This window comes from Duganella sp. GW821-FHT07F09 (assembly GCF_059418705.1).
This window is the reverse complement of sequence record NZ_JBWKQJ010000006.1, coordinates 57,672-170,962: the sequence shown is the minus strand read 5'-3', so window position 1 is coordinate 170,962 and position 113,291 is coordinate 57,672. Positions and strand designations below refer to the sequence as shown.

General features: G+C 63.5%; 100 protein-coding genes, 2 tRNA genes and 3 pseudogenes. 67 read left to right on the top strand and 38 right to left on the bottom strand.

Annotated features, from left to right (window positions below):
- Positions 1 to 29: 29 nt before the first annotated feature.
- The 3 genes from AC07P1_RS17380 to AC07P1_RS17370 all read right to left on the bottom strand — a co-directional run bounded on the left by AC07P1_RS17380 (position 30) and on the right by AC07P1_RS17370 (position 4,450).
- Positions 30 to 1,655: a methyl-accepting chemotaxis protein gene (locus AC07P1_RS17380; protein ID WP_494696998.1), complete on the bottom strand. Its 1,626-nt coding sequence runs from the start codon at positions 1,653 to 1,655 to the stop codon at positions 30 to 32.
- Between the two features lie 373 nt (positions 1,656 to 2,028).
- The gene (gene fabI, locus AC07P1_RS17375) at positions 2,029 to 2,820 is read right to left on the bottom strand and encodes an enoyl-ACP reductase FabI (RefSeq protein WP_330919408.1); all 792 of its coding nucleotides are present in this window, start codon (positions 2,818 to 2,820) and stop codon (positions 2,029 to 2,031) included.
- Positions 2,821 to 3,028: 208 nt separating this feature from the next.
- Positions 3,029 to 4,450, bottom strand: coding sequence for a transglycosylase SLT domain-containing protein (locus AC07P1_RS17370; RefSeq protein WP_494696997.1), 1,422 nt, complete (start codon positions 4,448 to 4,450; stop codon positions 3,029 to 3,031).
- Positions 4,451 to 4,677: 227 nt separating this feature from the next.
- Between AC07P1_RS17370 and AC07P1_RS17365 the strand changes: the two genes are divergently transcribed.
- Complete coding sequence (locus AC07P1_RS17365; protein ID WP_494696996.1) at positions 4,678 to 5,238, top strand: DUF1415 domain-containing protein; 561 nt, start codon at positions 4,678 to 4,680, stop codon at positions 5,236 to 5,238.
- Complete coding sequence (locus tag AC07P1_RS17360; RefSeq protein ID WP_315218447.1) at positions 5,235 to 5,435, top strand: DUF1289 domain-containing protein; 201 nt, start codon at positions 5,235 to 5,237, stop codon at positions 5,433 to 5,435. The genes AC07P1_RS17365 and AC07P1_RS17360 overlap by 4 nt, the downstream gene beginning before the upstream one ends.
- 197 nt (positions 5,436 to 5,632) lie before the next feature.
- Here the strand turns inward: AC07P1_RS17360 and AC07P1_RS17355 are convergent, their stop codons facing one another.
- On the bottom strand, positions 5,633 to 6,142 hold the full coding sequence (locus tag AC07P1_RS17355) for a DUF1993 domain-containing protein (protein ID WP_494696995.1): 510 nt from the start codon (positions 6,140 to 6,142) through the stop codon (positions 5,633 to 5,635).
- A gap of 171 nt (positions 6,143 to 6,313) precedes the next feature.
- Between AC07P1_RS17355 and AC07P1_RS17350 the strand changes: the two genes are divergently transcribed.
- From AC07P1_RS17350 to AC07P1_RS17290, 13 genes and pseudogenes are all read left to right on the top strand, one after another.
- Positions 6,314 to 9,430 (top strand): EAL domain-containing protein, encoded by a 3,117-nt coding sequence (locus AC07P1_RS17350; protein WP_494696994.1) that lies wholly within the window; start codon positions 6,314 to 6,316, stop codon positions 9,428 to 9,430.
- Between the two features lie 18 nt (positions 9,431 to 9,448).
- The gene (locus tag AC07P1_RS17345) at positions 9,449 to 11,728 is read left to right on the top strand and encodes a xanthine dehydrogenase family protein molybdopterin-binding subunit (RefSeq protein WP_494696993.1); all 2,280 of its coding nucleotides are present in this window, start codon (positions 9,449 to 9,451) and stop codon (positions 11,726 to 11,728) included.
- A gap of 9 nt (positions 11,729 to 11,737) precedes the next feature.
- Positions 11,738 to 12,742, top strand: coding sequence for an alpha/beta hydrolase family protein (locus AC07P1_RS17340; protein WP_494696992.1), 1,005 nt, complete (start codon positions 11,738 to 11,740; stop codon positions 12,740 to 12,742).
- Between the two features lie 372 nt (positions 12,743 to 13,114).
- Positions 13,115 to 15,556: pseudogene (locus AC07P1_RS17335) on the top strand (TonB-dependent receptor).
- Between the two features lie 25 nt (positions 15,557 to 15,581).
- Positions 15,582 to 16,619, top strand: coding sequence for a LacI family DNA-binding transcriptional regulator (locus AC07P1_RS17330; protein WP_494696991.1), 1,038 nt, complete (start codon positions 15,582 to 15,584; stop codon positions 16,617 to 16,619).
- 39 nt (positions 16,620 to 16,658) lie between these two features.
- Positions 16,659 to 17,414 (top strand): SDR family NAD(P)-dependent oxidoreductase, encoded by a 756-nt coding sequence (locus AC07P1_RS17325; RefSeq protein WP_494696990.1) that lies wholly within the window; start codon positions 16,659 to 16,661, stop codon positions 17,412 to 17,414.
- An 18-nt stretch (positions 17,415 to 17,432) separates the two neighbouring features.
- Positions 17,433 to 19,427 (top strand): DUF4962 domain-containing protein, encoded by a 1,995-nt coding sequence (locus AC07P1_RS17320; protein WP_494696989.1) that lies wholly within the window; start codon positions 17,433 to 17,435, stop codon positions 19,425 to 19,427.
- A 12-nt stretch (positions 19,428 to 19,439) separates the two neighbouring features.
- On the top strand, positions 19,440 to 20,384 hold the full coding sequence (locus AC07P1_RS17315; protein WP_494696988.1) for a sugar kinase: 945 nt from the start codon (positions 19,440 to 19,442) through the stop codon (positions 20,382 to 20,384).
- A gap of 49 nt (positions 20,385 to 20,433) precedes the next feature.
- Complete coding sequence (locus AC07P1_RS17310; protein WP_494696987.1) at positions 20,434 to 21,705, top strand: MFS transporter; 1,272 nt, start codon at positions 20,434 to 20,436, stop codon at positions 21,703 to 21,705.
- Positions 21,706 to 21,717: 12 nt separating this feature from the next.
- Positions 21,718 to 22,476 carry a GDSL-type esterase/lipase family protein gene (locus AC07P1_RS17305; RefSeq protein ID WP_494696986.1) on the top strand — a complete coding sequence of 253 codons (759 nt, stop codon included), beginning with the start codon at positions 21,718 to 21,720 and terminating at the stop codon, positions 22,474 to 22,476.
- A complete protein-coding gene (locus AC07P1_RS17300) occupies positions 22,473 to 23,243 on the top strand; it encodes a polysaccharide lyase family 7 protein (protein ID WP_494696985.1) in 771 nt (256 codons plus the stop codon). Before AC07P1_RS17305 ends, AC07P1_RS17300 begins: the two co-directional genes overlap by 4 nt.
- On the top strand, positions 23,240 to 23,965 hold the full coding sequence (locus AC07P1_RS17295) for a ribonuclease activity regulator RraA (RefSeq protein WP_494696984.1): 726 nt from the start codon (positions 23,240 to 23,242) through the stop codon (positions 23,963 to 23,965). Before AC07P1_RS17300 ends, AC07P1_RS17295 begins: the two co-directional genes overlap by 4 nt.
- 106 nt (positions 23,966 to 24,071) lie before the next feature.
- A complete protein-coding gene (locus AC07P1_RS17290) occupies positions 24,072 to 25,169 on the top strand; it encodes a serine hydrolase domain-containing protein (RefSeq protein WP_494696983.1) in 1,098 nt (365 codons plus the stop codon).
- Between the two features lie 139 nt (positions 25,170 to 25,308).
- Here the strand turns inward: AC07P1_RS17290 and AC07P1_RS17285 are convergent, their stop codons facing one another.
- Both AC07P1_RS17285 and AC07P1_RS17280 read right to left on the bottom strand, forming a co-directional pair.
- Positions 25,309 to 26,355: an NAD-dependent epimerase/dehydratase family protein gene (locus AC07P1_RS17285; RefSeq protein WP_494696982.1), complete on the bottom strand. Its 1,047-nt coding sequence runs from the start codon at positions 26,353 to 26,355 to the stop codon at positions 25,309 to 25,311.
- Complete coding sequence (locus AC07P1_RS17280; protein ID WP_494696981.1) at positions 26,352 to 26,921, bottom strand: TetR/AcrR family transcriptional regulator; 570 nt, start codon at positions 26,919 to 26,921, stop codon at positions 26,352 to 26,354. The genes AC07P1_RS17285 and AC07P1_RS17280 overlap by 4 nt, the downstream gene beginning before the upstream one ends.
- Positions 26,922 to 27,124: 203 nt before the next feature.
- Between AC07P1_RS17280 and AC07P1_RS17275 the strand changes: the two genes are divergently transcribed.
- The 3 genes from AC07P1_RS17275 to AC07P1_RS17265 all read left to right on the top strand — a co-directional run bounded on the left by AC07P1_RS17275 (position 27,125) and on the right by AC07P1_RS17265 (position 29,155).
- Entirely contained in the window at positions 27,125 to 27,493 is a 369-nt protein-coding gene (locus AC07P1_RS17275; protein WP_494696980.1) for a DUF6404 family protein, read from the top strand.
- 10 nt (positions 27,494 to 27,503) lie between these two features.
- Positions 27,504 to 27,989: a hypothetical protein gene (locus AC07P1_RS17270; protein WP_494696979.1), complete on the top strand. Its 486-nt coding sequence runs from the start codon at positions 27,504 to 27,506 to the stop codon at positions 27,987 to 27,989.
- Between the two features lie 80 nt (positions 27,990 to 28,069).
- Complete coding sequence (locus AC07P1_RS17265) at positions 28,070 to 29,155, top strand: alpha/beta fold hydrolase (protein ID WP_494696978.1); 1,086 nt, start codon at positions 28,070 to 28,072, stop codon at positions 29,153 to 29,155.
- A 37-nt stretch (positions 29,156 to 29,192) separates the two neighbouring features.
- On the opposite strand, the gene AC07P1_RS17260 is transcribed toward AC07P1_RS17265, so the two are convergent.
- Together AC07P1_RS17260 and AC07P1_RS17255 are read right to left on the bottom strand one after the other, a co-directional pair.
- Positions 29,193 to 29,540: an ArsR/SmtB family transcription factor gene (locus AC07P1_RS17260; RefSeq protein WP_494696977.1), complete on the bottom strand. Its 348-nt coding sequence runs from the start codon at positions 29,538 to 29,540 to the stop codon at positions 29,193 to 29,195.
- A gap of 9 nt (positions 29,541 to 29,549) precedes the next feature.
- Complete coding sequence (locus AC07P1_RS17255) at positions 29,550 to 30,026, bottom strand: SRPBCC domain-containing protein (RefSeq protein WP_494696976.1); 477 nt, start codon at positions 30,024 to 30,026, stop codon at positions 29,550 to 29,552.
- 364 nt (positions 30,027 to 30,390) lie between these two features.
- Between AC07P1_RS17255 and AC07P1_RS17250 the strand changes: the two genes are divergently transcribed.
- Together AC07P1_RS17250 and AC07P1_RS17245 are read left to right on the top strand one after the other, a co-directional pair.
- Positions 30,391 to 30,669 (top strand): hypothetical protein, encoded by a 279-nt coding sequence (locus AC07P1_RS17250; RefSeq protein ID WP_494696975.1) that lies wholly within the window; start codon positions 30,391 to 30,393, stop codon positions 30,667 to 30,669.
- 49 nt (positions 30,670 to 30,718) lie between these two features.
- Complete coding sequence (locus tag AC07P1_RS17245) at positions 30,719 to 31,300, top strand: hypothetical protein (RefSeq protein ID WP_494696974.1); 582 nt, start codon at positions 30,719 to 30,721, stop codon at positions 31,298 to 31,300.
- A 110-nt stretch (positions 31,301 to 31,410) separates the two neighbouring features.
- Here the strand turns inward: AC07P1_RS17245 and AC07P1_RS17240 are convergent, their stop codons facing one another.
- Positions 31,411 to 31,839 (bottom strand): thioredoxin family protein, encoded by a 429-nt coding sequence (locus tag AC07P1_RS17240; protein ID WP_494696973.1) that lies wholly within the window; start codon positions 31,837 to 31,839, stop codon positions 31,411 to 31,413.
- Between the two features lie 96 nt (positions 31,840 to 31,935).
- Here AC07P1_RS17240 and tsaB point away from each other — a divergent pair, with 96 nt between their 5' ends.
- The 4 genes from tsaB to AC07P1_RS17220 are packed head-to-tail and all read left to right on the top strand — an operon-like array spanning position 31,936 to position 35,081.
- The gene (gene tsaB / locus AC07P1_RS17235; protein WP_494696972.1) at positions 31,936 to 32,649 is read left to right on the top strand and encodes a tRNA (adenosine(37)-N6)-threonylcarbamoyltransferase complex dimerization subunit type 1 TsaB; all 714 of its coding nucleotides are present in this window, start codon (positions 31,936 to 31,938) and stop codon (positions 32,647 to 32,649) included.
- A complete protein-coding gene (gene rimI, locus AC07P1_RS17230) occupies positions 32,646 to 33,116 on the top strand; it encodes a ribosomal protein S18-alanine N-acetyltransferase (RefSeq protein WP_494696971.1) in 471 nt (156 codons plus the stop codon). Before tsaB ends, rimI begins: the two co-directional genes overlap by 4 nt.
- Positions 33,113 to 34,108, top strand: coding sequence for a uracil-DNA glycosylase (locus AC07P1_RS17225; protein ID WP_494696970.1), 996 nt, complete (start codon positions 33,113 to 33,115; stop codon positions 34,106 to 34,108). Before rimI ends, AC07P1_RS17225 begins: the two co-directional genes overlap by 4 nt.
- Positions 34,101 to 35,081, top strand: a complete 981-nt coding sequence (locus tag AC07P1_RS17220) for a DUF1853 family protein (protein ID WP_494696969.1) — start codon at positions 34,101 to 34,103, stop codon at positions 35,079 to 35,081. Before AC07P1_RS17225 ends, AC07P1_RS17220 begins: the two co-directional genes overlap by 8 nt.
- Positions 35,082 to 35,222: 141 nt before the next feature.
- Here the strand turns inward: AC07P1_RS17220 and lplT are convergent, their stop codons facing one another.
- Complete coding sequence (gene lplT / locus AC07P1_RS17215) at positions 35,223 to 36,485, bottom strand: lysophospholipid transporter LplT (protein WP_494696968.1); 1,263 nt, start codon at positions 36,483 to 36,485, stop codon at positions 35,223 to 35,225.
- A gap of 143 nt (positions 36,486 to 36,628) precedes the next feature.
- On the opposite strand from lplT, the gene alr reads away from it, so the two are divergent.
- From alr to AC07P1_RS17185, 6 genes are all read left to right on the top strand, one after another.
- Positions 36,629 to 37,732 carry an alanine racemase gene (gene alr / locus AC07P1_RS17210; RefSeq protein WP_494696967.1) on the top strand — a complete coding sequence of 368 codons (1,104 nt, stop codon included), beginning with the start codon at positions 36,629 to 36,631 and terminating at the stop codon, positions 37,730 to 37,732.
- 4 nt (positions 37,733 to 37,736) lie between these two features.
- Positions 37,737 to 39,113 (top strand): DNA repair protein RadA, encoded by a 1,377-nt coding sequence (radA, locus tag AC07P1_RS17205; protein WP_494696966.1) that lies wholly within the window; start codon positions 37,737 to 37,739, stop codon positions 39,111 to 39,113.
- Positions 39,114 to 39,187: 74 nt separating this feature from the next.
- Complete coding sequence (locus AC07P1_RS17200) at positions 39,188 to 39,508, top strand: PilZ domain-containing protein (RefSeq protein ID WP_494696965.1); 321 nt, start codon at positions 39,188 to 39,190, stop codon at positions 39,506 to 39,508.
- A 77-nt stretch (positions 39,509 to 39,585) separates the two neighbouring features.
- Complete coding sequence (locus tag AC07P1_RS17195; protein ID WP_494696964.1) at positions 39,586 to 40,980, top strand: CoA transferase; 1,395 nt, start codon at positions 39,586 to 39,588, stop codon at positions 40,978 to 40,980.
- A gap of 198 nt (positions 40,981 to 41,178) precedes the next feature.
- Entirely contained in the window at positions 41,179 to 42,561 is a 1,383-nt protein-coding gene (fliD, locus tag AC07P1_RS17190) for a flagellar filament capping protein FliD (RefSeq protein WP_494696963.1), read from the top strand.
- Positions 42,562 to 42,654: 93 nt separating this feature from the next.
- On the top strand, positions 42,655 to 43,767 hold the full coding sequence (locus AC07P1_RS17185; protein ID WP_494696962.1) for a polyamine ABC transporter substrate-binding protein: 1,113 nt from the start codon (positions 42,655 to 42,657) through the stop codon (positions 43,765 to 43,767).
- A gap of 340 nt (positions 43,768 to 44,107) precedes the next feature.
- On the opposite strand, the gene sixA is transcribed toward AC07P1_RS17185, so the two are convergent.
- Together sixA and ppk1 are read right to left on the bottom strand one after the other, a co-directional pair.
- Complete coding sequence (gene sixA / locus AC07P1_RS17180) at positions 44,108 to 44,575, bottom strand: phosphohistidine phosphatase SixA (RefSeq protein ID WP_494696961.1); 468 nt, start codon at positions 44,573 to 44,575, stop codon at positions 44,108 to 44,110.
- Between the two features lie 68 nt (positions 44,576 to 44,643).
- Complete coding sequence (gene ppk1 / locus AC07P1_RS17175; RefSeq protein WP_494696960.1) at positions 44,644 to 46,743, bottom strand: polyphosphate kinase 1; 2,100 nt, start codon at positions 46,741 to 46,743, stop codon at positions 44,644 to 44,646.
- A 316-nt stretch (positions 46,744 to 47,059) separates the two neighbouring features.
- On the opposite strand from ppk1, the gene pstS reads away from it, so the two are divergent.
- From pstS to phoR, 7 genes are all read left to right on the top strand, one after another.
- A complete protein-coding gene (gene pstS, locus AC07P1_RS17170) occupies positions 47,060 to 48,106 on the top strand; it encodes a phosphate ABC transporter substrate-binding protein PstS (RefSeq protein WP_315222399.1) in 1,047 nt (348 codons plus the stop codon).
- Positions 48,107 to 48,257: 151 nt separating this feature from the next.
- On the top strand, positions 48,258 to 49,256 hold the full coding sequence (gene pstC / locus AC07P1_RS17165; protein ID WP_494696959.1) for a phosphate ABC transporter permease subunit PstC: 999 nt from the start codon (positions 48,258 to 48,260) through the stop codon (positions 49,254 to 49,256).
- Positions 49,253 to 50,152, top strand: a complete 900-nt coding sequence (gene pstA, locus AC07P1_RS17160; protein ID WP_494696958.1) for a phosphate ABC transporter permease PstA — start codon at positions 49,253 to 49,255, stop codon at positions 50,150 to 50,152. Before pstC ends, pstA begins: the two co-directional genes overlap by 4 nt.
- A gap of 49 nt (positions 50,153 to 50,201) precedes the next feature.
- A complete protein-coding gene (gene pstB, locus AC07P1_RS17155) occupies positions 50,202 to 51,005 on the top strand; it encodes a phosphate ABC transporter ATP-binding protein PstB (RefSeq protein ID WP_494696957.1) in 804 nt (267 codons plus the stop codon).
- A gap of 32 nt (positions 51,006 to 51,037) precedes the next feature.
- Positions 51,038 to 51,754 carry a phosphate signaling complex protein PhoU gene (phoU, locus tag AC07P1_RS17150; RefSeq protein WP_494696956.1) on the top strand — a complete coding sequence of 239 codons (717 nt, stop codon included), beginning with the start codon at positions 51,038 to 51,040 and terminating at the stop codon, positions 51,752 to 51,754.
- Between the two features lie 9 nt (positions 51,755 to 51,763).
- Positions 51,764 to 52,453 (top strand): response regulator, encoded by a 690-nt coding sequence (locus tag AC07P1_RS17145; protein WP_090320876.1) that lies wholly within the window; start codon positions 51,764 to 51,766, stop codon positions 52,451 to 52,453.
- An 11-nt stretch (positions 52,454 to 52,464) separates the two neighbouring features.
- On the top strand, positions 52,465 to 53,778 hold the full coding sequence (gene phoR / locus AC07P1_RS17140; protein WP_494696955.1) for a phosphate regulon sensor histidine kinase PhoR: 1,314 nt from the start codon (positions 52,465 to 52,467) through the stop codon (positions 53,776 to 53,778).
- Positions 53,779 to 53,804: 26 nt separating this feature from the next.
- On the opposite strand, the gene AC07P1_RS17135 is transcribed toward phoR, so the two are convergent.
- From AC07P1_RS17135 to AC07P1_RS17085, 11 genes are all read right to left on the bottom strand, one after another.
- Positions 53,805 to 54,206: a VOC family protein gene (locus AC07P1_RS17135; RefSeq protein WP_494696954.1), complete on the bottom strand. Its 402-nt coding sequence runs from the start codon at positions 54,204 to 54,206 to the stop codon at positions 53,805 to 53,807.
- A gap of 21 nt (positions 54,207 to 54,227) precedes the next feature.
- Entirely contained in the window at positions 54,228 to 56,111 is a 1,884-nt protein-coding gene (locus AC07P1_RS17130; protein WP_494696953.1) for an AI-2E family transporter, read from the bottom strand.
- Positions 56,112 to 56,451: 340 nt separating this feature from the next.
- On the bottom strand, positions 56,452 to 56,748 hold the full coding sequence (locus tag AC07P1_RS17125) for a hypothetical protein (RefSeq protein ID WP_494696952.1): 297 nt from the start codon (positions 56,746 to 56,748) through the stop codon (positions 56,452 to 56,454).
- Between the two features lie 129 nt (positions 56,749 to 56,877).
- Positions 56,878 to 57,219, bottom strand: coding sequence for a YkvA family protein (locus tag AC07P1_RS17120; RefSeq protein WP_494696951.1), 342 nt, complete (start codon positions 57,217 to 57,219; stop codon positions 56,878 to 56,880).
- Positions 57,220 to 57,346: 127 nt separating this feature from the next.
- Positions 57,347 to 58,876: an HAL/PAL/TAL family ammonia-lyase gene (locus AC07P1_RS17115; protein ID WP_494696950.1), complete on the bottom strand. Its 1,530-nt coding sequence runs from the start codon at positions 58,874 to 58,876 to the stop codon at positions 57,347 to 57,349.
- Positions 58,877 to 58,889: 13 nt separating this feature from the next.
- The gene (locus tag AC07P1_RS17110; RefSeq protein ID WP_494696949.1) at positions 58,890 to 59,723 is read right to left on the bottom strand and encodes a quaternary amine ABC transporter ATP-binding protein; all 834 of its coding nucleotides are present in this window, start codon (positions 59,721 to 59,723) and stop codon (positions 58,890 to 58,892) included.
- Positions 59,720 to 60,601, bottom strand: a complete 882-nt coding sequence (locus AC07P1_RS17105; RefSeq protein ID WP_494696948.1) for an ABC transporter permease — start codon at positions 60,599 to 60,601, stop codon at positions 59,720 to 59,722. The genes AC07P1_RS17110 and AC07P1_RS17105 overlap by 4 nt, the downstream gene beginning before the upstream one ends.
- A 7-nt stretch (positions 60,602 to 60,608) precedes the next feature.
- On the bottom strand, positions 60,609 to 61,679 hold the full coding sequence (locus tag AC07P1_RS17100) for an ABC transporter substrate-binding protein (RefSeq protein ID WP_494696947.1): 1,071 nt from the start codon (positions 61,677 to 61,679) through the stop codon (positions 60,609 to 60,611).
- Between the two features lie 32 nt (positions 61,680 to 61,711).
- Entirely contained in the window at positions 61,712 to 64,018 is a 2,307-nt protein-coding gene (locus AC07P1_RS17095) for a TonB-dependent receptor (protein ID WP_494696946.1), read from the bottom strand.
- 226 nt (positions 64,019 to 64,244) lie between these two features.
- Complete coding sequence (locus AC07P1_RS17090; protein WP_494696945.1) at positions 64,245 to 65,120, bottom strand: CPBP family intramembrane glutamic endopeptidase; 876 nt, start codon at positions 65,118 to 65,120, stop codon at positions 64,245 to 64,247.
- A 50-nt stretch (positions 65,121 to 65,170) separates the two neighbouring features.
- On the bottom strand, positions 65,171 to 65,959 hold the full coding sequence (locus tag AC07P1_RS17085; protein ID WP_494696944.1) for a MipA/OmpV family protein: 789 nt from the start codon (positions 65,957 to 65,959) through the stop codon (positions 65,171 to 65,173).
- Positions 65,960 to 66,127: 168 nt separating this feature from the next.
- Between AC07P1_RS17085 and AC07P1_RS17080 the strand changes: the two genes are divergently transcribed.
- Positions 66,128 to 66,790, top strand: a complete 663-nt coding sequence (locus tag AC07P1_RS17080) for a glutathione S-transferase family protein (protein WP_494696943.1) — start codon at positions 66,128 to 66,130, stop codon at positions 66,788 to 66,790.
- A 77-nt stretch (positions 66,791 to 66,867) separates the two neighbouring features.
- Here AC07P1_RS17080 and AC07P1_RS17075 read toward each other — a convergent pair whose 3' ends face one another.
- On the bottom strand, positions 66,868 to 67,398 hold the full coding sequence (locus AC07P1_RS17075; protein WP_494696942.1) for a phasin family protein: 531 nt from the start codon (positions 67,396 to 67,398) through the stop codon (positions 66,868 to 66,870).
- A gap of 159 nt (positions 67,399 to 67,557) precedes the next feature.
- Positions 67,558 to 68,877, bottom strand: coding sequence for a M24 family metallopeptidase (locus AC07P1_RS17070; protein ID WP_494696941.1), 1,320 nt, complete (start codon positions 68,875 to 68,877; stop codon positions 67,558 to 67,560).
- Between the two features lie 25 nt (positions 68,878 to 68,902).
- On the opposite strand from AC07P1_RS17070, the gene AC07P1_RS17065 reads away from it, so the two are divergent.
- Positions 68,903 to 69,730 (top strand): alpha/beta fold hydrolase, encoded by an 828-nt coding sequence (locus AC07P1_RS17065; RefSeq protein WP_494696940.1) that lies wholly within the window; start codon positions 68,903 to 68,905, stop codon positions 69,728 to 69,730.
- A gap of 121 nt (positions 69,731 to 69,851) precedes the next feature.
- Here the strand turns inward: AC07P1_RS17065 and AC07P1_RS17060 are convergent, their stop codons facing one another.
- Positions 69,852 to 73,145, bottom strand: a complete 3,294-nt coding sequence (locus tag AC07P1_RS17060) for a DUF8487 domain-containing protein (RefSeq protein WP_494696939.1) — start codon at positions 73,143 to 73,145, stop codon at positions 69,852 to 69,854.
- Positions 73,146 to 73,303: 158 nt separating this feature from the next.
- On the opposite strand from AC07P1_RS17060, the gene AC07P1_RS17055 reads away from it, so the two are divergent.
- From AC07P1_RS17055 to AC07P1_RS17025, 7 genes are all read left to right on the top strand, one after another.
- Complete coding sequence (locus AC07P1_RS17055) at positions 73,304 to 74,224, top strand: patatin-like phospholipase family protein (protein WP_494696938.1); 921 nt, start codon at positions 73,304 to 73,306, stop codon at positions 74,222 to 74,224.
- 48 nt (positions 74,225 to 74,272) lie between these two features.
- Positions 74,273 to 74,683 (top strand): GlcG/HbpS family heme-binding protein, encoded by a 411-nt coding sequence (locus AC07P1_RS17050; RefSeq protein WP_494696937.1) that lies wholly within the window; start codon positions 74,273 to 74,275, stop codon positions 74,681 to 74,683.
- Positions 74,684 to 75,109: 426 nt separating this feature from the next.
- Positions 75,110 to 75,526, top strand: a complete 417-nt coding sequence (locus tag AC07P1_RS17045) for a type II toxin-antitoxin system HicB family antitoxin (protein WP_494696936.1) — start codon at positions 75,110 to 75,112, stop codon at positions 75,524 to 75,526.
- A 257-nt stretch (positions 75,527 to 75,783) separates the two neighbouring features.
- Positions 75,784 to 76,947: a glutamine-hydrolyzing carbamoyl-phosphate synthase small subunit gene (gene carA, locus AC07P1_RS17040; RefSeq protein ID WP_494696935.1), complete on the top strand. Its 1,164-nt coding sequence runs from the start codon at positions 75,784 to 75,786 to the stop codon at positions 76,945 to 76,947.
- A gap of 1 nt (position 76,948) precedes the next feature.
- Entirely contained in the window at positions 76,949 to 80,179 is a 3,231-nt protein-coding gene (carB, locus tag AC07P1_RS17035; RefSeq protein ID WP_494696934.1) for a carbamoyl-phosphate synthase large subunit, read from the top strand.
- A 91-nt stretch (positions 80,180 to 80,270) separates the two neighbouring features.
- Positions 80,271 to 80,747, top strand: a complete 477-nt coding sequence (gene greA / locus AC07P1_RS17030) for a transcription elongation factor GreA (RefSeq protein ID WP_494696933.1) — start codon at positions 80,271 to 80,273, stop codon at positions 80,745 to 80,747.
- Entirely contained in the window at positions 80,747 to 81,229 is a 483-nt protein-coding gene (locus AC07P1_RS17025; protein ID WP_494696932.1) for a DUF4149 domain-containing protein, read from the top strand. Before greA ends, AC07P1_RS17025 begins: the two co-directional genes overlap by 1 nt.
- A gap of 59 nt (positions 81,230 to 81,288) precedes the next feature.
- Here the strand turns inward: AC07P1_RS17025 and AC07P1_RS17020 are convergent, their stop codons facing one another.
- Positions 81,289 to 81,759, bottom strand: coding sequence for a YhbY family RNA-binding protein (locus AC07P1_RS17020; protein WP_090320933.1), 471 nt, complete (start codon positions 81,757 to 81,759; stop codon positions 81,289 to 81,291).
- 43 nt (positions 81,760 to 81,802) lie between these two features.
- On the opposite strand from AC07P1_RS17020, the gene AC07P1_RS17015 reads away from it, so the two are divergent.
- The 6 genes from AC07P1_RS17015 (at position 81,803) to AC07P1_RS16990 (ending at position 87,198) form a co-directional block, all read left to right on the top strand.
- Entirely contained in the window at positions 81,803 to 82,495 is a 693-nt protein-coding gene (locus tag AC07P1_RS17015; protein ID WP_363508506.1) for an RlmE family RNA methyltransferase, read from the top strand.
- 211 nt (positions 82,496 to 82,706) lie between these two features.
- Positions 82,707 to 84,590: an ATP-dependent zinc metalloprotease FtsH gene (gene ftsH, locus AC07P1_RS17010; protein WP_494696931.1), complete on the top strand. Its 1,884-nt coding sequence runs from the start codon at positions 82,707 to 82,709 to the stop codon at positions 84,588 to 84,590.
- Between the two features lie 83 nt (positions 84,591 to 84,673).
- Positions 84,674 to 85,513 (top strand): dihydropteroate synthase, encoded by an 840-nt coding sequence (gene folP, locus AC07P1_RS17005; RefSeq protein ID WP_494696930.1) that lies wholly within the window; start codon positions 84,674 to 84,676, stop codon positions 85,511 to 85,513.
- 39 nt (positions 85,514 to 85,552) lie between these two features.
- Positions 85,553 to 86,911 carry a phosphoglucosamine mutase gene (gene glmM / locus AC07P1_RS17000; protein WP_494696929.1) on the top strand — a complete coding sequence of 453 codons (1,359 nt, stop codon included), beginning with the start codon at positions 85,553 to 85,555 and terminating at the stop codon, positions 86,909 to 86,911.
- A gap of 64 nt (positions 86,912 to 86,975) precedes the next feature.
- Positions 86,976 to 87,052: transfer RNA gene (locus AC07P1_RS16995), tRNA-Pro, on the top strand.
- 69 nt (positions 87,053 to 87,121) lie between these two features.
- Positions 87,122 to 87,198: transfer RNA gene (locus tag AC07P1_RS16990), tRNA-Arg, on the top strand.
- 44 nt (positions 87,199 to 87,242) lie between these two features.
- Here the strand turns inward: AC07P1_RS16990 and AC07P1_RS16985 are convergent.
- The gene (locus tag AC07P1_RS16985; protein WP_494696928.1) at positions 87,243 to 87,452 is read right to left on the bottom strand and encodes a hypothetical protein; all 210 of its coding nucleotides are present in this window, start codon (positions 87,450 to 87,452) and stop codon (positions 87,243 to 87,245) included.
- Between the two features lie 192 nt (positions 87,453 to 87,644).
- Between AC07P1_RS16985 and AC07P1_RS16980 the strand changes: the two are divergent.
- From AC07P1_RS16980 to AC07P1_RS16965, 4 genes and pseudogenes are all read left to right on the top strand, one after another.
- Positions 87,645 to 88,489: pseudogene (locus tag AC07P1_RS16980) on the top strand (aldo/keto reductase); the annotation flags it as partial.
- Positions 88,466 to 89,062: pseudogene (locus AC07P1_RS16975) on the top strand (flavodoxin). The pseudogenes AC07P1_RS16980 and AC07P1_RS16975, both read left to right, overlap by 24 nt.
- Positions 89,063 to 89,136: 74 nt before the next feature.
- Positions 89,137 to 89,517, top strand: a complete 381-nt coding sequence (locus tag AC07P1_RS16970; protein WP_494696927.1) for a nuclear transport factor 2 family protein — start codon at positions 89,137 to 89,139, stop codon at positions 89,515 to 89,517.
- A gap of 440 nt (positions 89,518 to 89,957) precedes the next feature.
- A complete protein-coding gene (locus tag AC07P1_RS16965; protein ID WP_494696926.1) occupies positions 89,958 to 91,616 on the top strand; it encodes a methyl-accepting chemotaxis protein in 1,659 nt (552 codons plus the stop codon).
- A gap of 117 nt (positions 91,617 to 91,733) precedes the next feature.
- Here the strand turns inward: AC07P1_RS16965 and AC07P1_RS16960 are convergent, their stop codons facing one another.
- The 3 genes from AC07P1_RS16960 to AC07P1_RS16950 form a co-directional block, all read right to left on the bottom strand.
- On the bottom strand, positions 91,734 to 91,943 hold the full coding sequence (locus tag AC07P1_RS16960) for a hypothetical protein (RefSeq protein ID WP_494696925.1): 210 nt from the start codon (positions 91,941 to 91,943) through the stop codon (positions 91,734 to 91,736).
- A 239-nt stretch (positions 91,944 to 92,182) separates the two neighbouring features.
- Positions 92,183 to 94,282 (bottom strand): TonB-dependent receptor, encoded by a 2,100-nt coding sequence (locus AC07P1_RS16955; RefSeq protein ID WP_494696924.1) that lies wholly within the window; start codon positions 94,280 to 94,282, stop codon positions 92,183 to 92,185.
- Between the two features lie 120 nt (positions 94,283 to 94,402).
- Entirely contained in the window at positions 94,403 to 96,355 is a 1,953-nt protein-coding gene (locus tag AC07P1_RS16950; RefSeq protein WP_494696923.1) for a CocE/NonD family hydrolase, read from the bottom strand.
- A gap of 320 nt (positions 96,356 to 96,675) precedes the next feature.
- Here AC07P1_RS16950 and AC07P1_RS16945 point away from each other — a divergent pair, with 320 nt between their 5' ends.
- Complete coding sequence (locus AC07P1_RS16945) at positions 96,676 to 97,263, top strand: FxDxF family PEP-CTERM protein (protein WP_494696922.1); 588 nt, start codon at positions 96,676 to 96,678, stop codon at positions 97,261 to 97,263.
- Between the two features lie 82 nt (positions 97,264 to 97,345).
- Here the strand turns inward: AC07P1_RS16945 and AC07P1_RS16940 are convergent, their stop codons facing one another.
- Entirely contained in the window at positions 97,346 to 97,795 is a 450-nt protein-coding gene (locus AC07P1_RS16940; protein WP_494696921.1) for a GNAT family N-acetyltransferase, read from the bottom strand.
- Positions 97,796 to 97,968: 173 nt separating this feature from the next.
- Between AC07P1_RS16940 and AC07P1_RS16935 the strand changes: the two genes are divergently transcribed.
- Complete coding sequence (locus AC07P1_RS16935; RefSeq protein ID WP_315212419.1) at positions 97,969 to 98,592, top strand: flavin reductase; 624 nt, start codon at positions 97,969 to 97,971, stop codon at positions 98,590 to 98,592.
- Between the two features lie 48 nt (positions 98,593 to 98,640).
- Here the strand turns inward: AC07P1_RS16935 and AC07P1_RS16930 are convergent, their stop codons facing one another.
- Entirely contained in the window at positions 98,641 to 99,723 is a 1,083-nt protein-coding gene (locus AC07P1_RS16930) for a type II asparaginase (RefSeq protein ID WP_494696920.1), read from the bottom strand.
- A gap of 139 nt (positions 99,724 to 99,862) precedes the next feature.
- On the opposite strand from AC07P1_RS16930, the gene AC07P1_RS16925 reads away from it, so the two are divergent.
- Together AC07P1_RS16925 and AC07P1_RS16920 are read left to right on the top strand one after the other, a co-directional pair.
- Positions 99,863 to 100,222, top strand: a complete 360-nt coding sequence (locus AC07P1_RS16925) for a hypothetical protein (protein WP_315212421.1) — start codon at positions 99,863 to 99,865, stop codon at positions 100,220 to 100,222.
- A 43-nt stretch (positions 100,223 to 100,265) separates the two neighbouring features.
- A complete protein-coding gene (locus AC07P1_RS16920) occupies positions 100,266 to 101,960 on the top strand; it encodes an FAD-dependent oxidoreductase (protein WP_494696919.1) in 1,695 nt (564 codons plus the stop codon).
- Positions 101,961 to 102,159: 199 nt separating this feature from the next.
- Here the strand turns inward: AC07P1_RS16920 and AC07P1_RS16915 are convergent, their stop codons facing one another.
- The 4 genes from AC07P1_RS16915 to AC07P1_RS16900 all read right to left on the bottom strand — a co-directional run bounded on the left by AC07P1_RS16915 (position 102,160) and on the right by AC07P1_RS16900 (position 107,613).
- Positions 102,160 to 103,281 (bottom strand): patatin-like phospholipase family protein, encoded by a 1,122-nt coding sequence (locus AC07P1_RS16915; RefSeq protein WP_494696918.1) that lies wholly within the window; start codon positions 103,279 to 103,281, stop codon positions 102,160 to 102,162.
- Positions 103,282 to 103,359: 78 nt separating this feature from the next.
- Positions 103,360 to 105,507: a TonB-dependent receptor plug domain-containing protein gene (locus AC07P1_RS16910; RefSeq protein WP_494696917.1), complete on the bottom strand. Its 2,148-nt coding sequence runs from the start codon at positions 105,505 to 105,507 to the stop codon at positions 103,360 to 103,362.
- 115 nt (positions 105,508 to 105,622) lie between these two features.
- Entirely contained in the window at positions 105,623 to 107,221 is a 1,599-nt protein-coding gene (locus AC07P1_RS16905; protein WP_494696916.1) for a peptidoglycan DD-metalloendopeptidase family protein, read from the bottom strand.
- Positions 107,218 to 107,613 carry a BlaI/MecI/CopY family transcriptional regulator gene (locus AC07P1_RS16900; RefSeq protein WP_494696915.1) on the bottom strand — a complete coding sequence of 132 codons (396 nt, stop codon included), beginning with the start codon at positions 107,611 to 107,613 and terminating at the stop codon, positions 107,218 to 107,220. The genes AC07P1_RS16905 and AC07P1_RS16900 overlap by 4 nt, the downstream gene beginning before the upstream one ends.
- Before the next feature lie 303 nt (positions 107,614 to 107,916).
- Here AC07P1_RS16900 and trhA point away from each other — a divergent pair, with 303 nt between their 5' ends.
- From trhA to AC07P1_RS16865, 7 genes are all read left to right on the top strand, one after another.
- On the top strand, positions 107,917 to 108,534 hold the full coding sequence (gene trhA, locus AC07P1_RS16895; RefSeq protein WP_494696914.1) for a PAQR family membrane homeostasis protein TrhA: 618 nt from the start codon (positions 107,917 to 107,919) through the stop codon (positions 108,532 to 108,534).
- Between the two features lie 31 nt (positions 108,535 to 108,565).
- Positions 108,566 to 109,447, top strand: coding sequence for a LysR substrate-binding domain-containing protein (locus AC07P1_RS16890; RefSeq protein WP_494696913.1), 882 nt, complete (start codon positions 108,566 to 108,568; stop codon positions 109,445 to 109,447).
- Between the two features lie 195 nt (positions 109,448 to 109,642).
- Positions 109,643 to 109,804, top strand: a complete 162-nt coding sequence (locus AC07P1_RS16885) for a hypothetical protein (RefSeq protein WP_494696912.1) — start codon at positions 109,643 to 109,645, stop codon at positions 109,802 to 109,804.
- Between the two features lie 117 nt (positions 109,805 to 109,921).
- The gene (locus AC07P1_RS16880; protein WP_494696911.1) at positions 109,922 to 110,299 is read left to right on the top strand and encodes a LiaI-LiaF-like domain-containing protein; all 378 of its coding nucleotides are present in this window, start codon (positions 109,922 to 109,924) and stop codon (positions 110,297 to 110,299) included.
- The gene (locus AC07P1_RS16875) at positions 110,296 to 111,003 is read left to right on the top strand and encodes a LiaI-LiaF-like domain-containing protein (RefSeq protein WP_494696910.1); all 708 of its coding nucleotides are present in this window, start codon (positions 110,296 to 110,298) and stop codon (positions 111,001 to 111,003) included. Before AC07P1_RS16880 ends, AC07P1_RS16875 begins: the two co-directional genes overlap by 4 nt.
- Positions 111,004 to 111,016: 13 nt before the next feature.
- A complete protein-coding gene (locus AC07P1_RS16870; RefSeq protein ID WP_494696909.1) occupies positions 111,017 to 112,099 on the top strand; it encodes a sensor histidine kinase in 1,083 nt (360 codons plus the stop codon).
- Positions 112,100 to 112,115: 16 nt separating this feature from the next.
- Positions 112,116 to 112,859 (top strand): LytR/AlgR family response regulator transcription factor, encoded by a 744-nt coding sequence (locus tag AC07P1_RS16865; RefSeq protein WP_494696908.1) that lies wholly within the window; start codon positions 112,116 to 112,118, stop codon positions 112,857 to 112,859.
- Positions 112,860 to 112,865: 6 nt separating this feature from the next.
- Here AC07P1_RS16865 and AC07P1_RS16860 read toward each other — a convergent pair whose 3' ends face one another.
- A complete protein-coding gene (locus AC07P1_RS16860; RefSeq protein ID WP_494696907.1) occupies positions 112,866 to 113,174 on the bottom strand; it encodes a PEP-CTERM sorting domain-containing protein in 309 nt (102 codons plus the stop codon).
- Positions 113,175 to 113,291 lie beyond the last annotated feature (117 nt).

Genomic DNA, 113,291 nt, shown 5'->3' with positions numbered 1-113,291 from the left:
CCCGGCCGTGGGGCGGCGCCGGCGGCAATTTAGTGCAGAGCTTGTGTAGCAAAAGTGGACCTGACCCCGGAGTTGCCGGGCGCCAGCGAAAACACGCCGACCACGCGCGCCAGGTGGCTGGCTTGCTCGTGCAGCAGGGCGGCAGCCGCGCCCGCCTGCTCGACCAGCGCGGCGTTTTGCTGCGTGGCCTGGTCGATGCCGCCGACCGCTGCGCCGATGCGGGCGATGCCGTCGGTCTGCTCCAGGCTGGCCGCGTCGATCTGGCCCATGATGTCGGTCACCCGCGCCACGCTGGCGACGATCTCGGTCATCGTCGCGCCGGCCCGGTCCACCAGCGCGGCGCCGGTGTCGACCTGTTCGACCGATTCCTCGATCAGCCCCTTGATCTCGCGCGCGGCCGCCGCGCTGCGCTGCGCCAGGTTGCGCACCTCGCCGGCGACGACGGCGAAACCGCGCCCCTGCTCGCCGGCGCGCGCCGCCTCGACCGCCGCGTTCAGGGCCAGGATGTTGGTCTGGAAGGCGATGCCGTCGATCACGCCGATGATGTCGGCGATGCGCCGCGAGGCCCGGTTGATCGCGCCCATCGTGTCGACCACCTGGGTGACGACGGCGCCGCCCTGGGCCGCCACGTCCGAGGCCGAGAGCGCCAGCGCGTTGGCGCGCCGGGCGTTGTCGGCATTGCGCTGGACGGCGCCGTTGAGCGCGCCGATGGCCTCGGCGGTCGCCTCGAGCGAACTGGTCTGCTGCGCCGTGCGCGACGACAGGTCTTCGTTGCCGGCGGCGATCTGCCCGGACGCCGAGGTCACCGCGTCGGTGCCGGCGCGCACCTGCGTGACGATGCTGCCGAGCTGGTCGCGCATGTCGCGCATCGCGTGCAGCAGGCTGGCCCGGTCGCCGGCGGCCAACTGGACGTCGACGGCCAGGTCGCCGGCGGCGATGCGGCGGGCGATGCCGGCCGCCAGCGCCGGCTCGCCGCCGAGCTGGCGGCGCAGCCCGCGCATGATCAGGTTGGCGGCCGCCACGCTGGCGGCCAGCGCGGCCGCCAGGATCAGCGCGCACTGCCACTGCGCGGCGGCGATGCGTTCGCGCGCGACCGCCTCGTCGAGCGCGGATTGTGCGGTGGCCAGCTGGACGACCTGGTCGATGACCTTGCGGTGCGTCTCGTACAGGCCGCCGAGGCGTTTGAGCGCGGCCGCCGCGCCGTCCTGGTCGCCCTTGGCCAGCGCCGGCAGGAAGGTGTCGAAGGCGGTGGCGTAGAAGGCCAGCGCGGGCGCGTGGGCCCGCTCCAGCATCAGCGGCCCCATCTGGCCGGGCAGGTCCTGGCCGCGCCAGTAGGCGTGGCGGGTGTCGTAGTCGGCCTTGAGGGCGCGCAGGCGCCCGGCCAGCGCCTGGCGCGCATCGCCGGCGGCGGCGCCATCTGACTGGCCGACGTTGGCCATCTGCAGGCACACCAGGTAGGACTCGATGATGTATTCGGGTGGCGGCAGGATATCGGCGATCAAGTCCTTGCTCTGCACGATGCGCTGGTAGATCGGGCCGTTGACCTGGATCTCGTTGAGGGCCTTGAACGACCAGGCGCCGTAGAGGCCGAAGCCGGCCACGAAGCAGCCGATAAGGATGAGAAAACGCGTCCTGACGTTTACCTGGTCGAGCATGGTGTCCCCGTGATCCCGGGCGGCTCGTGGCCGCGCCTGTTCTAAGAAGGTGGATGATCCGTTCTGGTGGGAAAGACAATAGCAACAATCGGGCGGGAACCAAAGCGGCTTGCATCCCGGTTGCATCGGTTGTTGCGTCATGACATCTAAATATTGTCGTAAACGTCAATACCAAGCCGGGAGGCCCACAAGACGGCAGGGTCAAGACGGCAGGGTCAGGTCCGACATTCGGACATCGAGGAACTTTTTGAGGGCTTAAAAGTTCCCCATTTGGGTCCGAATGTCCGAATGTCGGACCTGACCCCGGTTTTTTCGGCGGACGTGAAAACGCCCCGCGTGCGGGGCGTTTGGCGGCGGGGACTGCCGGGTAGGCTTACAGGTAGTCTTCCGCGTTCAGGCCCATCACGTGCGAGAAGCCGCCGTCGACGTAGGTGATCTCGCCGGTGATGCCCGAGGCCAGGTCCGACAGCATGAAGGCGGCCGTGTTGCCCACTTCCTCGATGGTGACGTTGCGGCGCAGCGGCGCGTGCGACGAGGCGAAGCCGAGCAGCTTGCCGAAGTCCTTGATGCCGGACGCGGCCAGGGTCTTGATCGGGCCGGCCGAGATGCCGTTGGCGCGGATGCCCAGCTTGCCCAGGTTCTCGGCCAGGTAGCGCACCGACGCCTCCAGCGACGCCTTGGCCAGGCCCATGGTGTTGTAGTAGGGAATGGCGCGCACGGCGCCCAGGTACGACAAGGTCAGCAGCGACGAGCCTTCCTTCAACAGCGGCAGCGCCGCCTTGGCCATGGCCGGGAAGCTGTAGGCCGAGATGTCGTGGGCGATGCGGAAGTTCTCGCGCGTCAGGCCGTCGAGGAAGTCGCCGGCGATCGCTTCGCGCGGGGCGAAGCCGATCGCGTGCACCAGGCCGTCGAGCTGCGGCCAGCTCTTGCCCAGGTCGGCGAACACGGCGGCGATCTGCTCGTCGCTCGAGACGTCGCAGTCGAACACCAGGGTGCTGTCGAATTCGGCGGCGAATTCGGTGATGCGGTCCTTGAAGCGTTCGCCGACGTAGGTGAACGCCAGTTCGGCGCCTTCGCGGTGGCAGGCCTTGGCGATGCCGTAGGCGATGGAACGGTTCGACAGCAGACCGGTGATGAGGATTTTTTTGCCTTGCAAGAACGCCATGATGACTCCGATTGCGACTGCGCGCCGGCGCCGGCTCGGACAGCGGGCGGGGCGACGTCAGTGGGGGTTGTTTTTAGGGTGTGAGGCCGTTCGCCTGCCACGCAAGTGCGAGATTGTAGGACGTGTCAGCTTCGACTGCAACCTTTGATCGCCGCCGCCCCGGGCGCCATGCGGGCCGGCCGGGGCTGGGCGGGGAACCGAACAACGGTCAGTTGCTGGTTTTGCGGGCCGATTTGCCCTTGGCCGCGTCGCGCGGCACGCGCGCCTTGACCAGCGACACCGGTCCGCCCTTGGCGGCCTTGGTGGCGCCGGCGCGCTTGTAGCCCGATTTGGCGACCTTGCCGGCGCGCTCGGCCTCGAACGCCATCGTGGCGTTGTCGGCCACCTCGGGCGCGATGTCCAGATAGGCCGAGGTCGACACCTTGGGCACCAGGATGGTCGAGCCGGCCTTGAGCATGGAGCGCTGGGGAATGTTGTTGGCCTGGCGGATCACTTCCGGCGTGGTGTGGAAGCGCGACGCCAGCGCGCCGATGCTCTCGCGCGCGCTGGTGATCTTGTGCGTGGTCCAGGTCGACAGATCCTTGCCCCATTGCGCCAGGTTCAGCTGGAACTTGGCGGCGTTTTCCTTGGGCAACAGGATCTTGGTCTGCTCGTCGCCGGTGATGACCGGGCGCTTGAACTGCGGGTTGAGCGCCTTGAACTCGGCCACCGACAGCTCGGCCAGGTGGGCGGCGATGGTCAGGTCGATGTCGCTGGTCTTGTCGATGGCGGTGAAATAGGGCGTGTTGTCGACCGGCGGCAGGGTCACGCCGAACTGGGTCGGGTTGCCGATGATGTTTTTGACGGCTTGCAGTTTCGGCACGTATTCGCGCGTCTCGGTCGGCATCAGCGCCGACAGGCTCTGGAAGTCGGTCGGCTTGCCGGCGGCCTGGTTCTTGGCGATGGCGCGCTGCACCGAGCCCTCGCCCCAGTTGTAGGCGGCCAGCGCCAGTTGCCAGTCGCCGAACATGTCGTACAGGCGCTGCAGGTAGGTCAGCGCGGCGTCGGTCGAGGCCAGGATGCCGCGGCGCTCGTCCTTGAAGGCGTCCTGCTTGAGGTTGAAGTCGCGCCCGGTGCCCGGCACGAACTGCCACATGCCGGCGGCGTTGGCGTGCGACAGCGCCTCCGGGTTGAAGGCCGACTCGATGAACGGCAGCAGCGCCAGCTCGGTCGGCATGCCGCGCTTTTCGAGCTCGGTGACGACGTGGAACAGGTAGCGCGAGGCGCGCCCGGTGGTGATGGCCATGTGGTCGGGGCGGGCCGTGTACCACTTGGTGTGCTTGGCCACCAGGTCGTTGTTGAGGTCCGGGATGGCGTAGCCGCTGCGGATGCGGCCCCATACGTCCTTCTCGCGGAAAGCATCGTCGTCGGCCGCTTTGGCCGGCTTGTTGATTTTCAGGGAGGACAGGTCGAGGGCGGGGGACTTCGGCAGGGCGGTGAGCGCGAGCGGCGCGGGCGCGGCCGGCGGGGGCATGGACAAGGCCAGGCCGGCGGCCTCGTCGTAGGCGTGGCTGGCGGTCGGCGCCAGCAGCGCCAGCAAGGCCGCCAGGGGCGTCGCCAGCGCGGCGCGTTTAGGAATTCGAGGAAGCATAGTTTTCCATTGTTGTCGACTGTGAAACATCGAACCGACCATGAATAAACGTGGAGTGTACGAAGGTCGTCCTGATGAGTCAAGGATTATGTCAGGCATATGACCTTTATTTTATGCAACAGTTCCGGGCAGATAAGCCGAAGATGGCGGCACATTGCGCGGAGTATGAGATGGCGCAAAGAATGCGTACAATTCCGCCTTTAAGAGCGTCTTCAAGGAATCGCATCATGAGTAGTAGCGCCACCGATCACGACGCCGTCGTCGCCAACACCGTCGACTGGCTGGAAAAGGCCGTCATCGGCCTCAACTTGTGCCCGTTCGCCAAGGCCGTCCATGTCAAGGGCCAGATCCGTTACGTGGTGTCGGACGCCGACACGCCGGAGCAACTGCTGGAAAAGCTGATGGAAGAGCTGCAATACCTGGCCGACGCCGACCCCGAAAAGGTCGACACGACCCTGCTGATCCACCCCAACGTGCTGGCCGACTTCGAGGACTACAACGAGTTCCTTGACGTGGCCGACGCCGCGCTGGAGGACTTGCAGCTCGACGGCGAGTTGCAGGTGGCCAGCTTCCACCCGGATTACCAGTTCGCCGACACGCACAAGAACGACATCGAGAACTACACCAACCGTTCGCCGTACCCGACCTTGCACCTGCTGCGCGAGGACAGCGTCGAGCGCGCGGTGGAGGCGTTCCCCGAGGCATCGGACATTTTCGAAAAGAACATCGCCACCTTGCGCGCGCTCGGGCACGACGCCTGGGACAAGTTGCTGCAGGTGAAGGGATGAGCGAGGGCAAGGGCGACCCGCCGGTGCGGCCGGACACGCCGTGCGTGGCCGTGTGTTCGACCACGTTCGACGAGATTTGCCGCGGCTGCGGGCGCAGCGTGGTGGAGGTGGCGCACTGGGTGTCGATGAGCGCCGAGCAGAAGGAAGTGGTGTGGCAGCGCATCCTGGCGCAGGGTTACCCGCGCCGGAATAAGTAACGAACGGGTAACGCGGAAGATCACGGCAATCACGTAGGGCGGATTAGGCGGAACGCCGTAATCCGCCATCTATGAGCCGCCGACGGCGCATGCATGGCGGATTACGCTACGCTAATCCGCCCTACGTGGTCCAGACAACGCCGGATTCCCCGGTCATATCAATCGTCAGACGCCGCCGGGGTCCCCGGCCGACTCCATCAATACGTGCCGATGAAATTCTTCTTGCCGATGTCCAGGCCGTTATGGCGCAGGATGTCATAGGCGGTGGTGGCGTGGAAGAAGAAGTGCGGCAGCGCGTAGTGGAACAAATACGTCTGGCCGGTGAAATGCTTGGTCTTCTCGCCGCTGCCGGTGGTGATGGCGCGCCCCTCGCTGCCCTCGATGGCCGCCTGCGGCACGCCGTCGATATAGGCCAGGGTCTTGACGATGCGCGCCTTCAGGTCGGCGAAGCTCACCTCGGTGTCCTCGTACGACGGCACGTCCAGGCCGCCCAGGCGCGCGGCCGCGCCCTTGGCGAAGTCGCAGGCGATCTGGATCTGGCGCGTGAACGGCAGCATGTCGGGGAACAGGCGGAACTGCAGCAGCGCGGCCGGCTCGATCTTTTTCTCGGTGGCGTGGGCCTCGGCCTTGTCCAGGATGGCCAGCAGGCTGTTGAGGATCTGCCTGAACACGGGGATCGAGGCGGAATACATGGAAAAAGTGGTCATGGCGTGGTCCTATGTGGAAATTGAGCCGCGATAATAGCCCGCCCCGAGGTTTTTTGCTTGGTGTGTGACTTGCAGGGCAATTTTCCGTGCATAATTCCACTAAGTAATTTTGTAACACGACCCCGACGACGATGCGACCTTTCCCCCTGCCGCGACTTTGTTCGCCCCTCGATGACTAGCGTGATCCACCGTCTGCGGACCAGGCTGGGGGCGCTGTACGGGCTGTCGATCTACGGCGCCTTGCTGCTGGTCGTGTTCGGCGGCCTGGTGATCCCGGCCATCATCGGCAGTTATCTGCTCATCGGCGTGCACGAGCGGCAGTCGGCGCGCGTGGCGCTCGACGAGTCGCTCCAGCGCAACGCCGACATCCTGGCGCTGGGCATGCAGGAATCGCTGTGGAACATGAACTCCGAATCGGCCCATTCGCTGGTCGAGTCCGTCATGCGCGACCGCTCGGTGCTGCAGGTGCAGGTGGTCGGCCAGGCCGACGCCCAGTTCATGCACGTGCACTCGCCGCGCAAGGCGGCCGGCAACGTCTACCGCGCCGAGCGCGAGATCCTGGTGCGCGGCGAGAAGATCGGCCGCATCATGGTCGAGATGGACGACGCCCGCAGCCAGCAGGAGCTGCGCGAAAAACAATTGTCCTATGTGTTCGTGCTGGCCGCCCAGCTGACCGTGTCGCTGCTGCTGATCGTGCTGTTCCTCAATTCGCGCCTGATCAAGCCGCTGCGCAAGTTGATGCGCTTTTCCGACCGCCTCTCGCATGGCGACTTCGAGACCCGGCTCGACCTCGCCGGCAGCGACGAGCTGGGCCGTCTGGCCAAGCAGCTCGAGCAGATGCGGGTGGCCATCAAGCGCCTGTTCGAGGACGTCGGCCAGCGCGAGGAGCGTTTCCGCACCATCGTCACCCAGGTGCCCGGCGCCGTGTTCCGCTTCCGCCCGGACGGGCCGATCGAGTTCGTCTCCGACGCCATCGAGGACATCTCCGGCTATCCGGCCGCGCAGTTCATGCGCGGCACCACCGACGCCTGGACCAACCTGATCGCCCCGCAGGACCGCAAGCGCCACCGCCGCACCGTCGCCCAGGCGCTCGGCGACGGCCTGCCGTACGAGGTCGAATACCGCATCGTCGACGCCGCCGGCACCGAGCGCTGGCTGGCCGAGAACGGCCAGCCGCAGCCGCGCGGCGCCGGCGGCAACTCGCCCTGGGTCGACGGCATCATCTCCGACATCAGCCAGCGCAAGCACAACGAGATGCGCATCGAGGGCCTGCTGGCCGAGCAGAGCGCCATCCTCGACAACGTCATGTTCGGCGTCATGTTCGTGCGCAACCGGCATATCGTCTCCGTCAACCGGCGCTGCGAGGAGCTGTTCGGCTACGAGCCGGGCGCGATGACGGGCGCCTCGACGGCCATCCTGTTCCCCGACCCGTTCGACTTCGAGGCGGCCGGCGCGCGCCAGTACCCGTCGCTGGCCGAGGGCGATTACTTCAACGAGGAGCGCAACTACCGGCGCGGCGACGGCAGCATGTTCTGGTGCATGGTCAGCGGCTACGCGCTCGACAAGCACCGCGCCAACGAGGGCAGCATCTGGGTCTACGCCGACATCACCGCGCGCAAGGAGGCCGAGGAAAAGCTGCTGCTGTCGGCCACCGTCATCGAGCACATCGCCGACGGCGTGGTGGTGCTCGACACGCGCGGCACCATCGTCGCCATCAACCCGGCCTTCACGCAGATCACCGGCTACTCGGAAGCCGAGGCGCTGGGGCAGCACTACACGTTGACGCGCTCGGGCCGCCACGAGCAGCAGTTCTACGACGCCATGTGGCGGGAGCAGGTCGACACCGGCTTCTGGCGCGGCGAGTTGTGGAGCCAGCGCAAGAACGGCGAGCAGTACCTGGAATGGCTGACGGTGAGCGCGGTGCGCGACAGCCGCGGCGTGGGCACGCACTACGTCGGCGTGTTCAGCGACATCACCAAGGCCAAGGAATCGCAGGAAAAGCTCGACCACCTGGCCCACCACGACCCGTTGACGGCGCTGCCGAACCGGCTGCTGTTCCACGACCGCCTGCAGCACGCGCTGCTGCGCGCGGCGCGCGACGGCGAGCAGCTGGCGCTGCTGTTCATCGACCTGGACCGGTTCAAGAACGTCAACGACACCCTGGGCCACCACATCGGCGACGAGCTGCTCAAGCAGGTCGCCAAGGCGCTGCTCGAGCGCCTGCGCGAGGGCGACACCCTGGCGCGCCTCGGCGGCGACGAATTCATCGTGCTGCTCGAGGACATCGACAGCCAGTTCGGCGCCAGCCAGGTGGCCGAGAAGCTGGTGCAGATGTTCGACCAGCCGTTCATGGTGGCCGGCCACGAATTGTTCGTCACCTGCAGCGTGGGCATCAGCCTGTTCCCGGAGGACGCCACCGACCTCAACATGCTGATCCGCAACGCCGACGTGGCGATGTACCAGGCCAAGGCGCGCGGGCGCAACGGCTACAGCTTCTACGCGCCGTCGATGACGGGCGAGGGCGTCGAGCGCCTGCGCCTGGAGACCTTCCTGCGCCGCTCCATCGAGAAGGACGAGGTCTTCCTGAACTACCAGCCGCAGGTGGAGATCGACAGCGGGCGCCTGATCGGGGTCGAGGCGCTGGTGCGCTGGAACCACCCGGAGCTGGGCCTGATCCCGCCGATCCGTTTCATCCCGCTGGCCGAGGACACCGGCTTCATCAACCAGCTGGGCAAATGGGTGCTGGAGGAGGCCTGCCGCCAGATGGTGCGCTGGCAGGAGGCCGGCCTGCACGTGCCCAAGATCGCCGTCAACCTGTCGGCCAAGCAGTTCGAGCGCGGCAGCATCGTCAACATGGTGGCCGACATCCTGCGCGAGACCGGCCTCGAGCCGCAGCGCCTGCAGCTGGAGGTGACCGAGTCGGTGATCATGAACACCGGCGACGCCATGGTCTTCATCAACGACCTGCACTCGATCGGCGTCGGCCTGGCGATCGACGACTTCGGCACCGGCTACTCGTCGCTGGCGTACCTGAAGCAGCTGCCGGTGCAGACGCTCAAGATCGACCGCTCCTTCATCAAGGACATCTCGACCGACGCCAACGACGAGGCCATCGCCATCGCCATCATCCAGCTGGGCAAGAGCATGAACCTGTCGGTCATCGCCGAGGGTGTCGAGACCGAGGAGCAGGCCGCGTTCCTGCTGCGCCACGGTTGCCGCCTGGCCCAGGGCTACTTCTACAGCAAACCGCTGGCCGCCGCCGACATGCTGGCGCGCTGGCGCCCATAATAAAAATCGGAGACCTCCATGCATGGAGAGAGAAAAAGTTCGCGCCGCCGCTTCCTGTTCGGCGGCGTGGCCGTTGCCGGCGCGCTGGTGGTGGGTTGGGGCGTGCTGCCGGCGCGCCAGCGCTTGAACAGCGCCGGCGCGCACCCGCTGCCCTTGACGGGCGGCGCGCTGGCGCTCAACGGCTGGGTGGGCCTGGCGCCGGACGGCACCGTCACCGTCGCCATGCCGCGCAGCGAGATGGGGCAGGGCGTGCACACGGCGCTGCCGATGCTGGTGGCCGAGGAGATGGACGTGCCGCTGTCGGCCATCCGCCTGGTGCAGGCGCCGCTGGATAAGATCTTCGGCAACGTCGCCATGCTGCGCGACGGCCTGCCGTTCCACCCCGACGACGACGGCCGCCTGAAGGCGGTCGCGCAATGGACCGTCGGCAAGGTCGCGCGGGAGCTGGGGCTGGTCATCACCGGCGGCTCGTCGAGCGTCAAGGACGCGTGGGGACCGATGCGCGAGGCCGGCGCCACGGCGCGCGCGATGCTGGTGGCCGCCGCCGCCGGGCTATGGAAGGCGCGCGCCGGCGACTGCCGCACCGAGGACGGCCACGTGGTGCACGCCGACGGCCGGCGTCTGGCCTACGGCACCTTGGCCGCCGCCGCTGCCACCTCGCGGCCCGGCGAGGTGCGCCTCAAGACGCCACGGGAGTTCCGCCTGATCGGCCGCCCGCAGCCGCGCCGCGACACCCCGGCCAAGGTCAACGGGCGCGCCGTGTTCGGCATCGACGTGCGGCCCGAGGGCATGTTGTACGCTGCCGTGCGCATGGCGCCGGTGATCGGCGGCGCCGTCGCCGGTGTCGACACGAACGCGGTGCTGACCATGCCGGGCGTGCTGCGCGTGGTCGATTTTTCGGCCGCGCTCGGGCCGCACGCGGGCGCCGGCGCCGGCGTGGCGGTGGTCGCCAAGACCTGGTGGCAGGCCAGGACCGCCGCGCAAGCCTTGCCGGTGCGCTGGACCGGCGGCGCGCACGCGGGCCTGTCCAGCGCCGGCGTCTACGCGCAATTCGCGGCCCTGCTGGACAAGGAACCGGGCTACGCCTACCACCAGAGCGGCGACATGGACGCCGTCGAGGGGCAGGTCGCCGGCATCGCCAGGACCGTCAGCGCCGAGTACCGCGCCCCGTATCTGGCCCATGCCGCCCTGGAGCCGGTCAACTGCACCGCGCAGGTCAAGGACGGCAAGGTGTATGTGTGGGCGCCGACGCAATCGCCGGGCTTCGCGGTGCAGGCGGCGGCCACCGCCGGCGGGGTCGAAGTGGAGGACGTGGTGCTGCAGGTGACGATGCTGGGCGGCGGCTTCGGACGCCGGCTCGACGTCGACATGGTGGCGCAGTGCGTGGCGGTGGCGCGCCAGTGCGGCGGCGCGCCCGTGCAGATGATCTGGTCGCGCGAGGACGACACCACGCACGACGTCTACCGTCCGGCCGCGCTGGCGCGCTTCGTCGCCACCCTGGACGCGGCGGGCAATGTGCTCGGCTACGATAACAAGTCGGCCAGCGGCTCCGTCTCGCACCAGTTCTTCAAGCGCAATCTGGGCCTGCCGGCCGGTGGCCCGGACAAGACCACCGCCGAAGGCGAATTCGATATGCAGTACGAGTTCGTCAACCAGCGCATCCGCCACGTGATCGTCGACAGCGCGGTGCCGCTGGGTTACTGGCGCTCGGTCGGCCACTCGCACAACGCCTTCTTCAAGGAGAGCTTCATCGACGAACTGGCGCACGCCGCCGGCAAGGACGGCGTCGAATTCCGCCGCGGCCTGCTCAAGCGCCACCCGCGCCACCTGGCGGTGCTCGACGCCGCCGTCGCCCGTGCCGGCGCCGCGCCCGAGGGGCGCGCGCACGGCGTGGCGCTGCACCAGTCGTTCGGCACCATCGTCGCGCAGGTGGCCGAGGTCTCGGTCCAGGGCACGGAGATCCGCGTGCACCGGGTGGTGTGCGCCATCGACTGCGGCATCGCCGTCAACCCCAACATCATCGCCCAGCAGGCTGAATCGGGCGTGGTGTTCGGCCTGTCGGCGGCGTTGTACGGCGCGGTCACGATCAAGGACGGCAAGGTCGAACAAACCAACTTCCACGACTACCCGGTCGCACGAATGAACCAAGCCCCGGTCGTCGAAACGATTATCATGCCGAGTGCGGAGCACCCCGAAGGCATGGGCGAGCCGGCCACGCCGCCGATCGCGCCGGCGGTGGCCAACGCCGTATTCAAATTAACCGGCAAGCGCTTGCGCAGCCTGCCGTTGACGTTATAGGAGAGTTGGATGAGGACAGTTTTACTAGTGGGAGCGTGGCTGGTGTCGGCCTTGGCCGGCGCCGCCGAGGTGACGCAAACCGGCGGCTTCACCGTCGGCGCGACCGAGGTGGTGGGCTATAAATTGAGCCAGGAAGGCGCGCCCGATGTCGAATACTTCATCTCCAAGACCAGGGAGCCGGCGCCGCTGGTGCTGCTGATCCAGGGCTCCGGCTGCGCGCCGGTGTTCAGCGGTTTGGACACCTTGCGCCGCTCGTCCAACGTGTTCGGCTACATCGATCTGGCGCAGCAGGGCAAATACGCGGTCATGGTCGTCAACAAGCCTTACGCGCCCAAGGATGCGCCGAACGGCGGCGGCATCATCGCCTGCCCGACCGAATTCAATGACTACTTCACCCTGGAGAACTGGGTGCGCGATCTGGGGCGGGCCTACGACCATGCCGCGCAGCAGCCGTGGGTGCGGGCCGGCTCGTCGCTGGTGCTGGGCGTATCGGAAGGCGCCGCCGCCGCCGCCGGCCTGGCCGAGAAGGAGGGCCGCGTGACCGACGTCGCCATCGTCTCCGGCAGCGGCCCGTCGCAGTACTATGACTTCGTCGCCGGCGCCTACGCCGCCGGGGGCGGGGACGAGCAGATCAAGCTGCGCCTCGACGAACTGGAGGCGACGCGCCAAAAGATCGCCGCCGACCCGGACAACGCCAAGATCCTGGCCTGGGGCCACCCGTACAAGCGCTGGACCAGTTTCTTCCGCGCGTCGTCGACCCAGTCGCTGTTGAAATCGCAGGCGCGGGTCTACATCGTCGGCGGCATGAAGGACATCAGCGTGCCTATCATGTCGGGCGAGGCCATGGCCGCCGAACTGCTGGGCGCCGGCCACGACGTGACCATGCGGCGCATCCCCAACGCCGGCCACAACCTGCTGCCGGCCGGGGCGGCCGCCGGCAACATGTGGCCGGAATACCAGCGCATCGTCGAATGGTACGCGCGCGACCTGGCCAAGCCGGCCGGGTCGCGATAACACCAGCGCCCGCCCACCAGCCCAAAACCGCCGAGCACACGCTCGGCGAAAAATTGTTGACATCGCCGCAGGTTCGTTTATTCTTACTGCATCGTTACAGTAAATCGATACAGTAGTCGCTGTGCCGCGATGCGGCCACGGAAACATGAAACACGCGGAGGCACGTAGGGCGGATTAGGCAGCGTAATCCGCTATGCATGCGCCCGCCGACGGCTCATGGCGGATTACGGCTTTGCCTAATCCGCCCTACGTGGTTTAGAAATATCGGCACGAAGCATGAAACGGGGTCCACCCCGAATTTTTTACCGGTTTACTGTAACGTTACAGTAAATCGTTGCAGTACCAAGAAGATAACTATAAGATACGGAGACAATGATGACTGGACCAACCATGCCCGGCGCACGCTGCCGGCCCACCCCGATCGCCGCAGCCGTGGCGCTGCTGTTGATCGGCGCCGTCCCCGCGCAGGCGCAGCAAGCAGCCGGCCAAGGCGGCGACGCCCCCGCCGCCACCCAGCCCAAACTGGAATCGGTGGTCGTGACCGCCAACCGCCGGGTGGAAAAACTGGAAGACGTGCCCGCCTCGATCTCGGTGCTGGGCGAGGAATACATGCAACGCAACAACGTGCGCGAGCTGGTCGACATCATCAACCTGTCGCCGGCGCTGTCGGTGTCGGTCGGCACCCAGGTCGGCACCAACAGCATCAACATGCGCGGCATCGGCACCACCTCGAACAACCTCGGCATCGAGGGCGACGTCGCCATCATGGTCGACGACATCCCCTACGCGCAAACCCAGCAGGCGTTCCGCGACATGTCCGACATGGCCCGCGTCGAGGTCCTGAAGGGCCCGCAAAGCACGCTGTTCGGCAAGAGCGCGATCGCCGGCGCGGTGGTGATGACCACCAAGCCGATCGGCGCCGGGCCGATGCAGACCAAAGTGAGCCTGTACCACACCAGCGACCAGGAATACCGCGCCTCGGCCTCGCTCAGCGGCCGCCTGTCGGACACGGTCGGCCTGCGCCTGTATGCCAGCAAGACCAACTTTCCCGGCCTGCTGCACAACCTGACCAACGACTCGATGCAGAACGGTTCCGGCGGCAAGACCTTCATGGCCAAGCTGCAGTGGAAGATCTCGCCCGATCTCGACGTGCTGATCACGCCGCGCTACGACCACTCCCGCGCGACCGGCAACACCGAAGCCATCACCTCGATCGGCGAGGGCGTCGGCTACCTGTACAACCGCAGGTACACCGCGCTGTCGAACACCGAAATTCTGCGCGGCATCAACGTCAGTCGCTGGAACCGCCAGATCCGCAACGACTCGCCGACCGGCCTGGACGCCACCGACCGCGCCATCGGCGTGCGCGTCAACTATGCCTTCCCGGACAGCTCGCCGCTGGCCGGCCACGCGCTGACCTCGATCACGTCGGTGGACAACAACCTGTCCAATGACTTTCGCGACAACGACAACATCGACCTGATCTCCACCTTCTACCAGCTCGACGCCAGCGGCAAGCCGTCCGGCATCGCCGAGCCGCCGATGATCAACGGCACCATCGCCAGCAAGACGTCGACCCAGGAGTTCCGCCTGACGTCGCCGGACGGCGGCGACTTCCGCTACCTGGTCGGCGTGTGGATCGCGCGCAACTCGCTGTACCGCACCTACCTGCGCGGCAACGCCTTCGTCAAGGAAAGCAACTACACCGAGTACGACACCAACTCGGGCAGCCTGACGCACGCGCTCTACGCCAACACCAACTGGGACTTCGCGCCGAAGCAGAGCCTGAGCGCCGGTCTGCGCTTCAACCGCGAGGCCAACGATTACCTGTTCCACACGGTAGACAGCCTGTCGTCGAGCGCGCCGGACAACGTGCACACCGGCGAGCACCTGTATATCGCGCCGCAAAACAAGGAGAACGCGGTCACCGGTAAACTGGGCTACACCTACCACCTGAACGACGAGATGATGGTGTACGGCACCACCTCCACCGGCCACAAGGGCGTGGCCTACGACATGACCAGCGGCGCCAACAACGTCAACGTGTTTTCGCGCCTGCCGCTGGCGCCGGAGAAGGCCACCAGTTTCGAGGCCGGCTTCAAGGCCAACCTGTGGAACAACCGCGCCACCTTCAACTCGGCCGTGTTCCAGACCCGCTTCCGCGACTACCAGACCTCGGCCACCGAACGTTTCACCGACGGCAGCTAGGCCAGCGTGTTGTACAGCATTCCCTCGCTGCAAACGCGCGGCTTCGAGGCCGACGCCACCGTGCTCGCCACGCGCGCCTTGCTGCTCAACGCCAGCTTCGCCTACACGCGCGCCGTGGTGCGCGACTGGAACCAGGGGCCGTGCTACAGCGGCGCCACCGACTGCACCATTCCCAACGAGCTGGTGCCCGGCTCGTTCCTGCGCGACGCCAGCGGCGGCATGATGCCGAACGCGCCCAAATGGAAGTTGAGCATGGGCGGCGAATACACGCTGCCGCGCCTGGCCGGTTTGCCGGTCGTGGCCGCGATCAACGCCCAATGGCGGACGCAGTCGACGGTGCAGGGCGCGATCAGCCAGGACCCGTCGCTGGTGCGGCCCGGCTACGCCATTTTCGACCTCGGCGCCTCGTTCAAGGACGCCAAGGGTAAATATAAACTGTCGATCGGCGTGAAAAACCTGTTCGACCACCATTACGAAGCCGGCAGCAGCGGCTCCTTCCTCAACTTCAAGCGGGCCGGCGGCGGCCCCGACATCCGGTCCTACGGCTGGAAGCCGGCCCGCGACGCGTTCCGCTACGCCACGATCCGTCTGGATCTGGCGTTCTGAACGCATAACACATAACAAGGACATCATGAGCGAATCAAAGATTCAGGACGTAGCGAGACTGGCCGGCGTATCGACCACCAGCGTCTCGAATTTTCTGAACAACCGTATGGGACAGATGCGGCCCGATACCCAGCGCAAGATCCAGCAGGCGATCGAGCAGCTGGGCTACCGGCCCAACAACGCCGCGCGCCAGTTGAAGACCGGGGTCGCCTCCATGGTCGGGCTGCTGGTGCCGTCGCTGGCCAATCAATTCTTCGGTTCGCTGGCCTGCGCGGTGGAGACGGCCGCCGCGCGCCACCAGTGCCACGTGATGACCTTCAGCACCTTCCGCGATCCGGAGCGCGAGCGCGCCGTCATGGCCGACCTGCTGGCCTATGGCGCGCAGGGCATCATCACCGGCTCCGCGCTCAACGACACCGGCCACCTGGTCGGCATCACGGCGCGCTGTCCGGTGGTGGCGTTCGACATCAAGCGCTCGGACGACAGCCATGAGCGCATCACCACGATCTCGGTCGACAACGTCGCCGCCACCACCATGGCGGTCGAGCATCTGGCGGCGCTGGGCCACCGCGCGATCGCGCTGGTGACGCCGCCGCCGTACACCTTGAACCGCCAGGACCGCGTCAAGGGTTTCGAGCAGGCGGTGGCGGCCGCCGGCATCAGCGGCGAGCTGGTGATCGCCGACGCCACCGACGCTCCGGCCGACCTGCACGGCGACACCCGGCTGTTCGAGCTGGGACGCAGCGCGGCGACGCTGTTGCTGGCGGCCCGCAGCAAGCCGACGGCGGCGATCGCCATCAACGACATGATGGCGATCGGCATCGGCATCGGCCTCAAGCAGCTCGGCAAGCGGCTGCCGCAGGATTTCTCGCTGATCGGCATCGACGATATTTTCTTCTCCGCCGCCAACGATCCGCCATTGACGACGTTGCGCCAGCCGATACAGGCCATGGCCGACGCCGCCGTCCAGCGCATCCTGGCGCCGGACGCGGCCAGCGTCGGCGGCGAATTGTTCGCGCCGGAGCTGATCGTGCGGGCGTCGACGGCGGCGCCACCCACGTAAGCATTCACCACCCAACCACTCACTAGAAAGAACATCGCCATGGAACTTATCGGAAAACGCGCCCTCGTCATGGGCGGCGCCTCGGGCATTGGCAAGGCCAGCTCGCTGGCACTGGCGCAGGCCGGCGCCGACGTCGTGCTGACCTATTGGAGCAGCGCCGACGAAGCACAGGAAGTAGTGGCGCAGATCCGCGCCCTCGGCCGCCAGGCCCAGGCGATCAAGGCCGACCTGACCGACGGCGCCATCGCCGAGCGGGTGTACGCGGAGGCGGAAGGCGCCATCGGCGAGATCGACATCCTGTTCGCCAACATCGGCGGCTTGATCCAGCGCTGCCGCGTGGCGGAGATGCCGCTGACCTTGTGGAACGAGGCCATGAACCTCAACCTCACCAGCACCTTCCTGATCTGCCAGGCGGCGCTCAAGCGCATGGAGCCGCGCGGACGCGGCGCCATCATCACCATGTCGTCGCTGGCCGCGTTCGACGGTGGCGGCCCCGGCTCGGCGCACTACGCCGCGTCCAAGGCGGCCGTCGCCACCTTCACCCGCGCGCTGGCCAAGGAGGTCGGCCCGCTGGGCATCCGCGTCAACGGCGTCTCGCCGGGGCTGATCGCCACGCGCTTCCACGACACCTTCAACACCCCGGCCAACCGCCAGGCGATCGCCGAGCGCACGCCGGCCCGCCGTGAAGGCGCGCCCGAGGACGTGGCCAACGTGGTTGTGTTCCTGGCGTCCGAGCGCGCCGCCTTCCTGGCCGGCGAGATCGTCCAGGTCAACGGTGGCCTCGGCCTCTACTGATCCCTTTCGGAGCAATCGATGAACCACACCTTCTCACGGCGCCGTTTCCTCGGCGCCGCGGCCCTCTCTTTGCCGGCGTTTTCGTTGCCGGACGCGCTGGCGCAGGACGCGCTCGAATCGCTGGGCACCATGCAGGGCAAGGCGGGCGCCGGTCCGCACCCGCTGGAAACGCTGATGAAGGCGCATCCGGCGGCGCTGCGCGCAGAGCTGCGCGGCGTCCATCCGCGCGTCTACACCACCAAGGCCGGCCTGGCCGCGTTGCGCCAGCGCGCACAAGGCAGCGAGCGCGCCGCGTGGCAGAAGGCGCTGGCCGGCCTGACCGCGCTGCGCACCGCGCCTGCCGCCGCGCCCGCGCAAAAGCGCCGCGCGCAGAACAACACAGCCATCGGCATCATCGGCGCCGCGCTGGCCTACCAGATCGAAGGCGACGCCAAATACCTGGAAGCGGCCAAGCGCTACATGGACGCGGCGGTCAGCTACGAGGTGTGGGGCTACACCTACAGCAAGCCGGACATCGACCTCGCCGCAGGCCATCTGCTGTACGGCCTGGGCGCAGGCTACGACCTGCTGTACGACGCGCTGACGGAGGAGGAACGTAAACGCTACCGCGACAAACTCATACGCCAGGCGACGATACTGGCCAAGCACTTCACGCCCAAGCCGGGTAAATCGTATTCGTATAGCCAGAACCACTGCTTCATCCCGATCGCCGGGCTGGCGGTGGCCGCCTACGCGGTATGGGACGACACGCCCGAAGCGGCCAACTGGGCGGCGCTGTCGCGCGCCATCTTCAGCCGCGTGCTGGAAGTGGCGTCGCCGGACGGTTACTTCTACGAGGGCGTGGAATACTGGATCTTCTCGATGCCGTGGATTATCCACGCGCTCGACGCCTTCGCCCACGCCGCCGGCGACGATATGTACGACACGCCGGCCTTGAGCAAGGCGCACCTGTACATGGCCCACTCGATCACGCCCAATGGCCAGGACATCTACGACTTCGGCGACGCCTTCGAAGGCGCCATCACCCGCTCGCGCGTGGGCGAGGAACCGGCCCGCACGCACCCCGGCGGCAAGCTCAATTCCAACTACAACATCCTGTACCGGCTGGCCGCGCGCTTCAACAGCCCGGACGCGCAAGGCGTGGCCGACTGGATGGCGTCGCTGGGCCACGTCTGCGCGGAGGATTTCTGGACCTTGCTGTGGCGCGATCCGGCGCTGAAGTCGACGCCGATGTCGGCGCTCGCGCCGCATCATCACTTCGACGACCTGGGCACGGTCTACTGGCGCAGCGACTGGACACCAAAAGCCACCGCCTTCGCCTTCCGCGCCGGACCGCCGGAGGGCCACCACGTCGCGGCCATCCTCGACAAGCTGCCGGACTGGCATCTGGAGATGGGCCACGCCCATCCGGACGCCGGCAGCTTCATCCTGTACGGCGGCGGCACCTACCTTACCGGCCCGATGGGCTACGCCGGCATCCCCAAGAGCGACCTGAGCAACACCTTGCTGATCGACGGCCAGGGCCAGGCCAACGAAGGTGGCGGACACGACGCCTTCCGCGGCTATCCGTATGCGCGTCTCGACACCATCCGCATCGCCAGCGCAAAACTGGAAAGCGGCCGGGCCGACATCGTCGCCGAATTGGCCGGCGCCTACCGGCCGGAACTCGGCGTGGAAAAACTGGAGCGCCGCTTCAGCTATGCACAAGGTGTATGGACCGTCACCGACACGCTGCGCGCCAGCAAGCCGGTGGTGCTGACGGCACTGGTGCACGGCGACCGCGCCATCACCAAAACCGGCGCGCGCAGCTTCGTCGTGACCGGCAGCCCCAAGTCGCTGAAGGTGGCCGCGGCGACGACCACCGCGCGCGCCGAGATCGCGCCCGGTGTGCTGGTGGCGGCCGGGCCGCCGGGCAATGTCGATAAGGGACCGAGGGAGGAACGCGGCACCGTGCTGAAGCTGTCGCTGCCGGCCGCCCGGAACGCCACTCTGACCACCACCTTGACGTTCTGAAGAGGCCTACGCATGGGAATACCCGATGTCGTCACCGTGGGCGAGGCGATGGCCCTGATGATCGCCCGCCAACCCGGGCCTCTGGAGGCGGTGCGCGAGTTCGAACGCGCCACCGCCGGCGCCGAGCTGAATGTGGCGGTGGGGCTGAGCCGGCTGGGTTTCAAGGTCGGATATCTGAGCCGGCTGGGGCAGGACAGCCTGGGCCGGCACCTGCGCGCGTTCATGGAGGCCGAGGGGTTGGACCTGCGCCACCTGCGCATGGATGAAGACAGTTCGACCGGCTTCATGCTCAAGCAGATGGCGGAGGGCGGCGCCGATCCGCAGGTCGAGTATTTCCGGCGCGGATCGGCCGCCAGCCGGCTGTCGCCGCTGGACATGCCGGAGCAGGGCGGCGACTTCCAGCGCGCGCGCGTGCTGCATCTGACCGGCATCTCGCCGGCGCTGTCCGCCGGTTGCCGCGAGCTGGTGCTGGCCATGGCAAGGCAGGCGCGGGCCGATGGGCGCCTGGTCTGCTTCGATCCCAACCTGCGGCCGCGCTTGTGGCGCTCGCCGGCGGAGATGATCGCCACCGTCAACGCGCTCGCCAGCCAGGCCGACGTGGTGATGCCCGGCCTGGCCGAGGGCCGTCTGCTCACGGGCCGCCAGGACGCCGTCGAGATCGCCACCTATTACCTTGAACGGGGCGCGGGACGGGTGGTCGTCAAGCTCGGGCCGGAAGGCGCCTACGCCGCCGACGCGGCCGGCCGCGCCGACACCGTCCCCGGCCGCCCGGTGCGCACGGTGGTCGACACGGTCGGTGCGGGCGACGGCTTCGCGGTCGGCGTCATCAGCGCGCTGCTCGACGGCTTGCCGCTGCACCAGGCGGCCGCGCGCGGCAATGCCATCGGCGCGCGGGTGGTGCAGTTTCGCGGCGACTGCGAAGGCCTGCCGACGCGTGCCCAATTAGCGGCGGCCTAAAAGTTGGGCTGCCTGGCCCCCGCCACAAAAAAATAATGGAGACAATCGCATGACAACAATCAAAGGTTTGCGCTGGCTGGTCATCACCTTGGTGGCCATCGCCACCATCATCAACTACATCGACCGCTCGGCGCTGGCGGTGATGTGGCCCGGCATCGCGTCCGAGCTGGGCATGGACAAGCGCGACTACGCCAACATCGTCACCGTGTTTTTGATCGGCTACGCCATCGGCCAGTCGCTGTTCGGCAAACTGTTCGACGCGCTGGGCACCCGGATCGGCTTCCTGCTGTCGATCGTGGTCTGGTCGGGCGCCATCGCGTTGCACTTCGTGGCGCGCTCGGCGATGTCGTTCGGCCTGTTCCGCGTGCTGCTGGGCGTGGGCGAGGCGGGCAACTGGCCCGGCGCCACCAAGGCCATCGCCGAATGGTTCCCGGTGCGCGAGCGGGCGCTGGGGCAGGGCATCTTCGGTGCCGGCGCCTCGCTGGGATCGGTCATCGCGCCGCCGCTGGTCGCTTTCCTGTACGCTTACGTGGGCTGGAAAACCACCTTCTTGCTGATCGGCTCGCTAGGCTTCCTGTGGATCGTGCCGTGGCTGATCGTCTACAAATCCGGCCCCGGCACCCATCCGTGGGTCAGCGCCGAGGAGCGCGAGTACATCCTCACCGGCCAGCGTGCCGGCACTGTCGCGGCGCAAGACGAGTACGTGCCGACCATGCGCCAACTGCTGCGCCATCGCCAGAGCTGGAGCGTGATCGCCGCGCGCTTTTTCATCGACCCTGTGTGGTGGCTGTTCGTCAGTTGGCTGCCGTTGTACCTGAACGAGCGCTTCCACTTCGACGTCAAGGAAATCGGCATGTTCGCCTGGGTGCCGTATGTGGGCGCGGCGGTCGGCGCCTTGTCTGGCGGCTGGTTCTGCGGTCACTTGCTGGCGCGTGGGTGGACGGTCAACCGCGCGCGCAAGTTCGTCATCGGCCTGGGGCTGGTGATCATGCTGCCGGCGTTGCTGCTGAGCGCCGCCGCCGAGACGCCGCTGCTGGCGGTGCTGTCGATCGGCGTGATCCTGTTCGGCTTCCAGGCCGCCATCACCAACATCCAGACCTTGCCGAGCGATTTCTTCTCGGGCAAGACTGTCGGTTCGCTGGCCGGCCTGAGCGGCACCTCGGCGGTGCTGGGCGTGATCATCTGCATGCAGCTGGTGCCGGTGCTGACGACCGGCGGCGACTATACCCCGTTCTTCATCCTTGGCGCGATGCTGCTGCCGCTGGTTTTCCTATCGATCTGGCTGGGCGGCCCCGTGCTGCGCGTGCAGCCGAAACACTAACCCGGAGACACTATGAAAACTTCGATTTACGTCAGACTGCTGCTGGCCGCGCTGCTGGCCGTCGGCCAGCTCGGCGCCCACGCCGCCGGCGCCAAGGTCAGCGCCTCGGAAGCCGTTGAGAAACAGGACAACGGTGTATTCCTCAAGAAGCACGAGGCCATCCTCGCGCGCGGCAAGAGCGGGCCGGTCGGACTGCTGTTCCTTGGGGACTCCATCACGGAGCGTTGGCGTATTGCGCCGGAAATATGGGACAAGTATTACGGCGCTTATCAACCGGCCAACTTCGGCATCGGCGGCGACCGCACGCAGCACGTCATCTGGCGCATCGAGCACGGCGAGCTGGATGGGCTCTCGCCCAAGGTCACGGTATTGATGCTGGGCACCAATAACAGCCTCGATTACACGGCCGAGCAAATCGCCGCCGCCGACCGCAAGATCGTCGGCATGATACGCGCCAGGCTGCCCGAGACGAAGATCCTGGTGCTGGGCATCTTCCCGCGCGGCCCGCGCGAGCGCGACGGCTCGCCGGTGACTGAAAAGAGCGTCGCCGAGGCGGCCAAGCGCATGCAAACCATCGACGCCGTCAACCGCGATCTGGCCGGGCTGGACGATGGCAAGACCATCCGCTTTCTGAATATTAATTCCGTGTTCCTTGATAAGGACGGCCGCATTCCGTCGGCCATCATGCCCGATCAGCTGCACCCAGGACCCGCCGGTTACCAATTGTGGGCCGACGCTATGCAACCACTACTTGAAGGAATGTTGAAATGATCTCTGCCATCCGATACGCCGTAGCAGCCTTGTTCATCGCCGCACTGTCGCCGGCCGGCGCGCAAGGGTTCACGCCAGGAGCCACCTTGCAACGCCTGTTCGCGCTCGAAGGCAATTCGCCTTATCCGTCGCCGTACGCGGGAACGCTTAATTTCAGCGCCCTTGAGTCGAAATACGCCTCGCCCAACGGCCACGGCTATCGCAACGAATTGAAGGTCGCCGATCGTGAGCGCCTGAGTTTAGCCGACACGCGCGAACACTTCGCGGCCCGCATCACGGCTACTTTGCCGAACGTCGCCAAGACCATCGTCGCGCAGTACCACGTCGAGGGCCTCGACACGATACTCAAGGTCTACGTGCAGGACACCGCAGACAAGCAGGGACTCGACGGCAAGAGCGGCAATGGCGTGTTCGACATCCTGGTGCGCATTCTTGGCGTCGACGGCAAGGAAGCGACGACCGCGCTGGGTACGGTGCGCTCGGGCGAGAGCTTCGATCTCGATATTGTGTTCAACGCTGGCGAGGCGCAGGTCACCACGCGCACGGCCACCGGCGGCACCTTGAAGACTCCGCTCACACGCATCCGGCCCGACACGCGCAAGATCTACTTCAAGTTCGGCGACTATCTGCAGGCGCGCGATCCGGTCACCGGGGAGCACACCATCAGCCCGGAAAAATGGGAAGAATACTATCGCCAGAACAACATCAACAGTAGCCACGTGCGCTTCAGCCACACCATCTTCGAACGCAACGGAGCGCAGCCATGACCACCCCTGTCTCCGCAGAAACGTTGGCGACGTTAAAAACGATCGCCACCTCCACCATCACGACGCTGCTGTACAAGCGCGGGTTCCGTAACGTGTTCATCCAGGGCGCGCGGCCGTTGAAACCGGGCCAGCGCCTCGCCGGTCCGGCGTTCACCTTGCGCTATATCCCGGCGCGCGAGGACCTCGACGGACTCGACGCCTTTCTCGATCCGCGCCATCCGCAGCGGGTGGCGGTGGAGGAAATCCCGGCAGGGGCAGTGCTGGTGATGGATTGCCGAGGCGACGTCACGGTCGCGGCGGCCGGCAGTATCCTCGCCACGCGCATGCAGGTGCGCGGCGTGGCCGGCATCGTCGCCGACGGCGGGCTGCGCGACGCCAGCGGCATCGCCAGGCTGGAGATACCGGCTTGGTGCTCGGGGCCGTCGGCGCCCACCAACCTGATCCGGCACCACGCGCTCGACCTGAACGCCCCCATAGGCTGCGGCGGGGTGGCGGTCTACCCGGGCGACATCATGGTCGGCGACGACGACGGCGTGGTGTGCATCCCGTCGCACCTGGCGGAGGAGATCGCGCGCGACGCGGTGCCGATGGAGCGCTACGAGGACTTAGTGCTGGAGCGGGTGCGCGGCGGCGCCAGCATCACCGGGCTGTATCCGCTCACCCAGCCGGAGAACCGGGCGCTGTTCGAAGCGTGGCTGGAGCGCCAGCGCGCCAACCCATAAACCGCGGGGTCAGTGCCGACATTCGGACATTCAGGAACTTTTATGTGATAAAAAGGTTCCCTATTTGTCCGAATGTCGGACCTGACCCTCTTATGAAAGAATATCCATGCTGTTTAAAAAGTGTCTCGCCGGGCCCGTCGTTGTGGCGGCGCTGATGTGGCTCCCCGGCCTTGCTGTTTCAGCAAATGCAGTGGATGAAGCCAACCAGCTGGCCAGGGAGTTGATACAGCGGACGATGAAGGAGCAACGCATCCCCGGCTTGCAGATCGCGGTCGTCAGGGATGACCGGGTCGTTTTGTCCGAGGCTTACGGCTTGGTCAATGTCGAGAACCATGTACCTGCCACCAGTACGACTCTGTTCCCCATCAACTCCGCGACCAAAACATTTACCGGCGTTGCCATGATGCAGTTGGCCGAAGCCGGACTGGTCGACCTCGATGCCCCTGTTTCCCGCTACCTCGATGATCTGCCCGCGTCGTGGAGATCTATCCGCATCCGTCAACTGCTCGGGCATACGTCGGGTCTGCCGGATATCGTCGATCAGAAAGGCTTGATTGGCGGCGGCAGCGAGCGCGATGCCTGGAAAGCGGTGAAGGCGCTCCCGCTGGATGCGCCCGTGGGCGAGAGGTTTGCCTATAATCAGACCAACTACGGTTTGCTGGCGCAGATCATTTCCAAGCAAGTAAAAATGCCATACGAGCAGTATGTGGCGAAGCGCCAGTTCGCTCCGGCGAACATGCCGCTGTCGACGTTCGGCGACAGCTATGACCTTGTCCCCAACGCAGCCACGATCTACAGCTACTCTCCACGCGGAACCATGGCAAAGGATGACGGCAACCGTTTATCCCGCTGGATTTACGACATACCCTACAGCCTCTGGGCTGGCGGTGGAATCCAGACCACCGCCGACGAAGTGGCGCGCTGGCTCATCGCCTTATCGGACGGCAAACTGATCAGTGCGGCCAACGTCAAGAACATGTGGATGCCGGAAAAGCTGAACAGCGGTGCCGATGGGGAATGGGCGGCCGGCTGGCCGGTGCTGCAAACCACTCCCAAGCGGCAGGTGGCGGGTATCGGTGGCGCCCGTGCCGCATTTATTGTTTATCCGGATGATGGGCTGGCCATCGTTGTGTTGACCAATCTCGCGGGCGCCAATCCCCAGCGCTTTATCCCCCAGATAGCCAAGCTCTACAAATCATTGTAGCCTGGGTCTTGTAACGCGGAAAACCTGGTCCGCGCCGTCGCCATACATTGCCTGATAGGTAGAGATGAGGCGTGTGGAGTAGGAACCGTCGCTGAACGCCCGGAACACGCGCTCCAGCGGGGCCGCGAAGGTGATGAGGTCAACAGTTCACTGACGTGGTGTTGGGCATCTTGCCAAGCAACAGACGCGCGCTGGTGGCTGCGGAGCTCATCTCTTCCAAGCCTTGCTGGCGCGAAATCACTGGCGCATAACGCAGCTCACGCCGGGCTTTACCGATATCCAGCGTTACCTCAACCGCCGAAGTCGCGAACGACTGCAAGGTCAGTGGCGGTTGGATGCGGCCTCTGGACCAGCGGCCAAGCCGGTCTCCCACCGCCGCGACCACGCGCAATAGCGATCTGGGCAAGGATTTCTCTGGCGGCGTCAATCCTTGCGTGAGCAGCAGGGCAGTTACGAATTCCCGGAAAGGGACTGGTTCGCCATCGGTGATGAAATACACCTGCCCACCACGTCCATGATTTAGCGCGAGCAGCACTGCTTCGCACAAATTGCCTATATGTGTGGTGTCGGTGAGATAGTTGCCGCCACTAATCCACGCAAACTGTTTGGAGCGCACGGCCTTAATCAGTTGTGGCAGTGCTGTCGTGTCATCCCGTCCCCAGATGAAGCGGGGCCGCAGTACCACCACCGCAAGTGCGTCGCTGTTGAAGCCCAATGCGATCGTTTCCGCCACGCCCTTGCTGCGTGAATAGTCGCCGGCAGGGTGACGCGGCAAGGCCGTCGATTCATCGACGTTGACCAACGCCTTGCCTGTGGCGAGCACCGCCTCCGTGCTGATATGGACGGCGTGCCGGACACCCGCCGCCAGTGCCGCGCCGAACACGTTGCGCGTGCCTTGCTGATTGGTGTAATGCTGGTTCGGCGATCCTGCTCCGTGGAAGGTGTCGGCGGCGGCATGGATGAGCGTATCGCAGCCGGCCATGCCGTTGGCGAGATCCGGGTCGAGCATATCGGCGCGATATGCTGTTGCGCCAAGCGCGCGTACCACGTCGGCAGACTTTTCGCTGCGCGCAAGGGCCACGACGTTGGCGCCCTGTTGAACAAGATGGCTGATCAGGTTGCGGCCCACATAGCCGCTGCCGCCAGTGAGAAAGACCCGGTGCGGGATGGTATGTATTGTTTTCATTTTTCTCCTGGCGTTTCGGGCGTAACGCGGGCAAGCCACGCAATTTCCTTGATAATGCGGGCGCGCTCGGTCGGCTCGAATTGATGGAAGTCCAGATGCTCCAAGAGCTTCAGGCCCTCCAGCGCGAGGTAGGCCAGCAGGGCGCCTCGTGGTGCGGTGGCGGTGTCCATCACCCTGCTGATGACGGCGGACTGGTTCGTCCGCATTTGCTGGCGCAAGTCTTGGTCGAGGGTCAGCGCTGCACTCAAGTTCAGGGCGACCGAGCGAAAGGTTTCCGGCGGCGGCGTTGATGCGGCGCTGATGCGTCCCAGGATAACGTGGTCGTCACCGCTCGCCAACTGCGCCTCCACCGCTGCATGGTGTTCGTGGTCACGTCGGAACGCGCGCTCGACGATCTTTTCGATCAGTGTCTGTTTGGATTTGTAGTCATATAGCACGCTGGCCTTGCTGATGCCGGCTTCCTTTGCCACTGCGTCGAGGGTCAGACGGACCGTTCCATCACGGCCGACCACCCGTTCCGCGGCATCGAGTATGGCCTCCTGATCTATTACACGTGTTCTACCCATGATTGCCTCCAATTAATAACCATCCGGACGGATATTAATAGGGGCGAGCAGCCTTGTCAACTTGGTCGCCATCCAGAGGTTGGCGTCGAAATGCACTCCGGCAAGGGAAATAGTGGCTTGCAATCGGCAATCGTTACAAAGTGCGTATTTTGGTGGCGTGTTGGTCGGATATAGTTTTCCATCTGAACAATATTGTCATTAACATGAGCTTCGAATCCCGCCGCACGAAAGCATTGGAACTGTTGAAAGCCACCGGCATGTGGCCTAGCAACTACGAGCCGCCGATCTTGCGGGCCTTGTGGAAACTCGGGTTCAAGATTCCGCCGCCTCACTTTGTGCCGTTCCGGAAAACAACGCTGTTCGCGACCCTTTGGTTCGGCGGCGTCTGGGGCGTGATCATGTGGCTGACGGTGTGGTCGCGGCAAGGCGTCGTCTTGACCGCGGCGCTGTGTCTCGCCGCCGCGGCAGGGCTGTTCTTCGGCCTGTGCATGTCGCTTTACTACGCTTATGGCCGGCGCAAGCACCTCTTGCCGGAATGGTCGTCGCTTGACGGAAACCTGGAGTGGAAATAAGCGCACAGCGATGGAATCAATGGTCGGCAGGGGCAAGCGAACAAGAATTTCGTCCGGTGTTTCGCTATTAACCAATAAGGTGTTTCCGCTCGTCTGGTTTGGTGTCTGGTCGGTTTTCTTTGTTTACTTCATTTTTTCGGCGGAAAAGCAGAACACCGGGTGGTTGATGCTGGTTGTGCTTTTCGTCCTTGGCATGTTGGGACAATTTGCGATCAACCGACTTACCGAGGAAGTGTTCCTTGCGGATGATTCGTTGATACTGGTTCAGGCGGGGACGGAAGAATTTTTATGTTTGACGAGAATCGACAGCGTCGAGGTGATCAATGGCGAAGGCCCGAGTGTGGTGCTCCAACTGTCCGACATGAGTAAATTCGGCCAACGAATCGAGTTCGTCCCGGCGACCGGATTGATCATTAATCCACTCAAGGCAGTGCCGGTGGTCGATGAGTTGAGAGTGCGGATAGCGGCGGCGAAAGCGCGCGCGACCAGCATTTAGTAAATCCGCGTCGATTGTATTATCGGCTTGACGCTCATCCGCGCATGGGTGCCCCTGTTGTCTTGTCAGTGGAGAATTGAATGTCCTGTCGCCCGATGGTTATCCCCGCCTTGCTATTGCTCGTTCTCACCCAGGCGGCGGGACACGCGACGGCCGCTACCAGCGCCGAAGCGCCGGCGTTCGGGCTTCTGCCCGACACCGTTTGCACCGCAGCCGGCAAAGCCGTCGATGAAAAAGGCTTTGTCCGCATCGGCGGCATAGAGCAGTGGGTGCGGATCAAGGGCGCCAGCTGCGCCAAGCCCGTCATCGTTGTCGTCCACGGCGGCCCCGGCAACCCGAATACCCCCTTCGCCGACAACCTCTTCAAGGCGTGGGAGAAGGACTACACCATGGTCCAATGGGACCAGCGCGGCGCCGGCATGACCTTCGGCCGCAACCCGGTGACGGACGACGAGCCGCTGGTGCCGGAGCGCCTGCGCGACGATGGCGTCGAGGTGGCACGGTACGCGGCCAAGCGTTTCGGCAAGCGCAAGGTGATCCTGATGGGCGGATCATGGGGCTCGGTGATCGGGACGTACATCGCCAAGTCCAATCCCGAGCTGTTCTGCGCCTACGTCAGCACCTCGCAGGTGGTGAACCGCTCCGGCGAGCGCGCCAGCTACGAGGCCACGCTGGCGCTGGCGCGCGCCGCCAACGACGCCGACTCGGTGGCCAAGCTCGAAGCGCTGGGTCCGCCGCCCTGGACCAATCCCCGCAACCTCGGCATCTTGCGCCGCGTAATGCGCAAGCACGAAGCGTTGCGCACCGAGCCGGCGCCGAAGGCGTGGTGGGTTTTCTCGCCGGAGTACACGACCGCCAAGGCCGAGGCCGACTACACGGCGGGCGAGGATTACTCCTGGCTGCAATACGTTGGTATGAAGGGCGACGGGATCGCTTCGAAGATCGATCTCTATAAACTAGGGCCGAAATTCGGCGTGCCTTTCTACATGTTGCAGGGCCAGGAGGATCTCCTGACGATGCCGGAGCCGAGCAAGCGGTACTTCGACTTCATCGAGGCGCCGGGCAAAGAATTCGTACTGATGCCGCGCGTGGGACATGATCCGAACCAGCTGATGTTGGATGCGCAATACAGGTTGCTGAGGGAGCGGGTCGGGGATTGTCGTTGAGCACCGGGTAGGTTTTGGTGTGCCAGCCGGGTACTTTTCATTTCCGCTTCGCGTCCTCTTGCAATATCGCGTCCAGTGCATCGAAACGCTGCTCCCATATTCGGCGGTTAACCGCCACCCATTGTGCAAGGACGTCTAGGCCGTGGCCGTCGAGCTCGCACACCCGAACGCGGCCGACCTTGCGTGTCTGCAGTATTCCGCAGGTTTGCAGCACGCGCAGATGCTGGGAGATAGCGGTAAGCGTCACATTCAGCGCTGCGGCCAGCGCGCTGACCGATTGCGGCCCTTGAGCGACCAGCTTGACGATCGCGCGGCGGGTGGCGTCTCCCAGCGCGGCGAAAACCGGATCCGCCGCGTCCGTCTGTATTGCCAATACCTTGTTCATGCGGGGCCTTTACTTGACGCCTAAGGCGGCATGCAACTGGTCAAGCAAGACTTGCCAGCCGATCCTTCGCAGCGCCGGGCCGTCCGCACCGTCGCCATACATCGCCTGATGAGTGAAGATCAGGCGTGTGGAGTCGGATCCGTCACTGAAGAACTCGAACGTGTGCAACGACGCGGAAAAACGCCGTCCGCCCATCGCCATCGTGGCGGCGGCGACAATGCGATGTTGCGGCACGATATCAAGGAAGTATCCGTCCGATTCCAGTGCCACTCCCGCGAATGGCGTGCCCGGCTTGAAGCGGTAGCGCGCCAGTTCGCGTCCGCCGACTTCGAATTGCATGTTGTACTGCTCGATCTCATGCTCGGCGCCTTCGGCAAACCAGCGCTTCTTTTCGTGCGGATCGCTGAACGCCTGGAACACGCGTGCCAGGGGAGCGGCGAAGGTGCGCTCCATGGTGAAGGTATCGAATTGCGCTGACTGAGCCATAAATCTTCCTCCGATAGTGAAGTTGAGACTTCAGTTTAAGAGGGTTGAATGGTGAAGTCAACACTTCACTAAAAGCGATGCTGGGCACGTGCTCGGCAGGGATGAGCTCGCGGGATGTTGCGCGGTGGTCGCAGTGTGACAATCTTCGTCTGTCGTCTTGAGTGCACCGTCGAAATTTCCTCGTGTAGGTCCGTTCACGGGCGATGAAGTTAATACTTGTCCCAAGCTTTTCTCGTGTTGTAGAGTGGGGTCAAAAGTCGGGGCAATAAGCTCTTAGCGGAGCGACGCATTCCTCAGGGCGGCTGTGGTCGGCCAACAGCAGCCGTTCAAAGAAAGAAAGTTAGATGCTTCGATTCGATGAGCTATGAAATTATTTGAGCGTTTCACGGATTGGGAAGGCACGGCTGAGTTCATCGGGGTGATTTGCGGTTTGGGCGTTCTGGGATATGTTGGTACAACATGGGTTCTGGCGCTCTGGAGTCGCGGTAACTACGCCATCGCGATAACAGCTTCGCTTGCCGGGATTCTATTGAGTTTGCTCGCGTTGTTGCGAATTCCAGTTGCGCTTGTCCTCCTTTTCGGCGCTGCCGCGATATCGATAGCGGCTTTCTTGTCCGGTCATTTGGGTATTCTTCTGCCTTAGGACTTGGCTTTAATCGGCCAAAAGCAGACTGATAAGTGAGAATGAATAGATGACGCCCGAAGATGAACTAGAAATTGTTCAGCTTATGCGAAAAGCCCGGCTAGAAAGTCGTGGCTACGCTGGCTTCTTTGGCTGGTCCATCGACAGGGACCAAGAGGAACTGGGTGCAGCGAGGGCTTTAGCAGAGAGCCTTCAGCTTGATGGAAAGCTCTTTTTTCACGACCTCAAACTCAGGGGAAGAGGCAACGACCCTCCAGACCTTGAGGCTCTTTCGCTTTTAGGTGAACGTGTGGCGTTCGAGCTCACGGAGCTTGTCGATGGCGCTGCAATACAAGCACATAAAGCAGGAAGAGTACATGACTGGGCTACATGGGACCGGAAAAAATTCATCGACCGAGTAAGCTCTTTGCTCGCGAAAAAAGTGAAGCGATTTTCAAAATTGAAGGGTTCGCCGTATCCCGGTGGCTACGTGATTGTCATTTTTACCGATGAACCAGAGCTTACTAAGCAAACCGTTGAAAACTATTTGAAGGGTCATACTTTTAGCAAGTCCTCAGATGTATCCGGTAGCTATTTAGTCCTATCACACGACCCTGCGTTGGGGCGCTGTCCCTATTTTGATTTGACATAGCCTTTTTAGGATGCCCCAAGGTGAAGTAATTCTGGATTGCCGATTGTCGAGTGAATTTCGAAGGTCCGCAACCGGGCGGAAACAGCCATTCAACTTTCGCGACCAATGCATCATCCCAACGCATTCCGCATCAACGTCCGCAAATTACAATCATTCTGCCAGCGCGCCCGCTCCTCGCTGTTGAGCGCCAGCGCCTTCAACTCCTCGTCGCTTTGCTGGGTCTGCGACTGCACCAGCCGGTGCGCCAGCCCGCCGTCCGGCAGCATGGTGCCGAAGAAGGTGACCAGCTCGTGGTGCTGGATCAGCAAGGTCGGGAAGTTCTCGACGTCCAAGTCACCCACCACATCGGCATGATCCTCGATGTCGATCCAGACGAAGAACTTGTCGGGATGGCGCGCGGCCAGTTCGTCGAACGTGGCGCGGTAGGATTCGCAGGTGCCGCACCAAGCCGCGCACAGGCACGCGACGATCCAGCGGTCGCCGGACAGGGCGGCGGCGACTTGTTGGCGATTGGCGGAATTTAAGGTCAAACTATGCATAGGATCGTCGACTGACGGCGTTCTCAACGCCCAAAGGAGATATTCTACATGCCCGCGCGGGGTCGCGCCTGCCTCCGGGCCGGGTTAAAATACGGGATGCCTATTATTCTTGCCATTGAAACCTCGTCCGAACTGGCCTCCTGCGCGCTGCTGCGGGGCGAAACCGTCATCAGCCGCGTGTCGTCCGGCGTGCGTACCCATTCCCAATCGATCTTGCCGATGATCCAGGAACTGCTGGCCGAAGCCGGCATCGCGCTGAAGGATTGCGACGCGATCGCCTTCGGCTCCGGTCCCGGCTCGTTCACCGGCGTGCGCACCGCCTGCGGCATCGCCCAGGGGCTCGCTTTCGGCGCCAGCCTGCCGGTGGTGCCGGTCGTCACGCTCGACGCGATGGCGCTCGCTTGCCGCCAACGCCACGGCGCCGCCGACGTGCTGGCCGTGCTGGACGCGCGCATGGGCGAGGTCTACTGGGCACAATACCGCTTCAATGGCGATGCGGCCAACATCGCCGAGCCGGCTGCCGTGCTGCCGCCGACCCTGTCTGCGCCCGATGGCGTGCGGCCGCAGGGCGCGCCTGTCGCTTGCGGCAACGGCTTGTCGGCCTATGCCGAGGCGTTCCCGGCCGGTGGCCATGCCGAGGTGATGCCGCACGCGGAACAGATCGCGCAACTGGCGGGCATCGCTTTCGCCGCCGGCAAGACGGTGACGGCGGCCGAGGCCCAGCCGCTGTATCTGCGTAACAAGATCGCCTACACCCAGGCCGAGCGGCGTGAGATGGCCATCGCCAAGGCGGCGGAAGGCGTGGCATGAAGCAGCTGTGGGATCTGGCACGGTTGAACTATGAGCCGATGCAGCAAACCGACCTGGCCGAGGTGCTGGCGCTGGAGGAGAGCGTGTATCCGCATCCTTGGAGTATGGGCAATTTCGCCGATTCGCTGAGCAGCAACTACGAGGCCTGGGTGTTGCGCGACCAGGCCGGTGTGTTGCTGGGCTACTTCCTGCTGATGGCGATCGTCGACGAGGCGCATCTGCTGAACGTGGCGGTGTCGGCCGAGCGGCAGGGGCAGGGGCTGGGACGCTTCCTGCTGAACCAGGCGGTGGCCTGCTCGCGCGGGCTGGGCATGACGTCGGTGCTGCTGGAAGTGCGGCCGTCGAACGAGCGGGCGCTGAAGATTTACGAGCGCTATGGATTTAAACAGATCGGCCGGCGCAAGGGATATTATCCCGCGGCCGACCAGCAACGCGAGGACGCCATCGTTATGCGGTTCGGAATATGACTCAGACAGCAACCCGCAGCGCGATTTTCCTGGAGGAGATGGGCGTCGGCGCGCATTGGTCCCTGCGCAACCGCCCAGCAGCTCCAGCGGCGGTCGATGCCGCCGAGCAGGCCGACGAGCGGCTGGCCGAGGCCGAGGCTGAGCAGTCCGCGTTCACGCAGGCGGTTATGCAGGCGGTGATGGAACCTCCAGCGGCCGAACAGCCGGTTCGCGCGCAGCCGGCCAACGAACAGCCTGTCCGCGAGCAGCCAGCCCCGGTAGCCGCCCGCGCACTGATGCCCGAAGCGCCGCCAGCCAGCGCCCCGCGCGCGGCCCCGGTCACGGCCATCGACGCCGCGCCTGCGGCCCCATCCGCAGACATGGACGACTCGACCGCCTGGTTCGACGAGGCGCCGGTGCCGGCCCGCGCCGCGCCGGTCAGCGACGAGGCGATCGCCGCGATGGACTGGGCGCAATTGCGCACCGCCGTCGCCACCTGCACCCGCTGCCAGCTGTGCAACACGCGCCGCAACGCCGTCAACGGCCGTGGCGCGACCGATGCCTCCTGGATCGCATTGGCCGCCGGTCCGTCGCGCCTGGACGAAAAAGACAACCAACCCGTCGCGGGCGAGGCCGGCCAACTGCTCGACAACATGCTCAAAGCCATCGCGCTCAAGCCCGATGCGGACGTGTATGTGACCAATCTGGTCAAATGCCGCCCGGCCGCCGAGGACGGCGCCGACCGCCCGCCGACCATCGACGAGCTGACAGCCTGTCGTCCCTACCTGCACCGCGAGCTGCAACTGACCGGGGCGTCGATGGCGATGACGTTCGGCCAGCACGCCGCCAAGGGGCTGATGATGGGGCCGGCCGCGCGCGGCAAGGTAATGCGCTACGGCGCCGCCGAACTGCCGGTGGTGGCGACCTACCATCCGGACGACCTGTTGCGCCGCCCGGAAGACAAGGCCAAGGCCTGGGGCGATTTGTGCCTGGCGAAGGCGGCCCGTGACTAGGCAGCCGCCGACGCCGCCCGACACCGCGCCCGATAGCTATCAGGCGCGGTTCGAGCGGCGCTGGGGCCACTTGACCCGCCCGCACGTGCGCGCGCTGGCCTGGCTGCTGGACGCGCCCGACTTGCTCGATCCCGCTTCGCCGCACTGGCAGGGCCGCATCGCCACCGTGGGCGCGATGACGCAGGACACCGCCGACTGGCTGGCCGCGCTGGAGCAGGACCCGATTCCGCTGGAAGCGGCGCTCGGCGCCCGGCATTATTCCCGCCTGGGCTTGTACGCGGAAAAGCTGATGGCCTTCTACTTCGCCGAGCACGGCAAGCTGGTCGCGCACGGCTTGCAGGTGCGCGCCAACCGCAACGACACCGTCGGCGAGTTCGATTTCCTGCTGCGCGACGGCGACGATCTGGTTCATCTGGAGTTCGCCACCAAGTTCTACCTGCTCGACGCCGACAGCACGGGGGAGGGCTTCAACGGCTTGATCGGCCCGAACCTGGCCGATACCCTGGGCGCGAAGATGCGCAAGATTTTCGATAAACAACTGTCCTTGGCGCGGCACCCGGCGGCGCAGCCGTTGTTGCCGCAACCGGTGGCGCGCGCGCTGGCGCTGGTCAAAGGCTGGCTGTTCTATCCGGGCGAAGAGGCCGGGCGCGGCATGGCCGGTATTTCGCAACCCCACTGCAATGGTTTCTGGATGTCGATGGCGCAGGCGCAAGGTCTGCGGGGGGAGCGTTTCATCATCATGCATCGCCTGCTGTGGCTGGCGCCGTTGAAGGCGGCCGACGGCGCGATGGATCTGCAAGGGTTGCTGGCCGCGCTGGACGAGCAAATGGCCAAGGTCAGCGCGCCGGTGATGGTGGCGGTGATGCGGGAGGAGGGCGGTTGGCTGGTGGAGGAGCGGCGCGGATTCGTGGTGCCGGACGATTGGTCGGCGCAAGCCGCGCAACGTCGCCAGGACGGCACGCTGCCAACGTAATTCCACTCGGATTCGCTTGGGATCCACGTAGGGCGGATTAGCGAAGCGTAATCGGCCATGTGAGAGCCGCCGACGGCTCGTCGATGGCCGATTACGGCGTTCCGCCTAATCCGCCCTACGTGTCTCCGTGGATCCTCATCCTCAGTGCTTGGCTTCGCCGATCAGGCTGATCGAATCGAATTCGCGCTGGTTTGCCTGGTGCTTGCGCATGATGAAGAACATGGTGCCGGCCAGGAACAAACCGAAGATCAGGATGATGATGTTCAGGTTCAGGTGGCCGCGCAGCATCAGCGAGTAGGCCGCCAGCATCACCAGGATCGACAGATTCTCATTGAAGTTCTGCACGGCGATCGAGTGGCCCGCGCTCATCAGCACGTGGCCGCGGTGCTGCAGCAGCGCGTTCATCGGCACCAGGAAGAAGCCGCCCAGCAAACCGACCAACACCAGCAGCGGGTACGCCAAGGTCACCGAGTTGACCAAGGTCATGCCCATGACGATGACGCCCATGGCGATGCCGACCGGGATCACGGTGAGCGATTTGCGCAAGGTGATCGAGCGCGCCGAGATGACCGCGCCGGCCGCCACGCCGATGGCGACCACGCCGACCAGGCTGGTCGACTGTTCGTAGGTCAGCTTGAGCGTCCGGTTAGCCCATTCCAGTACGATGAATTGCAGGGTTTGCGCGGCGCCCCAGAACAAGGTGGTGACCGCCAGCGAGATCTGGCCCAGCTTGTCTTTCCACAGCAGGCTGTAGCAGTTGGCGAAGTCGGTGACCAGCTTGATCGGGTTGCGTTCCTGATGGCCGTAGCGGCAACCGGTATCGGGGATGCGGGTGTTGAACAGCGCCGCGATGATATAGATGCCGACCACCACGCACAGCGCCGATTGGGTCGCGGTGGTGACGCCGGTGTCGATCAGCGGCATGTCGAAGCCGAGCAGGTAGGACGAGACGCGGTCGCCGACCAGCGCGCCGCCCATGACGGTGCCGAAGATGATCGACATGACGGTCAAGCCTTCCACCCAGCCGTTGGCGGCGACCAGCTTCTCGGCCGGCAGCAGTTCGGTCAGGATGCCATACTTGGCCGGCGAGTAGACGGCGGCGCCGAAACCGACGATGGCGTACGCGAGCAAGGGGTGGACGTTGGCGAAAATCAGCATGCAGCCGCCAACCTTGATCAGGTTGGAGATGAACATGACTTTGCCTTTTGGCATTGAATCGGCGAACGCACCTACAAATGCGGCCAACAGCACGTAAAAGAGCGTAAATGAAAGCTTCAGCAGAGGCGTGATCCACCCCGGCGAGTTCATATTGATCAGCAGGTCAATCGCAACAAAGAGCAACGCATTATCCGCCAGCGACGAAAAAAATTGCGCTGCCATGATGGTATAGAAACCACGATTCATTCTGGGATGCCTGAAAGCTTGTATTGGCTTGCTTTATACCACGCTTTGATCGGAACCCCCAAGAATTGAGCGGTGCGCCTCCACGCACTAATGGTGGGCGCACGGTAAAATACGGCTCCACTGTTTTTGATAAAGATAGCACTATGCCAAGGCCAATCGTCGCGACCATCCACATTGCATCCCTGCAGCACAATTTGGCGCGCGCCAAGGCCGGCTCGCCCGGTGCCAGGGTGTGGGGCGTGCTCAAAGCCAATGGCTACGGGCACGGGCTGGAGCGGGCGATGCGCGGTTTCGCCGACGCCGACGGCCTGGCGCTGGTGGAGGTCGACAACGCCGTGCGGCTGCGCGAGATGGGCTGGAAAAAGCCGATCCTGTTACTAGAGGGTTTCTTCGGTCCCGACGATGTGAACACGATGGCCGGCTACAACCTGGAGGCGGCCGTCCATTGCAACGAGCAGCTGGAGTGGCTGGAGGCCGCCCAGGAGGCGCTGGCGGCGCGCGGCATCAAGCTTAACCTGCATCTGAAGATGAACAGCGGCATGAACCGCCTCGGCTTCATGCCCGCCGCGTTCGCCGCCGCCCACGCCCGGCTGGTGGCCATTTCCTGCGTTGGCAACATCACTTTGATGACCCACTTCGCCAACGCCGACGACGCCAAGCACCTGCTGTTGCCGATCGACGAGCAGATCCGCCGCTTCGAGGCCGCCGCCGCCGGCCTGCCGGGCATGCGCAGCCTGTCGAATTCGGCCGGCGTGCTGCGCCAGGACGAGCTGGCCGACATCCTGCGCAACGACTGGGTGCGTCCCGGCATCATGCTGTACGGCGGCACGCCGGGCGGCAAGTCGGCCGAGGAATACGGCCTGCTGCCGGCCATGACGCTGACGAGCGAGATCATCGGCGTGCAGCAAATCGCCGCCGGCGACGTGGTCGGCTACGGTAGCCGCTTCCAGGCCGAGGGGCCGATGCGGGTCGGCGTGGTCGCCTGCGGCTATGCCGACGGCTATCCGCGCCACGCCCCGGTCGACACTCCGGTGCTGGTCGACGGCGTACGCACCCGCCTGGTCGGGCGCGTGTCGATGGATCTGCTGACGGTCGACCTGACCGATCTGCCCGACGTCAAAATCGGCAGCAAGGTGACCTTGTGGGGCCGGGGCTTGCCGATCGACGAGGTCGCCAACGCGGCCGGCACCATCGGCTATGAGCTGATGTGCGCGCTGGGGCAGCGCGTGGCCGTGGTCGAGGACTGAGCGGATGGCCAAGGCTAAAACCAATTACACCTGCACCGAATGCGGCGGCACGTCCACCAAGTGGACCGGGCAATGCTCCTCGTGCCAGCAGTGGAACACGATGGTGGAAACGCTCATCGAAACCGGCGGCAACAACCGCTATTCGCAGCCGCAGCACATGGCGCTGGCGCAGACGGCGCCGGTGCTGTCGCTGGCCGATATCGACGCCATCGACGTGCCGCGCTTCGGCACCGGCATCGAGGAGTTCGACCGCGTGCTCGGCGGCGGGCTGGTGGCCGGCGGCGTGGTGCTGATCGGCGGCGATCCCGGCATCGGCAAGTCGACCCTGCTGCTGCAGGCGCTGGCCAATCTGTCGCATTTAAAGAAGGTTTTATATGTCAGCGGCGAGGAATCCGGCGCCCAGATCGCGCTGCGCGCCAAGCGCTTGCAGGTCGACGCCCGTGATCTGAAGTTGCAGGCGGAGATACAACTGGAAAAAATCCTCGGCACGCTGGCCGACCTGAAGCCGGACGTGGCGGTCATCGACTCGATCCAGACCGTCTATTCCGACGCGCTCAGCTCGGCGCCGGGATCGGTGGCGCAGGTGCGCGAATGCGCGGCGCAACTGACGCGCGTGGCCAAGCAGACCGGCATCACCATCATTCTGGTGGGCCACGTGACGAAGGAGGGCGCGCTGGCCGGTCCGCGCGTGCTCGAGCACATCGTCGACACCGTGCTGTATTTCGAGGGCGACAACCATTCGAGTTTCCGCCTGGTGCGGGCGATCAAGAACCGCTTCGGCGCCGTCAACGAGCTGGGCGTGTTCGCCATGACCGAAAAGGGGCTCAAGGGCGTGTCGAACCCGTCGGCGTTGTTCCTGTCCCAGCATGACAACCAGGTGCCCGGGTCCTGTGTGATGGTCACGCAGGAAGGCACGCGGCCGCTGCTGGTGGAGATCCAGGCGCTGGTCGACGCCAGCCACCTGCCCAATGCGCGCCGCCTGTCGGTGGGCCTGGAGCAGAACCGGCTGGCGATGTTGTTGGCGGTTTTACATCGCCACGCGGGCATCGCCGCCTTCGACCAGGACGTGTTCATCAACGCCGTCGGCGGCGTCAAGATCACCGAGCCGGCGGCCGACCTGGCGGTGCTGCTGGCGATCAATTCGTCGATGCGCAACAAGCCGCTGCCGCGCGGCTTCGTCGTGTTCGGCGAGGTCGGCCTGGCCGGCGAGATCCGCCCGGCGCCGCGCGGCCAGGAACGTTTGCGCGAGGCGGCCAAGCTGGGTTTCTCGATGGCGATGATCCCGACCTCCAACGCGCCCAAGCAACCGATCGAGGGCATGACGATTATTGCCGTCGATCGCATCGATGATGCCTTCAATAAGCTGCGCGAAATCCAATAAAGATGTATTGTTATGTGTTGTAATCAGCAATAGTGTTTACCACGTAACATTATGTATCTAAAGGATGGAATAAATTGTTAGTCGATCAACGATCAGTCGCGCGCAAGATCGTGCGCGCCAAGGCAGTCGTGGTGATGGATGGGATGCCGCCCCAGCAGGGACGCACCATCGACCTCTGCGCCACCGGTTTGTCGCTCACGTTCGACCACAAGTTGGCGGTCGGGCACATGGGGCTGGTGACGTTTGAGCTTTTCCTGGACGGCAAGGGCCAACTGGTCAGCAGCCGTGCCAAGGTCACGTATTGCATCTTCAGCGGCGATCATTTCAAGATCGGCTACCAGTTCGTCAATCCGGACGCGGCCACCACCAGCGTCGTCAACAAGTTCATCCGTTAAATCCCTGCTCCAGGCCGGCCCCGACATACGGGGCGCGCGGGTTCATGCTGGCTTGCATATCAATTTCCGGAGCTTTCATGTCTGTTATCTCTCGTCATCTGCTGCAAGCGGCATCGTCGGCGTTGGCGCTGCCGGACGGCGCGCCGGACGCGATGCGCTTTGAGGGGGAGGGCGCGCTGCCATCGTATTACGCCGTCACCGATTTGGCTGCGGCGTCGGTCGGCGCGGCGGGGTTGGCGCTGCGCCAGTTGATCATCGCGCAGGGCGGCGATGCCGCGCCGGTGCGGGTGGACCGCCGGTTGGCTTCGCTCTGGTTCGGCTGGTCGATCCATCCCATTGGCTGGGAACGCCCGCCGCTGTGGGACGCGGTGGCCGGCGACTACGCCACTGCCGACGGCTGGATACGTTTGCATACCAATGCCGTTCATCATCGTGACGCCGCGCTTGCGGTGCTCGGTTGCGAGGTCGATCGTCAGGCCGTGGCGCGCGCGGTCGCGGGCTGGCGCGGCGGGGAGCTGGAAGAGGCGGTGGTCGCCAACGGCGGCTGTGCGGCGATGATGCGCTCGGCGGCGGAATGGGCGGCGCATCCGCAGGGCGTGGCGGTCGCCGTCGAGCCGCTGGTTGCGCTCGAGACGCGGCCGCTGGACGGTATCGCCGCCGTGCACGGTTGGTCCGGCGCCGCCACGCCGGCGCGCCCGCTGGCAAGATTGAAAGTGCTGGATTTGACGCGCGTGCTCGCCGGCCCGGTCGCGACCCGTTTTCTGGCCGGCTATGGCGCCGACGTGCTGCGCATCGATCCGCCCGACTGGAATGAGCCGGGCGTGATTCCAGAGGTGACGGCTGGCAAGCGCTGCGCGCGGCTGGACCTGCGCCAGCCGGCCGACCGTGCCATCTTCGAGGACTTGCTGGCGCGGGCGGATGTGCTGGTGCATGGCTATCGTCCGGCCGCGCTGGAGCGCTTGGGTTACGGCGAGCAATTTCGCCGCGCGCTCAACCCCGGACTGATCGACGTCGGCCTGGACGCGTATGGCTGGACCGGTCCGCTGGCGGGGCGGCGCGGGTTCGATAGTCTGGTGCAAATGAGTTCGGGCATCGCCGAGCATGGGATGCGGATGCAGGGCGCCAACAAACCGGTGCCTTTGCCGGTCCAGGCGCTCGACCACGCCACTGGTTATCTGATGGCGGCGGCCGTGTTGCGCGGCTTGCTTTACCGGTTGGCCGACAACCGCGCGACGGGTGCGCGCCTGTCGCTGGCGCGCACCGCCAAATTGCTGACCGATTCCGCGCCCGAGGTCGGCGCGTGGCCTTTGGACGCCGCTGGCGAAGCAGATCTGGCGCCAACCGTCGAGCATACGGAATGGGGCGCGGCGCGCCGGTTGGCGCCGCCCGTGGTTGTGGGCGCTACGTCGATGGCGTGGGACCGGCCAGCGGCTTCGCTCGGCTCCTCACCTCCGCGATTTCTGAACGCGTAGGGCGGATTAGGCGGGACGCCGTAATCGGCCATGCATGCGTCTCGATGGCGCATGCATGGCCGATTACGCTGCGCTAATCCGCCCTACGTGTTTTCGTGTTTCGTGTTCCGGGATTGCGAGGTAAACCCGGTTCTGTTCGCCGTATCGGTTATTCCGACCATATTGCATACTATGTAATCATCCAGGCAGGAATACATCATGGCGACCTCCATCAACTCCGCGACCAGCGCCGCCAGCACGGCGGTCTCGAGCGATATCTACAAACGCGTCGAGCAGACCATGACGGCGCAGAACGGCGCCGCGACCAAGCTCAACGCGACGCTGGTGCGCGACCAGACCAAGCTGTCCGGCCTGGGCCAGCTGCAAAGCGCGTTGGCCGATTTCCAGGCGCTCGCCGCCAGCCTGACCGGCAGCGGCTTGAGCACCAGCGCCGCCAGCTCGGCCAAGACGGTGCTGACGGCCACGTCCACCGGCGCGGCCAAGGCCGGCACCTACGCGATCGACGTCAAGCAGCTGGCGCAGGGCCAGTTTCTGACCAGCGAGGAATTCACCTCCGCCACCACCAAGATCGGCGGCGGCGCCACCACCACCGTCAAGATCGACTTCGGCACCGCCGGCGGCGCCAAGGGCTTTGTCACCAACGGCACCGCCAGCAGCAAAACCATCACCATCGACAGCACCAACAATACGCTCGAAGGCATGGCCGCCGCGTTCAAGGCGGCCGGCGTGGACGTGAAGGTGGTCAAGGGTGACGACGGCAAGTTTTCGCTGGGCATCGCCGGCGAGAGCGGCGCGGCCAATAGCATGCGCATCAGCGTCAGCGGCGACGCCGCGCTCAAGGGCCTGCTGGCGTTCGATCCCGACGGCGGCCAAAAGCTGAAGCAGACCACGGCGGCGCAAAACGCCATCCTGACGGTGGACGGCAAGGAGGTCACCAGCCCGACCAACACGCTGGCCAAGGACAACGGCATCGCCGGCGCCACGCTGACGTTGACCGGAGCCGGCAAGTCCGACGTGACGATCAAACAGGATTCGAGCCAGATCGGCGCCAACCTGAAGTCCTTCGTGGCCGCCTACAACGACCTGAACAAGAAGTTGCAGACACTGCAACAAGGGGCGCTGAAGGGCGATACCGCGATCGGCCAAGTGGTCAGCCAGATGAGCATGCTGTTGAAGACGGGCGGCGGCAGCGTGTCGATCTCTGCGCTGGGCGCGGCTGGCGTCAGCCAGGATGCCAAGGGCAACATGGTGGTCGACGACAAGAAGCTGCAGGCCGCGTTGACGGCCGACTCGTCGTCGGTGGCCAAGCTGTTCACCAACGACGGCAAGGGCATCGCCGATTTGATGTCGTCCAAGGCGTCGGCGTTCACGTCCTCGTCCAGCGTGATCAGCAAGGAAGCCAAGCAAATGAACACGGAAATCGCCAACATCAACGGCAAGCGCGCCGTGCTGACCAAGGCGCTGACGGCGCAGGCCAACGCGCTGGTGGCGCTGTACAGCGCACAGGCCCAGACCGGCGCCGGCAGCGCGATCAACGGTGCCGGCGGCGGCACCGGCACCTTGTTCGATATGCTGGGCTGACGATCGAGGTCTATTTCTAACGAACTCCTTGCGTGGAAACGGTGGATGCCCGATCATCACGGGTTGTGTATGAATCCACTTTTCGGAGGTGCTATGGCAGGGAAGTTCGTTGGCGCGGCGCTGGTCGCCGCAGGTTTGATGGCCGCCGTGGGGCAGGTCGCCGCCCAGGCGCCCGAGGAAAAAGTCCTCAACATCTATAACTGGTCCGATTACATCGCGGAAGACACGGTTAAAAACTTCGAAAAAGAAACGGGCATCAAGGTCCGTTATGATGTTTTCGACAACAACGAGATTCTCAATTCCAAGCTGGTGGCCGGCAAGTCCGGTTACGACATCGTGGTGCCGACCGCGCCGTGGGCGCGCCTGCAGATCGAAGGCAAGCTGTTGCGCAAGCTGGACAAGTCCAAGCTGCCGAACCTGAAGAACCTCGATCCGGCGATCCAGGCCAAGCTGGCCAGCATCGACCCGGCCAACGAGTATCTGGTCGACTGGCTGTGGGGCTATACCACGGTGGGCATCAACGTCAACAAGGTCAAGGCCGCGCTGGGCAACCTGCCAATGCCGGAGAACGCCTGGGACCTGCTGTTCAAGCCTGAGTATGTGTCCAAGCTGAAATCGTGTGGCGTGTCGTTCCTGGATTCGCCGTCGGAGGTGTTGCCTGCGGCGCTGATGTATCTGGGCAAACCGGCGTACTCCAAGAATGCCGCCGACTACACCGAGGCGGGCAAGCTGCTGGCGGCGATCCGGCCGAGCGTGACGTTGTTCAGCTCGTCGGGCTATATCAATGATTTGGCCAACGGTGCCGTTTGCGTGTCGCTGGGCTGGTCCGGCGATATCAACATCGCCCGCCAGCGCGCGGTCGACGCCAAGAACGGCAATGTGATCGAGGCGTTGATACCGAAGACGCCGGCGGCGTTGATGTTCGACACCATGGCGATTCCGGCCGATGCGCCGCATCCGAACAACGCGCATCTGTGGATCAATTACATTATGCGTCCGGAGGTGCATGCCAGCCTAACCAACAAGGTGTTTTACGCCAACCCGAACTCGGCCAGTTTGAAGTTCGTGCGCAAGGATATCGCAGCGAACAAGACGATTTTCCTGTCGGAGGCGGATAAGCAGCGCATGGCGGCGCCGGAGGCGGTGCCGGCCGATATCCGCCGTGTGATCACGCGCACGTATACCAAGTTTAAGACCGGCCGGTAGTGCAAGCATGCGGCGCTGGCGGAGCGTGGCGGATTACGGCGTCCCGCCTAATCCGCCACGGCGCCGTCAATACAGCCACCGGAACGCCGTAAACGAACATCGGCGCCAATCGGCGCCGAGCGGGCTTCGTACGAAGCGAAATGCTATTCGTGATAGCGGTCGGTCAGTTTCTGTTTGCTGCCTACGGTTTCCTGCACTATTTCGTAGACAACAAGGGCGATCATCCCTCCTAGGATGCCCATGGTGAGCAAGGTAAACATCGTATCCCCCCTCTGGTTGGTACGATTTCACTTTAGCAGATCATTGCCGCTTTGCAAGCTCGACAATGCTCCCGCCGTCGCTATTTCACCACCAGGTCGGCCGCCATCACCGCCTTCAGATACACGCTCATGGCGTTGCCCGGATCGCGCTGCGCGAACCACCAGGCGCTGGCCTTGCGGATATCCCATTCGAGGTCGTCTCCCGTCAATAGCATCGAGGCGACCTGGCCAAGGGTTGGCTGATGGCCGACCACCAGCACCGAATCCTTGCCGCCCGGCCAGTTGGCCGCCTTGAGGATATCGGCCGGATCGGCGCCGGGCGCCAGATCGGTATGGATTTTGTATTTGCGTCCCAGCGCCTCGACCGTCTGCAAGGTGCGCACGGAAGGGCTGGCCAATATGCGGCAACTGTCCGGCAACTGGGAATTGAGCCATTGCCCCATGCGGCGTGCCTGCTTGACCCCCTTGGTGGTCAACGCGCGTTCCAGATCGGACATGCCGGGCGCCGCATCCTCGGCCTCCGCATGCCGCCATAAAATGAGATCCATGTTTTTCTCCCGGCTATCATTAGAAAAAGATCCCAGCGGCGGACCTTCCGGCCCGCCGTGCGTTGTTGTTATTCTCCGCCGAGGTTGCCCCCGGGCGTGCCCAGCGTCTGCATCAGATGTTGCTGGGCGCTGAAGCCGACTTGCTTGGCGCGCGTCTTGCGGCGCGTGTAATGCCCGTCCGCCTCCAGCTCCCACGCGTTGACGTTGTCCTTTAGGTACGGATTCAAGCCCTCGGCCAGCACGCGCCGCTTGAGGGTTTTGTCCAGTATCGGGAACGCCACCTCGATGCGGCGGAACAGGTTGCGGCTCATCCAGTCGGCGCTCGACAGCATCACGTCGTGCGCCAGATCGTTGCGGAAGTAATAAATACGGCTGTGCTCCAGGTAGCGGCCGATGATCGAGCGCACGCGGATGTTTTCCGACAGCCCCGGCACACCAGGCTTCAAGGTGCACGCGCCGCGCACGATCAGGTCGATCTTGACGCCGTCCTTGGACGCCGCGTACAGCGCGCGGATCACCGATTCGTCCACCAGCGCGTTCATCTTAACAATAATACGTCCGGGCCGGCCGGCGCGCGCGATACGCGCCTCGTTGCGGATGGCCTTGATGATCTCGTTTTGCAGCGCGAACGGCGCCAGCCATAAGTGCGTCAGCCGGTGCGGCTTGGTCAGGCTGGTCAGGTGGATGAACACCTCGTTGACCTCCTGGCTGATGCCCGGATGGCAGGTGAGCAGGCCGAAGTCGGTATAGAACTTGGTCGTCGTCGGGTGGTAGTTGCCGGTGCCGAGGTGGGCGTAGAAGCGCAGCTTGCCTTCCTCGCGGCGGATCACCAGCGCCACCTTGGCGTGGGTTTTCAGGCCGACCACGCCGTACACCACCTGGGCGCCGGCCTGTTCCAGCTTGTCGGCCCAGTTGATGTTGGCTTCCTCGTCGAAGCGCGCCTTGAGCTCGACGATGACGGTCACTTCCTTGCCCATGCGCGCGGCCGTGATCAGCGACTCCATCAGGTCCGAGTTCATGCCGGTGCGGTAGATGGTTTGCTTGATCGCCACCACGGCCGGGTCGAGCGCGGCGCTGCGGACGAAGTCGATGACTGTCTGGAACGACTGGAACGGATGGTGCAGCAGGATATCGCCCTTGCGCAGCGCGGCGAAGATGTCGGCGCTGCCGGGTTTCTGGGCGATGCCGGGGAAGAACGGCGGGAAGCGCAGCGCCGCATTGTCGACGTGGTCCATGATCTCGGTCAGGCGCACCAGGTTGACGGGGCCGTTGACCGCGTACAGTCGGCTTTGGTGCAGGCCGAACTGGTCGAGCAGGAATTGCGACAGTTCCGGCGGGCAGTTCTTGGCCACCTCCAGCCGCACCGAGGTGCCGAACTGGCGGCCCTGCAACTCGCCTTTGAGCGCCTGGCGCAGGTTCTTGACCTCGTCCTCGTCGACCCACAGGTCGCTGTCGCGGGTGACGCGGAATTGCGAATAGGCGATCACTTCGCGCCCGGCGAACAGGTCGGAGATGTGTGCGTGGATGATCGACGACAACAGGCAGAACGACACGCCGCCGCTGTCGGACAGCTCGTCCGGCAGGCGGATCACGCGCGGCAGCACGCGTGGCGCCTTGACGATGGCGATCGCCGTGCCGCGGCCGAAGGCGTCCTTGCCGTTCAGCGAAACGATGAAATTGAGACTTTTATTGACGACCTGGGGGAAGGGGTGGGCCGGATCGAGGCCGATCGGCGTCAGCAGCGGTCGCACCTCGGTGTCGAAGTATTCCTTGACCCACGCGCGCTGGGCTTCGTTGCGCTCGTTGTGGCGCACCAGGTGGACGCCGTTGGCGGCCAGTTCGGGCAGCACTTCCTGATTGAGGATTTCATATTGGTGCTCGACCAGTACATGGCATTCCTCGCAGATGCGCGAGAGCGTGGCGACCAGGGCGGGGTGGTTGGCCAGCGAGCCGTCGACGCTGCCGGCGGCCAGCAGGCTGGCCACGCGCACCTCGAAAAACTCGTCCAGGTTGCTGCTGGCGATGCACAGATAACGCAGACGCTCTAATAAGGGAATGTTCTTGTCTTCGGCTTGCGCCAGAACCCGCCGGTTGAACATCAGTTGCGACAGTTCCCGGTCCAGAAAAGCAGAGTTCTTATTTACTTCAGCATGCAAGTCAGGCTTCATGTCTTTTTAATCACTTTGCAGATGGGGTAATTCTAGCCTGTATCGACAGAATAATGATTGCAACAGTGTAAATACAAAATATGACAACTCCGTGACATGGCATGTCATAAATGACGTGCGGGCTTGTCACAATTGTGACAAGAGGGCGTAACATGAGGCGGTCCGTTTGTGACATTTTAGCCGTTCCCATAGGGGAAGCGGCGCGCAAAACATGGACACATGGTTATTTCCGAGATTTTTTTGGCATGTCATAAACCCGTCATATTGCCCCGGTAGACTGCGCAGCATCCTAACCTGTCATAACAAAGGACTTGAAATGCGAATCAAACAATTGATCTCTTCCCTGGTAGTGGGCGTGTCTGCCGTGATGGCATTCTCGTCGGCCGCCACCGCCGCCGATATGACCGGTGCCGGCGCCACCTTCCCGTACCCGATCTACGCCAAGTGGGCCGAGCAGTACAAAGCCGCCACCGGCAACGGTCTGAACTATCAGTCCGTCGGCTCGGGCGCTGGCATCAAGCAGATCAAAGCAAAGACCGTCGACTTCGGCGCGTCGGACATGCCACTGAAAGCGGAAGACCTGGACGCCGAAGGCCTGATGCAGTTCCCGGCCATCATGGGCGGCGTGGTCACCATCGTCAACCTCGACGGCATCACCCCTGGCCAGCTGAAAATGACCGGCCAGATCGTCGGCGACATCTACCTGGGCAAGATCACCAAGTGGAACGCTCCTGAAATCGCCGCCGTCAACCCGGGCGTCAAGCTGCCGGCCGAAGACATCACCGTGGTGCACCGCGCCGACGGTTCGGGCACCTCGTTCCTGTTCACCGACTTCCTGTCGAAAACCAACCCTGAGTTCAAGACCAAAGTCGGCTCGGGCACCGCTGTGAAGTGGGTGGTCGGCGTGGGCGGCAAGGGTAACGAAGGCGTCGCCGCCAACGTTCAGCGTATCAAGGGTTCGATCGGCTACGTCGAGTGGGCTTACGCTAAAAAGAACAAGATGTCGCACACCCAGCTGAAAAACAAGGACGGCAACTTCCTGCAGCCTGACGACGAGTTCTTCAAAGCCGCCGCCGCCAACGCCGAGTGGACCAAGACCCCGGGCTTCGGCGTCGTGCTGACCGACCAGGCTGGTAAAAACTCGTGGCCGATCACCGGCGTGTCGTTCATCCTGATGCACAAAGTGCAGGCCGACGCCAACAAGGGCAAGGAAGTCGTCAAGTTCTTCGACTGGGCCTTCAAATCGGGCGGCAACGCTGCCGTCGAACTGGACTACGTTCCGCTGCCAGCCTCGGTTGTCAAACTGGTGCAGGATTCCTGGAAGGCCAACCTGAAAGACGCTTCGGGCAAGGCCATCTACTAATCCTGACTCCCTTCGCCGCCGAGCAAGTTCAAGGCGGCGAGGGGGTTAGCCTGCTGCGCCCAACCGGACGCCGCAGGCTAGCCTACATCAACGAGATAACAATATGAGCGCTGATATCACTTCCACGCCACTTCCAAAACCGGAGCAGTCGATGCACACCAGCACAGCACAGGCGACCGCTGCCGAGCAAGCTGCCACGCAAGCGATGCACCGCACCATGCGCAACCAGCGCATCCAGGATTTCTTCTTCCACAAAGTGACGATGACGTTCGCGCTGTCCGTGCTGGCGGTGCTGCTTGGCATCATCATCTCGCTGATGATCGGCGCCTGGCCGGCCTTCAAGGAGTTCGGCCCGGCCTTCATCACCACCGTCGAATGGGACCCGGTCAACGATAAATATGGCGCCCTGATCGCCATCGTCGGCACCCTGGCCACGTCCGGCATCGCGCTGCTGATCGCCTTCCCGGTCAGCTTCGGCATCGCCTTGTTCCTCACCGAAATCTGCCCGGCCTCGCTGCGCCGTCCGCTGGGCACCGCCGTCGAGCTGCTGGCCGGCGTGCCGTCGATCATCTACGGCATGTGGGGCCTGTTCGTGTTCGCGCCGCTGTTCGGCGACCACGTGCAGCCCTTCCTCAAAGCCCTGCTGGGACCGCTGCCGATCATCGGCCCGTTCTTCAGCGGCCCGACCATGGGCATCGGCATCCTGACCGCCGCGCTGATCCTGGCCGTGATGATCATCCCGTTCATCTCGTCGGTGATGCGCGACGTGTTCGAGATCGTGCCGGCCGTGCTGAAGGAATCGGCCTACGGCCTGGGCTGCACCCGCTGGGAAGTGGTGCGCAAGATCGTGCTGCCTTACACCAAGACCGGCGTCGTCGGCGGCGTCATGCTCGGCCTGGGCCGCGCGCTCGGCGAGACGATGGCCGTCACCTTCGTCATCGGTAACGCCAACAAGCTGTCGTTCTCCTTGTTCGCCGCCGGTAACTCGATCGCCTCGACCTTGGCCAACGAATTCGCCGAGTCCGACACCGTGCTGCACACGTCGTCGCTGTTCGCGCTGGCACTGATCCTGTTTGTTATCACGTTTATCGTTCTGTCCGCCGCCAAATTGATGTTGGCCGGCATGTCCCGCAAGGAAGGCATCAAATGAACCAAGCCGTCATCAATTCCGCGCACACGCCTGTACCTCCGGCTGCGCCGGTCAACAAGGTCTACCGCAAGCGCCTGCTGAAGCACCGCATCGGCATCGCGCTGTCGGTGTTCGCCATGACCATCGGCCTGGCCGTGCTGTCGTGGATCCTGATCACCCTGATCATCAAGGGCTTCGGCGCGCTGAGCGTGAACATGTTCACCGAAACCACGCCGGCCCCGGGCAGCGAGGGCGGCGGTCTGGCCAACGCCATCTTCGGCAGCTTCATGATCGTCGGCCTGTCGACGTTGCTGAGCACGCCGATCGGCATCCTGGCCGGCATCTACCTGGCCGAATACGGCGAAGAGAACAAGATCGCCGCCATCACCCGTTTCGTCACCGACATCATGCTGTCGGCGCCGTCGATCGTGATCGGCATGTTCGTCTGGGCCATGTACGTGGCCACCACCAAGCATTACTCCGGTTACGCCGGGTCGATCGCGCTGGCGCTGATCGCCATCCCGGTCGTGGTGCGCACCACCGACAACATGCTGCGACTGGTGCCGAACAGCCTGCTCGAAGCGGCCTTCGCCCTTGGGGCGCCGCGCTGGAAAGTGGCGATGACGGTGCGCCTGCGCGCCGTCAAGGCCGGCGTCATCACCGGCGTGCTGCTGGCTGTTGCCCGCATCTCCGGCGAAACCGCGCCGCTGCTGTTCACCGCGTTGAACAACCAGTTCTTCAGCAAGGACATGAATGGCCCGATGGCCAACCTGCCGGTCGTGATCTACGGCTTCGCGATGAGCCCTTACGACAACTGGCGCGACCTGGCCTGGGGCGGCGCGTTGCTGGTGACCTTCAGTGTGTTGGCGCTGAATATCATCTCGCGCACCCTGTTCAGCCAAAAAATCCCGAATTAAGAATTACGCAGCGACACACCCCCGTCGACCACTAGAAAAGCGATCGAAAATGAATACGCAACTGAGCCCAGAGAACACCGCAGCCATGACCGGCAACAAGCGCAAGACCATCGAAATCACCGGCCTGAACTTTTTCTACGGTAAGACCCAGAGCCTGACCAACGTCAACCTCGACATCCACGAGCGCCAGGTGACGGCCTTCATCGGCCCGTCGGGCTGCGGCAAGTCGACCCTGCTGCGCACCTTGAACCGCATGTACGACCTGTACCCCGGCCAGCGCGCCGAAGGTTCGATCATGTACCGCGGCCGTAACATCCTGGAAGAAGGCCAGGACGTCAACATGCTGCGCGCCAAGGTCGGCATGGTGTTCCAGAAGCCGACGCCGTTCCCGATGTCGATCTACGACAACATCGCCTTCGGCGTGCGCCTGTATGAAGACCTGTCGAAGGGCGAGATGGACGAGCGCGTCGAGTGGGCGTTGAAGAAGGCCGCGCTGTGGGGCGAGGTCAAGGACAAGCTGACCAAGAGCGGCCTGTCGCTGTCGGGCGGCCAGCAACAGCGCCTGTGCATCGCGCGCGGCGTGGCCGTTAAACCGGACGTGCTGCTGCTGGACGAGCCGACCTCGGCGCTGGACCCGATCTCGACCTCGAAGGTCGAAGAGCTGATCAGCGAACTGAAGCAGGATTACACGATCGCCATCGTCACCCACAACATGCAGCAGGCCGCGCGTTGCTCGGACTACACCGCCTACATGTATCTGGGCGAGCTGGTCGAATTCGGCGAGACCGATCAGATCTTCATGAATCCGGCCCGCAAGGAAACCCAGGACTACATCACCGGCCGCTTCGGCTGATTGCAATTATAATATCGGATACGGAGAAGAATATGATCGGTGAACATTCATCCAAACAGTACGACAACGAACTGGAAGCCATTCGCTCCAAGGTGTTGCTGATGGGCGGCATCGTCGAGACGCAGTTCCTCGACGCCATGACCTGCTTCCGCATCGGCAACCCCGAGCGCGCCGACCGCGTGATGCGCGAGGACGACACCGTCAACCAGCTGGAAGTGTCGCTGGACGACGCCTGCAGCCACCTGATCGTGCGCCGCCAGCCGGCCGCCAACGATCTGCGCACCATCATGGCGACGATCAAGGTCATCACCGACCTCGAGCGCATCGGCGACGAAGCCACCAAGATCGCCCGCACCGCCAAGGCGCTGCACGGCCGCGGCGCGGTCACCGTCAACCACTATGAAATGGTGCGCGGCATCGCCAACAACACCAGCGACATGCTGCACGACGCGCTCGACGCGTTCGCCCGCAACGACGGCAAGCAAGCCTTGCAGCTGATCGCCCAGGACGCCGTGATCGACCACGAGTTCCGCTCGATCATGCGCAACCTGATCACCTTCATGATGGAAGATCCGCGCACCATCTCGGCCGCGCTGGACACGCTGTGGGTCGCCAAGGCGATCGAGCGCATCGGCGATCATGCCAAGAACATCGCCGAATACGTCATCTACGTCGTTGAAGGCAAAGATATCCGTCACACCAAAACCGTGCTGCCGATCCCCGACGACGTCCCGGCGCAAAGCGAGTAAAACAATAAAATGGCATCTGATAAAACCACAGTACTGATCGTTGAAGATGAACCGGCGATTGTCGAACTGGTGACGTTCTCGCTGCGCGAGGCTGGCTGGAATTGCTGCGCGGTGCAAAGCGTGGGCGAGGCCTGGGATTTCATCCAGACCCGCACCCCGCAATTGATTTTGCTCGACTGGATGCTGCCGGACCAAACCGGCCTGCGCCTGCTGGCGCGCATCCGCTCCGACCGCCAGTTCAACGAGATCCCGGTGATCATGTTGACGGCCAAGAGCATGGAAGAGGACAAGCTGGCCGGCCTGAACAGCGGCGCCGACGACTACGTCACCAAGCCGTTCTCGCCGCGCGAGCTGCTGGCCCGCGCCAAGGCGTTGTTGCGTCGCAAGAGCCCGGAACATGCGCAAGCCACGATGCGCGCCGCCAACGTCATGCTGGACCCGGTCAGCTGCACCGTCTCGATGGACGAGCAGAAGATCGACATCGGCCACGCCGAGTACAAGTTGCTCAAGTTCCTGCTGGCGCATCCGGAGCGCGTGTTCTCGCGCAGCCAGCTGCTCGACAAGGTCTGGGGCGACCACGTCGTGATCGAGGAACGCACCGTCGACGTGCATGTTTTGCGCCTGCGCAAGGCCTTGAAGGAAGCTGAGCATTTGATTAAGACCGTACGTAGTGTAGGCTACATGCTTTCGGAAAAATAAGTCTCACAAACATGAATCCAAAACTGGTGTTCTGGGTGCCGGCAGCGTTGCGCACCGCTCTTATTCTGGCGGTATGCGCCTTGCTGGGCTGGATGTTCGGATGGATGACCGGTCTGGTGGTCGCCCTGGTGGCGATGCTGGTGATGGTGTTCGTGCAGCTGTCCTACCTGTACCAGCTGAGCAACTGGATGGACGATCCGCAAAGCGCCAAGCTGCCCGACGGCTGGGGCGCCTGGACCAACATCTTCTCGCGCCTGTACCGCATGCGCCGCGACGACGAGAAGAACCAGGCCGAGCTGACCGAATGGCTGGCGCGTTTCCGCCAGGCCATGCACCTGTTGCCGGACGGCGTGGTCATCATGGACGACGTGCTGTTCCTGGAATGGTGCAATCCGGCCGCCGAAAAACACCTGGGCCTGACGCACGAGCGCGACAAGGGCATGCGCGTGACCAACCTGGTGCGCAATCCCGACTTCATGGATTACATCATCCTCGGCCGCTACGAGCAGCCGCTGACGATCAGCTTCCGCGAGCGCAAGCTGATCGTGCACATCATTCCGTTCGAGAACCGCCGCCAGATCCTGGTCACGCACGACGCCACCGAGACCGAGCGCATCGAGGAGATGCGCCGCGACTTCATCGCCAACGCCTCGCACGAGCTGCGCACGCCGTTGACGGTGATCGTCGGCTTCCTGGAGATCGCCGCGTCGGAAGGGCTGGATGTGGCCACGCGCTCGGCGCACCTGAAGCTGATGACGGAGCAGGGCCACCGCATGCAGCACCTGATCGAGGACATGCTGACCTTGTCGCGGCTGGAGTCGGTGGACTATCCGATGCGGCCGGAGCAGATCGACGTGCGCAAGCTGATGGAGCAGGTGCTGCGCGACGCCCGCGCGCTGTCGGCCGGCAAGCACGAGATCACGATGGAGTTCGACGGCCCTGACATCATGGGCAGCTACGAGGAGTTGCACAGCGCCTTCGGCAATTTGGCGTCGAACGCGGTACGCTACACGCCGGCCGGCGGCAAGATCACGCTGGTGTGGCGCGAGTTCGACGGCGGCGTCAAGTTCAAGGTCGAGGATACGGGCATCGGCATCAGTCCCGAGCATATCTCGCGGCTGACCGAGCGTTTCTACCGGGTCGACAAGAGCCGCTCGCGCGAAACGCAGGGCACCGGGCTGGGCCTGGCGATCGTCAAGCACGTGCTGCTGCGCCACGGCAGCACCTTGCAGATCAAGTCGGAAGCGGGCAAGGGCAGCAGCTTCATCGTGTGCCTGCCGAAAACGGCCATCGTTCAGCGCCAGCCGGAGTTGATGCTCAACTGAGGCGTGTCGTCATCCGGCCGCTGATGTCAGGTGCCTTGGTTGATTTTCCACGGAACGCCAAAACGGTCGATCACAATGGCATAGCAGGGCGACCAGAATGTTCTCTGCGGCGGGAGCACGACATGCCCGTCGGTTTGCAAGGCCTCGAAGAAAGATCTAACCTTCGCCTCCGAGTCGACACCGAGCAGCACATAAAAGCCCTTCGGCTTCTCGTATTTGGTCGGATCCACATCCGCACCAGCCAGCTCAACACCATCGATGCTTATATTCGCATGGACGATTTTATCCCCATGCGACGCCGGCGACGCAGGAATCGGGGCGTCTTTAAGCCGAAGCATCGTGCCGATCTTCCCACCCAGGTGTTCGGCGTAGAAGTTAAACGCCTCCTCACACTGTCCGTTGTAATCGATATGAAATGACAAGCTCATGCTGGATACGTCCTCAAAAGGTTACGTCGCTTTGCTTTGCAACGCCTTCACGCAACTTTGCAGCGCGTCCTCAAACGAATAGGATACGTGATCTGCCTGGTCGAACGTGCACTCGCGCAAATCGGGATTCTCAAACGGACTAGGCAACAACACGGCGAACTGCTTGCAATGCGGCAGGCTTTCGCGGAACTTTTGTATCGCCTGCTTCATCTTGTCGCGGTCGTTAAGCGGATCGATGCTGACCAGGCATACGATGGAGACCAACTCCGGTGATGCCTCGGGCGGCGCCGGTTCGTCCAGATCTTCCATGCTCATGCTGCGGGCGTCGATCTTCTGCTCGCGCAGCACGCGCACCAGGATCTCCGTGGCCAGCTCGTCGAACTGGCCGTCGAGCCCGATCGTCAACACCAGACTCCCGGCCGGCACATCGAACGATCCCTGCCACTCGCCGGTGGCCGAGATGCGGCTTTCGCGCAATTGGCGGCCGATACCGCCCCCGGCCAGCGCCGACACGCTCTTGCGCCGCTTCCACCACTTCGGATTGCCGCTCAGTGCCTCGATGACCGCGATGACGGCCGTGCTGACCTTGACTTCCTCCTCCGGCGTGATGGCGTTGTCCTTCAGGTCGAAATGCGCCAGGTGCAGCGCCGGCACCAGCACGCCGTCGCAATACGCTGCCAGCGACTTGTGCTGCATGTAGCGCTTGGCGCTGGCGACGATCTCGTGGGCGTCGCCGGACAGGATGCGCTGGTAGAAGTTCTGCGGCATGGTCAGCGCCGGCAACTCGCCGAACATGATCTCCAGCACCTTCAGCGCGCGGATGTAGCGGCCCGCCACCACCAGGCACAAGGTCAGCGGCGTCGACAAGACCAGCCCGACCGGCCCCCAGATCGCGCTCCAGAAGATCGCCGCCACCACCACCGACAGCGGCGACAGGCCGGTGGTGTGGCCGTACAACTTGGGTTCGATGGTCTGGGCGACGATGATGTCGACCACCAGGAACCAGCCGAACGTCATCAAGGCCGTGGACCAGCCGGGGTCGATGGCGGCGGCCAGTAGTGTGGCGCAGAACGCGGCCATCCAAAAGCCGACGTAAGGGATGAAGCGCAGCACGGCGGTCATGGTGCCCCATAGCAGCGCCTGCGACAGGCCGATCACGCTCAGGCCGATCCAGATGGCGATGCCGGTGCAGGCGTTGACGGCGAATTGCGAGATGAAGAAGCGCGATAGCCGCTCGCCGGCGTCGTTGACGGCGATGGTGGTGGCGCGCAGGTCGGCGCCGCCGGCCAGGCGGATGAAGCGGTCGCGCAGCGCTTCGTGTTCCAGCAGCACGAAGATCAGCACGATGAAGACGATGCCGGCCATCTCCAGCGGCGGCCAGACCGAGGCGATGATCTTGCCCAGCAGTTGCAAGGGTTTCAGCGCGGGCTCGTGGATTTCAACCGGCACCGGCGTGCGGCTGGCCCCCGGCAAACCCCGCTGCGCATCGAACGGCGTGCCTGGCACGTCTTGCGTGAGATGTTCGATCAATTGGCCGGCCGGACCGCCCAGGCTGCCGATGGTGCCGCGCGTGAGGCTGTCGAGCGCCTCGACCTTGGCGGCGATGGTGTCCTGGTATTGCGGCAGGCTGGCGCCGAGGCGGCTGACTTGCGAGATGATCACCGCGCCTATCAGCAGCAGCGCGGCGGTGACGAGCAGCACGCCGGTCAGCACGGACGCGGTCTGGCCCAGGCCGATGCGGCGCAGCGAGCGCACGAACGGCGCGATCAGGAAGCTGAAGATGAAGGCGAGCGTGATGGGGATGAGTACGTCGCGGCCGAAGTACAGCAGGCCCAGCACTGTGGCCGTACCGACCAGGCCGACAACGGCGTTGGGCAATGCGCGGGCGGGGAGCGAGTCTGACACGTGTTCCTTGTGGGTAGTCTGCGGGAGGCGGGCACGAGCCTGCTTTCCGAGCCTAAATTAAGGGCTATCGTGTGTCAATGCTTCTTACCTGGTTTGATGCAAGCCGCAAGGGGGATTTTGGCGCCGCCGGCGGCGCATGCATGGCGGATTACGCTGCGCTAAACCGCCCTGCGTGTCTGCGTGGGAAGGAGAGGGCGCGAGACCACAGCGATACGTAGGGCGGATTAGGCGGAACGCCGTAATCGGCCATCGTCGGGCCGCTGGCGGCGCATCCATGGCCGATTACGCTGCGCTAATCCGCCCTACGTGTTTCAGATGACGCTTGATTGAGCGGCGATATTCAGGTCGTGCTGCGACGCAGGTAATTGGCCGGGGTCGAAATCGGCAGATCGGAGACGGTGACCGAATTGGCCAGGGCCACCTGGTCGGCTTCGCGCAGTTTGGCGTCGGGGGCGAGGACGCGCGCGATGACTTGCGGGTTGATATTAATGCTCTGCAAAAACTCGACCGCGCTTGGCGTGCCGATATCGCGTTGGACTTCCAGCGCTTGCCGGACGATGAATTCCAACGAATGCCAACCCGCCGTTTCCGACGTCTCCGGCGGTCGGCTCTGACGTCTGTCGTGCTCTGGACTCATGTCGTACTCCTTGCAACGGGGATGAAAAAAGATGGGAAGAAATTTGAATGAGTCCAATTGTAGCCTAACTCGCGGCCCCGCAACACCATACATCGCGACGATTTCCGCATAGCAGAAACTAGTCGCTTACTAGCCGCCGAACCATTGTTTAAGCGTGTCCCTGGCTTTTTGCACGTGCTCGTCCTTGATGTGCGCGGCGACGGCGGTGGCGGCGGCGATCAGCACGCCGATATCGTCGGTGTAGCCCAAGGCCGGCAGCAAGTCCGGTATCGCGTCGATCGGCGAAATAAAATAGCCGAGCGCGCCGTAGATCGTGGTCTTCGCCCACAACGGCGTGTCCGGGTCGGTGGCGGAGTAGTACATCTTCAGCGCCTGTTCGAGCACTTTTTGCCCGGCGGTTTTCGCGTGGGTCTTTACCTTGTTCCAGAAGCCGGCATCGGAATAGTGCGACGCGTACTCGGTCTTGGCCATCATTGTTCTCCCTCAAGCACAACATTGAACTGCGTAGTTGCAGCCAGTGTAGCTTGCCCGGACGTAAAGCTCAAAATCCTACGGAACATTTGGCCGCCGCCAGTATCAAACGCTTAAACCAAGGGCGTCACAGCGCGCGGCCCAGTGCGGCCTCGAAGATGCGCAACTGCTCGCGGTCGTCCAGCAGATAGTCGGCGCGCATGATGTCGTGGGCGACAATGCGGTCTTCCAGCAGCGGCTCGACCTTGGTACGCAGATAGGCCAGCCCCAGTGCCGTGCCTTTGCCCAGCCGCATGCCGGGGTGGAAGTACAAGCCCTGGCCGGCCGTGATGTATTCGATGGCGAGCACCTTTTGCACATTGCCGAGGATGCGCAGCAGGTTCAGCGTGGCGGGCGTGCCCATCGACAGGTGGTCCTCCTGCAAGGCCGAGGTGATATAGTTGTCCAGCACCATGGGCTGCGCCAGGATCTTGTTCTCCGCCACCAGCGAGGCGGCCGCGTATTGCACGATCATCAGGCCGGAGTTGACGCCGCTCTCGGCGATCAGGAACGGCGGCAGGTCGCTGACATAGGGGTTGACCAGGCGGTCGATGCGGCGTTCGGCCACGCCGCCCAGTTCGGCCACGGCGACCGATAGCGAAGTGGCCGCCATCGCCATCGCCTCGCCGTGCGGATTGGCCTGCGAGATGACGCGGTAGTTGTGGATATCGCCGAACACCAGCGGATTGTCGTTGGCCGATTGCAGTTCGATGCCGATCAGCCGTTCGGCGTGCGCCAGCTGCTCGCGCGCGGCGCCGTGGATTTGCGGCATCGAACGCAGGCTCAGCGCGTCTTGCGTGCGGATGCCTTCGCCGCTTTGCAGCACCGCGCTGTCCGCCAGCAGGGCGCGCAGATTGGCCGCCACCTGGATCTGGCCGGGATAGGGCTTTTGCGCCATGGCCTCGGCGTCGAAGGCGCTGAGCTGGCCGCGCAGCGCCTCAAAGCTCATCGCGCCGATGATGTCGGCCCAGCAGGCCAGCCGCTTGGCGTGGTCCAGCGCCAGGCACAGCAGCCCGGTCATGCACGGCAGGCCATTGACCAGGCTCAGGCCGTCCTTGGCGCCAAGTTCGACCTGCTTCATGCCCAACATCGCCAGCGCGGCGTCGGCCGGCATCAACTGGCCGCGGAAACGCACTTCGCCCAGCCCGATCAGGGCCAGGCCGACGTGGGCCATGTGGGTCAGGTAGCCCACCGAGCCTTGCATCGGCACCACCGGCGTCAGCCCTTCGTTGAGGAAGTCCAGCAACTGGCGCACCACCGGCGCGCTGATGCCCGAGTGGCCACGGCTGTAGTTGATGATCTGCGCACACATGATGGCGCGCGTTTCGACCACGCCCAGCGGCGCGCCCAGGCCGCAGGCATGGCTTTTGAGCGTGCGGCGCGACAATTCGCCCAGTTGCGTACCGGTCAGCACCACCTCCGACAGCGCGCCGAGGCCGGTGTTGATGCCATAGGCCTTGACGCCGTCCGCGACGATGCGCTCGACGATGAGGCGGGCGTTGTCGATACGTTCCCACAGGGCGTCGCTCAGTTCCAGCCTGGCGCCGTTGGCCACCATGACCACCTGTTGATAGGTGGCGGGCGCTTGGGCGCTCAATACGACGATGTCCGCTTTCATGGCCGTGTCCCCTTTATGCAGGCTGTGGCGCGGCATGACCGCGCTTTTCGACGAATTTGCGCACGTAGTCGTCGGCCGGCGATCGCAAAATCTGGTCCGGCGTGCCGACCTGCACCAGCTTGCCGTCGCGCAGGATGGCGATGTGGTCGCCCAGCTTGAGCGCCTCGTCCAGGTCGTGCGTGATGAAGATGATGGTCTTGTGCAGCGTCGATTGCAATCGCAGCAGCTGGTCCTGCATGTCGTCGCGGATCAGGGGATCGAGCGCGCTGAAGGCTTCGTCCATCAGCAGGATGTCGGTGTCGGCCGCCAACGCGCGCGCCAGGCCGACCCTTTGCCGCATGCCGCCCGACAATTCGTCCGGATACTTGGCTTCGTAACCTTTCAGGCCGACCCTATCCAGCCAGTTGCGCGCCACCGCGTGCGCCTGCGTTTTATCGTCGCCGCGGGTCAGCAGGCCGAAGGCGGCGTTGTCCAGCACGGTCTTGTGCGGCATCAGGCCGAAGCCCTGGAACACCATGCTGATGGTCTGGCGCCGCAACTGGCGCAGCTCCGCGTCCGACATCGCCAGCACGTTGCGGCCATCGATCAGGATTTCGCCCGCGCTCGGCTCGATCAGCCGGTTGAAGTGGCGCACCAACGTGGATTTGCCGGAACCGGACAGGCCCATGATGACGAAGATCTCGCCGGCCTTGATGTTGAGCGACACGTCGCTGAGGCCGACGTTGCAGCCGGTGCTGGCCAGCACCTGGCCCTTGTCGCCGCCGTCGCGCAGCATCTTCAATCCCTGTTTCCAGCGCGGCCCGAAGATCTTGCAGACATTTTTGACTTCGATCTTGTAGTCGTTCATTTTGTCCCCTTGCCGGCCTGCGCCAGACGTTGGCGGCTGTCCTTGCCGTAGCCCTGGGTGATGCGGTCCATCACGATCGCCAGGATGACGATGGCGATGCCCGCCTGCAGGCCCTTGCCGATGTTGACGGTCTGTATGCCTTCCAGCACATCCTCGCCGAGGCCGCGCGCGCCGATCATCGAGGCGATCACCACCATGCCGAGCGCCATCATGATGGTCTGGTTCAGGCCGGCCATGATGCTGGGCCGCGCCTGCGGCAACTGCACCTCGATCAGCAGTTGCCAACGGGTCGTGCCGAACGACGTGGCCGCCTCGACCAGCTCCTCGCTGACCTGGCGGATCCCCAGGTCGGTCAGGCGCAGCAGCGGCGGCGTGGCGTAGATGATGGTGGCCAGGATGGCCGGCACCTTGCCCAGGCCGAACAGCATCAGCACCGGCACCAGGTAGACGAAGCTGGGCATGGTCTGCATCACGTCCATGACCGGCATCAGCACGTTGCGCAGCCCGTTGCTGCGGGCGCTGAGGATACCCAGCGGCACCGCCAGCAGCACCGAGATCGTGGTGGCGACGATGACCAGCGCGAGCGTCTGGATCAACTGGTCCCACAGGCCGAACGAGCCCACCAGCAGCAGGCACAGGGTGAAACCGATGGCGTGCGCCAGCCGCCGCGTCGCGTGCAGGCTGAGCAGGAAAACGGCGGCCAGCACCAGCCACCACGGCAGGGCGCGCAGCGCGCTCTCGAACGGCACCAGCACATTGCGCAGCAGCCAGATCGAGGCGTCATGGAAGCTGTCGCCGAAACGGCTGTTGATGGCGTCGACCGCCGTGTTGATCGGCTCGACCAGGGAAATGCTTAGCGCTTCCGGAAAGGATGACATAAAAACCTTATTTAAGACTTGCACTGATTCTGGCGGCGTTCCCGGCCGGCATCCACGTCTGCCAGATGGCCGGCTGGCGCTTGAGGAACTGTTGCGCCAGCACGGCCGGCTCGATCTTTTTGGCCTCGCGCTCGGCCAGCAGCGCGTTGAGCAGGTCGGCCGGCATGTTCATCTTGTCGAACAGCGCCATCAGCACCGGATCGGCATCGTGGAACACGCGCGACACACCCACTTGCAGTTTGTTGGGCGGGTTGACGGTGCCGCAAGGCTTGGTATGGTTCTGGTTGGTCAGCGTCTGCCAGCAGGCCTGCGAGAACGCCGGTTCCTCCAGGCGGATGAACCTGTAGCGGCCCATCATCGCCGTCGGACTCCAGTAGTAGAACAGTACCGGCCGGCCGCGCTGCACCGCCGAGGCGATCGCCGCGTCCAGCGCCGGACCGGTGCCGGGACGGAAGTTGATGTAGCTGCCGCCCAGGCCGTAGGCCTTGAGCTTTTGCGTGTTGACGCCCTGGCAGGTCCAGCCGGCGGGGCAGTTGAGGAAGCGGCCCTTGTCCGGTTCCTCGTCGTCCTGGAACAGGTCCTTGTATTGCCGCAGGTCGGCCACCGATTTCAGGCCGGGCGCCCGGGCCTTGATGCCGCGTTTGGCGTCACCCAGCACCAGGTACTCCGGCACGTACCAGCCTTCCACCGCGCCTTTGATGATCTCGCCCATGCCCACCACCTTGCCGGCCTTGGCAGCGTCGTTCCAGGCGGTGCTGCGACCGATCCACTCCTCGGCGAAGACCTGGATGTCGTTCCGCGACAGCGCCAGTTCCATCGCGATGCTGTTGCCGGGCATGGCGTCGGTTTTGCAACCATAGCCCTGTTCCAGCACGTAACGCATCACCTCGGTCAGCAGGCGGGCGCTTTCCCAATTCAGGCCGGCGAAGTTGATGGTCTTGCCGCTGGCGCACCAGCTCGACGTTGCCGCCGCCGAAGCGGGGGCGGGCGCCGTTGCCGCAGCCGGTGCCGCCGCCTGCGCCGCGAGGGCGCCGGACAGCAGCATCAGGACGATGGCGTTATTGCGGGATTTCGTCATTGGCTCATCCATCAAAGGTGTAAAACGCCGGTTCAGAAGCGCGCCTTGACCCGCACGCCCACGGTGCGCGGACGCGCCATGAAGATCGTGTCGCCGGGTTGCAGTCCGTTTGGATCGCGGGTGACGTCGACGATCTTGGTGCCGTTGTTCAAATTGGTGCCGAACAGGCCGAACTCGTATTTGCCCGATTTGTACGACAGCGCCGCGTTGAGCATACTCGACGATGGGATTTCCGCATAGTTACTGCCGGTCGGGGCGAAGTCCGTGTAGGAGTTGCCGCGATACGAATAGGTGGCCGAGAAGCCCACTTCGTCGTTGTCGGCCAGCGGGACGGCGTAGTTGAAGGTGACGTTGGCGGTCACGCGCGGCGCGTACGGCGTGCGGGTGCCGGCCGGGGCCGATTGTGCGGCCAGCGGCGTGACGATGTCGGACTTGGCCTTGGCGTCCGTGTAGGCGGCGTTGAAGCCCAGGCTCATGCGGCGCGCCAGCTTGACCATCGATTCGATCTCCAGGCCCTGGCTGCGGATCTTGCCGGCGTTTTGCGTGTAGTAATACGAACATGGCAGGTAGTTCGCCACCTGTACTTTTTCCCAGTCGATCAGGAAGGCGGCCACGTTCAGGCTCACGCGCTGGTTCATGAACGTGTTCTTCGATCCCAGCTCGTAGCTCCACAACTGGTCGGGGCCGAAGCTGGCCGGCGCCTGGATGCCGCATAGCACTTGCGGCACAGGCTGGTTGTTGCCGCCGTAGCGGAAGCCTTTGCCGGCCTGGGCGTACAGCAAATGTTCCGGGTCGAGGTGGAAGGCGGCGGCGAAGCGCGGGTTGCCGCCGCGCGCGCTCGACTTGCTGTGCACCACGTTCGGCGTGCCGACCGGGCTGTCGACCGTGGCCGCCGGGGTGTTGCCGTAGTAGCCGGTGAAGCGCAGGTCGAAGTCCTCCTTCTGCGTGAACAGGCGCACGCCGGCGGTCAGGTCCAGTTTGTCCCACACGGTGTAGCTGGCCTCGGCGAACAGCGCGGCCTGGCGCGAGCGCGAATCCTGGGTGCCGGAGAACTGGTCGTTCTCGTTGAAGGCCAGGTCGTTGGCCTTGGAGCTATAGCCGGGGAAGTCGTAGGTGGCCGCGTACAGCGCGTCCATGCCGTGGGTTGGCTCGTCCTCCCAGAAGTTGCGCTTGCCGCTTTGCAGGAACAGGCCGCCGGTCCATTTCAGCGGGCCCGGTTCGGTCGAGTTGAGGCGGAACTCCTGCGCGAAATCCTGCAGCTTGTTGGCGATGGTGTAGTCGGCTTGCACCAGGCTCTGGCCGGGGAAGATGAAGGCGGTGGTGTTGTATTCGTCGGACTTGACGTACAGCGTCTTGCGGTGGATGTAGGTGGTCGACGATACCAGCTCGGCCTTGGCCATCTTGTAGTTGACGGCCAAGTTGTAGAGCTGCATGTCGTCGTTGCTCTTTTGCTCGGTCATGGCGCTGGTGGTGAACGGCGCCAGGCCGCGGAAGGCGCCGTTGAGTCCGCCTTTCAGGCTGGAGGCGGTGACGCTGGCGTCCACCGTCAGGTCCGGCGATGCCTGCAGCCGCATGGCGACGCGGCCCTGGTGGGTGGTGGTGTCGTTGGTGCGCTCGCCGTTGACGGTGTTGCGGATGTAGCCGGTGTCCTCGCCGGTGTAGCCGGTCACGCGCAGGCCGAGCACGCCTTCCTTGACCGGGACGTTGACCATGCCGCGCACGTTGCCGTTGTTGCCGCCGTTGCCGGAAGTCTTGGAACCGACCGCCTCGAACGAGCCGAACACAGAGTCGAGGTCCGGCTTTTGCGTGATCTGGCGGATGGTTCCGGCCATGGCGCCGGCGCCGTACAGCGTGCCCTGCGGGCCGCGCAGCACTTCGATGCGTTCGAGGTCGAGCACCTTGAGGTCGGGATTGCCGGACTTGAGCGTGACGGGCATGTCGTCCACGTATACCGCCACCAGCGAGGCGTCGGCCACCTCCGACGGCGTGATGCCGCGCACGACCAGGCCGCGCATGGTGATGTTGTTGACGCCGGGGCCTTGCTCCTGCATATCCAGCGACGGCGCCACGCGGGCGATGTCGGCCAGGCCGCCGAGGCCGAACTTGGCCAGGCTCTCGGGCTTGATGGCGGTCAGCGCCATCGGCACTTGCTGGATCTCCTCGGCGCGCGCCGAACGGGAGGCGGTCACTTCGATGCGCTCGATCTTGTCGCCGTTGTCGGCGGCCGGCGACGCGGCGCTGTTCGTGGTCGGCGCCGGCGTCGGCGAAACCTGGGCCGACACCATCGCACTGGCCGATACCATCGCCAACGCACTCAACCCCATCAGTTTTTTGCTCATTTTGATTTCCCTCTGGTCTAGCGGCATGAAATTGCACCATCACGGGGCGGGCGCCACATAACGGGGCGCTGTTTGCTCATCGTTTCGGCGGACTACAACGTATCGTTGGCTATATTTGTCTATACAGCTTCGGTTATGTTGTCTATACAAATAAATGGACGGCAAGCAGGTAGAGCAGGATACGTGCCAGCTAGCACAGCGCTAGTCTGGCCGTTTTGCTATCGCGTCAGCGCAGGGCGGGGTAGGAGAAGGCGATGAAGTGGGCGGCGTTGAGGGCGATGTGGAGGAAAATCGGCGCCTCGATGCGCCGGGTCGCGTGATAGGCGTAGGCATAGCCGAAGCCGGCGATGGTGGCCAGCAGCGCATAGGCCGCGCCGCCGGGCAGGTGGACCAGGCCGAACAGCAGCGCCGAGCAGACCAGCGCGATCCACTTGCCCGAGCGCCAGCGCGCCAGCGACGCGGCCAAACGGTGCTGGAGGAAGCCCCGGAAAAAGGCTTCCTCCGCCACCACGGTGAAGAACAGATTGACCGCGATGAACTGCATCGTCAGCTGCGACAGCTTGAAGTCGGGACGCACCGCGCCGATGGCCATGGCAAGGCCAAGCACCGCCACCAAGGTGGCCAGCAGCACCGGCAACGACTGCTTGAGCACGTCGCCGAACTCGTTCCATGAGCGTGCCCGGCTGCACAGGAAGGCCAGCAGGATCAGGCCGACCGCGCCTTTGTCGAAGTTGGCGTACTGCGTAAACGGCATGGCGCCGGGTGAAATCGTGACGGCGTCGATCACCACCGCGTTGTTGAAGCCGGGCAGCTTATGGATCGCCAGCGCCAGGGCCAGCACCGCCGTGGCGACGCCGAAAACCACGCGCACGTACCGCTGTGGCGCGCGTGCCGTCATATAAGTTGTGCCGGCCAGCGCCGCCAGCGCGAAGATGGCCGGCGATCGCAGCACGCCGGCCGCCATGCCGAACGCGAGCGCGGCGACGAAGAACGCCAGCCAGGGTGCGATGGTGACGCGGCCAAGGGCGACCGGTTTGGCCCACGCGGCGCAGATCGCGGCGGCAAGCAGGATATAAGTTGCGAGTGTGGTGTCGGAGATCATTGCGCGAGGTGGCTAATTTTCGCGCAATAATATCACCTGGGCAACCTCAATCAAAACTTGTAGCTGATGCCCGTCATCAGCATGGGCGTGGTCTTGCGCTTGGTCAGCGGGCTGTCGGCGGCGTCGCCCAGCAGGCGCGTGAAGCCGACGGCGGTGTGGGTCGACCAGCGCTTGTCGATCACATGGTCCCAGCTGACGGCGGCGCTGACGGTTTCAAAGCCGGATTTGGCCTGGTAAGCCTTGAAGCCGGAGCGGGCGCTTTGCGCGCCGGTGACGCCGAAGTAGGTTTGCATGTGCTTGTTGTCGCCGTAGACCGCCGACCCGCCCAGGCTGACCTGGTCGTTGGTGCCGCTACACAGCGGCACCGAGGCGCCGAGGGTGTAGGTGGAGCCGTTCTCGCGCTTGCCGACGGCTTGCGTGGTGCCGACGCTGAGGCCGACCTTGCCGAGCTGGTAGCTGGCCGTCAGCACGGCTTGCAAGCCGCCGTCGATGTCGCCCATGCCGCGCAGCGCGTCGGAGCCGGCGGCGAAGGTGCGCTTTTTCTGGTCGCGCGCGCCGCCGTAGGCCAGCGCGCCGCTCAGGTTGACCACGCCGACGTTGGTCTGATAACCCAGGCCGCGCCGGGTGCTGATGAAGAATCCGTTGTCCCAGGTGCGCTCCAGGAACGGCACCGGCACCACGCGACTGTCGTCGCTGCCCGCGTATTCCGGCACGTAGGCCGCGCCCAGGCCCACCATCAGGCTGTCGCCATCGGGCGCCTCGGCGGCGCTGCTGTTGGCGCCGAGGGCGCACAAGGTGGTCAGGGCGAGGGCGAGCTTGAGATTGAGGGCGTGGCGCATGGTGGTTATCCTGTCGATGGTGGTTCGGATTCCGCCGGTGCGTGATTGCCCGGCTCGGAACGGGCTGAAGTGTGGCAACATTTGCGGTCCGCCGCTATCGGCTTGGCTGAAGTATCATTTGCTGAATTCCCAGGTATCGCGTGGCGATGCCGGCACCCAGGAGCTGACATGTCTTTGACCCTTTATTACCATCCGCTGGCCTCGTTCTGCCACAAGGTGCTGATCGCGCTGTACGAGAACGGCACGCAGTTCGACAAGCGCATCATCAATCTGGGCGAGGAGGGCGACCGCGCCGAATTGCAGGCGATGTGGCCGCCGTGCAAGTTCCCGGTGATCCGCGACCACGAGCGCACGCGCGACGTGCCGGAGACCTCGGTCATCATCGAGTATCTGGATCGGCATTTTCCTGGAGAGAAACCGCTGATCCCGGCGGACTGGGACGCGGCGCTGGACGTGCGCCTGTGGGACCGTTTCTTCGATAATTATGTGCAGGAACCGATGCAAACCATCGTCAACGGCCATCTGACCGGATTGCAGTGCGATCAGACCAAGGAGCGCACCAAGCTCAAGACGGCTTACAAGATGATCGAGAAACGCATGGCGAGCAGGGTGTGGATGTGCGGCGACGACTTCAGCATGGCGGACTGCGCGGCCGCGCCGGCGCTGTTCTATGCCAGCACGATCTTGCCGTTCCCGGAGGAGTACAGCCAGTTGCAGGCGTACTTCGAGCGGCTGGTGATGCGGCCGTCGTTCAAGCAGGTGTTGGAGGAGGCGAAACCGTATTTTTCGATGTATCCGTTCGTGCAGGATATTCCGGACCGGTTCCTGTAAGCCATAAAACAAAGGGTCGTACCCAACGGGTACGACCCTGGAGCGGATCGTCGTGCGGGGTGAAGTCGAGCGCTGGATCAGCTCTTGTTGCCTTTGTTCTCGTCGCTCTGCATCGAAGCCGGCTGCTGCATCGCGCGGTTCTGCGAGGCGACCTGGGCGAACTGGGTCGCCTGGTCGAGGATTTCCTTGCCGGCGGCTTTTTGCATGCGCAGCTGCTGGTCGGTCTGTGCCGCGGCCTTTTGGGTCACCACGTCGGCCAGCTCGGTGGCGGTACGCGCCGTCTGTGGCACGTGCTGTTGCGCGACCTGGTTGATGGTCGTCTGGAAGTCGCTGGTGATCTTCACCAGTTGCTGTTGATAGGTCTGCAATTTCTGCGCGACCGCCTCGACGGATGGGCTGGCATCGGCGCGCTCGGTGGGCGGCGTCAGCATTGCCGTTTGCAGCATTTGCGTGGAATCCTGCATCCAGCTGCGGCTGAACTGCAGGTTCACTTCTGCAAGTTCGCGCATCGTCTGCACCATTGCAAGCGACACATCGTTAAAGTAAGCGATACGTGCTTCGATGTGATTTTTTGCTGCTGGCGATATGGTTTCCACAAACGAATTCATGTTGATCTCCTCATTCAAAATAGCGGCCAAAATGTGAGACGACACAGGCGCTTTGGCCGGACGCCGGAAGCGATATTTTCGCAGGTGTGAAGAAAAAATGACACACCAGAGCCTGTCGGCACTATTCGTTTTGCGGCGTCAACAGATGCTATCTGTTGCTCAATTCGCGGGAGCCGCGCCGCCAGTGGCGCGCGGGATCAAATACATGTTTTTTTGCCTGCCGCCGAGGTAGCGTACGCCCGACCCGTCGAAGAACGCGTCCTCTTCCAACATGATATTAACTGGCGCCGGCCAGCCCGGCAAAACCGATGCCGCGCTCAGTTCTATCGAATACGCGGTGCGGTGGCGCAGCGCCTCGTCGCCGCTTCCCGGCACGCCGTTTTGCATGTCCCACATGCCGATGGCGGGGCCGGCGGCGTGGCCGTGAAAGCCCAGCGGGTGGCTGTAGATGGTCGGCTTGATGCCCTCGGCGCGCGCCTGCGCCAGCGCGCCGGCCAGCATCTGGTTGCCGGTGCGGCCCTCCTTGAATTGCGCCAGCAGGATGTCCTGCAACCGGTTGGCCTGGCCGAAGGCCTGCGTCAGCGCCGCCGGCGCGGCGTTCTCGCCCGGTTTGAGCACGTATGCATGCTGCTGCACGTCGGTGTTCAGGCGCAGGTAGGTGATGCCGATGTCGACGTGCAGCAGGTCGCCCGGCACGATCACGGTCGGATCGGCCAGGCCTTTGCCGGAGCGCTGGATCGCCACCGACGGATGGAACCAGGTGTCGTAGCCGAGGTCCCGGATCTTCTGGCGGAACCACCACACCACGTCGTCGGTGGTGGTGATGCCGGGCGTGATGACGCGCTCGGAAAAGCCTTCGTCGATGATCTTGTGGGTGGCGTTGACCAGTTGCGGATAGATCTGCATTTCGCGCTCGCTGCGCGTTTCGAGCCAGCGGATCGCCAGCGGCTCGGCCGAGACCACCTTTTGCTTATATGTGGCCGGCAGTGCCCGCAGCAGTTCGACGTAGTCGGTGTGGTCGATGCCGTCGGCGTGGCCGAAATTGCGCGAGGTGTTCAGCGCGATCTTGTTCGGATTGCGCGTTTTGATGATATCGACCAGCGCGTCCCACTGGTCGGGGAATTTTTTCATGTCCCAGGCGGCGGCGATGCTGTTGCCGACCGCGTAGCGCGCCACCGCCAGCTTTTCCACCGTTTTCTTGACCGGATCGCGGTGGAACACGATGATCGTGCGGCGGCGGGCGTTGAGCCATTCGGCCGGCAGCATGGTTTTGAGCACCGGGTCCTCGTTGTACTCGCGCGAAACCAGCACCCACATGTCGATGCCGGTCTGCTCCATCATCTCCGGCAGCAGATTGTCCAGCCGATCGGCCAGCAGTTCGTTGACGACGGTGGCCTGGTCGCGCGGCGAGAGCACGGTTGCGTGGCAGGCGGTGGAGACAAGCAGGGGGAGGGCGAGCGCCAGCAGATATTTTTTCATGCTCAGATGTTGACGGCAGATTACAATGAAGTCAACGATTTGGATACCAACCAACCTGGAGGATCACCGAGTGCAGCCACCGACGATATTCTATTTGCATGGCGGGCCGGGGCTCGGCACCGCGTTCGAGCGCCAGCGCTATCCGGACGCCGACAATGTGCACTGGTGGCAGCAGCCGTCGGCCGTGTCCTGTGCCACGCGGCCGTATCAGGACCTGCTGGCCGCGACCCTGGCCGAGTTCCGGCTCAGCGTCGACATGCTGGGCGGGCCGATGACGATCATGGCCAGTTCCTTCGGCGCGCATCTGGCGGTGCACCTGGCGCGCCAGATGCCCGAATCGATCGCCCGCATCGTGCTGTTGGCGCCGACCTTCAATCCCGAGGAGGCCGCGCTGCGCCTCGCCCGCCACGGCCTGGCGCTGCATGCGGAAGACGCCAACGCCGGCAAGCTGGTGGCGGCGCTGGCGGACTACGAGGCCGCGCCGGGCCGCGCGCGGTTCTGGGACGTGATGGGCGCCTTGTGGCTGCTGCCGAATGTGACGTCGCTGTACTTCGGTCCGAACTCGGGGGATGAGCCGCAGGTGTTCGCCTATCTGCTGCAGCAGCCGGGCGTGTTCGACGGACCGTCGTCGGTGGCGACGTCGGACGATTTCGCCGCCAGCGCGCCGGAGCCGGTGCGCAGCCCGTATCAGGGGCCGGTGTCGGTGATTTTCGGCGAGTTCGATCCGATGATCGACCCGGTGGTCGATTGCGCGATCTGGAAGGATGTGTTCCCGCAGGCCGCAGTGCACACGCTGCCGACGGGGCATTTCCCGCTGTTGGAGCTGTCGATCGAGGCGTGCCTAAACCCTTGAATCCACGGGGGATACACGTAGGGCGGATTAGCGAAGCGTAATCCGCCAATGCGTGCGTTTCGACGGCTTATCGATGGCGGATTACGGCGTTCCGCCTAATCCGCCCTACGTGTTTGTGCGATTATTCGGGTTGTCTGGCCGCCGGCGCGATGTTCTCGTCAATGTCGCTCGATGCCGACTTCACGCGCTGATACGTCACGCCGCCGCTGTTCTCGGGCAGCGCTGGGCCGGTGTAGAGCAGCGCCAGTTCGGCGATGGCGGCGGTGTTGTCGCTGCCAAAGCCACTGAGCGCGGTAAAGCGCAGCTGGCGCGCATTGACGTTCTTGCCGAATTCGATGCGCTGCTGATCGTAGGTGGAGACCAGCGCGCCGCGTTTGAGCTCTTTCCAGTTGTCGCCGTCGTCGCTGGTTTCGATCAGGTACTCGCGCACGTCGCCTTCGTGGTCGCGATGGTTCTGGCGCGGCATCAGCAGCAATCCGGCAAAGGACGCCGGCGCAGGGAAGCTGACCGTCAGCGTTTGCGGCGCACGCGGCGCCGACTGCGTGCCGGCGGTCCAGAAGGTGTTCGGATCGCCGTCGATGGCGTTGGCCGGGTTGTTTCCGCCGCTGGCCTTGGCGGCCAGCTTCTTCATCACCAGCGTATCGAACAGCGCCTTGCGGAAATCGGCGGCGCTGATGGCCGTCTGCGGATTGAAGCTGTCGCTGGCCATGTAGTCGAGCACCGATTTGCGCAGCTGGCGCGCGACGATGCGCTTATCCAGATTGGTTTCCAGGTCCGGACTGGCGACCATCAGGCGGCCGTCGCCGACTTTTGCCTCCAGTAGCAGCCCCAGTTTGAAGTTGCGGTTCCAGTCGTCGACCGGTTGCACGATCGGTTGCAGCGCGGGCGGCAGCTTGTCCAGATTGACGGTGCGCGCGCCCTTGATCAGCTCCGACCATTGCCAGTCGTTGAAGCGGTCGGTGGGGAACTGCGTCAGCGCCGGGTGCTTGTTGTCGATCCAGACGCCGAGCGTGCGGCTCCACGCCGGGTTCATCAAGCGATTCCAGAACACCGGCACGCTGTCGAGCGGCGGGCCGCTCCAGTCCAGATCCGGCGCCAGCGGCAGGAACAGCACCTTGCCGCCGGCGGCGAGGCCGGCTTCGGCGGCCGGCCAGCTGTGCGTCACCAGCACGTCGGCCGGTTCCGGCGTGGTGATTTTGGCGGGGTACAGCCAGATGTTCCAGTCGTTTTCAGCCAGCGGCTCAACCCCTGCGCCGATGCCGACCTGCAGCCGGTACGCCAGTGGCGCCGCCAGGTCTTTGAGGGGCAGCCGGATCTGCCCGAGCGGGATGTTCTTGCCGATGTCGATCGTTTTGCGTGCGAAGTCGCCGCCGGCGGCGACGCGGCCGGTGGCGTCGATCAGCTTCCACCAGGGCTGCGCGTCGGCCAGGGCGGCGGCGCCGAAGTGGGCGATCTCCACGTCCGCCGTCAGCGTTTCGTCGGTGCTCCAGGTGCGTTTTAGCAGGCGCGCCAGCGGCACGGTCTGGCCGTTGAAGCGCCGGAATTCCTCGGCGGTCGCGTAGCCTTTCGGCTCCCAGAACGTGTCCAGGATGCCGACCAGCGCCGTGCCCTGGCCCAGGTAGTCGTGCAGGTCGAGCAGCTGATAGCCCATCAAGCCCGGCGTGCGCAGGTTCGCTTCGATCTCCTCCTTGTAGGCCTGCACCTGGAATTTTCCCGAGGCCCAGGCGAAGTCCTTGTCGCGCGGCGCCATGCCGTGGCGCGCCAGCGAGTCGCGGAAGATCTCGTAGTTCCCCGGCCGCAGATACCCCCTGAATTTGCGGATGATGTCGTAGTCGGGATAGGCCGCCCACTGGCCCGTCTCGTGCGATACCACCGGCACGTTGACGCCGGCCAGCGAGGCGCCGTAGTCGCGGCCGAACCAGCCTTTGTCGCCGCGCAGCGGTTTGGCGCCGATGCGCTGCATCGACAGGAAGTCGGTGCCGTCGGTCAGGCCGGGGACTTCCTTTTCGGTGTGGCCGGTGCCGTTGGAGTAGAGCCGGCGCGGATCGGCTTTGCGATAGTGGGCGATCCATGCATCGAAGGCTTCCTTCCAGCGGCCTTTCGGTTCGTTGGCGGGGCTGAGCAGGATGAAGGACGGATGATTGCCGTAGGCTTTGATCATGCGCTCGGTCTCTTCGTACAGCATCTTGTCCATCGGGGTGCCGGGCGAGACCTCGTTCCACATGCCGGGTTCCGGTTGCAGGTACACGCCCAGTTCATCGGCGGCCTGGAACGCCGCCTCCGGCGGGCAGAACGAGTGGAACCGAATATGGTTGATGCCCCAGTCCTTGTTGATCTGGATGATCTTGCGCCAGTAGGCGACGTCGGTCGGCGGATAACCAGTCAGCGGGAAGTCGCCGCCATGGTGGGTGCCGCGCAAGAACAGCGTGCGTCCGTTCAGCATGAATTGATTGCCCTTGGCGGCGATCTGCGCGAAGCCGAAGCGCACGTCGCGCGTGTCTGCGGCGCCCGCGCCCTTGAGCTGGAGGCTGATGTTTTGCAGCGCGGGGGTGAATTCATCCCACGTTTGCGCGTTCGCCGGGAAGCGCACCTTGATCTCGGCGCTGCCGCCTTGCGCGCTCCATTTGACCTTGTGGGCGACGCCGTTGGCCGTGATCGTACCGCTGCCGGCGCGGCCGCCGGCATTGCCGATGCTGACCTTGACGCGCGCCGTTTTGCTCTTCACGTCCGGGTAGACCTGGGCGTCGCCCAGCCATACCGGCGAGGTGGCGCGCAGCTCCATTTTGCCGACGATGCCGTTCCAGCTCATGCCGAGCGAATCGGAGACGCTGTGGGCGTCGGGCCGGTAGGCCATCAGCATGCGGTTGTCGACGCGGACGGAGATTCGATGCCGCCCCGGCGCCAGCAAGCCCAGATCATATTCGTGTTCGGCCACCAGACTCAGATTGCTGCCGACCTTGCGCCCGTCGATCCACAAGGTCGATCCCCAGCGCGGGCGCTCCAGGAACAGGGCGACGCGCTTGCCGCGCCAGGCGGCCGGCACGTCGATGTCGCGCTGGTACCAGGCGGCGCCGAGATAGTGCTTGGGCGGCTGCGACAGGAAGGGGACTTTGACGTTGCCGGCGGCGGTGTGGGTTTTGTAGTCTTCGCGCTGGTCCCAGTTCTTATCGTACAGCGACAGCACCCACGGCGTTTTGGTGGTGATGTCGTCGCCGTAGCCCTGCGCCTGCAGGATGCCGGGGAGGGCGATGCCGTCCTTCAGATCGCGGGTGAACCAGGCCTGGTTCACGCCTTCGTCGTTGCGGTCCATGGCGAAACGCCACTCGCCCGAGAGGTCGCGCGACTCGGCCGCGTGCAGGATGCCGTGGGCGCAGAGTGGGATAAAAAGGAGGACGATGGCCAGGATGCGGAGCATGGAGTGCCTTGCTAAACGAGGGTAGCGCGAGTTTATCAAGCAATTCAACCAATCCGCCTGCGGCTTTCACTCAAATACGTGCGCGTTTGGAGTCGTTTGGACCTATTCAGTTACAATCTGCAGCGCCAAATCAGCCACTATAGCCACTATACCAACACATGCAACTACGCCGTCTTACCCTTGCCGCTTTGGCCATCTTCGCCGCAACCGCCATCGTCGGCTGCAAAACCACGCCAGTGATTGAAACGCCGGTCCAGCCGATCGCCATGCCCGAGCCGCTACCGCCGCGCAAAATCAAGATCGGCCTGGCGTTGGGCGGTGGCGCCGCGCGCGGCTTCGCCCACATCGGCGTCATCAAGGCGCTCGAGGCGCAGGGTATTTATCCGGATATCGTGGTCGGCACCAGCGCCGGCAGCGTGGTCGGCGCGCTGTACGCGGCCGGGAACACCGGCTTCCAGCTGCAAAAACTCGCCTTCGACATGGACGAGGCGGCGATCTCCGATTGGGCCATGCCGCTGTTCGGCAAAAGCACGGGCGTATTGAAGGGGGAGGCGCTGCAGGCCTACGTCAACAAGGTGGTCAACAACCAGCCGATGGAAAAGTTGAAGGTGTCGTTCGGCGCCGTGGCGACGGATTTGAAGACCGGCCAGCCGATTCTTTTCCAGCGCGGGAATACCGGCATGGCGGTGCGGGCCTCGTCCTCGGTGCCGGGCGTGTTCCAGCCGGTGTCGATCGGCGGCCGCTCGTATGTCGACGGCGGCTTGGTGGCGCCGGTGCCGGTGCGCTTCGCGCGCGACATGGGCGCGGACTTCGTCATCGCCGTCAATATCTCCACGCAGGCCGACGTCCAGGCGACCGTCAGCTCGGTCGACGTGATCATGCAGACCTTCAGCATCATGGGCCAGCGCATCAACCAGTATGAATTGAAGGATGCCGATATCGTCATCGCGCCGAGCCTGGGCAAAATGGCCGGCAACGACTTCGCCGGCCGCAACCAGGCGATCCTGGCCGGCGAGCAGGCCGCCGCGCTGGCGATGCCGCAGCTCAAACAGAAACTTGAAGCGCGGCGCAAGCCGTAGGCTTTACCGCATCCTTTACAATTACCGCTCGAACAATAAGGAAGAACCATGCAAACCAAACCATATCTGTCGCTTGCCGACGTCAAGAAAATCGCCGCCGCTGCTGAAGCCGAGGCTGTCGCCAACAAGTGGGCGGTCGTGATCGCCATCGTCGATGACGGCGGCCACTTGCTGTGGCTGCAACGCCAGGACGGCGCCGCGCCGCTGTCGTCGCACATCGCGCCGGCCAAGGCGCGCGTGTCGGCGCTGGGCCGCCGCGAATCGAAGATCTATGAAGACATGATCAACAACGGCCGCGTCTCGTTCCTGAGCGCGCCGGCGCCGCAGACCGACGGCATGCTCGAAGGCGGCGTGCCGATCATCGTTGACGGCCACATCATCGGCGCGGTCGGCGTCTCGGGCGTCAAATCGGTGGAAGACGCGCAAGTGGCCAAGGCCGGCATCGCCGCGCTGAACTAAGCTCCGGGCTTCGCGCCCCGTCGGTATAAGAATGCCGTTTGGCTCAAGGTCAAGCGGCATTTTTTATTGGAGAATCGCGCCAGCGTGTAATCCGCATGTCTATAATGTGATATCGCCCGCGATATCGCTGCGATGCCATGACGCCTACCCATCTCTCCAAGATCAAGAGAACATTGTTGGAGTTGAATCGTTCGCCCAATGGCATCAAGGCGAGCACTCTGGCCGGGCTTGCCCAAGAGCTAGGGAGGGCGGCGTCCATCAGGGGAAAGGAGCCGACATATGTCCGTGACGTCTCGCCACGGTTACCTTTTCCATTGAGTATTCCACGGCACACTGGAGATTTGCGCGTCGGGACGGCGAAAAATATCATTAAGTCACTGTTGAAAGACGTGGCCGTGTGGGAAGCCTACATGCAAGGAAATGGTGATGAATATTAGTGATGAGGAAATCCGTGCAGTGCTGGCCCGTCCTTATGTCCGGAACCTGTTTCCGGATGGGGACGGCGGCTACACCGTGACCGTCCAAGAGTTCCCGGGATGTATAGCTGAAGGTGATACAGCCGAGGATGCCTTGCGAAACTTCGATGCAGCTGCAGCCTCATGGATCGAAGCGGCTGTGGCGAGCGGCCTTGAGATTGCCCAGCCGGTCGAAGTGCCTGTCTACAGCGGACGTATCGCATTGCGCATTCCCGGCGGCCTGCATCAGGACGTCGCCCGTCTGGCGGAGATCGACGAATGCAGCATCAATCAATTGCTGAGCGTTGCGATTGCCGAATACGTGGGGCGCAGGCAAGGCCGGCCTTTGCAGCCGGCACGGAAGAGCAGGGCGTCCGCCGCGCGGTGAACCGTTCGAGCAGATCTTGCAACGAAATAAATCCGGTGGTCGCGTCGGAAAATTTTGCCTGTGTTTCGCCGCCCCTCCATTGCCAAGGAGGGGGGATTTGGTTATAATTCAAAGGTTTAGCCAATCTCACCTCTACCGTAGCCGACCACCACTCACTCCATATTCAATCTGACCTTCTACCCCGGCCTGCGACGGCGGGGGATACACGACGGTCGTCTGACGTGGCGCAGCTACGGTAACTTTATCAGGAGTTACCCTTGCCGCCATTTTTTTCTGGCCCCGCCGTTCCAGCCATACTGGCCCTCGCCGACGGAACCATTTTTAAAGGTTTTTCAATCGGCGCCGCCGGCCATACCACCGGGGAAGTCGTTTTCAATACCTCCATGACCGGCTATCAGGAAATCCTGACCGATCCCAGCTATTGCCGCCAGATCGTCACCCTGACGTATCCACACATCGGCAACACCGGCGTCAATCCAGAAGACGTCGAGTCCTCCAAAGTCCACGCGGCCGGCCTAATCATCCGTGACCTGCCGCTGATGGCGTCGAACTTCCGCTCCACCCAGTCGCTGGCCGATTACCTGAAGGCCGAGAACATCGTCGCCATCGCCGGTATCGACACCCGCAAGCTGACCCGCATCCTGCGCGAAAAAGGCGCCCAGTCCGGCGCCATCCTGGTCGGCACCCAGGGCAACGAGCCGTCCACCGCGCAAGCGCTGGAACTGGCCCGTTCGTTCCCGGGCCTGGCCGGCATGGACCTGGCCAAAGTCGTCTCGACCAAGACCGCCTACGAGTTCACCGAAGCGGAATGGAAGCTGGGCGAAGGCTACGGCAAACTGGCCGAACCTAAATTCCACGTGGTCGCCTACGACTACGGCGTCAAGCGCAACATCCTGCGCATGCTGGTGGAACGCGGCTGCAAAGTGACGGTGCTGCCGGCGCAAGCCACCGCCGCCGACGCGCTGGCGCTGAATCCGGACGGCGTGTTCCTGTCGAACGGCCCTGGCGATCCTGAGCCGTGCGACTACGCGATCAAGGCCACCAAGGAGTTGATCGACAAGGGCATCCCGGTGTTCGGCATCTGCCTCGGTCACCAGATCATGGCACTGGCCTCCGGCGCGAAAACGCTGAAGATGAAGTTCGGCCACCACGGCGCCAACCACCCTGTGCAGGACCTGGACAGCAAGAAGGTGATGATCACCTCGCAGAACCACGGCTTCGCCGTGGACGCCGCGACCCTGCCAGCCAACACCCGCGTAACCCACAGCTCGTTGTTCGACGGCTCGCTGCAGGGCTTCGCCCGCACCGACAAACCGGCGTTCTGCTTCCAGGGCCACCCTGAAGCTTCGCCCGGCCCGACTGACGTCGCTTACCTGTTTGACCGCTTCATCGGCATGATGGAAGCAACGGAGAAAAAATAAGATGCCTAAACGTACAGACATTAAAAGTATTCTGATTATTGGCGCTGGTCCGATCATTATCGGCCAGGCTTGCGAGTTCGATTATTCCGGCGCACAGGCCTGCAAGGCCCTGCGCGAAGAAGGCTACAAAGTCATTCTGGTCAACAGCAATCCGGCGACCATCATGACCGACCCTGAAATGGCCGATGTTACCTACATCGAGCCGATCACGTGGCAAGTCGTCGAGAAGATCATCGCCAAGGAAAAACCGGACGCGATCCTGCCGACCATGGGCGGCCAGACCGCGCTGAACTGCGCGCTGGACCTGCATCGCCATGGCATCCTGGACAAGTACAAGGTCGAGCTGATCGGCGCCACGCCGGAAGCCATCGACAAGGCCGAGGACCGCTCCAAGTTCAAGGACGCGATGACCAAGATCGGCCTGGGTTCGGCACGCTCGGGCGTGGCGCACTCGCTGGACGAGGCGTGGGCCGTGCAGCGCGACGTCGGCTTCCCGACCATCATCCGTCCGTCGTTCACGATGGGCGGCAGCGGTGGCGGCATCGCCTACAACGAAGAAGAATTCGAAGCGATCTGCAAACGCGGCCTGGAAGCGTCGCCGACCAACGAGCTGCTGATCGAGGAATCGCTGCTGGGCTGGAAAGAGTACGAGATGGAAGTGGTGCGCGACAAGGCGGACAACTGCATCATCATCTGCTCGATCGAAAACCTGGACCCGATGGGCGTGCACACCGGCGACTCGATCACCGTGGCGCCGGCGCAGACCCTGACCGACAAGGAATACCAGATCATGCGCAACGCCTCGCTGGCGGTGCTGCGTGAAATCGGCGTCGACACCGGCGGTTCGAACGTGCAGTTCTCGATCAACCCGGCCGACGGCCGCATGATCGTCATCGAAATGAATCCGCGCGTATCGCGTTCGTCGGCGCTGGCCTCCAAGGCCACCGGCTTCCCGATCGCCAAAGTGGCGGCCAAGCTGGCCGTGGGTTTCACGCTGGACGAGCTGCGCAACGAGATCACCGGCGGCGCGACCCCGGCCTCGTTCGAACCGTCGATCGACTACGTCGTCACCAAGATCCCGCGCTTCACGTTCGAGAAATTCCCGACCGCCGACCACCACCTGACCACGCAGATGAAGTCCGTCGGCGAAGTGATGGCTATCGGCCGCACCTTCCAGGAATCGTTCCAGAAAGCGCTGCGCGGCCTGGAAGTAGGTGTCGACGGCCTGAACGAGAAAACCAAGGACCGCGAGAAGATCGAAGAGGAGCTGGGCGAGCCGGGTCCGGAGCGTATCTGGTACGTGGGCGACGCGTTCGCCCAGGGCTTCACGCTGGAAGAAGTGCACCAGCTGACCAAGATCGATCCATGGTTCCTGATCCAGATTAAAGAGATCGTCGACCTGGAACTGTGGATGGACACGCAGAAGCTGGAACAGCTGGACAAGACCGTGCTGTACAAGCTGAAGCAAAAAGGCTTCTCGGACCGCCGTCTGGCATTCCTGCTGCAGACCGATGCCAAGGCCGTGCGCGCGCGTCGCCATGAGCTCAACATCCGTCCGGTGTACAAGCGCGTCGACACCTGCGCGGCCGAGTTCTCGACCAACACCGCGTACATGTACTCGACCTACGATGAAGAGTGCGAGTCCAATCCGACCGACAAGAAGAAGATCATGGTGCTGGGCGGTGGCCCGAACCGTATCGGCCAGGGTATCGAGTTCGACTACTGCTGCGTGCACGCGGCGCTGGCGATGCGCGAAGACGGCTACGAGACCATCATGGTCAACTGCAATCCGGAGACCGTGTCGACCGACTACGATACCTCCGACCGCCTGTACTTCGAGTCGTTGACCCTGGAAGACGTGCTGGAAATCGTCGACCTGGAAAAACCGGTCGGCGTGATCGTGCAGTACGGCGGCCAGACCCCGTTGAAACTGGCGCTGGACCTGGAAGCGAACGGCGTGCCTATCGTCGGCACCTCGCCGGACATGATCGACGCCGCCGAAGACCGCGAGCGTTTCCAGAAGATGCTGCAAAAGCTGGATCTGCGCCAGCCGCCCAACCGCACCGCGCGCACCGAGGCCGACGCCCTGGCGCTGGCGCAGGAAATCGGCTACCCGCTGGTGGTGCGTCCTTCGTACGTGCTGGGCGGACGCGCGATGGAAATCGTCCACGAGCAGCGCGACCTGGAACGCTACATGCGCGAAGCGGTCAAGGTATCGCACGATTCGCCGGTGCTGCTGGACCGCTTCCTGAACGACGCCATCGAGTGCGACGTCGATTGCATCTCCGACGGCGAGACCACTTTCATCGGCGGCGTGATGGAACACATCGAACAAGCCGGCGTCCACTCGGGCGACTCGGCCTGCTCGCTGCCGCCTTACTCGCTGGCGCAGGACACCATCGATGAACTGAAGCGTCAAACCTCGCTGATGGCCAAGGGCCTGAACGTGGTGGGCCTGATGAACGTGCAGTTCGCGATCCAGAAGCAGGAAGTGGACGGCGTCAGCAAGGACGTGGTCTACGTGCTGGAAGTGAACCCGCGCGCCTCGCGCACGGTGCCGTTCGTGTCCAAGGCGACCGGCTTGCAACTGGCCAAGATCGCGGCGCGTTGCATGGTCGGCCAGACGCTGGCGCAGCAGGGCATCACGACCGAAGTCGTGCCGCCTTACTTCAGCGTCAAGGAAGCCGTGTTCCCGTTCGTGAAATTCCCCGGCGTCGACACCATCCTCGGACCGGAGATGAAGTCGACCGGCGAAGTCATGGGCGTCGGCAAGACCTTCGGCGAAGCCTTTGTCAAATCGCAGATGGGCGCCGGCGTCAAGCTGCCGAAGTCGGGCAAGGTGTTCCTGTCGGTGAAATCGTCCGACAAGCCGCGCGCCGTGAAGGTGGCGCGCGACCTGGTGGAGATCGGCTTCTCGCTGGTGGCCACCAAGGGCACCGCCGCCGTGATCTCGGCGGCCGGCATTCCGGTCACCGCCGTCAACAAGGTGGTCGAGGGCCGTCCGCACATCGTCGACATGATCAAGAACCACGAGATCGTCCTGGTGATCAACACCGTCGAAGAGAAGCGCAACGCCATCACCGACTCGCGCGCGATCCGCACCTCGTCGCTGGCCTCGCGCGTGACGACGTACACCACCATCGCCGGCGCCGAAGCGGCGGTCGAGGGCATTCGTCATTTGGATGAACTGCAAGTGTACGATTTACAAGGGCTGCATAAAACCTTACACTAAGGCTTAGCAGTACTTTTGAACCACAGAGCTCGCGCTGCAGTTGGCGTGGCCTCTGTGGTTTTCCATTGTAAAACCAGAGTAAATAGACAACATGACTTCAGTTCCACTTACCAAGTACGGCGCCGAGCTCTTGAAAGAAGAGTTGCACCAGTTGAAGACCAAAGAACGCCGTATCGTGATCGACGCGATTGCTGAAGCGCGTTCCCATGGCGACCTGTCTGAAAACGCCGAGTACGATGCCGCCAAGGAACGCCAGGCGTTCGTCGAAGGCCGCATCGCGGAATTGGAAGGTAAGCTGAGCGCCGCGCAAATCATCGATCCGACCACGCTGGACGCCGATGGCCGCGTCGTGTTCGCGTCGACCGTCGACCTCGAAGACCTGGAATCGGGCGCGAAAGTGACCTACCAGATCGTCGGCCTGGACGAGGCGGATTTGAAATTGAGCAAAGTGTCGGTGACCTCGCCGATCGCCCGCGCGCTGATCGGCAAGTCCGCCGGCGACGTGGTGGAAGTGCAGGCGCCGTCGGGCCCGCGCGAATACGAAATTCTGGAAGTGCGTTACATCTGATGCTACTTGCGCGTATCCGTTTGCTGGTCGCGACCTTGTGGGCCGGCAGTCTGTGGGCGATCGGCTATCTGGCCGCCCCGACCTTGTTCGCCACCTTGACCGACCGCGTGCTGGCCGGCACCATCGCCGCCAGCCTCTTTAACAACCTCGCATGGCTGTCGATCGCCTGCGCCGCGATCATGCTGGTGCTGGTGTGGGTGAGCAAGGGCACGGAGACGGCCGGAATCTTCGCCGGTTCGGCCCGCAACTCCGAGGTCAAGTCGCGCCGCACCTTGATGGCGGTGATCCTGGTGATGCTGGGGTGTACGCTGGTGTCGCACTTCGGCCTGCAGCCGATGATGGGCGCGTTGCGTGCCGCGGCGGGGCCGGGCGGTGTGATGGAGTCGGCTGCCAAGAACGAGTTCGGCATCCTGCACGGCATTTCCAGCGGTCTGTTTTTGGTGCAGAGTTTGCTGGCCGCGTGGCTGGTGATCAAGCAATAAATTAGCAGTAACTGCGTGTTTTCGTCCTTTCCCCGCCGGGGAAAGGACGATGCCCGGGTTTATTTCGAACCCAGAGCGCTCTTCTTCGAGGATTTCTGCTGTGGCTTGGCGCGCTTGATGTTGCCGCCCTGGGTCACGCGTTCATTCCCTTTCAACAGCACCTTGGTCACGGACGGACGTTTGGTGCCGCTCGGGCTAGGCTTGACGATGGTCACTTCGCGCAGGCCCTTGCCGGACGTCGAGCGTTCCTTCGTGGTTTCCACTTTCGGGCGGTACAGGACCAGCAGCTTGCCGATGTGTTGTACCGGCGCGGCGTCCAGTTGCTCGCAGATGGTGTCGTACATGGCGGCGCGGGCTTCGCGGTCGTCGCCGAACACGCGAACCTTGATCAGGCCGTGCGAATCCAGGCCCAGGGCGATTTCCTTGAGCACGTTGGCGGTCAGTCCCGCTTCACCGATCAGGACGATGGGCTTCAGCGCGTGAGCTTCGGCGCGCAGGGCGCTGCGCTCAACGGGTGTAAGTTTTTGCATAATATATTTTTAGTGGTTCCCTTAAAGGCAGTATTCTACGCGAATGAAGAAGAAGAAATTAAACAAAAACTGGTTGCACGACCACATTAACGACCCTTACGTGAAATTAGCGCAAAAAGAGGGCTACCGCGCCCGCGCCGCTTTCAAGCTCAAGGAGATCGACGAGGACGAGCACCTGATCAAGCCCGACCAGGTCATCGTCGACCTCGGCTGCACCCCCGGCAGCTGGGGCCAATACGTGCGCCGCAAGCTGGCCGGCAAGGATGGCGGCGGCATCAACGGCACCCTGATCGGCCTCGACATGCTGCCGATGGAGCCGATCGCCGATTTCCATTTCATCCAGGGCGACTTCCGCGAGCCGGACGTGCTGCAGCAGCTCGAGGACGTGGTCAAGGGCCGCAAAGTTGACGTTGTGTTATCGGATATGGCGCCCAACCTGTCCGGCATCGCCAGCGCCGACGCCGCGCGCATGGAACATCTGATCGATCTGGCAATAGAATTCTCGCAGGCGCATTTGAAACCTAGCGGTTCCTTGCTGGTCAAATGTTTTAAGGACATGGGTTTTAACGATATCGTGTTGAAGTTTCGCCAAGAGTTTAAAACGGTGGTGCAGAAAAAACCGAAAGCCAGCCGCGACAAATCGTCCGAGATTTTCCTGCTCGGCCGTGGGTTGAAAAACCCCACCGATGGCATGGTATCGGCGCAACCGCTCGATTCCGACCAATTCCGTCCTTGATCGCTCTTGTTTTTTACCGCACGGGCCGCACATCCAGCAAGGAAGCGTACTTTTGTCTTGATCCGCACCATATTTTGATCAAATAATGTGCCTTTCCGCTGGGTTTACACCCCCGCGCACGGGTGGGCTTCTGGCACCGCCTGCTTATTACGAGTAAAATCGGGTTTCTAGCCCTAGGTTAAAAGATGCGCCCCGCATCCAAGGAGTTTTCGTGAATAACATGTTTTCCAAATCAGCCATCTGGGTAGTCGTCGTACTGCTCCTGCTCATGCTGTACAAGCAGTTCGATAGCCATGGCGTTGCAGGCGGCGCCAAACCCATCGCTTACTCCGATTTGCTGGATGACGTGAAAGCCAAGCGCATCAAGGATGTCGTGATCGAGGGTGGCAACATCACCGCGACCCGCACCGATGACACCAAGGTGCGCACCACCGCCACGATCCTCGATCGCGGCCTGGTGGGCGACCTGCGCGACAACGGCGTCCGTTTCGACGTGAAACCGCCCGAGGAGCCATCGTTCCTGCAGCAAGTGTTCGTGTCGTGGTTCCCGATGCTGTTGCTGATCGGCGTGTGGATTTTCTTCATGCGGCAGATGCAGGGCGGCGGCAAGGGCGGCGCGTTCTCCTTCGGCAAGTCGAAGGCGCGCATGATGGACGAGTCGAACAACACCGTCACCTTCGCCGACGTCGCCGGTTGCGACGAAGCGAAGGAGGAAGTCAACGAGATCGTCGACTTCCTGAAGGATCCTAGCAAGTTCCAGAAACTGGGCGGCCGCATTCCACGCGGCGTGCTGATGGTCGGTCCGCCGGGCACGGGTAAAACCCTGCTGGCGCGCGCCATCGCCGGCGAGGCCAAAGTACCGTTCTTCTCGATCTCCGGTTCGGACTTCGTTGAAATGTTCGTCGGTGTCGGCGCCAGCCGCGTCCGCGACATGTTCGAGAACGCCAAAAAGCATTCGCCTTGCATCATCTTCATCGACGAGATCGACGCTGTCGGTCGTCACCGTGGCGCCGGCATGGGCGGCGGCAACGACGAACGCGAACAGACCTTGAACCAGCTGCTGGTCGAGATGGACGGCTTCGAAGCGTCGTCCGGCGTGATCGTGGTCGCCGCGACCAACCGCGCCGACGTGCTGGATAAAGCGCTGCTGCGTCCGGGCCGTTTCGACCGTCAAGTCTCGGTCGGCCTGCCGGACATCCGTGGCCGCGAACAGATCCTGAACGTGCACATGCGCAAAGTGCCGATCGGCACCGACGTCAAGGCCGACATCCTGGCCCGTGGCACCCCTGGCTTCTCGGGCGCCGACCTGGCCAACCTGGTCAACGAGGCCGCACTGTTCGCGGCGCGCCGCAGCAAGCGCCTGGTCGACATGATCGACTTCGAAGATGCCAAGGACAAGATCTTCATGGGGCCGGAGCGCAAGTCGATGATCATCCGCGAGGAAGAGCGCCGCAACACCGCCTACCACGAGTCGGGCCACGCGGTCGTCGCCAAGCTGTTGCCGAAGGCCGATCCGGTCCACAAAGTGACGATCATGCCGCGCGGATGGGCATTGGGCCTGACCTGGCAGCTGCCCGAGCATGACAATATCTCGGGCTACAAGGACAAGATGCTGGAAGAGATTTCGATCCTGTTCGGCGGCCGTATCGCCGAGGAAATCTTCGTCGGCCAGATGTCGACCGGCGCCTCGAACGATTTCTCGCGCGCCACCAAGCTGGCACGCTCGATGGTCACCCGCTTCGGCATGTCCGACAGCATGGGCGTGATGGTCTACGAGGACAGCCAGAACGACGGTTTCTTCGGCGGCGCGTCGAAGACGATTTCCGAAGCGACCCAGCAAATGGTCGATGCCGAGATCCGCAACATCCTGGACCAGCAGTACAAGCTGGCCCGCTCGCTGCTCGAAGAGAACCGCGAAAAAGTCGAAGTCATGACCAAGGCGCTGCTGGAATGGGAAACCATCGACGCGGACCAGATCAACGACATCATGGCCGGCCTCGAGCCGCGTCCACCGAAGCCGGGCGTGACGATCCGCAAACAGCCGCCCAGCGACGGTGGCACCGGCGTGACGCCTAGCGTGACGGCACCGGCCTAAGCAGTGGGCCGCAAGGTCCGCTAGCGCAGACAAGGGTGAGGAGAAATCCTCGCCCTTTTTCATTCCCACTTCCGTTTTTCTTCATGCGATCCACACTACAGTTCGGCCGATTCAATTACCCATTGCAAGGCGAGGCCGTGCGCGCCCGCGTGATGGGCATCCTCAACGTCACCCCCGATTCCTTTTCCGACGGCGGCCATTACCAGTCGCTGGAGTTCGCCATCTCGCACGCCGAGCAAATGATCCTGGATGGCGTGGACATCATCGACGTCGGCGGCGAATCGAGCCGCCCGGGCGCGCCGCCGCTGCCGCTGGAAGACGAGTTGCGCCGCGTGATGCCGGTGCTGTACGCGCTGCGCGATCAAGGGCCGGCGATCTCGGTCGACACCTACAAGCCGCAGGTGATGCGCGAAGCCATCATCGCCGGCGTCGACATGATCAATGACATCAACGGTTTCCGCGCGCCGGGCGCGCTGGAGGCGGTGCGCGACAGCGACTGCGCGCTGTGTATCATGCACATGCAATCCGATCCGCAACACATGCAGTTGGCGCCGTCGTACACCGACGTGGTCGCCGAGGTGATTGCTTTCTTGCGGGAACGGATTGATGCCATGATCACATCGGGAATTGATCCGCGTCGATTGTGCGTCGATCCCGGCTTTGGCTTTGGGAAGACGGTGGAGCATAATTACGCCTTACTCAGGGCCACAAGGCGGTTGATTGAGGAACTGGATATGCCATTGCTGGCCGGCTTGTCGCGCAAATCGATGGTCGGCGCGGTGACGGGCAAACCGGTCGAGCAGCGCATGGCCGGCAGCGTCGGCGGCGCGCTGGCGGCGGTGGCGCACGGGGCGGCGATCGTCCGCGTGCACGACGTCGCCGAAACGGTCGACGCCCTCAAGGTATGGCAGGCGGCACATTAAAACAACCAATAACAACGCAGACGATAAAGAGCACACAACATGGCACGTAAATATTTTGGCACCGATGGTATCCGCGGCCTGGTCGGCGAATCGCCGATCACGCCTGACTTCGTTATGCGCCTCGGCTTCGCCGCCGGCAAGGTCCTGGCGGGCGTTCCGCGCACCGGCGGCAAGCGACCGACGGTCTTGATCGGCAAGGACACGCGCATTTCCGGCTACATGCTGGAAGCGGCGCTGGAGGCCGGTTTCTCGGCGGCCGGCGTCGACGTCATGCTGGCCGGCCCGATGCCGACCCCGGCGATCGCCTACCTGACGCGCGCGCTGCGCCTGTCGGCCGGGGTTGTCATCTCGGCGTCGCACAACCCGTTCCAGGACAACGGCATCAAATTCTTCTCCGACCAGGGCACCAAGTTGCCCGATTCGGTCGAACTCGATATCGAAGCGGCGCTGGACCTGCCGATGGTGTGCGTGCCGTCGGAAAAACTGGGCCGCGCCAAGCGCCTGGACGACGCCCAGGGCCGCTACATCGAATTTTGCAAGAGCACCTTCCCGAACGAGCTCGATCTGCGCGGCTTGAAGCTGGTGGTCGACTGCGCGCACGGCGCCGCGTACAACATCGCCCCGCACGTGTTCCACGAGCTCGGCGCCGAGGTGATCGCCATCGGCAACAAGCCGGACGGCTTCAACATCAACCTCGGCCACGGCGCCACCGCGCCGGAAGCGATGGCGGCGGCGGTGCGCGCGCATGGCGCCGACCTCGGCATTGCCCTGGACGGCGACGCCGACCGCCTGATCATGTGCGACGCCAACGGCCGCCTCTACAACGGCGACGAGCTGCTGTACCTGATGGTCATGGACCGCATGGCCACCGGCCCGGTGGCCGGCGCCGTCGGCACGCTGATGACCAATATGGCGGTCGAGGTGGCGTTGAAAGAGAAGGGCGTCGGCTTCGCCCGCGCCAAGGTCGGCGACCGCTACGTGCTGGAGGTGATGCAGGACAAGGGCTGGCTGCTGGGCGGCGAAGGCTCGGGCCACCTGCTGTGCCTGGACAAGCACACCACCGGCGACGGCATCATCTCGGCGCTGCAAGTGCTGTCTGCGCTCAAACGCGCCGGAAAATCGCTGGAAGAGTGCACGGCCGAGCTGGTGCTGTTCCCGCAGACCCTGGTCAATGTACGCGTGGCCCCGGGTTTCGACTGGACCAAGAACGCCGCCATGGTGGCCGAAAAGGAAAAGGTCGAACGTGAACTGGAAGGTGGCGGCCGCGTTCTGATCCGCGCCTCCGGTACGGAACCTTTGATCCGCGTGATGGTCGAAGCACGTAACGCCAAGGACGCCGATTCGATGGCCCAGCGCATCGCCGACAAAGTGGAAGCGCAGTTGGCGGCTTCACTTTAGTAATGAAAGATTAATCCGACCCTCACATTGACGGCGGGGGCGCCAGGCGTTAGAATACTGTCTTCGGAGTGTAGCGCAGCCCGGTAGCGCACCTGGTTTGGGACCAGGGGGTCCAAGGTTCGAATCCTTGTACTCCGACCAAAAACACTAAACGGGTTGTCATCGACAACCCGTTTTTCATTTCCGCGACGAGTTCTCGTCGCGTCATCTCTGCCCATAGCTCAGTTGGATAGAGCATCAGCCTTCTAAGCTGAGGGTCGCAGGTTCGATTCCTGCTGGGCAGGCCACTCAATAACGTCGTATTCGTCGGTTTACGAGCCGATGTTGCCATTCAGTGGACGAAGCGCGCCGCCGCGAATGCTACGCCTGTCAGCGCGACCGCCGTGGCTATGAACCACTTGAGCAGAGTACCTTCCATCTTCGCAAGGTCTTCTTTCGTTGCGTAGTTCGACTTGACCACAGCCAAATCCACCTCAAGCGCAGATAGACGCTCTAAAGTCTTTTCCGTAATCGACTCGAGTTTTGATCGACGCTCTTCCATGTGGACATCTCGCTAATGCTCAGTACATTTGTCAGACAATGCTTGGGCGATGAAGTTCAAGTTGCGGTCCATATTGCTTATTGATTAGTTTGTCTAATAAGAACATGCGAATTACATCGGCTTATCAATGGGCGCCGGTGCCGGTACAGTATGGACTCTGACACGGAGGCCGAGCTGCCCGAGGAGCGCACGATGAATTACGCAATACTAAATAACGGCCTCAAGATGCCGCTCTTGGGATTCGGCGTTTTCCAAATTGCGGATCCCGCCGAATGTGAACGCAGCGTGATCGACGCAATCGGGGCGGGTTACCGGCTGATCGACACGGCGACGTCCTACCTCAACGAGAACGCGGTCGGATCGGGTATCAAGAATAGCGACATCGACCGCGCTAGTCTTTTTGTTACCAGCAAGCTTTGGGTGCAGGATACGGGCTACGAGAAAACCAAGCTCGCCATTGACCGGTCGTTGCAAAGACTCAAGCTTGACTATCTCGACCTGTACCTGATTCACCAGCCTTTCGGTGACGTGCACGGCTCCTGGCGGGCGATGGAAGAGGCATACCGCAATGGCCGGCTGCGTGCGATCGGCGTCAGCAATTTTCAGCCGGACCGCCTGATGGATCTGATCGCCTTCAACGAAGTGCGTCCGGCGATCAACCAGATTGAAGTCAATCCCACCAGCAAGACGACAGCGTGGCTTTCATGCGGGAAAATGGCGTGCAGGCCGAAGCCTGGGCTCCGTTCGCAGAAGGGCGGAACAGTCTCTTCCACAACGACGCGCTGGTCGCCATCGCCGCCAAACACAATAAATCGGTGGGGCAGGTCGTGCTGCGCTGGCTGGTGGAGCGCAACATTGTCGCGTTGGCGAAAACCACGCGCCGCGAACGGATGGTCGAAAACCTGGACGTCTTCGATTTCAGCCTCGACGACACGGACCTGGCCAGTATCGCCTCCCTGGAAACGGGAACGAGCAGCTTCTTCTCCCACCGCGATCCCGCCATCGTTAAATGGATGAGCGAACGCCGCCTCGACATCGGAGACAACATGGAAGATCCATCCCGACGCGCCATGATGGCCGCCCTCGCGGCCTTTCCGCTGGGCGAGGCAACGGACGCCGACGGCACGGCCGGTGCCGGTTCGCGCATACTCGTGGCTTACTTCTCCCGCTCCGGCAACACGCGGGTGGCCGCCGGCGTGATTCATCGCGCGCGGCATGCCGACCTGTTCGAAATCCGGCCGGCCCGCGCCTATCCGCAAGATTATTTTGAAACCGTCGAGCAGGCCCGCAGGGAACGCGACCGGGGCGACCAGCCGCAATAGGCGGGCCGGGTGGCCGATATCGCCGCGTACTCCACAGTGTTCCTGGGTTTTCCGATCTGGGGCGAGACGCTGCAGCCCGTCGTGCGGACTTTTCTGGCAACACACGATCTGGCCGGCAAGGTGGTGGTTCCCTTCGTTACCCATGGCGGCTACGGGCCGGGCGACGCCGCAGCCCAACTGGCGAAACGCGCTACCGGTGCACGCGTGCAATTCGCCTTCGTCATGGAGGCGGACCCGGAGCGGCGCACGACGACGCAGGTCCAGAGCTGGCTCGGGACGGTCAAGTAGCATCAACTATTGAAAGAACGCGGCTTATGAACGATTTCAGTGACATCAACCCAGCCGTTGTGAGAGGAACCGAAATGCATATCGATGACCACCACGCCGCCATCGTCGCCAGTTTACGTGCCTATCATCTGGCGATGGTGGAGGGACGTGTCGACACGCTCGAGCAACTGCTCGAACCACAATTTTCGCTGACGCACATCACCGGGCACGTCCAGTCCATGCGGGACTGGTTCGATGTGATTCGTACCGGGCGGTTCAACTACCACAGCATCCATATCGATGAGGACGAACTCAAGGTCGGCGTGGCCGGCGAGACAGCGCGCCTTAGCGGCAAAGGCATTTTCGACGCCACCATCGATGGCATGCGCGCGCCCTGGCGTTTGCGGTTCGACATGGCATATCGCAATCATGGCGAGCTCTGGAAGAGCGAGTGGGCGCGTTATGCCAGCTTTTGAGCCGGTTGGCGGGCTGGGGTGCTGGCCACATCGATCGCGCTGGCGGTGCCGGGGTGGTGATTGCGTCGCAATCCGGCCACCGCTTACCAGGTCTGCCCGCAGGTGTGCATATCGGAAATGTATAATCGAAATTCCCCAAGGAAATAGATTTTTGAGCGTACAATTGTTTGTATCGATTCATTGCTGATTGCTAGTTAATCATCTGACCTCCTAAAAAAAACGGGCAAGCCCGGCGCCCCGTCCTCGCGCCCACCCCTCAGCCCGTTAGCTTTCCTCATCCGCATGCCTTGCCCGCCCGCGTCGGCGTTGGCCGCCGGGGCGCCAGAAACAACTCCAATGGCTGTCCGGTTCTCGCAACTGGAAAAATCCCGCACTTAACCGTACCGCACACGGTTAAGCGCGTCGTTACGCACGTAACACATATAAAAGAAGGTCCAGCAATGAAGAACGCCACTCTCAAGTTTCGTATCGCCGCCATCATCGCATTCATCTCGCTCATCACGCTGGTCGTGGGCTTTGTCGGGTTGTACGGCATGGCCGAATTGAACCAGGGATTGAAGACGGTGTACGAAGACCGCACGGTCGCATTGGAGCAAGTCTCCAGAATCGACCGTCTCATTCTCAGGAACAGATATACCCTGGCCGAGGTACTGGTCGAGCCGAGCGCCCGGAAAAGCGCGGCCGCGGCCGAGCGCGTCAAGAAAGACCTCGCGGAAATCGACGTGACATGGAAGCTCTACATGTCGACGGCCCTGACTTCCACCGAAGGAAAATTGGCGAGCGAGTTCGCGGATCAATATCAAAAATTCAGCAACGAGGTTTTTAAGCCGATGACGGCCAACATGGTCGAGAACGATCTCGCAAGCCTTCAGCAGTTACTGATCCTGTCGAATGACCATAATCCGCCGGTGCGGGACGCCATTGCCGCGTTGCGCCGATTGCAGGTCGACGTGGCAAGGCAGGAATACGAGACGGCGTCGGAACGATACCTGTGGGCCAAGCTGCTTTCCGTCGGGTTGATAGCGGGGGGCTTGCTGATCTCCATCGTCATGGGATGGGCGCTGATACGCCAGGTCTACCGTCAACTCGGCGGCGAGCCCGCGTACGCGGCCGGGGTGGTACGGCAAATCGCGGCCGGCGATTTCCGTGCCGAGGTGGTGCTGAGGGCCGGCGATGAAACCAGCCTGCTTGCCGCGATGACCATGATGCGCGGCAATCTGGTCGACACGGTCGGCACCATACGCCAGTCCACCGAGATGATCGCCACCGCGTCGGGACAAATCGCCGCCGGCAACGCCGATCTGTCCGAGCGCACGGAAAAACAGGCGGGTACGCTGGAGGAGGCTGCCTCGTCAATGGAGGAGCTGACATCGACGGTCAGGAACAATCGCGACAACGCGTTGCAGGCGAACCAATTGGCGCTGTCGGCCTCCGAAGTGGCGGTCAAGGGCGGGCAGGCGGTCGCCTTGGTGGTCGACACCATGAGCGAGATCAATGATTCGTCCAAAAAAATCGTCGATATCATCAGCGTCATCGACGGCATCGCGTTTCAGACGAATATCCTCGCCTTGAACGCGGCGGTCGAGGCCGCCCGCGCCGGTGAGCAAGGGCGTGGTTTCGCGGTGGTGGCCTCGGAAGTCCGCAATCTGGCGCAAATGTCGGCCAGCGCCGCCAAGGAGATCAAAACCTTGATCAGCGCGTCGGTGGCGAAGGTCGAGGTGGGTAGCAGGATAGTCGATCAGGCGGGTTTGACGATGGAAGAGGTCGTCACCAGCATCCAGCGCATGACGGAATTGATGGGCGGAATCACCGCCGCCGTGCGGGAACAGGAAGTGGGCATCAGTCAAATCAATCATGCAGTCGCCGAAATGGACAATGTCACGCAGCAAAATGCCGCGTTGGTTGAAGAGGCGGCCGCGGCGGCCGGGGCGCTCGAGCAGCAGACGATACAGCTCGTGGAACTGGTCGGCGTGTTTAAACTGCCGCCGGCATTGACGGCGCCAGCCCCGGTACCGATCCCGGGGCCGGGGCCGCGATCGACCGGGAAGCCTGCCCGCCCGATCCTCAAGGGCCGGAAGGTGGTCGCCCTGGCGCGCTGACGGCGCCACCGGCGAGCGCTTGATGGTCGATCCCAGCCAACGGTCGACCCTGTTCTACGGGAACTAATCGGCGCTTGAATAGCATTGTGCGACCAACGCGTCGAGCGGCTATAAATTCTATTGAATAAATTTCGCGGCAGCGCATGCCAGGATTGCCATTGTGACGGCGGTTCCAATAAACCACTTGAGTAAGTTACCTTCCAATTTAGCGATGTCTTCTCTTGTGGCATAGTTTGATTTGATCACGGCCAAATCAACCTCCAGAACCGTGATCCGTTCTAAAGTTTTCTCAGCCAGCAATTCAAGTGCTGATATGCGCGTTTCCATTCGACCATCATCCCCGCAATATCGATTATCAGCAGGAGTCAATGCTGAAGAAGAGCCTGACGCAAGGTTTTTCTGATGTCTGCTTCAGATATTGATGTCATGAAGAGTATCAACACCGATCCTGAATCGCTTGGTCGCATCAAAGTTTTGGGGGAGCCGACCATCTCAGCATTGGTCGGTTGGGGGCGGTGGTATGCCAGAAATTGGCGCGCTTACGCCGATTTCTGGCATGTCTTACCTTAGAAACGATAGCGTGCGGTCAGCTGGACCGAGCGGGGAGCGCCTGGCAGGTTCAGATTTTTGCTGCTGCCGTGTCCGGCCACGATATAAGCGCGGTCGAACAGATTTGTCAGGTTTAATGTCAAGTCAATACCACGGTCACGGTAATAGGCCATCGCATCGGCTGTGACATAACTCGGTAGCGTTACCGTATTACCCGGATTGGCAAAACGGTTGCCGACATAATTCGCGCCGCCGCCCACGCCGAAACTGCCTCCGAGCGCTTTGCTCACCCATAAATTGGCGGCATGCTTAGGAGTTAATGTCGGGCGCTTTCCCAGAACCGCTTGGCCGTCGTCGCGCCCAATCGAAGAAATCATCGCCGCATCCAGATAGGAATAACCGGCCCATGTCTTCCAGCCATTACCCAAATCGCCATTGAATGTCAGCTCTATGCCTTTGGTGCGTTGTGTGCCGAGGGGTAAAAGTTGAAGCGTCAGCGGGTCGGTGGTTTTAATATTGGTGCGCGTCAGCTGGAATATCGATACGCCAGCCGATGCCCGGCCATTGAATAAATCGTATTTGGCCCCGACTTCCTTATTCTTTGTAATCTCCGGCGCGATCTGCGCATTCGCGGTGGTTAATGCGAAACCTTCGCCCGATGGCTGGAAGGAGCGGCTGAACGACGCGTAATACGATTGCACCGCATTCGGCTGATAAACCAGTCCCGCGCGCGGACTCCAATTACGATCGATGCGGCTGACATTCGGAACGCCGACGCGCCTTTCGACATTCTCCTGTTCAAAGCGGTCATAACGAATACCGGCCAGCGCTTTCCATTGAGGCGCCAACGTCACCATGTCCTGCAAATAAGCGCTGGCGATTTTGAAGATGCCCAGGTTATTCGACGTCGGCGCGCCGCCGGCGGTGAATGGCACAACCGGATTCACCGGATTAAACAATGAGACAGTCGCAACATTGGCTTGCGAGCGCACCAGCTGGTTCTTGTCCTGCTTGCCGAACTCAACGCCGTAAAGTATCTGATGCTGCATGCCGGCCAGTTCCGCCAGCTGGGTCAGCTCGGTCTGGTTCGAGTAGCCGTCCTCATCGCGCGCGACGTTGCCACGGGTGAGGGAGGCGGTGCGCGCCGCTTCATTGACCGAGCCGACCAGCGTATTGTTGCGGTCTAGCGAGTAGTCGTAGTGGCGGAAGGCGTTGCGGATCGACAGCTGGCGATTGAAGCGGTGATCCAGCGTGAAACCGTAGGCCTTCACTTCCGATTCGCTGTAGTCGAAGTCTTCGGCGTTGGCCGCGCCGTAATAGGTGCCGGGCGGGACATCGACCGCGCGTCCTTGATACGAGGGGATGCCAAAGTCGGTCACGCGCTTGTCTTTCAGATATTCCGCCTGCAGCAGCAACAGCGTGTCCGCGCCGAGCTTGAGTTGCACCGACGGCGCCAGCGCCTGGCGCTTGAGGAATTGCTGGTCGCGATAGCTGCCCGAGTCTTCCGCCGCGCCCGTCACGCGGAAGGCCACGCCGCTGTTGGTCAGATTGCGCGCCAGGTCGAACTCGCCGCGTTTCTGGCCCCAGCGGCCCACTTGCAGGCTCACTTCGCTGCGGTCGATGCCGGGCTTCTTGGTGATGCGGTTGATCATGCCGCCGGACGAGCCTCGGCCATACAGCACCGAGGCCGGCCCCTTGATGACCTCGATCTGCTCGACATTCGACAAATCGCGGAAATACAGCGCATCGTCGCGCATTCCGTCGACAAACTGGTCGCTGATGGCGCTAAAGCCACGAATGGTGACCTGGTCTCGCTGGCCGTCGCCGTGCGACATGCCGATGCCCGGCACCGCCTTGAGCACGTCCTGCATCGAGCGCGCGCCCTGGTCGCGCAGCAGTTCCTGCGGCACCACGTTAATGGTTTGGGGAATGTCGCGCAGCGGCGCGTCGATCTTGGTGCCGGTGGTGGAGGTGGTAGGGCGGTAGCCGTCCGCTTCGCCGCTGACGGTCACGACCGGCATGGCCTGGTCGGGTACCGCGCCGGTCTGCGCCAACGCGGCGTTGGCAAAGGAGAGGCTGGCCAGCATCAAGGCCAGCGGGGTCTTGGTCAGTGTCATGTGAGTCCCTGAAGTAGTTGTTGGCTGGCTACTTGGGTCGCATGACACTTCGCTGGCTAAATAAGAATAATTATCATCTGATTATCCTCCTAAGATGCTAGTTACGCAAGAAACAGCTAATCAGCGCGCCGACGGCAACAGCTGTACTTCGATGCCCGAGTACATCGACGGCGCGCGGTAAATCCGTTGCGTCGCCTTCTGGAAGTCCTCCGGCTTGGCTTTCGGAATGTCGACAAAGGTCTGCGGATTCAAATCCACCAGCGGGAACCACGAGCTCTGGATCTGCACCATGATGCGGTGTCCGCGCCGGAAGGTGTGGTTGACGTCGCTCATCGTGTAGTTGACCGCCTCCACCTTGCCCGGCGTGAACGGCTGCGGGTTCTCGAAACCATTGCGGAACTTGCCGCGCAGCGGGTCGCCGCGCACCAGTTGCTGGTAGCCGGCCATGTTCAGCGCCGGTTTCGGCACGTCGGTGTGGTGTTCGTCGCTCTGGCCGCTGTTGGGATAGCTTGCCGGATAGACGTCGATCAGCTTGACGACCCAGTCGGCGTCGGTGCCGGTTGTCGAGACGAACAGGCGCGGCTTCACCGGGCCGCTCAAGGTCACGTCTTCCTCAAGCACCTCGCTGCGGTAGGTCAGCACGTCCGGCCGGGTGGCGGCGAAGCGCTGGTCGCCCACCATGTATTCCTTCGGCACGCCCGTCGCCGGATAGGCGGTGTACGGCACCGGCTTGCGCGGATCGGCCACATACTCGTCGAAGGCTTGGGCGGCGCCGGCGGCCGGTTGCTTCCAGTCGAGCGTGCCGTTCGGTCCCAGATACAGGGTGCGCGTCTGGGCCTGCTTCGGCGGCCACGCCGCGTAGTTGCGCCAGACATTGCTGCCCGTTTCAAACGCGTACACCTCCGACACATTCTTGTTCGGCACGCCTTTCAGATGCTGCTCGAAGAACGGGAATTCGATCTTGCTGCGGAAGTATTCGCCGGTTTTCGAGTCGAACTGGACATGGCCCAGGCTTTTGCCGTCGTAGCGGCTCCAGCCGCCGTGCGACCATGGTCCCATCACCAGGCCGCTATAGATGCCGGGATTGTTGCGCTTGATCGTGCTGTAGGTGGTCAGCGGGCCTTGCAGGTCTTCGGCGTCGTACCAGCCGCCCACCGTCAGCACGGCCGCCTTGATGTTTTTCAGGTGGGGCGCGATATCGCGCGCTTTCCAGAATTCATCGTAGGTTGCGTGCTCGATGGTGGGCATCAGCAGCGTGCGCTGGTTTGCCGTCATCGTATTGGTGATGTTGGACAGCGTCAGGTGGGACAGGAAGAATTCGTAGGCGTCGGCGGTGCCGTAGTCGAAGCGGGTCCAGGTTTTCGGCAGCGGCGTCGGGTTGGGCACGTCGACGAAGGCAGCGTAGAAATCGAAGTTTGCCGACAGCATGAAGGCGCCGCCATGATACGAATCGTCGTTCATGTACAGGTTGGTGACCGGCGCCTGCGGCGAGGCCGCCTTGATGGCCGGATGCGAATCGATGATGCTGGCCGAGGTGTAGAAGCCCGGATACGAGATGCCCAGGATGCCGACCTTGCCGTTGTTGTTGGGGACGTTTTTCAACAGCCATTCGACCGTGTCGTGCATGTCCTCGCTCTCGTTGCCTTCGCCTTGGGCGCGCTTGGGATTGACGTGCGGCGTCATCTCCTGCCACTTGCCCTCGGACATGTAACGGCCGCGCACATCCTGCTGGACGAAGATATAGCCGCTTTGCTCGAACTCGGGCGACGGTCCGACACGGTCCGGGTAAAAATCGACGCCGTAATGCAGCTCGTCGTCGATGTCCACGCCGGCGCTGTAGGGCGTGCGTTCCATCAGGAATGGGTAGCGCTTGCCGGCATCCTTGGGCACGTAGACGGCGGTGAACAGGCGCACACCGTCGCGCATGGGAATGCGGTACTCGTACTTGGTGTAGTGCTCGCGCAGATTGTATTTGGCCGGGGCGTCGAGCGCGGCGGCGGGCGCTGAGTAGCAAAGCCCGCCCAGCGCGAGCGCGTTGAGAGCAAAGGCAAGGGCGGTAAGGCGCGATTTCATGGGTTCCTTGTGATATGAAAGGCAAAGATGCATCAGTGTAATGCCAGTGGATAACTTTGGCTGCGAGAAATTTGCGCACCGACATATTTCTCTTTAAAAACATCAGCTTGCCCACTGGGGGTGAGGCTTGTTAACAGCCTTATCCACAGAATTTGTTAACAACCGGGCCTGATGTCATCCCGACAAATCATTTGTACATTTCGACACTTGTGTTGGCTACCGCACAGTTGACGCGGATACAAAACTATATTCTCCGCATCACCGAATAAGGGTGTTCGGTAACTCTAATTGCTTAAATACTAACTACTGCGGAACCAAAAATGAAAATCAAAAATATCTTGCTGGCATCGATGATCGCGGGCGCCAGCCTGTTCGGCTCGGCCGCTTTCGCCGCGAACGTGGGACAAACCGTCAGCATCAACCTGGACAGCGACGGCGTGGGCGGTTTCAACGCTCACTTCGGCAACACCTACGGTAGCGCCGACCGCACCAACACGTTCACCGATAAGTATATGTTCGTTCTGAACTCCAATTTCGACTCGTCCACCTCGCTGACGTCGAGCTACCTGGCGTCGAGCACGGTCAAGGATCTGCAGATCACCTCGTTCAACCTGATCAAATACGATCCGATGACCGACGCGGTGCTGGGTACCTATACGGGCAGCAACTTCACCGGCGGTGGTGCGCATCCGACCGATCGTTGGGAATTGACCGCGACCGGCCTGTCGGCAGGCAGCTATTTCGTTCAAGTTGACGGCCTGGTCGCCGGCACCGGCGGCGGCGCTTACGGCTCCGACCTGACCATCGCCGTTTCGGCAGTGCCGGAACCAGCAACCTACGGCATGATGGCCGCCGGCCTGGGCCTGCTGGGCTTTGTCGCACGCCGCAAGCAAGCCAAAAAAGCTTAACCTAGGGTAGGTGTTGTCCGACGCGTCTGAGCCTACGAACTCAGACGCGTTTTTTTATGGCCGCTCGGAATTCGTCAGTAACTCATCCGCCAACTGGCACGAACATTTTGCGCTGGAAGGGATTGATATCTTTTTTCAGCAGGTTCGGCAGCAAGGGATCGGTGGCGAACGCCTGCGCCTTGTAGAAAGAATCGGTGCCGTCGGCCGCTTCGAGCAGCAGGCGGCGGATGCCATGGCCGTGGCAGTATTGTTCGATGCGCGCCAGGAACCAGCGGCCGACGCCGCGTCCACGGAATTTGCTCGAAATAATCAGGTCCGACACATAGCAAAATTCCGGCGGCGCCAGTTCCAGGCGCGCAATGCCGATTTGCTTGGTTTTCCATTCAACGCTGACCCATTGGACTTTGCCGCGTGCATTCGCAGGCGACGGTTTCGGTAGCGTCCCGGACAGGTTGCCGTCCTTGCGGTAGGCTTCCAGCGCCTTGTTCGACAGGGGCGCTTTAAGCGGACGGAATTGCAATTCTTCGATCATATAGTGCATTCGGCAGAGAAGGTGCTCAAGCGTAAACCTCGCGCGCCGGTCGCGCAAGGGTGGCGTCACAGGTATTTCGCGCGTGGACGGACCAGTCCGGCCCAAAGCACAAGTCAAAGCCTTGTGCGAAAATCGGCCATGGCGCCATGGTGCGCCGCATTTACCGGAACCATATGACCGAACGCTATTTTTACCAGCCATCCCAGGGCCACGGCTTGCCGCACGATCCGTTCAACGCCATCGTCGGGCCGCGCCCGATCGGCTGGATTTCCTCGCGCGGCGAACAGGGCAACCTGAACCTGGCGCCCTACAGTTTTTTCAACGCCTTCAACTACACGCCGCCGCTGATCGGCTTTTCCAGCCAGGGCCGCAAGGATACGCTGCGCAATATCGAGCAGACCGGCGAGTTCGTCTGGAATCTGGCGACGCGTCCGCTGGCCGAGGCGATGAACGCCAGCTGCGCGCCGGCGCCGCCCGAGGTGGACGAGTTCGTGCTGGCGGGGCTGACGCCGGCGCCGTCGCGCATCGTCGGGGTGCCGCGCGTGGCGGAAAGTCCGGTCGCGTTCGAATGCAAATGCACGCAGATCATCCGCCTGCAAAGCGCGGCGGGCGAGCCGACCAATGGCTGGCTGATCATGGGGGAGGTGGTGGGTGTGCACATCGCCAACGAACTGCTGCGCGACGGCATTTATGACACGGCGGGCTCGCGGACGATTTTGCGCGGCGGCGGCCCGGCCGATTACTTCGAGATTGGAGCGGATAGCCTGTTCCGCATGCGGCGGCCAGACTATCCGTAGGGCGCATTAGCGGGCGAGGCCCGCTAATGCGCCCACGGTATCTCGAGATTAATACGTGTAGAACATTTTCTGCACGGCCTTGCTGTCATTGGTCTTGGTCAATGCCAGCATCAGCAGGATGCGCGCTTTTTGCGGGTTGAGCGTGTCGGCGGCAACGAAGTCCAGCTCGTCATCGTTGGCTTCGCCGTTGCGCGCCAGGATGCCCTGGCCGACGCGGCTGCCACGCACGATCATCACGCCCTGTTTGCGGGCGGCGATCAGCGCCGTTTTGACCGGGGCGGCCAGGCTGCCGTCGCCGACGCCGGCGTGGATGATGCCCTTGGCGCCGGCGGCGACCAGCGCGTTCAGCGCGACCGGGCCGACGTTGGCGTAGCCGTAGACGATGTCCACTTGCGGCAGTTTGTCCAGTTTGCTGATGTCGAACTCGGTGTCAGCCGTGTGCTTGCGGGTCGAGGCGCGGTAGAAGTAAGGCTTGTTGCCCTGGATGTAGCCCAGCAGGCCCAGTTCGGTGGTCTTGAAGCTGTCCGGGGTCGAGGTGTTGGTCTTGCTCACGTCGCGGGCGCTATGGATCTGGTCGGCCATGGCCACCAGCACGCCTTTGCCGGCGGCGTCGGGATTGGCGGCCAGCAGCACGGCGTTGTACAGGTTGATCGGGCCGTCGGCCGACAGCGCGGTGCCCGGGCGCATGGCGCCGACCAGCACGACCGGCTTCCTGCTTTTCACGACCAGGTCGAGGAAGTAAGCGGTTTCTTCCAGCGTATCGGTGCCGTGGGTGATGACGATGCCGTCGACGTCCGACTGCGCCAGCAGCACGTTGACGCGCTTGGCCAGGGTCAGCCAGTGTTCGTTGGTCATGTTTTCGCTGGCGATCTGGAACACCTGCTCGCCCTTGACCTGGGCGACCTTGGACAGTTCCGGCACGGCCTTGATCAGGGTGTCGACGCCGACGGTGGCGGCGGTGTAGCCGACCGTGGTCGTGCTGCTGGCGCCGCTGCCGGCGATGGTACCGCCCGTGGCGAGGATGGTCACATTGGCCAGTTTGTCTGCTGCCTCGGCATAGCTACCAAGCAATAAGGTGCAGGCCAGCAAGGCTTGATAGAAACGGGCGGGAATATTATGGTTATGTAACATGCGATCTCCTGATCAAACTGTAAAGCTTGAGATAGTAACAAATACACAGTCTGTCAACAATGCAAGGTGTTGCGGCGTTACGGTTGACAGACCTGCTATATTAGAGCTGATTTCAGGGAATTACAAAAGAGAAAACATTATGACTTTAGCAAACACCCTTCGCCGGGGTGCGGTGCTGTCGGTGGCGTTGACGCTGCTGGCCTGTGTGACCGCCTGCGGCAAGAGCCAGGCGCAGAAGCAGCAGGAAGAAGTCCTGACACTGACCAGTTTGGGCGAAAAATATGTAAAAGAAAAGATCCGCGACCCTGGTTCCGCGCAATTTCGCAATCAATTCATCGGCAAGGGCGGCGCGCCCTGCGGCGAGGTCAACGCCAAGGACGCCTTCGGCACCTATATCGGATTTCAGCGCTACATCTCGGTCGCCCGAGAGCTGACCTTGCTGGCGCAGGATGTCGCCCCGGCCGAGTTCGAGGAATCGTGGCGCGAGCTGTGCCGCTAGCGGCGGCGCCCCCGCCGCCCAACATCATTGAACGAGGACACGCATGGAACAGCAGCCCGGCGCCGGCATGGCGATCAGCCCGCATTTGGCCTCATCGGACATCGGCAACCGCCGCCACCAGATCTTCCCCACGCTGAGCGACCGCCAGTTCGAAGTGCTCAGCCGCTACGGCGAGCGTCGCACCATCGCCGCCGGCGGCGTATTGTTCCGCCAGGGCGACCGCCACATTCCCATGTACGTGCTCATCTCCGGCGCCATCGAGGTCGAGCGCGCCTCCGCGCTGGGAACGACCGTCATCGGCACCCACGGCCCAGGCTCCTTCACCGGCGAGATGGGCACCCTGGCCGGGCGCGCCGCCGTCGCCACCGCGCGCGTGATCGCCGATGCCGAGGTGATCGTCATCGGCGAGGAGTCGCTCGGCACCCTGGTGGTGTCCGAGGCCGATTTGAGCGAAACCATCATGCGCGCCTACATCCTGCGGCGCGTCGCCTACATGCAGGACCAGAGCGGCGGCTTGCTCATGTTCGGCGCGCGCGATTCGGCGCCGACCTTGGCGCTGCGCCACTTCCTGACCCGTAACGGCCAACCAGCCGCTTATTTCGATCTCGACCTGCACGAGGAAACCGGCGCGCTGATGGCGCGGTTCGGCGTGACGGCGGCGGACATTCCGGCCGTGGTCACGCCCAATGGCGAGGTGCTGCGCAATCCCACCTTGCGCCAGCTGGCCGACGGCATCGGCCTGAGCTCCGACCGCATCGACGGCCGCACCTTCGACCTGGTCGTCGTCGGCGCCGGGCCTGCCGGGCTGGCGGCCGCCGTGTACGCGGCCTCGGAAGGCCTGAGCGTGGCCGTGCTGGACGCCAAGGCGCCGGGCGGTCAGGCCGGTTCCAGCTCCAAGATCGAAAACTACTTCGGCTTCCCGACCGGCGTCTCCGGCCAGGCTTTGGCGGGCAGGGGACTGTCGCAGGCGCGCAAGTTCGGTGCCGAGGTGGCGGTGCCGGTCAAGGTCAGCGCGCTCCATTGCGGCGATGCGGAATTCGATATCGCCATCGACAGCGGCGAGCGGTTGCGCGCGCGCTCCATCGTCATCGCCACCGGGGCGCGTTACCGCAAACCGGACTTGCCGGGACTGGAGCGCTTCGAAGGGCGCGGCGTCTATTACAGCGCCTCGTTCATGGAGGCCACCTTCTGCGCCGACGAGGAGGTGGTCATCGTCGGCGGCGGCAATTCGGCCGGACAGGCGGCCGTGTTCCTGGCCGGGCATGCGAAACATGTCCACATCGTGGTGCGCGCCGACGGCCTGGCCGCCAGCATGTCGCGCTACCTGATCCAGCGCATCGAAGCCGCGCCGAATATCACGCTGCACACGCGCAAGCAGATCGTCGAGATGGTCGGCGGCGACCGGCTCGAGAGCATCGTCTGGCAGACGGCGGGCGGCGAGGCGCGGGCTTCACCGGTGCGCCATGTGTTCCTGTTCCTCGGCGCCGAGCCCAATACCGCGTGGCTGGGCGATTGCGTGGCGCTGGACGACAAAAACTTCGTGCTCACCGGATCGGACGTGGCGTCGGGAGCCTGGCCGCTGGAGCGGGGGCGGCATTTTCTGGAGACCAGCCGGCCGCGCATCTTCGCCGTCGGCGATGTGCGCAGCGGCTCGGTCAAGCGGGTGGCGGCGGCGGTGGGCGAAGGCTCGGCGGCGGTGCAGGCGCTGCATCAGGCGCTGGCGTCGGATTTTGTCTGAGGCGCGCGCGCTGTCGCGGCGCGTGCCCGGTGGATTGAGGCGGGCGCCGCTGCGGCCACGGACCTATGCACACACGCGAGCCACGTAGGGCGGATTAGCGAAGCGTAATCGGCCATCGTAGCGCCGCCGGCGGATTGGGTTCGCCGCTGCGGCCATGTAGCCGCCGATGGCACTTGCACGACCGGTCGCGCGGCACGCCTCACACCTCGCGCAACCGCTTGCTGTACTTGGTCGCCCGCCGCACCGGCGGATGCTGCCCCGCCGGATGCGCCAGCGCCTCCAGCGCGCGGTCGTAACCGTACTGCCACTGGTCGTTCATGTGCTGCACAAAGGCGTCGTACGTCGACGGCATCGCCAGTTCGATGCGATTGCGGCGCCAGTGCAGCTTTTGCTGCAACTGCTGTTTGGCCAGCACGCGCGACACATCCGACGAATCGATACGCAAGTCCGCCAGATGGGTGTTGGCATAACGCAGCCGCGCGTTGCCGTTCAATCCCAGCACCGCGCGCCAGGCCGGTATCGAGAACACCTGGTCGAACGCCTCCTTGAACTCCATGATCACCTCGTCCCCGAGCCGGCGCGCGATCTCCACCGGGAACAGATCCAGTACGCCGCCGATGTATTCATCGCCGTCATACTGGCGGCAGCGGAAGTAGATCATGTCGGAGATCGAGATACGGGCCGCCTCGGCGATCGGCACGCCGCCATCGATCAGCAGATCGGGGGAGACGGCGTGCTCGCCCCAGCGGGCGTCGGCCAGGGGAGAGGACATGCCGCGCAGCGCGGCCGCGGCGCGCTCTCCGCAAAACACGGTCTCCGCGAACAGCTTGCGCTGGCCGCGCGGCCGGCCCACTTCCGAGGGATCGAACAGCAGCTTGCCGCCGATGATGGCGACATCGACCTCCGGCGCGCCGCTGGCGGACGGGAAGGGCAGTTGCGGCGGAATGTCGAACAGATAGTCGCCGAACAGGTCGGGGATGACGGGCACGCTGGCCGGCGACAGCCTGCGCCTGGCGGCGCGCGCCAGGGTGCCGATCAGCGCCGCGTGGCGCGTCGATTTCAGCCCGCACCAGAAGTCGTACATATCGCGCGACGCCAGCCATGCGCGCTGCTCGCCGGGGTCGGGCAGGTTGTTGATGATGGTCGCGGCGATGGCGCCGCCGCAGCTGGCGAGCAGGATGTCCGGCGCCTTGCCGGCCTGCCGCAGCGCCGCGTACATGCCGATATAGATGCCAAACCGGAATCCGCCACCGCCCATGACCATGCAGCGTTTATACGGTTTATAGACTTCTTGTAAAGGTTGGGTTTGTGCGTGCGTCATGGATGAAACCTTACCACAGCACGGCCTTCAATCAAGCGCTGGACCGACGCTTGTCCCACATTTGAATCATCGCCGATACTACAGTTGATATTCCAGCATCACGCGCAGCGTGGCGCTGCTCGGTGTGACCGTCACCCGGTGCCGCACGCTGTCGGTATCGACGTAATCGTGCCACTCGGTCGCGGTTTGCCGCAGCAGGTTGTTGCCGGCGATGCGCAACTGGGTCCTCGCATCGATTTTCCACAACGCGTACAGATCCAGCTCCCGTTTTGGACTGCTGCCCAGCCGCACCTGCCGCGCCTGTCGCACCGCGCCGCCGGCCTGATAATTCAGATTGCCGCCCACCGTCAGCGCCGAACCGTCCGGGCGATAGTCCGCGCCCAGGTTGGCGGTGAACGGCGTCTGCGCCTCCAGCCGGTTGTCCGGTCCAGGCACCTGGTCGACGCGCGACCAGTTGCGCGCCAGGTTGGCGCGCAGATCGACCGCCGGCGCGCCCCGCAACAGACGGCGCAGCGGCAGCTTGGCCTCCAGCTCAACGCCGCGCACACTGGCGTTGCCATTGTTGAACGGCGCCTCGACCCATACGCCATCCTGCTCGAACAGGCGCGTGATGGTGACGTCGCGTATCCGCCGCAGGTAGGTGCCGACGCTGACCAGCGCACCGTCGCCCAGATAATGTTCGTAGGCTGCGTCCAGCCCCCAAGCCGGTTCCGGGCGCAGATTCGGATTGCCCTGCTCATCGGGATTGGTCGGGTTATTGTTGTTGTCTTTGGTGTAGCGGCGCGGCACCAGCTTGACCAGCGGCGGCGCCTTGTAGGTGCGGCTGACGGCCAGGCGCAGCACGTCCTTGTTCGGCAGCGCGTAGCGGGTTTGCAGCGACGGACTCCAGACCGCCGAGCGCGAATCCAGCGCATCGGGCGCGTTGGCCGCGTCGGCGCGGCTCGCGGTCTCCAGCCGCTCGTGACGCAAGCCGAGATACAGCGAGTAGTTCTTGGTCGCCTCCCATTCGTCCTGCACGAAGAAGGCCAGGCGATTGACGTTGGCGCGGTAGTCGGCGTTGTTGGCGCCGGTCTGCTCGCCGCTGGCGCCGAAGGTTCTTTCGTTGCGGTCCTCGTTGCGAACGGCGCGGCTGACATCCCAGCCCAGCGCCAGCGCGTGGCGCTCGCCGACCGGGTGGCGATACGTGCCGCTGGCCGTCACGCTGGTTTCCGACGGCCCGGATTCGACAAAGTGCCGCGCCTTGGGATTGCCTTCGATATCCATGCCGTAGAAATCGAAAGTGCCGCTGCGACGGTTGCTGCTCACGCCCAGTTTGGTTTCCAGCCTGGCGCCGTGGGACATCAAGTGGGTCCAATTCACATCGCTGCGCAACGTGACGAAGTCGGCGACGAATTCGGAGAGGTTGCGCGGATACTCGCTATTGTCGCCAACCAGCGCCGTCTCGTCGGCGCGGTTGTGATTGTCGACCCGGCGCAGATTGGCGAAGCTTTGCCAGCTCACCGTGTCGCCGCCGGCCAGCGTCCAGTTAAGGCGCGGCGTCAGGGTCAGCGAGTCCGTGCGGCCGGTATCGGTTTGCGGCGTGCGTCGCAACAGGATCAAGGCGCCATTCAGGTCACGCTGCTCCTCCTGGTCGGTAAAGGGCTTGTTCAGCTGCTTGCGCTGCACCGTCGCCGCCAGACTGTATGAATAGCCTTTGTCCTGGTCGGAGAACTGCGCCGTCAGCGTGGGCGTGGTCCCGCCGCCCTGGCGGGCGACGCTGGCGCCAAGCGAACGCTGGCCGCGCCTGACCGCCTTTTTCAGGATCACGTTGATGGCGCCGGCCACCGCCTGATTGCTGAATTCCGCCGTCGCGCTGCGCATGATCTCGACGCGTTCGATCATCTCGGGTGCGATGGAGTCCAGCGAAAACCCGGCCGCCACCGGCTCGCCGTTCAGCATGATCTGTGTGTAGCCGTTGCCCAGGCCGCGCATGCTGATAGCGCCGCCCTGGCCTGGTGTGCCTGAGATGCTGATGCCCGGCAGGCGCTTGAGCGCGTCGGACAGGGACTGGTCGCCCTGGCGCACCAGTTCCTCATGCCGGATGACGATGGCGGTGGTGGTTTCGCGCTGGCGCTGGTCGGCGCGGGCGCCCGTGACCTGCACTTGCAGCGGCTCGGGTATGTCGGCGGCGCTGGCGCCTGCGGCGGAGATCAGCAGCAAGCCGCCGGCGATTCGGTGTAACGGCATAACGGTTCCTCAATGGTCGCCGCCAAATTTCGGGCGGCAGTTCGCCTTGCCGCGGCCTGGAAAGGCTGCGGCTTACCGGCAAAGAATGGTTGAATAAGGGGAGTGGGGTGGCGGCCTAGTAGCCTTGTTGCAGACGTCTGACCTTCAGCGCGCGCCGGGTGGCGTGGGCGTCGAGATCGGCGAGCACCGTCGCCGGATCGATCGTCCGACTATCCTCACGCACCTCGAAGTGCAGATGCGGCCCGGTGGCGAAGCCGGTTTCGCCGACGGCGCCGATCAGTTGTCCGGCGGTGACGCGGTCGCCGGCTTTGACGGCGATGCCGTTCAAATGTGCATACAGCGTTTGCCGCGAGCCGGTTTCGATAATGACCGAGGTGCCGTAGCGGCCATTGTTCTCCGCCAGCTCGCCGGCTGCGATCACTTTGCCGGCCGCCGCCGCGTGTATCGGCGTGCCTTTGGGCGCCGCCAGGTCGATTCCTTGGTGCGGCCTGTTCGAGACGTCGCGCCGCACGCCGAAGAAGCCGGACACGCGCATCTTGTCGAGCGGATGGCGCCAGGTGGCGGCGGCCGGCGCCAAGGTATCGACAGCCGCCGGCCCGGCCGTGGCCTGCCGCTCGATATTGAACGCCAGCGCAGGCTGCAGCAGGGCGCCCGCCGCCAGCACCGCCGCCATCAGCGCCGCCACGGTCCACGCGGCCACGGTGTTCAGCGCCGGCAGCGAGGTTTTCTGCATATGCAGGATGCGCGCGGCGATGGTCTCGCCATGAATGCCGCCGAACGCCAGGCCGCCATTCGGCGCCATGGTTGCCTGCGCCTTCCACTGTTGCAGCAGCGCGGCGGCGTAGCGCTTGCGCTGTTGCTGTGGACGGCCGGCCAGCACGCGGTGGTCGCACGCCAGTTCCAGCGCCCACGTCATCTTCGCGGCCAGCCGGCGCAGCGCGGGATTGAACCAGAATACCGTTTGCAGCGCGGCCGACACGCCCAGGCAAAGTGGATCGCGCGCGCGCCAGTGGTGCAGTTCGTGCGCGACGATCATCTGCTGCTGATCGGCGCTGAACTGCCGCAGATGGCGCGGCAGCAGCAGTATCGGCCGGCGCACGCCGATCAGCATCGGCGAGATTGCCGCCCCGGTCTCCATCACCGTCAGGCGGGATCGCCCGATCTCGGACAGTTGATCCTCGCTGAACGCCCCATGCGCCAGCAACTCGCGCGGTGAAAGGGTCCGGGTGGCCGCCAGCAATCGCCGCCACAGCATATTGGCGCGCAGCAGGCGGGCCAGCGCGTATGCCAGGCCGGCGGTGTACAACGCGGCCCACAATATCGGCAGCCCCACCGCCAGCGCAGCCATGGACGGCTGCCGGCTGCCGACATCACCGGCTGCGCCACGCGGCGCGGTATCGGCATGGCCGAGTGGCTCGGCGTCGCCATGTTCATCGCCGCCATCGTCCAGCGCCAGGCCGCGGATGGCCGATGACTCTTCCGCGTTCAACGTGACGGCCGGCGCCACGCTGATTTGTTCGCCGTGCGGCAGGAAGGGCAGCAGTGCCGCGCCGGCGACGACCACTTGCGCGGCCAGCCATACCGCGCGACGCGCCGCCAGCGCCGGCCACACACGCAGCGCGGCGTTCAGCAGGTAGTACATCGCCAGCCCCGCCAGCGCGCAGCTGACGCTGGCCAGCAGCCATTTGAACATCAGCACATAGGCGGACATCATGGCTTGGCCGCGTCGTCGTCCGGCCACTCGTGCAGCATCTGCTCCAATTGCGCCAACTCCTGCTGGTCGACCAGTTTGCTGCCGGTGAACATGGTGACGGGCAGCGGCGCGTCCATCTCCATCACGCGACGGCCGAAGTCGTGCGCGAACGCGGCCAGGGTGCCGACTTTTTCCAGCTGCGCGCTGTAGACGTTGATGCCGTGGACCGTTTGCAGGCTGACCATGCGCTTTTCCAGCATGCGGTCCAGCGTCTTGCGGGTCGACGAGAACGACCACGCCAGTTCGTCGGCGGCGGCGTCGTGGATCTCGCGGGCGCTGAGCGGTTGTTGCTTCCACAGCGCTTTCAGCAGTGTCAGCTCGCTGACAGAGGGAATGGGGGTATTGACGGACATGGCTGGACCTTTATGCGACGATTGGGATGATTATGCGACACGTGTCGCATGCCGGTCAATCCCCCAATTGAACGAATTTGTAACATTGCTTTGAATTAATTCCTAATATGCTACGATTGAGTTTTTGCTAATTGCAAATAAGGTATGGTCGATGCAGGCGGGACCGAAGGTATCGCGGCGCGGGTATATGGCTGAACGCTCTTGAGCGCGTGGTGAACACGATCGTGGCGGGCGGCGATGCGCTATACAATGCACCTGGCCACAGCGCTCCCTGCCGTGGCCACATCTGCATTGGAAGCACATATGTATTACGGAGAGCGCTTCAACAGCATCACCCACGTCGTCGGCGCGGTGCTGGCCGCCATCGGCGGCACGCTGCTGATCGTGATGGCGGCGCGCAGCGGCGACATCTGGAAGGTGGTCAGCTTCAGCGTCTACGCCGCCACCTTGCTCGGACTGTATCTGACCTCGACCCTGTATCACAGCATGCGTGGCCGCGCCAAAGACGTGCTGCGGCGGATGGACCATTGCGCCATCTACCTGCTCATCGCCGGCAGCTATACGCCGTTCACGCTGGTCAGCCTGCGCGGACCGTGGGGCTGGTCGCTGTTCGGCGTGGTCTGGGGGCTGGCCGTCGTCGGCATTCTGCAGGAAATCTGGTACGCCAAGGGCGCGCGCGTGCTGTCGCTGGTGATCTACGTCGCCATGGGCTGGGTTGGCGTGATCGGCGCCAGTCCGCTGATCGACGCGCTGGGCTGGAACGGCTTCATGTGGTTGGCCGCCGGCGGCGTGGTCTACACGGTGGGCATCGCCTTCTTCGTCACCGACCACAAATGGCGCTACGGTCACGGCGTCTGGCATTTGTTTGTACTGGGCGGCAGCGCATGCCATTTCGGCGCGGTGCTGCTGTATGTGGCATAAACGTGGCGTAACGATTTTTTGAGCTGAAAACGTGGATATCAATTCCGACGATCTGAAAACTTTTATCACTGTGATCGACAGCGGCACGCTGAGCGCGGCGTCGGTCCATCTGGGCCAGACCACCTCCGGCGTGAGCCGCGCGCTGTCGCGGCTCGAGGACAAGCTGGCCACGTCGCTGCTGACGCGCACCACGCGCCGCATGGAGCTGACCGAGGAGGGCCACCTGTTCCTCGAACGCGCGCGGGCGATCCTGGGCGCGATGGAGGAGGCCGAGGAAACCATCCGCATCCGCCGCCAGAAGCCGGCCGGCCGTTTGTGCGTGGACGCGGCGTCGCCGTTCATGCTCCATTGCGTGGTGCCGCACATGGCGGAGTTCCGCGCGCTGTACCCGGACATCAAGCTCGAATTGAGCAGCAACGACCAGATCACCGATTTGATCGAGCACCGCACCGACGTCGCCATCCGCATCGGCGCGCTGGCCGATTCCACGCTGCACGCGCGCGCGCTCAGTTCGAGTCCGCTGCACGTCATGGCCAGTCCCGACTATCTGGCCCGCCACGGCACGCCGCAAAAGCCGGAGGACCTGGCCGCCCATTCGCTGGTCGGCTTCGCGCAGTACGAGCAGGGCAACAGCTGGCCGCTGCGCCACGCCACCGGCAACAGCCTGCAGATCGCGCCGTCGATCTCGGCCTCCAGCGGCGAAACCTTGCGCCAGCTGGCGCTGGCCGGGCAGGGAATCGTCTGCCTGGCCGACTTCATGACGCGCGCCGATCTCGACGCCGGCCGCCTGGTCAAGGTGCTCGAGGACAGCTACACCGGCTACCGGCAGCAGATCCACGCGGTCTATTACCGCAACACCCAGCTGGCGCAGCGCATCAGCTGTTTCCTCGAGTTCCTGCAGCGTAAGCTGTGAGGTCGGCTGTGACGTCAGCCGTGAGGTAGGCCGTGATGGTTGCGAGTGTGTGGCGCCGTACAGATATTGATAGCGTAGCGACGTACACTGGCCTTGCGTGCTTGGAGCGCATCGTCAGATGAAAGCTCGGCAGCAGGTAAGCCGGTAGCCTCAAGTACCGGCACCAACAACAGGGTTGCTGACTGGGAGAACATCATGTCGCAGACTACTCATCCATCCAAGCATCTGGTCCGGGCCTACCTGGAGCGCCGCGCGCGCGACGTCAAACCGCCGCCCAAGCCCGAGGAAATCCGCCGCCAGCTGGGCTGGGGCATGTTGATGTTCGAGCCCAAGCTTGGCAACGGCGGCCGCTCCTGAACCTGAACGACCCGCCTTTCGCCATTCACCGGCTCTTTTCCGCTATTCGCCGAATAGCGGTTCCCCCGCCTTCCGTTCCCCGGTATTGTTCTATCCATACCGACTTGGGGAACCCACATGAACGCAGAAATAGCTTATCAATGGCGCAAACAGCTGGTTTGGGGGCTGATCATGATCGCCGTCGGCTGCACCTTCCTGCTCGATCGCGCCGGCTACATCGAGGTAGAATTCGACATCACACGTTTGTGGCGCTACTGGCCATGGCTGGCGGTCATCAGCGGCATCACCCAACTCATTCCACCGACCTCGCCGAAGTACATCCTTGGCGGCCTGGGATGCCTGTTCACGGCCGGCTGGTGGTACGTCTCTTTCAACCGCATCTGGGGCTGGGGCTTCGAGGACACGTGGCCGGCGGTGATCATCGCCTTCGGCATAGGCTTGCTGCTGCGTCCACTGCTCGATAACATCTTCGCCGCCGCCAAGGAGCAAAAATGAGCTCCTTCGCCAAAACAGATGCAAAATCGCAGATGGCCATCGGTATCGCGGTCATCGTCATCGGCTTGCTTTTCCTGGTTGATAACCTGGGCTGGATCGACCTCGATTTCCGACGCCACCTGCTGCCGCTCGCGCTGATTTTCTTCGGTGCGCTCAAATTGATGCAAACCCGTACCTCGTCCGGCAAGTTGATCGGCGGAGGGTTGATCGCCGCCGGCTGCCTGATCTTCCTGCGCCGCTTCGGCATCCTCGACATCAGCTGGCAATCGCTGTGGCCCGTGATGCTGATCGTGTTCGGCATCGCGGTGGTGTTTAAATCGAGCTCCGGACGATCCGCCTTCAAGCAACCAAGCGCCAAGATGGACAACGAGTTCGATCAAATGGAAGTCGACATCACCTCGTTTATGGGCGCCTTCAAGCGCCGCATCATCACCGCCGATTTCCGCGGGGGCGAAATCACCGCGCTGATGGGCGGCTGCGATCTCGATCTGCGTCAAAGCTCGATCAACGGCGAGGCGGTGCTCAACGTGTTCTCGCTGTTCGGCGGCGTCACCATCAAGGTGCCGGTCGACTGGACGGTGGTCTTGCAGGGCACGCCGATCATGGGCGGCTTCGAGGAAAAGACCGCGCCCCCCGCCACGCCGGGCAAAGTACTGTACGTGCGCGGCTACGCCATCATGGGTGGGCTGGAAGTGCGTAATTAAGAAGTAGCCGAGCATGCAGGAGAACTCCCCCGGCCGGCGTGGCGCGGCCATTTACATGGTCGTGTGGCTGTTCATCGGCGTGGCGCTAGGCGGTGTGATCGCGCTGTTGGGCGACACGCCGATGGCCAACGCCATGCTGTTCGCCATTCCGATCAACCTGGTGTACGCATTCGCGGCCGGCTACTCGGCCTACTATCTGTGCCGCGCCTACCCGCTGGGCAGCCGGCGCCCGCTGTCGATCGCGCTGGTGTTGATGGCGGCGGCGGTGGTCTGCGGAATACTGTGGCTGCTGCTGGGGCATATGTGGAACGGCGTGACCAGGTTGCCGGGCGCCGACTGGGCGGGCATCGTCATCACCCGGCAGCTGTCGGCGCTGATCGTCGGACTGGGTATTCTGCTGTATGGCTTCGCGGCGGCGCTGCATTACATGGTGATCGAATTCCTGCGCGCCAAACAGGCCGAGCAGCGCGAGTTCGAATCGCTGCTGATGGCGCAGGAGGCCGAGCTGCGCATGCTGCGCACGCAGATCGATCCCCACTTCCTGTTCAACAGCCTCAATTCGATCAGCGCGCTGACCTCGCAGGACCCCAAGGCGGCGCGCCGCATGACGCTTGAACTGGCGAGCTTCTTCCGTCAAAGCCTGGGCATGGAGGCGCACAAGAAGGTCACGCTGGGCGAGGAGATGGTGCTGATACGGCACTTCCTGGGGATCGAACAGGTGCGCTTCGGCCAGCGGCTGCTGGTGGAGGAGTCGCTGGAGGACGCCGCGCTGGCATGCCTGGTGCCGCCGATGATCATCCAGCCGCTGGTGGAAAACGCCGTCAAGCACGGCATCTGCAATATGCCGGAAGGCGGAACGGTCAGGGTGGGCGCGCGGCGCGCCGGATCGGTGCTGTATATCCGCGTCGACAATCCGGTCGACGCCGATACGCCGCCGCAGGCGTCCGGCAAAGGCAGCGGCATCGGCCTGACGAATGTGCGCCAGCGCCTGGCGGGCGCGTACAAACACGAAGCCAGCATCCATTGGGGCTTCAACGAGACCGGCTTCGGCGTGGAGATCGCGATGCCGGCGCAAACGACAGAGGATGGAGAGTAATGGTGGAGACCAAAGCATGCGTATCGTAATCGTCGACGATGAAATGCTGGCGCGCGCGGTGGTGCGCGAATACCTGTCCGAGCATGCGGACGCGGAGATCGTGGCCGAATGCGCCAACGGCTTCGAGGCCGTCAAGGCGATCGCCGACCTGTCGCCCGACCTGGTGATCCTCGATATCCAGATGCCCAAGCTGGACGGGTTCGAAGTGGCCGAACTGGCGGGCGCCAAGACGCGCTACATCTTCGCCACCGCCTTCGACCAGTATGCGATCAAGGCGTTCGAGTTCCACGCGCTCGATTATCTGCTCAAACCTTTCAGCCAGCAGCGCTTCGACCAGGCGCTGGCGCATGCGCGCGCCAACGTGGGCAAGGGCGACGACGCGGCCGATCCCGTGGTGGAGAGCCTGGTGCGCGAAGCGGCCGGCCGCAACAAGCCGCTGGGCCGCGTGCTGATACGCGACGGCGCCAAGGTGCATGTCATCAGCAGCGACAAGATCGACTATATCGAGGCGCAGGACGATTATGTGCAGATCCGGGCGGAGGGCAAATCCTACCTGAAGAACCAGCGCCTGACGGAACTGGAAGGGCAGCTCGACGGCGAACAATTCCTGCGCATCCATCGCTCGTACATCGTCAATATCGCCTGCGTGGAGCGCATCGAACAGGCCACCAAGGACAGTCACGTGGCGATCCTGCGCGATGGCGTCAAGCTGCCGGTGAGCCGCAGCGGCTATCAGAAAATCAGGGATGTGATCCAGTAAGCGCTGTTAAAACGGTTTGCTCTGTTTGCGCGCCGCGATGCCCAGCATGCTCAGGCCGAGCATGACCGTCAGCACCGCCGACGGCTCCGGCACGGACGACACGGGCAGCACCAGCAGCGTGTCGTTGCCGGTGGCGATGACGTTGCCGGCGCTGTAGTCGTACTTGGACAAGTAGGCTTGAGGATCGATGCTGGCATTCCAGACAGGCGACGGGCCGGTGGCGATATCATCGTTGGCGACAATGATCACGGCGGCGAATGATGGTGAGCTGATCAGCAATAGCGCACACAGCATGAAGCAAATCGTCTTCGGCATTGGTATACACCTGTTGTCAGTTATAAACAAAAGCCTTGTGGGCTCAGCCAATTATCATACTACTAAATAATTATCATTATTTTATTTAATTTTCCCATTGTGCAAACGTTGCCAATA

Excerpts from the sequence above, each read along its gene's own strand:
- AC07P1_RS17310 (WP_494696987.1), top strand. The coding sequence starts at position 20,434 with ATGACAACAATCAAAGGTTTGCGCTGGCTGGTCATCACCTTGGTGGCC.
- AC07P1_RS17100 (WP_494696947.1), bottom strand. The coding sequence starts at position 61,679 with ATGACGAAATCCCGCAATAACGCCATCGTCCTGATGCTGCTGTCCGGC.
- pstS (WP_315222399.1), top strand. The coding sequence starts at position 47,060 with ATGCGAATCAAACAATTGATCTCTTCCCTGGTAGTGGGCGTGTCTGCC.
- AC07P1_RS17365 (WP_494696996.1), top strand. The coding sequence starts at position 4,678 with ATGAGTAGTAGCGCCACCGATCACGACGCCGTCGTCGCCAACACCGTC.
- AC07P1_RS16880 (WP_494696911.1), top strand. The coding sequence starts at position 109,922 with ATGAACGCAGAAATAGCTTATCAATGGCGCAAACAGCTGGTTTGGGGG.
- trhA (WP_494696914.1), top strand. The coding sequence starts at position 107,917 with ATGTATTACGGAGAGCGCTTCAACAGCATCACCCACGTCGTCGGCGCG.
- AC07P1_RS17185 (WP_494696962.1), top strand. The coding sequence starts at position 42,655 with ATGGCAGGGAAGTTCGTTGGCGCGGCGCTGGTCGCCGCAGGTTTGATG.
- AC07P1_RS16925 (WP_315212421.1), top strand. The coding sequence starts at position 99,863 with ATGACTTTAGCAAACACCCTTCGCCGGGGTGCGGTGCTGTCGGTGGCG.
- AC07P1_RS17380 (WP_494696998.1), bottom strand. The coding sequence starts at position 1,655 with ATGCTCGACCAGGTAAACGTCAGGACGCGTTTTCTCATCCTTATCGGC.
- AC07P1_RS17255 (WP_494696976.1), bottom strand. The coding sequence starts at position 30,026 with ATGGCTCAGTCAGCGCAATTCGATACCTTCACCATGGAGCGCACCTTC.
- AC07P1_RS17045 (WP_494696936.1), top strand. The coding sequence starts at position 75,110 with ATGAATATTAGTGATGAGGAAATCCGTGCAGTGCTGGCCCGTCCTTAT.
- AC07P1_RS16940 (WP_494696921.1), bottom strand. The coding sequence starts at position 97,795 with ATGATCGAAGAATTGCAATTCCGTCCGCTTAAAGCGCCCCTGTCGAAC.
- AC07P1_RS17060 (WP_494696939.1), bottom strand. The coding sequence starts at position 73,145 with ATGCTCCGCATCCTGGCCATCGTCCTCCTTTTTATCCCACTCTGCGCC.
- sixA (WP_494696961.1), bottom strand. The coding sequence starts at position 44,575 with ATGGATCTCATTTTATGGCGGCATGCGGAGGCCGAGGATGCGGCGCCC.
- AC07P1_RS17345 (WP_494696993.1), top strand. The coding sequence starts at position 9,449 with ATGCATGGAGAGAGAAAAAGTTCGCGCCGCCGCTTCCTGTTCGGCGGC.
- AC07P1_RS17115 (WP_494696950.1), bottom strand. The coding sequence starts at position 58,876 with ATGAAAGCGGACATCGTCGTATTGAGCGCCCAAGCGCCCGCCACCTAT.
- AC07P1_RS17110 (WP_494696949.1), bottom strand. The coding sequence starts at position 59,723 with ATGAACGACTACAAGATCGAAGTCAAAAATGTCTGCAAGATCTTCGGG.
- AC07P1_RS17065 (WP_494696940.1), top strand. The coding sequence starts at position 68,903 with ATGAAGTCAACGATTTGGATACCAACCAACCTGGAGGATCACCGAGTG.
- AC07P1_RS16970 (WP_494696927.1), top strand. The coding sequence starts at position 89,137 with ATGCATATCGATGACCACCACGCCGCCATCGTCGCCAGTTTACGTGCC.
- AC07P1_RS17290 (WP_494696983.1), top strand. The coding sequence starts at position 24,072 with ATGCTGTTTAAAAAGTGTCTCGCCGGGCCCGTCGTTGTGGCGGCGCTG.
- AC07P1_RS17270 (WP_494696979.1), top strand. The coding sequence starts at position 27,504 with ATGGAATCAATGGTCGGCAGGGGCAAGCGAACAAGAATTTCGTCCGGT.
- radA (WP_494696966.1), top strand. The coding sequence starts at position 37,737 with ATGGCCAAGGCTAAAACCAATTACACCTGCACCGAATGCGGCGGCACG.
- folP (WP_494696930.1), top strand. The coding sequence starts at position 84,674 with ATGCGATCCACACTACAGTTCGGCCGATTCAATTACCCATTGCAAGGC.
- AC07P1_RS16920 (WP_494696919.1), top strand. The coding sequence starts at position 100,266 with ATGGAACAGCAGCCCGGCGCCGGCATGGCGATCAGCCCGCATTTGGCC.
- AC07P1_RS17120 (WP_494696951.1), bottom strand. The coding sequence starts at position 57,219 with ATGGCCAAGACCGAGTACGCGTCGCACTATTCCGATGCCGGCTTCTGG.
- AC07P1_RS17080 (WP_494696943.1), top strand. The coding sequence starts at position 66,128 with ATGTCTTTGACCCTTTATTACCATCCGCTGGCCTCGTTCTGCCACAAG.
- glmM (WP_494696929.1), top strand. The coding sequence starts at position 85,553 with ATGGCACGTAAATATTTTGGCACCGATGGTATCCGCGGCCTGGTCGGC.
- AC07P1_RS16950 (WP_494696923.1), bottom strand. The coding sequence starts at position 96,355 with ATGAAATCGCGCCTTACCGCCCTTGCCTTTGCTCTCAACGCGCTCGCG.
- AC07P1_RS16870 (WP_494696909.1), top strand. The coding sequence starts at position 111,017 with ATGCAGGAGAACTCCCCCGGCCGGCGTGGCGCGGCCATTTACATGGTC.
- AC07P1_RS17260 (WP_494696977.1), bottom strand. The coding sequence starts at position 29,540 with ATGAACAAGGTATTGGCAATACAGACGGACGCGGCGGATCCGGTTTTC.
- AC07P1_RS17305 (WP_494696986.1), top strand. The coding sequence starts at position 21,718 with ATGAAAACTTCGATTTACGTCAGACTGCTGCTGGCCGCGCTGCTGGCC.
- AC07P1_RS17285 (WP_494696982.1), bottom strand. The coding sequence starts at position 26,355 with ATGAAAACAATACATACCATCCCGCACCGGGTCTTTCTCACTGGCGGC.
- phoR (WP_494696955.1), top strand. The coding sequence starts at position 52,465 with ATGAATCCAAAACTGGTGTTCTGGGTGCCGGCAGCGTTGCGCACCGCT.
- AC07P1_RS17340 (WP_494696992.1), top strand. The coding sequence starts at position 11,738 with ATGAGGACAGTTTTACTAGTGGGAGCGTGGCTGGTGTCGGCCTTGGCC.
- AC07P1_RS17105 (WP_494696948.1), bottom strand. The coding sequence starts at position 60,601 with ATGTCATCCTTTCCGGAAGCGCTAAGCATTTCCCTGGTCGAGCCGATC.
- AC07P1_RS17195 (WP_494696964.1), top strand. The coding sequence starts at position 39,586 with ATGTCTGTTATCTCTCGTCATCTGCTGCAAGCGGCATCGTCGGCGTTG.
- AC07P1_RS17295 (WP_494696984.1), top strand. The coding sequence starts at position 23,240 with ATGACCACCCCTGTCTCCGCAGAAACGTTGGCGACGTTAAAAACGATC.
- AC07P1_RS17085 (WP_494696944.1), bottom strand. The coding sequence starts at position 65,959 with ATGCGCCACGCCCTCAATCTCAAGCTCGCCCTCGCCCTGACCACCTTG.
- AC07P1_RS16875 (WP_494696910.1), top strand. The coding sequence starts at position 110,296 with ATGAGCTCCTTCGCCAAAACAGATGCAAAATCGCAGATGGCCATCGGT.
- ppk1 (WP_494696960.1), bottom strand. The coding sequence starts at position 46,743 with ATGAAGCCTGACTTGCATGCTGAAGTAAATAAGAACTCTGCTTTTCTG.
- AC07P1_RS17070 (WP_494696941.1), bottom strand. The coding sequence starts at position 68,877 with ATGAAAAAATATCTGCTGGCGCTCGCCCTCCCCCTGCTTGTCTCCACC.
- AC07P1_RS17090 (WP_494696945.1), bottom strand. The coding sequence starts at position 65,120 with ATGATCTCCGACACCACACTCGCAACTTATATCCTGCTTGCCGCCGCG.
- AC07P1_RS17015 (WP_363508506.1), top strand. The coding sequence starts at position 81,803 with ATGAAGAAGAAGAAATTAAACAAAAACTGGTTGCACGACCACATTAAC.
- AC07P1_RS16885 (WP_494696912.1), top strand. The coding sequence starts at position 109,643 with ATGTCGCAGACTACTCATCCATCCAAGCATCTGGTCCGGGCCTACCTG.
- AC07P1_RS17350 (WP_494696994.1), top strand. The coding sequence starts at position 6,314 with ATGACTAGCGTGATCCACCGTCTGCGGACCAGGCTGGGGGCGCTGTAC.
- AC07P1_RS17370 (WP_494696997.1), bottom strand. The coding sequence starts at position 4,450 with ATGCTTCCTCGAATTCCTAAACGCGCCGCGCTGGCGACGCCCCTGGCG.
- AC07P1_RS17095 (WP_494696946.1), bottom strand. The coding sequence starts at position 64,018 with ATGAGCAAAAAACTGATGGGGTTGAGTGCGTTGGCGATGGTATCGGCC.
- pstA (WP_494696958.1), top strand. The coding sequence starts at position 49,253 with ATGAACCAAGCCGTCATCAATTCCGCGCACACGCCTGTACCTCCGGCT.
- AC07P1_RS16860 (WP_494696907.1), bottom strand. The coding sequence starts at position 113,174 with ATGCCGAAGACGATTTGCTTCATGCTGTGTGCGCTATTGCTGATCAGC.
- alr (WP_494696967.1), top strand. The coding sequence starts at position 36,629 with ATGCCAAGGCCAATCGTCGCGACCATCCACATTGCATCCCTGCAGCAC.
- AC07P1_RS16865 (WP_494696908.1), top strand. The coding sequence starts at position 112,116 with ATGCGTATCGTAATCGTCGACGATGAAATGCTGGCGCGCGCGGTGGTG.
- AC07P1_RS17245 (WP_494696974.1), top strand. The coding sequence starts at position 30,719 with ATGACGCCCGAAGATGAACTAGAAATTGTTCAGCTTATGCGAAAAGCC.
- AC07P1_RS16985 (WP_494696928.1), bottom strand. The coding sequence starts at position 87,452 with ATGGAAGAGCGTCGATCAAAACTCGAGTCGATTACGGAAAAGACTTTA.
- AC07P1_RS17280 (WP_494696981.1), bottom strand. The coding sequence starts at position 26,921 with ATGGGTAGAACACGTGTAATAGATCAGGAGGCCATACTCGATGCCGCG.
- AC07P1_RS17055 (WP_494696938.1), top strand. The coding sequence starts at position 73,304 with ATGCAACTACGCCGTCTTACCCTTGCCGCTTTGGCCATCTTCGCCGCA.
- AC07P1_RS16910 (WP_494696917.1), bottom strand. The coding sequence starts at position 105,507 with ATGCCGTTACACCGAATCGCCGGCGGCTTGCTGCTGATCTCCGCCGCA.
- AC07P1_RS17075 (WP_494696942.1), bottom strand. The coding sequence starts at position 67,398 with ATGAATTCGTTTGTGGAAACCATATCGCCAGCAGCAAAAAATCACATC.
- carB (WP_494696934.1), top strand. The coding sequence starts at position 76,949 with ATGCCTAAACGTACAGACATTAAAAGTATTCTGATTATTGGCGCTGGT.
- AC07P1_RS17315 (WP_494696988.1), top strand. The coding sequence starts at position 19,440 with ATGGGAATACCCGATGTCGTCACCGTGGGCGAGGCGATGGCCCTGATG.
- AC07P1_RS16960 (WP_494696925.1), bottom strand. The coding sequence starts at position 91,943 with ATGGAAACGCGCATATCAGCACTTGAATTGCTGGCTGAGAAAACTTTA.
- greA (WP_494696933.1), top strand. The coding sequence starts at position 80,271 with ATGACTTCAGTTCCACTTACCAAGTACGGCGCCGAGCTCTTGAAAGAA.
- AC07P1_RS17275 (WP_494696980.1), top strand. The coding sequence starts at position 27,125 with ATGAGCTTCGAATCCCGCCGCACGAAAGCATTGGAACTGTTGAAAGCC.
- AC07P1_RS16900 (WP_494696915.1), bottom strand. The coding sequence starts at position 107,613 with ATGTCCGTCAATACCCCCATTCCCTCTGTCAGCGAGCTGACACTGCTG.
- AC07P1_RS17325 (WP_494696990.1), top strand. The coding sequence starts at position 16,659 with ATGGAACTTATCGGAAAACGCGCCCTCGTCATGGGCGGCGCCTCGGGC.
- rimI (WP_494696971.1), top strand. The coding sequence starts at position 32,646 with ATGAAGCAGCTGTGGGATCTGGCACGGTTGAACTATGAGCCGATGCAG.
- AC07P1_RS17145 (WP_090320876.1), top strand. The coding sequence starts at position 51,764 with ATGGCATCTGATAAAACCACAGTACTGATCGTTGAAGATGAACCGGCG.
- fliD (WP_494696963.1), top strand. The coding sequence starts at position 41,179 with ATGGCGACCTCCATCAACTCCGCGACCAGCGCCGCCAGCACGGCGGTC.
- AC07P1_RS17250 (WP_494696975.1), top strand. The coding sequence starts at position 30,391 with ATGAAATTATTTGAGCGTTTCACGGATTGGGAAGGCACGGCTGAGTTC.
- AC07P1_RS17330 (WP_494696991.1), top strand. The coding sequence starts at position 15,582 with ATGAGCGAATCAAAGATTCAGGACGTAGCGAGACTGGCCGGCGTATCG.
- AC07P1_RS17265 (WP_494696978.1), top strand. The coding sequence starts at position 28,070 with ATGTCCTGTCGCCCGATGGTTATCCCCGCCTTGCTATTGCTCGTTCTC.
- AC07P1_RS16905 (WP_494696916.1), bottom strand. The coding sequence starts at position 107,221 with ATGATGTCCGCCTATGTGCTGATGTTCAAATGGCTGCTGGCCAGCGTC.
- AC07P1_RS17225 (WP_494696970.1), top strand. The coding sequence starts at position 33,113 with ATGACTCAGACAGCAACCCGCAGCGCGATTTTCCTGGAGGAGATGGGC.
- pstC (WP_494696959.1), top strand. The coding sequence starts at position 48,258 with ATGCACACCAGCACAGCACAGGCGACCGCTGCCGAGCAAGCTGCCACG.
- AC07P1_RS17135 (WP_494696954.1), bottom strand. The coding sequence starts at position 54,206 with ATGAGCTTGTCATTTCATATCGATTACAACGGACAGTGTGAGGAGGCG.
- AC07P1_RS17355 (WP_494696995.1), bottom strand. The coding sequence starts at position 6,142 with ATGACCACTTTTTCCATGTATTCCGCCTCGATCCCCGTGTTCAGGCAG.
- AC07P1_RS17320 (WP_494696989.1), top strand. The coding sequence starts at position 17,433 with ATGAACCACACCTTCTCACGGCGCCGTTTCCTCGGCGCCGCGGCCCTC.
- phoU (WP_494696956.1), top strand. The coding sequence starts at position 51,038 with ATGATCGGTGAACATTCATCCAAACAGTACGACAACGAACTGGAAGCC.
- AC07P1_RS17240 (WP_494696973.1), bottom strand. The coding sequence starts at position 31,839 with ATGCATAGTTTGACCTTAAATTCCGCCAATCGCCAACAAGTCGCCGCC.
- AC07P1_RS17360 (WP_315218447.1), top strand. The coding sequence starts at position 5,235 with ATGAGCGAGGGCAAGGGCGACCCGCCGGTGCGGCCGGACACGCCGTGC.
- AC07P1_RS17025 (WP_494696932.1), top strand. The coding sequence starts at position 80,747 with ATGCTACTTGCGCGTATCCGTTTGCTGGTCGCGACCTTGTGGGCCGGC.
- tsaB (WP_494696972.1), top strand. The coding sequence starts at position 31,936 with ATGCCTATTATTCTTGCCATTGAAACCTCGTCCGAACTGGCCTCCTGC.
- AC07P1_RS16965 (WP_494696926.1), top strand. The coding sequence starts at position 89,958 with ATGAAGAACGCCACTCTCAAGTTTCGTATCGCCGCCATCATCGCATTC.
- lplT (WP_494696968.1), bottom strand. The coding sequence starts at position 36,485 with ATGAATCGTGGTTTCTATACCATCATGGCAGCGCAATTTTTTTCGTCG.
- AC07P1_RS16930 (WP_494696920.1), bottom strand. The coding sequence starts at position 99,723 with ATGTTACATAACCATAATATTCCCGCCCGTTTCTATCAAGCCTTGCTG.
- AC07P1_RS17125 (WP_494696952.1), bottom strand. The coding sequence starts at position 56,748 with ATGAGTCCAGAGCACGACAGACGTCAGAGCCGACCGCCGGAGACGTCG.
- AC07P1_RS16935 (WP_315212419.1), top strand. The coding sequence starts at position 97,969 with ATGACCGAACGCTATTTTTACCAGCCATCCCAGGGCCACGGCTTGCCG.
- AC07P1_RS17020 (WP_090320933.1), bottom strand. The coding sequence starts at position 81,759 with ATGCAAAAACTTACACCCGTTGAGCGCAGCGCCCTGCGCGCCGAAGCT.
- AC07P1_RS17300 (WP_494696985.1), top strand. The coding sequence starts at position 22,473 with ATGATCTCTGCCATCCGATACGCCGTAGCAGCCTTGTTCATCGCCGCA.
- pstB (WP_494696957.1), top strand. The coding sequence starts at position 50,202 with ATGAATACGCAACTGAGCCCAGAGAACACCGCAGCCATGACCGGCAAC.
- AC07P1_RS16945 (WP_494696922.1), top strand. The coding sequence starts at position 96,676 with ATGAAAATCAAAAATATCTTGCTGGCATCGATGATCGCGGGCGCCAGC.
- AC07P1_RS17050 (WP_494696937.1), top strand. The coding sequence starts at position 74,273 with ATGCAAACCAAACCATATCTGTCGCTTGCCGACGTCAAGAAAATCGCC.
- fabI (WP_330919408.1), bottom strand. The coding sequence starts at position 2,820 with ATGGCGTTCTTGCAAGGCAAAAAAATCCTCATCACCGGTCTGCTGTCG.
- AC07P1_RS16915 (WP_494696918.1), bottom strand. The coding sequence starts at position 103,281 with ATGACGCACGCACAAACCCAACCTTTACAAGAAGTCTATAAACCGTAT.
- AC07P1_RS16955 (WP_494696924.1), bottom strand. The coding sequence starts at position 94,282 with ATGACACTGACCAAGACCCCGCTGGCCTTGATGCTGGCCAGCCTCTCC.